This is a genomic window from Nocardioides agri, assembly GCF_013778305.1.
Classification (GTDB): Bacteria; Actinomycetota; Actinomycetes; order Propionibacteriales; family Nocardioidaceae; genus Nocardioides; species Nocardioides agri.
In genome coordinates, this window is sequence record NZ_JACEIC010000002.1 from 2,699,050 (window position 1) to 2,812,814 (window position 113,765).

The 113,765-nt window shown below is 72.5% G+C and carries 104 protein-coding genes (2 of these 104 only partly in view); 77 read left to right on the top strand and 27 right to left on the bottom strand.

What is annotated here, in order from left to right:
- Window positions 1-240, bottom strand: the beginning of a protein-coding gene (locus HZF07_RS17655; RefSeq protein ID WP_198346422.1) for an ABC transporter ATP-binding protein. It extends 759 nt beyond the left edge of the window; only the first 240 of its 999 coding nucleotides appear in the window; it begins with the start codon at window positions 238-240; its stop codon lies beyond the left edge, outside the window.
- 3 nt (window positions 241-243) lie between these two features.
- On the opposite strand from HZF07_RS17655, the gene HZF07_RS17660 reads away from it, so the two are divergent.
- From HZF07_RS17660 to HZF07_RS17685, 6 genes are all read left to right on the top strand, one after another.
- On the top strand, window positions 244-957 hold the full coding sequence (locus HZF07_RS17660; RefSeq protein ID WP_181645326.1) for an ABC transporter permease: 714 nt from the start codon (window positions 244-246) through the stop codon (window positions 955-957).
- On the top strand, window positions 927-1,733 hold the full coding sequence (locus tag HZF07_RS17665; protein WP_309504824.1) for an ABC transporter permease: 807 nt from the start codon (window positions 927-929) through the stop codon (window positions 1,731-1,733). Before HZF07_RS17660 ends, HZF07_RS17665 begins: the two co-directional genes overlap by 31 nt.
- A gap of 54 nt (window positions 1,734-1,787) precedes the next feature.
- The gene (locus HZF07_RS17670) at window positions 1,788-2,741 is read left to right on the top strand and encodes an ABC transporter substrate-binding protein (RefSeq protein WP_157343458.1); all 954 of its coding nucleotides are present in this window, start codon (window positions 1,788-1,790) and stop codon (window positions 2,739-2,741) included.
- A gap of 216 nt (window positions 2,742-2,957) precedes the next feature.
- On the top strand, window positions 2,958-5,042 hold the full coding sequence (locus HZF07_RS17675; RefSeq protein ID WP_157343460.1) for a glycosyltransferase: 2,085 nt from the start codon (window positions 2,958-2,960) through the stop codon (window positions 5,040-5,042).
- 101 nt (window positions 5,043-5,143) lie between these two features.
- Window positions 5,144-6,331 (top strand): glycoside hydrolase family 16 protein, encoded by a 1,188-nt coding sequence (locus tag HZF07_RS17680; protein WP_157343462.1) that lies wholly within the window; start codon window positions 5,144-5,146, stop codon window positions 6,329-6,331.
- A 138-nt stretch (window positions 6,332-6,469) separates the two neighbouring features.
- Window positions 6,470-7,516: a hypothetical protein gene (locus HZF07_RS17685; RefSeq protein ID WP_157343464.1), complete on the top strand. Its 1,047-nt coding sequence runs from the start codon at window positions 6,470-6,472 to the stop codon at window positions 7,514-7,516.
- Between the two features lie 21 nt (window positions 7,517-7,537).
- On the opposite strand, the gene HZF07_RS17690 is transcribed toward HZF07_RS17685, so the two are convergent.
- Window positions 7,538-8,797: a nucleotide sugar dehydrogenase gene (locus HZF07_RS17690; RefSeq protein ID WP_181645327.1), complete on the bottom strand. Its 1,260-nt coding sequence runs from the start codon at window positions 8,795-8,797 to the stop codon at window positions 7,538-7,540.
- Window positions 8,798-8,884: 87 nt separating this feature from the next.
- On the opposite strand from HZF07_RS17690, the gene wecB reads away from it, so the two are divergent.
- Window positions 8,885-9,961 carry a non-hydrolyzing UDP-N-acetylglucosamine 2-epimerase gene (wecB, locus tag HZF07_RS17695; protein WP_181645328.1) on the top strand — a complete coding sequence of 359 codons (1,077 nt, stop codon included), beginning with the start codon at window positions 8,885-8,887 and terminating at the stop codon, window positions 9,959-9,961.
- Window positions 9,962-9,970: 9 nt separating this feature from the next.
- On the opposite strand, the gene HZF07_RS17700 is transcribed toward wecB, so the two are convergent.
- Complete coding sequence (locus tag HZF07_RS17700) at window positions 9,971-13,426, bottom strand: bifunctional glycosyltransferase/CDP-glycerol:glycerophosphate glycerophosphotransferase (protein ID WP_157343466.1); 3,456 nt, start codon at window positions 13,424-13,426, stop codon at window positions 9,971-9,973.
- A gap of 46 nt (window positions 13,427-13,472) precedes the next feature.
- Here HZF07_RS17700 and HZF07_RS17705 point away from each other — a divergent pair, with 46 nt between their 5' ends.
- Together HZF07_RS17705 and HZF07_RS17710 are read left to right on the top strand one after the other, a co-directional pair.
- The gene (locus HZF07_RS17705; RefSeq protein WP_157343468.1) at window positions 13,473-15,164 is read left to right on the top strand and encodes a glycosyltransferase family 61 protein; all 1,692 of its coding nucleotides are present in this window, start codon (window positions 13,473-13,475) and stop codon (window positions 15,162-15,164) included.
- 62 nt (window positions 15,165-15,226) lie between these two features.
- Window positions 15,227-18,799 carry a CDP-glycerol glycerophosphotransferase family protein gene (locus HZF07_RS17710; protein ID WP_157343470.1) on the top strand — a complete coding sequence of 1,191 codons (3,573 nt, stop codon included), beginning with the start codon at window positions 15,227-15,229 and terminating at the stop codon, window positions 18,797-18,799.
- Here HZF07_RS17710 and HZF07_RS17715 read toward each other — a convergent pair.
- Window positions 18,792-19,532 (bottom strand): GNAT family N-acetyltransferase, encoded by a 741-nt coding sequence (locus tag HZF07_RS17715; RefSeq protein WP_181645329.1) that lies wholly within the window; start codon window positions 19,530-19,532, stop codon window positions 18,792-18,794. The two genes, HZF07_RS17710 and HZF07_RS17715, sit on opposite strands and share 8 nt — an antisense overlap.
- Window positions 19,533-19,590: 58 nt before the next feature.
- Window positions 19,591-21,006, bottom strand: coding sequence for a bifunctional cytidylyltransferase/SDR family oxidoreductase (locus HZF07_RS17720; protein ID WP_157343472.1), 1,416 nt, complete (start codon window positions 21,004-21,006; stop codon window positions 19,591-19,593).
- 121 nt (window positions 21,007-21,127) lie between these two features.
- Between HZF07_RS17720 and HZF07_RS17725 the strand changes: the two genes are divergently transcribed.
- The 14 genes from HZF07_RS17725 (at window position 21,128) to HZF07_RS17790 (ending at window position 37,025) form a co-directional block, all read left to right on the top strand.
- Window positions 21,128-21,460 (top strand): hypothetical protein, encoded by a 333-nt coding sequence (locus tag HZF07_RS17725; protein WP_157343474.1) that lies wholly within the window; start codon window positions 21,128-21,130, stop codon window positions 21,458-21,460.
- Complete coding sequence (locus HZF07_RS17730; RefSeq protein ID WP_157343476.1) at window positions 21,453-22,721, top strand: hypothetical protein; 1,269 nt, start codon at window positions 21,453-21,455, stop codon at window positions 22,719-22,721. The genes HZF07_RS17725 and HZF07_RS17730 overlap by 8 nt, the downstream gene beginning before the upstream one ends.
- A gap of 345 nt (window positions 22,722-23,066) precedes the next feature.
- The gene (locus HZF07_RS17735; RefSeq protein WP_157343478.1) at window positions 23,067-23,990 is read left to right on the top strand and encodes a Rossmann-like and DUF2520 domain-containing protein; all 924 of its coding nucleotides are present in this window, start codon (window positions 23,067-23,069) and stop codon (window positions 23,988-23,990) included.
- Window positions 23,987-24,886: a pantoate--beta-alanine ligase gene (panC, locus tag HZF07_RS17740; protein WP_157343480.1), complete on the top strand. Its 900-nt coding sequence runs from the start codon at window positions 23,987-23,989 to the stop codon at window positions 24,884-24,886. Before HZF07_RS17735 ends, panC begins: the two co-directional genes overlap by 4 nt.
- A complete protein-coding gene (panD, locus tag HZF07_RS17745) occupies window positions 24,886-25,314 on the top strand; it encodes an aspartate 1-decarboxylase (RefSeq protein WP_157343482.1) in 429 nt (142 codons plus the stop codon). The genes panC and panD overlap by 1 nt, the downstream gene beginning before the upstream one ends.
- Window positions 25,315-25,323: 9 nt before the next feature.
- Window positions 25,324-27,003, top strand: coding sequence for an L-aspartate oxidase (locus HZF07_RS17750; protein ID WP_309504826.1), 1,680 nt, complete (start codon window positions 25,324-25,326; stop codon window positions 27,001-27,003).
- Window positions 27,000-28,055 (top strand): sulfotransferase family protein, encoded by a 1,056-nt coding sequence (locus HZF07_RS17755; RefSeq protein WP_157343484.1) that lies wholly within the window; start codon window positions 27,000-27,002, stop codon window positions 28,053-28,055. Before HZF07_RS17750 ends, HZF07_RS17755 begins: the two co-directional genes overlap by 4 nt.
- Window positions 28,056-28,064: 9 nt before the next feature.
- Complete coding sequence (gene nadC / locus HZF07_RS17760; protein WP_181645330.1) at window positions 28,065-28,937, top strand: carboxylating nicotinate-nucleotide diphosphorylase; 873 nt, start codon at window positions 28,065-28,067, stop codon at window positions 28,935-28,937.
- Window positions 28,937-29,710 (top strand): type III pantothenate kinase, encoded by a 774-nt coding sequence (locus HZF07_RS17765; protein WP_157343486.1) that lies wholly within the window; start codon window positions 28,937-28,939, stop codon window positions 29,708-29,710. Before nadC ends, HZF07_RS17765 begins: the two co-directional genes overlap by 1 nt.
- Window positions 29,711-29,791: 81 nt before the next feature.
- Window positions 29,792-30,763: a class I SAM-dependent methyltransferase gene (locus HZF07_RS17770; protein WP_157343488.1), complete on the top strand. Its 972-nt coding sequence runs from the start codon at window positions 29,792-29,794 to the stop codon at window positions 30,761-30,763.
- Window positions 30,763-32,424, top strand: a complete 1,662-nt coding sequence (locus tag HZF07_RS17775; protein WP_157343490.1) for a glycosyltransferase family 2 protein — start codon at window positions 30,763-30,765, stop codon at window positions 32,422-32,424. The genes HZF07_RS17770 and HZF07_RS17775 overlap by 1 nt, the downstream gene beginning before the upstream one ends.
- Window positions 32,421-33,836, top strand: a complete 1,416-nt coding sequence (locus tag HZF07_RS17780; protein ID WP_157343493.1) for a hypothetical protein — start codon at window positions 32,421-32,423, stop codon at window positions 33,834-33,836. Before HZF07_RS17775 ends, HZF07_RS17780 begins: the two co-directional genes overlap by 4 nt.
- A 138-nt stretch (window positions 33,837-33,974) precedes the next feature.
- A complete protein-coding gene (locus tag HZF07_RS17785) occupies window positions 33,975-34,307 on the top strand; it encodes a histone-like nucleoid-structuring protein Lsr2 (RefSeq protein WP_157343495.1) in 333 nt (110 codons plus the stop codon).
- Between the two features lie 153 nt (window positions 34,308-34,460).
- On the top strand, window positions 34,461-37,025 hold the full coding sequence (locus HZF07_RS17790; RefSeq protein WP_157343497.1) for an ATP-dependent Clp protease ATP-binding subunit: 2,565 nt from the start codon (window positions 34,461-34,463) through the stop codon (window positions 37,023-37,025).
- Between the two features lie 102 nt (window positions 37,026-37,127).
- Here HZF07_RS17790 and HZF07_RS17795 read toward each other — a convergent pair whose 3' ends face one another.
- Entirely contained in the window at window positions 37,128-37,994 is an 867-nt protein-coding gene (locus HZF07_RS17795) for an HhH-GPD family protein (RefSeq protein WP_157343500.1), read from the bottom strand.
- A gap of 65 nt (window positions 37,995-38,059) precedes the next feature.
- Between HZF07_RS17795 and HZF07_RS17800 the strand changes: the two genes are divergently transcribed.
- The gene (locus HZF07_RS17800; RefSeq protein ID WP_157343502.1) at window positions 38,060-38,875 is read left to right on the top strand and encodes a hypothetical protein; all 816 of its coding nucleotides are present in this window, start codon (window positions 38,060-38,062) and stop codon (window positions 38,873-38,875) included.
- A gap of 81 nt (window positions 38,876-38,956) precedes the next feature.
- Here HZF07_RS17800 and disA read toward each other — a convergent pair whose 3' ends face one another.
- Complete coding sequence (gene disA, locus HZF07_RS17805) at window positions 38,957-40,039, bottom strand: DNA integrity scanning diadenylate cyclase DisA (protein ID WP_181645331.1); 1,083 nt, start codon at window positions 40,037-40,039, stop codon at window positions 38,957-38,959.
- A 121-nt stretch (window positions 40,040-40,160) separates the two neighbouring features.
- Window positions 40,161-41,597 (bottom strand): DNA repair protein RadA, encoded by a 1,437-nt coding sequence (gene radA / locus HZF07_RS17810; protein ID WP_157343504.1) that lies wholly within the window; start codon window positions 41,595-41,597, stop codon window positions 40,161-40,163.
- Between the two features lie 148 nt (window positions 41,598-41,745).
- Between radA and HZF07_RS17815 the strand changes: the two genes are divergently transcribed.
- A complete protein-coding gene (locus HZF07_RS17815; protein WP_309504827.1) occupies window positions 41,746-42,825 on the top strand; it encodes a LacI family DNA-binding transcriptional regulator in 1,080 nt (359 codons plus the stop codon).
- Here HZF07_RS17815 and HZF07_RS17820 read toward each other — a convergent pair.
- From HZF07_RS17820 to HZF07_RS17830, 3 genes are all read right to left on the bottom strand, one after another.
- Window positions 42,822-43,409, bottom strand: a complete 588-nt coding sequence (locus tag HZF07_RS17820; protein ID WP_232523071.1) for a class I SAM-dependent methyltransferase — start codon at window positions 43,407-43,409, stop codon at window positions 42,822-42,824. The two genes, HZF07_RS17815 and HZF07_RS17820, sit on opposite strands and share 4 nt — an antisense overlap.
- Before the next feature lie 104 nt (window positions 43,410-43,513).
- The gene (locus HZF07_RS17825) at window positions 43,514-44,152 is read right to left on the bottom strand and encodes a VOC family protein (protein ID WP_157343506.1); all 639 of its coding nucleotides are present in this window, start codon (window positions 44,150-44,152) and stop codon (window positions 43,514-43,516) included.
- Window positions 44,153-44,233: 81 nt separating this feature from the next.
- On the bottom strand, window positions 44,234-44,998 hold the full coding sequence (locus HZF07_RS17830; protein WP_181645332.1) for a hypothetical protein: 765 nt from the start codon (window positions 44,996-44,998) through the stop codon (window positions 44,234-44,236).
- Between the two features lie 35 nt (window positions 44,999-45,033).
- Here HZF07_RS17830 and HZF07_RS17835 point away from each other — a divergent pair, with 35 nt between their 5' ends.
- The 10 genes from HZF07_RS17835 to HZF07_RS17880 are packed head-to-tail and all read left to right on the top strand — an operon-like array spanning window position 45,034 to window position 52,211.
- A complete protein-coding gene (locus HZF07_RS17835; RefSeq protein WP_157343508.1) occupies window positions 45,034-45,516 on the top strand; it encodes a hypothetical protein in 483 nt (160 codons plus the stop codon).
- Window positions 45,517-45,529: 13 nt separating this feature from the next.
- The gene (locus HZF07_RS17840; protein ID WP_157343510.1) at window positions 45,530-46,465 is read left to right on the top strand and encodes a Ppx/GppA phosphatase family protein; all 936 of its coding nucleotides are present in this window, start codon (window positions 45,530-45,532) and stop codon (window positions 46,463-46,465) included.
- Window positions 46,466-46,481: 16 nt separating this feature from the next.
- Complete coding sequence (locus HZF07_RS17845; protein ID WP_157343512.1) at window positions 46,482-47,267, top strand: sugar phosphate isomerase/epimerase family protein; 786 nt, start codon at window positions 46,482-46,484, stop codon at window positions 47,265-47,267.
- A complete protein-coding gene (locus HZF07_RS24585) occupies window positions 47,264-47,863 on the top strand; it encodes a TetR/AcrR family transcriptional regulator (RefSeq protein WP_181645333.1) in 600 nt (199 codons plus the stop codon). Before HZF07_RS17845 ends, HZF07_RS24585 begins: the two co-directional genes overlap by 4 nt.
- A 59-nt stretch (window positions 47,864-47,922) precedes the next feature.
- Window positions 47,923-48,636 (top strand): ABC transporter ATP-binding protein, encoded by a 714-nt coding sequence (locus HZF07_RS17855; RefSeq protein ID WP_157343514.1) that lies wholly within the window; start codon window positions 47,923-47,925, stop codon window positions 48,634-48,636.
- On the top strand, window positions 48,633-49,364 hold the full coding sequence (locus tag HZF07_RS17860) for an ABC transporter permease (protein WP_157343516.1): 732 nt from the start codon (window positions 48,633-48,635) through the stop codon (window positions 49,362-49,364). Before HZF07_RS17855 ends, HZF07_RS17860 begins: the two co-directional genes overlap by 4 nt.
- A 38-nt stretch (window positions 49,365-49,402) precedes the next feature.
- The gene (locus HZF07_RS17865) at window positions 49,403-50,338 is read left to right on the top strand and encodes a proline dehydrogenase family protein (RefSeq protein ID WP_220131846.1); all 936 of its coding nucleotides are present in this window, start codon (window positions 49,403-49,405) and stop codon (window positions 50,336-50,338) included.
- A gap of 12 nt (window positions 50,339-50,350) precedes the next feature.
- Window positions 50,351-51,154, top strand: coding sequence for a pyrroline-5-carboxylate reductase (proC, locus tag HZF07_RS17870; protein ID WP_157343518.1), 804 nt, complete (start codon window positions 50,351-50,353; stop codon window positions 51,152-51,154).
- Window positions 51,154-51,669 (top strand): hypothetical protein, encoded by a 516-nt coding sequence (locus HZF07_RS17875; RefSeq protein WP_198346423.1) that lies wholly within the window; start codon window positions 51,154-51,156, stop codon window positions 51,667-51,669. Before proC ends, HZF07_RS17875 begins: the two co-directional genes overlap by 1 nt.
- Window positions 51,666-52,211, top strand: coding sequence for a TerD family protein (locus tag HZF07_RS17880; protein ID WP_157343520.1), 546 nt, complete (start codon window positions 51,666-51,668; stop codon window positions 52,209-52,211). The genes HZF07_RS17875 and HZF07_RS17880 overlap by 4 nt, the downstream gene beginning before the upstream one ends.
- Before the next feature lie 2 nt (window positions 52,212-52,213).
- Here HZF07_RS17880 and trpS read toward each other — a convergent pair whose 3' ends face one another.
- The gene (gene trpS, locus HZF07_RS17885; RefSeq protein ID WP_157343522.1) at window positions 52,214-53,182 is read right to left on the bottom strand and encodes a tryptophan--tRNA ligase; all 969 of its coding nucleotides are present in this window, start codon (window positions 53,180-53,182) and stop codon (window positions 52,214-52,216) included.
- A 161-nt stretch (window positions 53,183-53,343) separates the two neighbouring features.
- On the opposite strand from trpS, the gene HZF07_RS17890 reads away from it, so the two are divergent.
- From HZF07_RS17890 to HZF07_RS17910, 5 genes are all read left to right on the top strand, one after another.
- On the top strand, window positions 53,344-54,543 hold the full coding sequence (locus HZF07_RS17890) for an acetoin utilization protein AcuC (RefSeq protein WP_157343525.1): 1,200 nt from the start codon (window positions 53,344-53,346) through the stop codon (window positions 54,541-54,543).
- Between the two features lie 190 nt (window positions 54,544-54,733).
- A complete protein-coding gene (locus HZF07_RS17895) occupies window positions 54,734-54,937 on the top strand; it encodes a helix-turn-helix domain-containing protein (protein WP_157343527.1) in 204 nt (67 codons plus the stop codon).
- A gap of 118 nt (window positions 54,938-55,055) precedes the next feature.
- Window positions 55,056-55,157, top strand: a complete 102-nt coding sequence (locus HZF07_RS17900; protein WP_008356322.1) for a 30S ribosomal protein bS22 — start codon at window positions 55,056-55,058, stop codon at window positions 55,155-55,157.
- Window positions 55,158-55,178: 21 nt separating this feature from the next.
- The gene (locus tag HZF07_RS17905; protein ID WP_157343530.1) at window positions 55,179-56,219 is read left to right on the top strand and encodes an NAD-dependent epimerase/dehydratase family protein; all 1,041 of its coding nucleotides are present in this window, start codon (window positions 55,179-55,181) and stop codon (window positions 56,217-56,219) included.
- The gene (locus HZF07_RS17910) at window positions 56,212-57,378 is read left to right on the top strand and encodes a lysophospholipid acyltransferase family protein (RefSeq protein ID WP_157343532.1); all 1,167 of its coding nucleotides are present in this window, start codon (window positions 56,212-56,214) and stop codon (window positions 57,376-57,378) included. Before HZF07_RS17905 ends, HZF07_RS17910 begins: the two co-directional genes overlap by 8 nt.
- Before the next feature lie 108 nt (window positions 57,379-57,486).
- On the opposite strand, the gene HZF07_RS17915 is transcribed toward HZF07_RS17910, so the two are convergent.
- From HZF07_RS17915 to HZF07_RS17925, 3 genes are all read right to left on the bottom strand, one after another.
- The gene (locus HZF07_RS17915) at window positions 57,487-58,710 is read right to left on the bottom strand and encodes a DUF5667 domain-containing protein (protein ID WP_157343534.1); all 1,224 of its coding nucleotides are present in this window, start codon (window positions 58,708-58,710) and stop codon (window positions 57,487-57,489) included.
- Between the two features lie 79 nt (window positions 58,711-58,789).
- Window positions 58,790-59,557: a sigma-70 family RNA polymerase sigma factor gene (locus HZF07_RS17920; RefSeq protein WP_157343536.1), complete on the bottom strand. Its 768-nt coding sequence runs from the start codon at window positions 59,555-59,557 to the stop codon at window positions 58,790-58,792.
- A 90-nt stretch (window positions 59,558-59,647) separates the two neighbouring features.
- On the bottom strand, window positions 59,648-60,538 hold the full coding sequence (locus HZF07_RS17925; RefSeq protein ID WP_309504828.1) for an HAD family hydrolase: 891 nt from the start codon (window positions 60,536-60,538) through the stop codon (window positions 59,648-59,650).
- Between the two features lie 54 nt (window positions 60,539-60,592).
- Between HZF07_RS17925 and HZF07_RS17930 the strand changes: the two genes are divergently transcribed.
- The 7 genes from HZF07_RS17930 (at window position 60,593) to hemB (ending at window position 68,130) form a co-directional block, all read left to right on the top strand.
- Complete coding sequence (locus HZF07_RS17930) at window positions 60,593-62,122, top strand: AMP-binding protein (protein WP_181645334.1); 1,530 nt, start codon at window positions 60,593-60,595, stop codon at window positions 62,120-62,122.
- Window positions 62,119-62,364, top strand: coding sequence for a glutaredoxin family protein (locus HZF07_RS17935; protein ID WP_181645335.1), 246 nt, complete (start codon window positions 62,119-62,121; stop codon window positions 62,362-62,364). Before HZF07_RS17930 ends, HZF07_RS17935 begins: the two co-directional genes overlap by 4 nt.
- Window positions 62,365-62,527: 163 nt before the next feature.
- The gene (locus tag HZF07_RS17940; protein ID WP_157343540.1) at window positions 62,528-63,211 is read left to right on the top strand and encodes a redox-sensing transcriptional repressor Rex; all 684 of its coding nucleotides are present in this window, start codon (window positions 62,528-62,530) and stop codon (window positions 63,209-63,211) included.
- A complete protein-coding gene (locus tag HZF07_RS17945) occupies window positions 63,208-64,500 on the top strand; it encodes a glutamyl-tRNA reductase (RefSeq protein ID WP_181645336.1) in 1,293 nt (430 codons plus the stop codon). Before HZF07_RS17940 ends, HZF07_RS17945 begins: the two co-directional genes overlap by 4 nt.
- A complete protein-coding gene (gene hemC, locus HZF07_RS17950) occupies window positions 64,497-65,480 on the top strand; it encodes a hydroxymethylbilane synthase (RefSeq protein ID WP_157343543.1) in 984 nt (327 codons plus the stop codon). Before HZF07_RS17945 ends, hemC begins: the two co-directional genes overlap by 4 nt.
- Complete coding sequence (locus tag HZF07_RS17955; protein WP_157343545.1) at window positions 65,477-67,132, top strand: bifunctional uroporphyrinogen-III C-methyltransferase/uroporphyrinogen-III synthase; 1,656 nt, start codon at window positions 65,477-65,479, stop codon at window positions 67,130-67,132. The genes hemC and HZF07_RS17955 overlap by 4 nt, the downstream gene beginning before the upstream one ends.
- Window positions 67,129-68,130, top strand: a complete 1,002-nt coding sequence (gene hemB / locus HZF07_RS17960) for a porphobilinogen synthase (RefSeq protein WP_309504829.1) — start codon at window positions 67,129-67,131, stop codon at window positions 68,128-68,130. Before HZF07_RS17955 ends, hemB begins: the two co-directional genes overlap by 4 nt.
- Before the next feature lie 95 nt (window positions 68,131-68,225).
- Here hemB and HZF07_RS17965 read toward each other — a convergent pair whose 3' ends face one another.
- Entirely contained in the window at window positions 68,226-69,506 is a 1,281-nt protein-coding gene (locus HZF07_RS17965; RefSeq protein ID WP_309504830.1) for a lytic transglycosylase domain-containing protein, read from the bottom strand.
- A 273-nt stretch (window positions 69,507-69,779) separates the two neighbouring features.
- On the opposite strand from HZF07_RS17965, the gene hemL reads away from it, so the two are divergent.
- Genes hemL through ccsB form a run of 6 tightly spaced genes read left to right on the top strand, consistent with a single transcriptional unit; the run spans window position 69,780 to window position 75,689 of the window.
- A complete protein-coding gene (hemL, locus tag HZF07_RS17970; protein ID WP_181645337.1) occupies window positions 69,780-71,114 on the top strand; it encodes a glutamate-1-semialdehyde 2,1-aminomutase in 1,335 nt (444 codons plus the stop codon).
- Window positions 71,111-71,791: a histidine phosphatase family protein gene (locus HZF07_RS17975; protein ID WP_181645338.1), complete on the top strand. Its 681-nt coding sequence runs from the start codon at window positions 71,111-71,113 to the stop codon at window positions 71,789-71,791. The genes hemL and HZF07_RS17975 overlap by 4 nt, the downstream gene beginning before the upstream one ends.
- Before the next feature lie 2 nt (window positions 71,792-71,793).
- Window positions 71,794-72,360 (top strand): TlpA family protein disulfide reductase, encoded by a 567-nt coding sequence (locus HZF07_RS17980; protein ID WP_157343547.1) that lies wholly within the window; start codon window positions 71,794-71,796, stop codon window positions 72,358-72,360.
- Window positions 72,353-73,114, top strand: a complete 762-nt coding sequence (locus HZF07_RS17985) for a cytochrome c biogenesis CcdA family protein (protein WP_157343549.1) — start codon at window positions 72,353-72,355, stop codon at window positions 73,112-73,114. Before HZF07_RS17980 ends, HZF07_RS17985 begins: the two co-directional genes overlap by 8 nt.
- Entirely contained in the window at window positions 73,111-74,706 is a 1,596-nt protein-coding gene (gene resB / locus HZF07_RS17990; RefSeq protein WP_157343551.1) for a cytochrome c biogenesis protein ResB, read from the top strand. The genes HZF07_RS17985 and resB overlap by 4 nt, the downstream gene beginning before the upstream one ends.
- Window positions 74,703-75,689, top strand: coding sequence for a c-type cytochrome biogenesis protein CcsB (gene ccsB, locus HZF07_RS17995; RefSeq protein ID WP_181645339.1), 987 nt, complete (start codon window positions 74,703-74,705; stop codon window positions 75,687-75,689). Before resB ends, ccsB begins: the two co-directional genes overlap by 4 nt.
- Window positions 75,690-75,704: 15 nt before the next feature.
- Here the strand turns inward: ccsB and HZF07_RS18000 are convergent, their stop codons facing one another.
- Window positions 75,705-75,914, bottom strand: a complete 210-nt coding sequence (locus HZF07_RS18000; protein ID WP_181645340.1) for a hypothetical protein — start codon at window positions 75,912-75,914, stop codon at window positions 75,705-75,707.
- Between the two features lie 44 nt (window positions 75,915-75,958).
- On the opposite strand from HZF07_RS18000, the gene HZF07_RS18005 reads away from it, so the two are divergent.
- Window positions 75,959-76,219 carry a DUF4229 domain-containing protein gene (locus HZF07_RS18005; protein WP_181645341.1) on the top strand — a complete coding sequence of 87 codons (261 nt, stop codon included), beginning with the start codon at window positions 75,959-75,961 and terminating at the stop codon, window positions 76,217-76,219.
- On the opposite strand, the gene HZF07_RS18010 is transcribed toward HZF07_RS18005, so the two are convergent.
- On the bottom strand, window positions 76,216-77,091 hold the full coding sequence (locus tag HZF07_RS18010) for a 1,4-dihydroxy-2-naphthoate polyprenyltransferase (protein ID WP_181645342.1): 876 nt from the start codon (window positions 77,089-77,091) through the stop codon (window positions 76,216-76,218). The two genes, HZF07_RS18005 and HZF07_RS18010, sit on opposite strands and share 4 nt — an antisense overlap.
- A 10-nt stretch (window positions 77,092-77,101) precedes the next feature.
- Window positions 77,102-78,361 (bottom strand): MFS transporter, encoded by a 1,260-nt coding sequence (locus HZF07_RS18015; protein WP_181645343.1) that lies wholly within the window; start codon window positions 78,359-78,361, stop codon window positions 77,102-77,104.
- Window positions 78,362-78,397: 36 nt separating this feature from the next.
- Between HZF07_RS18015 and HZF07_RS18020 the strand changes: the two genes are divergently transcribed.
- From HZF07_RS18020 to HZF07_RS18035, 4 genes are read left to right on the top strand one after another with little or no spacing between them, the layout of a single operon-like run.
- Window positions 78,398-79,378: an AMP-binding protein gene (locus HZF07_RS18020; protein WP_181645344.1), complete on the top strand. Its 981-nt coding sequence runs from the start codon at window positions 78,398-78,400 to the stop codon at window positions 79,376-79,378.
- A gap of 17 nt (window positions 79,379-79,395) precedes the next feature.
- Window positions 79,396-80,316, top strand: coding sequence for an o-succinylbenzoate synthase (locus HZF07_RS18025; RefSeq protein WP_157345649.1), 921 nt, complete (start codon window positions 79,396-79,398; stop codon window positions 80,314-80,316).
- Window positions 80,313-81,887 carry a 2-succinyl-5-enolpyruvyl-6-hydroxy-3-cyclohexene-1-carboxylic-acid synthase gene (menD, locus tag HZF07_RS18030; RefSeq protein ID WP_309504832.1) on the top strand — a complete coding sequence of 525 codons (1,575 nt, stop codon included), beginning with the start codon at window positions 80,313-80,315 and terminating at the stop codon, window positions 81,885-81,887. Before HZF07_RS18025 ends, menD begins: the two co-directional genes overlap by 4 nt.
- 4 nt (window positions 81,888-81,891) lie before the next feature.
- On the top strand, window positions 81,892-83,766 hold the full coding sequence (locus tag HZF07_RS18035; protein WP_181645346.1) for a Na+/H+ antiporter: 1,875 nt from the start codon (window positions 81,892-81,894) through the stop codon (window positions 83,764-83,766).
- On the opposite strand, the gene HZF07_RS18040 is transcribed toward HZF07_RS18035, so the two are convergent.
- Genes HZF07_RS18040 through HZF07_RS18050 form a run of 3 tightly spaced genes read right to left on the bottom strand, consistent with a single transcriptional unit; the run spans window position 83,756 to window position 86,222 of the window.
- A complete protein-coding gene (locus HZF07_RS18040; protein ID WP_157343553.1) occupies window positions 83,756-84,568 on the bottom strand; it encodes an NAD(P)H-binding protein in 813 nt (270 codons plus the stop codon). The two genes, HZF07_RS18035 and HZF07_RS18040, sit on opposite strands and share 11 nt — an antisense overlap.
- Entirely contained in the window at window positions 84,565-85,743 is a 1,179-nt protein-coding gene (locus tag HZF07_RS18045; protein WP_157343555.1) for a cytochrome P450, read from the bottom strand. The genes HZF07_RS18040 and HZF07_RS18045 overlap by 4 nt, the downstream gene beginning before the upstream one ends.
- On the bottom strand, window positions 85,740-86,222 hold the full coding sequence (locus HZF07_RS18050; protein ID WP_157343557.1) for a GNAT family N-acetyltransferase: 483 nt from the start codon (window positions 86,220-86,222) through the stop codon (window positions 85,740-85,742). The genes HZF07_RS18045 and HZF07_RS18050 overlap by 4 nt, the downstream gene beginning before the upstream one ends.
- A 37-nt stretch (window positions 86,223-86,259) precedes the next feature.
- Between HZF07_RS18050 and HZF07_RS18055 the strand changes: the two genes are divergently transcribed.
- Complete coding sequence (locus HZF07_RS18055; RefSeq protein ID WP_157343559.1) at window positions 86,260-86,895, top strand: MBL fold metallo-hydrolase; 636 nt, start codon at window positions 86,260-86,262, stop codon at window positions 86,893-86,895.
- A 138-nt stretch (window positions 86,896-87,033) separates the two neighbouring features.
- Here the strand turns inward: HZF07_RS18055 and HZF07_RS18060 are convergent, their stop codons facing one another.
- The gene (locus HZF07_RS18060) at window positions 87,034-88,257 is read right to left on the bottom strand and encodes an isochorismate synthase (RefSeq protein WP_309504833.1); all 1,224 of its coding nucleotides are present in this window, start codon (window positions 88,255-88,257) and stop codon (window positions 87,034-87,036) included.
- A gap of 65 nt (window positions 88,258-88,322) precedes the next feature.
- Between HZF07_RS18060 and HZF07_RS18065 the strand changes: the two genes are divergently transcribed.
- The 17 genes from HZF07_RS18065 to HZF07_RS18145 all read left to right on the top strand — a co-directional run bounded on the left by HZF07_RS18065 (window position 88,323) and on the right by HZF07_RS18145 (window position 106,371).
- Window positions 88,323-88,946, top strand: a complete 624-nt coding sequence (locus HZF07_RS18065; protein ID WP_157343561.1) for a hypothetical protein — start codon at window positions 88,323-88,325, stop codon at window positions 88,944-88,946.
- Window positions 88,947-88,988: 42 nt separating this feature from the next.
- Window positions 88,989-89,678 carry a demethylmenaquinone methyltransferase gene (locus HZF07_RS18070; protein ID WP_181645348.1) on the top strand — a complete coding sequence of 230 codons (690 nt, stop codon included), beginning with the start codon at window positions 88,989-88,991 and terminating at the stop codon, window positions 89,676-89,678.
- A gap of 212 nt (window positions 89,679-89,890) precedes the next feature.
- The gene (locus tag HZF07_RS18075; RefSeq protein WP_157343563.1) at window positions 89,891-90,250 is read left to right on the top strand and encodes an NADH-quinone oxidoreductase subunit A; all 360 of its coding nucleotides are present in this window, start codon (window positions 89,891-89,893) and stop codon (window positions 90,248-90,250) included.
- 13 nt (window positions 90,251-90,263) lie between these two features.
- On the top strand, window positions 90,264-90,821 hold the full coding sequence (locus HZF07_RS18080; protein ID WP_181645349.1) for a NuoB/complex I 20 kDa subunit family protein: 558 nt from the start codon (window positions 90,264-90,266) through the stop codon (window positions 90,819-90,821).
- Window positions 90,779-91,534 carry an NADH-quinone oxidoreductase subunit C gene (locus HZF07_RS18085; RefSeq protein WP_396954817.1) on the top strand — a complete coding sequence of 252 codons (756 nt, stop codon included), beginning with the start codon at window positions 90,779-90,781 and terminating at the stop codon, window positions 91,532-91,534. The genes HZF07_RS18080 and HZF07_RS18085 overlap by 43 nt, the downstream gene beginning before the upstream one ends.
- A gap of 1 nt (window position 91,535) precedes the next feature.
- A complete protein-coding gene (locus tag HZF07_RS18090; protein WP_157343565.1) occupies window positions 91,536-92,870 on the top strand; it encodes an NADH-quinone oxidoreductase subunit D in 1,335 nt (444 codons plus the stop codon).
- Window positions 92,867-93,541 carry an NADH-quinone oxidoreductase subunit NuoE gene (gene nuoE, locus HZF07_RS18095; RefSeq protein WP_157343567.1) on the top strand — a complete coding sequence of 225 codons (675 nt, stop codon included), beginning with the start codon at window positions 92,867-92,869 and terminating at the stop codon, window positions 93,539-93,541. Before HZF07_RS18090 ends, nuoE begins: the two co-directional genes overlap by 4 nt.
- Window positions 93,538-94,845, top strand: coding sequence for an NADH-quinone oxidoreductase subunit NuoF (nuoF, locus tag HZF07_RS18100; RefSeq protein WP_181645351.1), 1,308 nt, complete (start codon window positions 93,538-93,540; stop codon window positions 94,843-94,845). The genes nuoE and nuoF overlap by 4 nt, the downstream gene beginning before the upstream one ends.
- The gene (locus tag HZF07_RS18105) at window positions 94,845-97,241 is read left to right on the top strand and encodes an NADH-quinone oxidoreductase subunit G (RefSeq protein ID WP_157343569.1); all 2,397 of its coding nucleotides are present in this window, start codon (window positions 94,845-94,847) and stop codon (window positions 97,239-97,241) included. The genes nuoF and HZF07_RS18105 overlap by 1 nt, the downstream gene beginning before the upstream one ends.
- On the top strand, window positions 97,238-98,581 hold the full coding sequence (nuoH, locus tag HZF07_RS18110; RefSeq protein ID WP_157343571.1) for an NADH-quinone oxidoreductase subunit NuoH: 1,344 nt from the start codon (window positions 97,238-97,240) through the stop codon (window positions 98,579-98,581). The genes HZF07_RS18105 and nuoH overlap by 4 nt, the downstream gene beginning before the upstream one ends.
- Window positions 98,581-99,177 (top strand): NADH-quinone oxidoreductase subunit NuoI, encoded by a 597-nt coding sequence (gene nuoI / locus HZF07_RS18115; RefSeq protein ID WP_157343573.1) that lies wholly within the window; start codon window positions 98,581-98,583, stop codon window positions 99,175-99,177. Before nuoH ends, nuoI begins: the two co-directional genes overlap by 1 nt.
- A complete protein-coding gene (locus HZF07_RS18120; RefSeq protein WP_157343575.1) occupies window positions 99,177-100,004 on the top strand; it encodes an NADH-quinone oxidoreductase subunit J in 828 nt (275 codons plus the stop codon). Before nuoI ends, HZF07_RS18120 begins: the two co-directional genes overlap by 1 nt.
- Before the next feature lie 8 nt (window positions 100,005-100,012).
- Complete coding sequence (nuoK, locus tag HZF07_RS18125) at window positions 100,013-100,303, top strand: NADH-quinone oxidoreductase subunit NuoK (RefSeq protein ID WP_157345664.1); 291 nt, start codon at window positions 100,013-100,015, stop codon at window positions 100,301-100,303.
- 11 nt (window positions 100,304-100,314) lie between these two features.
- Window positions 100,315-102,246, top strand: a complete 1,932-nt coding sequence (gene nuoL / locus HZF07_RS18130) for an NADH-quinone oxidoreductase subunit L (protein ID WP_157343577.1) — start codon at window positions 100,315-100,317, stop codon at window positions 102,244-102,246.
- Window positions 102,243-103,772 carry an NADH-quinone oxidoreductase subunit M gene (locus HZF07_RS18135; RefSeq protein ID WP_157343579.1) on the top strand — a complete coding sequence of 510 codons (1,530 nt, stop codon included), beginning with the start codon at window positions 102,243-102,245 and terminating at the stop codon, window positions 103,770-103,772. Before nuoL ends, HZF07_RS18135 begins: the two co-directional genes overlap by 4 nt.
- On the top strand, window positions 103,772-105,370 hold the full coding sequence (gene nuoN, locus HZF07_RS18140; protein WP_157343581.1) for an NADH-quinone oxidoreductase subunit NuoN: 1,599 nt from the start codon (window positions 103,772-103,774) through the stop codon (window positions 105,368-105,370). Before HZF07_RS18135 ends, nuoN begins: the two co-directional genes overlap by 1 nt.
- On the top strand, window positions 105,367-106,371 hold the full coding sequence (locus HZF07_RS18145; RefSeq protein WP_181645352.1) for a polyprenyl synthetase family protein: 1,005 nt from the start codon (window positions 105,367-105,369) through the stop codon (window positions 106,369-106,371). The genes nuoN and HZF07_RS18145 overlap by 4 nt, the downstream gene beginning before the upstream one ends.
- Before the next feature lie 285 nt (window positions 106,372-106,656).
- Here the strand turns inward: HZF07_RS18145 and HZF07_RS18150 are convergent, their stop codons facing one another.
- The 4 genes from HZF07_RS18150 to HZF07_RS18165 form a co-directional block, all read right to left on the bottom strand.
- A complete protein-coding gene (locus HZF07_RS18150) occupies window positions 106,657-108,795 on the bottom strand; it encodes a M6 family metallopeptidase (protein WP_157343583.1) in 2,139 nt (712 codons plus the stop codon).
- A gap of 135 nt (window positions 108,796-108,930) precedes the next feature.
- The gene (gene rarD, locus HZF07_RS18155; protein ID WP_309504835.1) at window positions 108,931-109,839 is read right to left on the bottom strand and encodes an EamA family transporter RarD; all 909 of its coding nucleotides are present in this window, start codon (window positions 109,837-109,839) and stop codon (window positions 108,931-108,933) included.
- A gap of 148 nt (window positions 109,840-109,987) precedes the next feature.
- Window positions 109,988-111,088: a 2-oxoacid:ferredoxin oxidoreductase subunit beta gene (locus tag HZF07_RS18160; RefSeq protein ID WP_181645353.1), complete on the bottom strand. Its 1,101-nt coding sequence runs from the start codon at window positions 111,086-111,088 to the stop codon at window positions 109,988-109,990.
- Complete coding sequence (locus HZF07_RS18165) at window positions 111,085-113,028, bottom strand: 2-oxoacid:acceptor oxidoreductase subunit alpha (RefSeq protein ID WP_181645354.1); 1,944 nt, start codon at window positions 113,026-113,028, stop codon at window positions 111,085-111,087. The genes HZF07_RS18160 and HZF07_RS18165 overlap by 4 nt, the downstream gene beginning before the upstream one ends.
- 314 nt (window positions 113,029-113,342) lie before the next feature.
- Between HZF07_RS18165 and HZF07_RS18170 the strand changes: the two genes are divergently transcribed.
- On the top strand, window positions 113,343-113,765 hold the 5' portion of the coding sequence (locus HZF07_RS18170) for a sulfate ABC transporter substrate-binding protein (protein ID WP_157343585.1). It continues 618 nt past the right edge of the window; the window shows 423 of its 1,041 coding nt (coding positions 1-423); the start codon lies at window positions 113,343-113,345; the stop codon falls past the right edge of the window.

The following is a 113,765-nucleotide window of genomic DNA, read 5'->3' on the forward strand; positions in this document are numbered from 1 at the left end:
GCGGAGCTGGACGGGGTCCTGCCGGGTGACGTCCTCGCCGTCGATCTCGATGGTCCCGCTGGTCGGCTCGATCAGCCGGTTGACCATCTTGAGCGTCGTGGACTTCCCGCAGCCGGAGGGGCCGACGAGGCAGACCAGCTCGCCGCGCGCCACGTCGAGGTCGAGGTCCTGCACGGCGACCGTGCCGTCGTCGTAGGTCTTGCCGACGCCACGCAGCCGGATCATCGGGGTAGCGTCCATGCGGTGACCCTACTCGTGGCGGCCGCCGCGGCCGAGGAGCCGAGCTGCTACAGCCGCCTGACCAACGAGTGGTTCTGCTGGCAGTACGTCGTGGACCGCCAGGACCAGCTCGAGTCCGCCACCGTGGAGCACCTCCAGATCACGCTGGCGGCCGTGCTGGTCGGCGTGCTGCTCGCCTTCCCGCTGGCCCTGCTCGCCCGCGGCGTGCCGCGGCTGGAGACCGCGATCCTCGGCACGTCGACGATGCTCTACACGATCCCCTCGCTCGCCCTCTTCCCCCTGCTGGTGCCGTTCACGGGGCTCTCCGCCACGACGGTCGTGATCGGCCTCGCCCTCTATGCGCTCACGATCCTGGTGCGCAGCATGCTGGAGGGCCTGCGCGGCGTGCCGGCCGAGGTCCGCGAGTCGGCCGCCGGCCTCGGCTACGGCCCGGCCCGCCGGCTGCTCCGTGTCGAGCTCCCGCTGGCGCTGCCGGTGCTGATGGCCGGCCTGCGGGTCGCGACCGTCTCGACGGTCGCCCTCACGACCGTCGGCACGATCGTGTCGTACGGCGGGCTCGGCGACCTGATCAGCGACGGGGTGCTGACGAACTTCCGCGCCGAGCTGATGACCGCCTCGGTGCTCTGCGTGGTGCTCGCGGTGGTGCTCGACCTCGCCATCGTCGGCACCCAGTGGCTGCTCACGCCGTGGGCCCGAGGGAGGGCGACCGCGCGATGAACGTGCTCACCGACGTCTGGGACTACCTCACGACCGCCGCGAACTGGACGGGCGAGGGCGGCATGCTCCAGCTGCTCGTCGAGCAGCTCCTGCTGACGTTCACCGCGCTCGGGCTGGCGATCCTCGTCGGGCTGCCGATCGCGCTGTGGCTGGGCCACCTCGGCCGGGGCAGCCTGCTCGCGATCAACATCTCCAACGTCGGCCGAGCGGTGCCGACGTTCGCGCTGCTCGCCCTGCTCGTGGTGGCGGACTGGCCGGGGACCCGGGACTTCGGGCCGTACGGCCGCGCGGGGCTGGCGACGATCATCGCGCTGACGCTGTTCGCGCTGCCGCCGATCATCACCAACGCCAACGTCGCGGTCCGCGAGGTCTCGCCGGCCGCGCGGAGCGCGGCGGACGGCATGGGGATGACGGGCTGGCAGAAGTTCCGACGCGTCGAGCTGCCGCTGTCCGCGGCGCTGGTGCTGCTCGGCGTCCGCCTCGCCCTCGTGCAGGTGTGGGCCACGGCGACCATCGCGGCGCTGGTGGCCGGGCCGGGCCTCGGACGGGTCATCACCGACGGCTTCTACCGCACCAACTACGGGAAGGGCATCGCCGGCGCGGTCGTCGTCGCGGCGGTCGCCCTCGTGCTGGAGGGCGGCGCGGCGCTCACGCAGCGCGCGCTCGACCCGGTGCCGCGGCAGGACCCCGACCGGTCCCGGTCCGCGAAAGGGTCCAGGGGAATGTCGGCGGACACGCCTACGGTTGTCGAGGAGACCGACGCCGTCGGCCGCTAGCTAGGACCGGACACGCGCGAGCACCTGCCTCGCGGGACACAGAAGGTGACGTAGATGAACGTTCGACGATCCCTGGCCGCGGCACTCGCCGTCGGCTCCCTCTTCCTCGGCGCCGCGTGCGCCGGCGACGACCTCGACGACGAGGCTGCCGACGACGAGACCACGTCGGCGGCCCCGACCGACAAGGGCGCCGTCAGCATCTCGGGGCAGTCCTTCCCCGAGGCGGCCCTGGTCGCCGCCATGTACGACGAGCTCCTCACCAACGCCGGCTACGACACCGACGTCAAGCTCGTCGACACCCGGGACGCCTACATGGCGACCTTCCCCGGCAGCATCGACGTGGTGCCGGAGTACGTCGGCGGCATCGTCAACTTCCTCAACTCCAAGGCCAACGGCGACAACGCCGAGCCGTTCGTGGCCGGTGACGGCGCGGAGCTCGCCGACCAGGGCCAGGCGCTGCTGGACGACGCGGGCATCACCCTCCTCGACCAGTCGGCCGCGACCGACACCAACGCGTTCTTCGTGACGAAGGAGTACTCCGAGTCCGAGGGCGTCACCAAGCTCTCCGACCTGTCCGGGAAGTCGGTCGTGCTGGCCGCGGCCCCGGACTGCGAGGGGCGTCTCGACTGCGCCGGCGGCCTCACCGACACCTACGGCATCAAGATCACCAAGGTCCTGCCGCTCGGCTTCGCCAGCGACCAGACCTACCAGTCGGTCCTCGACGGTGAGTCCCAGCTGGGCCTGACCAGCACCACCGACGGCACCCTCGACTCCCAGGGGCTGGTCGTCCTCGAGGACGACAAGCAGATCCAGCCCGCGCAGAACCTGGTGCCGGCGGTCAGCAGCGACTTCCTCGAGGAGCACTCCGACGTCGCCGACGTGCTCAACGGCCTGATGGCCGCGCTCACCACCGAGAAGCTCACCGAGCTCAACGGCCGGATCGCGGTCGACCGCGAGACCCCGGAGGACGTCGCGCACGCGTTCCTGCAGGAGGCCGGACTCCTCTGACGCCGGGCCCGCGCCGGGGCCGAGGCGCACCGACGGCACCCCAAAGCGGCCACGAGCTGGCCGCTTTGGGGAGCCGGGAGGCGCCCTCGTGAACCGCCGTGGGGGGCGCGCCGTCCGGACGTGTGATTCGTCGCGGGTGCGCTCGCACCGATAGCATGACGGCCCGGCTGGGCGACAACCGATCGCCGCTCTCAGGGGGAACGGATGAGTTACGGGATGTCAGACCCGCTGCTCTCCGTCGTCGTCCCCACGTGCCGGGGCGCCGAGCGCATCGTCGAGACGCTCCGCTCCCTGGCCCAGCAGACGCTGTCGGCCGACCTCTTCGAGGTCGTCGTCGTCCTCAACGGACCGCGTGACGACACCCCGGCGCGGCTCGCCGACGTGCGCCGGGCGTACCCCGCCCTCCGGCTGCGCAGCATCCGGGTCCCGGAGGTCGGCGCCAGCCACGCCCGCAACGCGGGCATCGCCGCGGCCGCCGGCGCGCACCTGACCTTCGTCGACGACGACGACTGGGTCTCCCCGACGTTCCTCCAGGCGCTGGTCGACGGGATCGAGGAGGGCGTCGTCCCGCTCGCGATGGTCGCCGACGTCGTCACCGACACCGCCGAGCCGGTCGCCGAGTACGACAACTACATCAACCGCCGGATCTCGGTGCACGCGGGCAAGCAGGTCCCCGGCGAGGTGCTCAACACGGCGCTGGGGTTCGTCGCGGCCAAGCTGGTCCCGACGGCGCTGGCCCGGTCCGCCCGCTTCGACGCGGACCTGCGCAGCGGCGAGGACGTCGTCTACTGGTTCGACCTCTTCAACCGCGCGCCCTTCCTCTTCCGCGTGGTGGAGACCAGCACCGACGCCGCCTACCACCGCTCGATCCGCGTCGGCTCGCTGTCGCGGCAGATGGCCAGCTACGACTTCAGCGTGAGCCAGCGGCTCGAGGTGATCGAGCGGCTCGCGGCCCGGGAGGTGTCCCACCCGGCGGCGGAGAAGGTCCGACTCAAGATGGTCACCGCCCAGACCGACCTCATCAACGGCTACCTGCGTGAGACCCGCGACGAGCACCGGCGGGCCATCGAGGAGATCCGGGACCGCGGCCTCGAGCGCGTGATCCCCTACGACGTGCTCAACGCGGGCCTCGCCCGCGACCTGGCGATCTGCTACGCCTTCCCGCCGTACGCCGACACCAGCGCCCTGGTCGCGGCTCGCCGGATCCGGCGGCGCGGCGAGATCGTCGACGTGGTCTCGCACTCGATGCGCGCGATCCGCGGCAAGGACGCGTCCGGTCAGATGATCGCCCAGGAGTTCATCGGCGAGCAGCTGCAGATCCCGGGCAAGCCGGGGGCGTTCAACTGGCGGCGCATCGAGCGGTTCGTCGAGGCCGGCCTGGAGCAGATCCGCACCTGGGAGCAGACCAAGGGCCACTACCGCTCGGTCTACAGCCGCACGATGTGGCCCGCGTCCCACGTGCTCGCGGCTCTCTACAAGGCGCGCCGCCCGGCGACCACCTGGATCGCGGAGTTCTCCGACCCGCAGCTGTGGGACAGCCTCGGCCAGCGGCGCTCCTCGGTGGCGGTGCCCGGGCCGCTGCTCGACGAGCTGACCGCGGCGCTGGAGGCGGTCGGCGTCGAGATCGACGCCGAGGTGAGCATCGCCGAGCTGGTCGAGCTGGTCGCCTACGCGCTCGCCGACGAGATCGTCTTCACCAACGAGAACCAGCGCGAGGTGATGCTCGGCTACCTCGGCGACGCCGAGCTGGCGACCCGCGTCCGGGGCCTGTCGACGGTGAGCGAGCACCCGACGCTGGAGCCCAACTTCTACCACCTCGAGACCGTCGACTACGCGCTGGACCCGCGTGTGATGAACCTCGCGTACTTCGGGGTCTTCTACCAGACCCGTGGCCTCGACGAGGTGCTCGAGGCGCTCGGCCAGCTCACCCCGGAGCAGCGCGGAGTGGTGCGCCTGCACGTGTTCACCGTGCAGCCGGAGGAGCTCACGGCGGCGGCCCACGCGGCCGGGCTCGGTGACGTCATCATCGCGAACCCCTACGTCTCGTACCTCGCCGCGCTCAACCTCGCCACGCGCATGGATGTGCTTCTCATCAACGACGCAAGTACCGTGGGTCTGCACGCCCGGAACCCGTACCTGCCCTCCAAGTGGGCGGACTACGCCGGGAGCGGCACGGATGTGTGGGCGATCGTCGAGCCCGGCAGCGTGCTGTCGACCAAGAAGAGTCGCTACCAGTCGCGCATCGGGGACGTCGACGCCGCGCGCGCCCAGCTGGTCGCGATGATCGAGGACCACCTGTAACGGAGCGCGGCGGACGACCGCTGTAGAACCCGTAGCAGGACTGTCACGCGAGAGAGAGGAACTCTGTGTTCGGAACAGCCAGGATCGTCAAGCTCCGCCCGATGGCCATCGCCATCGTGGCGCCCCTGATGATCGGACTGACCGTGCAGGCGCTCGGCGGCAGCCCCGCTGACGCTGCGAACAAGCAGGTCGAGAAGGCCGAGGCCGCCGCGCGGGAGACCGTGGCGAAGCGCTCGGGCTCGGCCACCCTCACCTTCGCGGGAGCCCCGATCGGGCAGTCCGCGTCCGGCAAGACCGGTCTGACCCCGGGTGTGGCGACGTTCGAGCCGGCGCGGCCCGGCCGCACCGTCCTCATCGAGGCGCAGTACGACGACGGCTGGCGGACCGTGGTCCGCACGGTGCAGGACAACGCCGGCCAGGCGTCGTTCAACGTCGTCGCGACCGACAAGGGTGAGCCGCTGACGTTCCGCGCCGTCACCACCCACAACGGCTTCGAGCGGGGCGTCGCCAGCGCCACCGCCAAGGCGACCACCTTCCCGGTCCTGTGGAAGGACGAGTTCACCGGCTCCGGCAAGCTCGGTCCCCGGTGGATCCACCGCCAGGTCGGCGAGCGCGTCAAGCCGCGCCGCCTGTGCTCCGAGGTCCGCACGCCGAACGCCCGCCGCAAGGGCGGCTCGGCCGTGCTCGAGGTCCGCAAGCTCGGCGGCAAGCCCAAGAAGGCCTGCCGGAAGCACGGCGAGTACACCAACGCGATGGTCGCCGCCAGCAACCCGGCCGACCACGTCAAGTACGGCATCGTCGCGGCCCGGATCAAGTTCCAGTCCAACCGGGGTCAGCACAGCGCGTTCTGGCTGCAGGTCCCCGACGGCCAGGTCTCGAACAACCCGCCGTCGACCGGCGCCGAGATCGACATCGCCGAGTACTTCGGTGACGGCCGCGGCAAGGGCGGGCTCGCCAGCTACGTCCACTGGCTCGACAAGCGCAAGAGGGACGTCTCCATCGGTGGCGAGGCGGACATCTACAAGAAGACCAAGAAGCTCCTGAAGCGCAACAAGGAGTGGTCCGACGCCTGGCACGTCTACTCCGTGGAGTGGACCCCGACCCGCTACATCTTCCGGGTGGACGGGCACGTCACGCTCACCACGAAGCGGGGCATCTCCAACAGCCCCGAGATGGTCGTGCTGAGCGCGCTGAGCTCTGACTGGGAGACGCCGGCGATGAACGCGCGCCGGTTCCCGACCACCACCAAGTACGACTGGGTGCGAGTCTGGGCCAACCCGGCGTACTGATCGTCGAGCCGTGCGTCTGACGCCCGGTGGGACCGTGCCCGCGTGGCCGGTTCCGCCGGGCGTCCGCTGTTTACTACGCTCAGGGCTGAGGCGCCCGCCCGCGCGGTCGTCTCGCGTCGGATCACGGAAGGATCTCCGGTGTCGAGCAGCTCACCGTCCAACATGTCAGTCACCGCGGTCTCCGGCCGGGCACTGCTGGTGGCCGCCGACCCGTCCGCGAGCCTGGCCGCGCTCGGCCCCGTCTTCGACGACCTGGTCGTCGCCGAGGTCGACCACCTCGCCGAGGAGCTCGCGGAGCTCGGGTCGTCGGGCGTCGTGGTGGTCGACGGACCGCTCGGCGAGTCAGTCACCGACGCCATCGTCCAGCACGTCGCCACCTGCCCCGGCAGCCGCCTCGCGCTCGGTGTCTCCCGCCAGCTGACCTCGCTCGACGGGACCGAGCTCGCCGGCCTGCGCATCGTGGGCGGTGGCCGGCTCGGTGACCTGCCGGTCACCTGGTGGGCCGCCGCCGACGCACCGCCCGCCGCGGCGGCGCCGCCGGCCGAGGCGTCCGCCCCGGCGCGCCTGCGCGGTCCGGCGGAGTCCGACGACGCGTTCGCCGCCCACGCCCACCTCCTGCGCGCCAACCTGGAGCTCGCGACGCCGGCGGACGACCGCACCGGCGACGCGCAGCCGGGTGGACCGGCACCCGCAGGCACCGTCACGCCGTTCTTCAACGCCGAGGGCGCGGCCGGAGCCGCCGTCGCCTCCCCGCCCGGCGAGTCGCCCAGCCGGCGGACGATGCTGGGCTACCGGCTCCCGCTGCTGCTGGTGTTCCTGGCGATCGGGGTCGCGCTCGGCGTCTCGCTCAGCCAGCTCTGGGAGGGCGACGTCCAGGCCGCCGCGACGCTGCTGCTGCTCGTCGCCGTCGCGCTGCTGCTGGCCTGGGGCGTGCGCGCGATCCGGGGCCTGACCGTGCAGCTGCAGGGCCACGCCGACCACTCCGCGCGTCTCGGCGACGAGCTGGACCGGGGCATGCGCCAGCTCACCAAGCGAGCCCAGGCCAACGACGTCCGCACCGTGCGGATGCGCGACTCCCTCCGCGAGATCGAGGCCCGCCTCGCGGTCGTCAGCAGCGCCAGCGCGAGCGCGAACGCCGCCCGAGCCCGGCTCGCCGCCGCGGACGCCGCCACCGACGACGAGTGAGCGCCTGACGGCGCGGCCGGCTCAGAGGCGCTCGACGTTCTCCCCGGCGGTGACGCCGCGCAGGTCGAAGAGGCACCGGGCCTTGTCGGCGATCGCGTCGACGTCGAAGTCGCGGTGCTGCTGGAGCAGGACGGTGATGTCGGCCTCCGCCGCGGCGAGGGCCGGGTCGTCGGCGCGGTTCGTGCCCTCGACCAGCCACTGCGCGACGTGCGGGTCGGCGTAGGAGACCTCGGCGCCCATCGAGAGCAGCAGGCGGGCCAGCGGGATCGCCGGAGACTCGCGCTGGTCGGCGATGTCGGGCTTGTAGGTCACGCCGAGCAGCAGGATCTTCGCGCCCTTGACCGGCAGGCTGCGCTCGTTGAGCAGCGACTGGATGCGCTGGGCGACGTAGCGCGGCATGCCGGAGTTGATCTCCTGGGCGAGCTCCACGAAGCGGAACGGGTAGCCGAGCTGCTCCTGGACGCGGTGGGAGAGGTAGTTGGGGTCGATCGGGATGCAGTGCCCGCCGACGCCGGGGCCGGGGTAGAACGCCTGGAAGCCGAACGGCTTGGTGCGGGCCAGCCGGATCACGTCCCAGAAGTCGATCGAGAGCTCGTGGGAGAAGCGGGCCATCTCGTTGACCAGCGCGATGTTGACCTGGCGGTAGGTGTTCTCCAGCAGCTTGGACATCTCCGCCTCGCGGGTGCCCTTGGCCACGACGACGGTCTCCGCGAGCCGGCCGTAGAACTCCGCCGCCCTGCGCGAGCACTCCTCGGTGGCGCCGCCGACCACCTTCGGGGTGTTGTGGATGCCGAAGGTGGGGTTGCCGGGGTCGACACGCTCGGGCGAGAACGCGAGCGCGAGCCCGTCGGGGACGCCGACCCTCAGCCCCGAGCCCTCCTCGAGGATCGGGCCGAGCACCTCCTCGGTCGTGCCGGGGTAGGTGGTGGACTCCAGCACCACCAGGGTGCCGGCCGTCAGGTGCGGCGCGATCGAGCGGGCGGCGGACTTCACCATCGACAGGTCGGGCCCGCCGGCGGGGTCCAGCGGCGTCGGTACGCAGATCACGACGGTCTCGACGCCGGCGACGACGGCCGGGTCGGTGGTCGCGGTGAACCCGCCCGTCACCATCGCGGCGACGTCGGCGTCGCTGAGGTCGTCGATGTGCGACCGGCCCGCGTTGAGGCCGGCCACGGTGCGCTCGGAGGTGTCCAGGCCGGTCACCTGCAGACCGCGGGCGACCGCCAGCTGGGCAAGCGGCACGCCGACATAACCGAGACCGACGACGACTACACTGCTCACTGCTTCGCGCACTCCTTCTTGAGCTCGACCAGTGGAAAGAGTCTCATGCCAGCCCCGGAGCCGGAGCCACGCCCCGAGAGGAACTGCATGCCGTCGCTGGTCCTGCACGTCACCGGTGCCCGCCCGAACTTCCCCAAGGCGGCCCCGGTGCTCGCCGCGCTGGAGAAGCGCGGCGTGCGGCAGCTGCTCGTCCACACCGGCCAGCACTACGACGCCAACATGTCCGAGGTCTTCTTCCGCGACCTCGGCCTGCCCGCCCCCGACCTCAACCTCGGCGTCGGCTCCGGGTCGCACGCGGTGCAGACCGCCGCGATGATGACCGCGCTCGAGGAGACGTTCCTGGCCGAGCGGCCCGACCTGGTCCTCGTGTACGGCGACGTGAACTCCACCGTCGCCGCCGCGCTGGTCGCCGCCAAGCTCGGGATCCGCTGCGCGCACGTCGAGGCCGGCCTGCGCAGCTTCGACTGGTCGATGCCCGAGGAGGTCAACCGGGTGGTCACCGACCGCCTCAGCGACCTGCTCTTCGCCACCAGCGCCGACGCGCTCGTTCACCTCGCCCGCGAGGGCGTCGACCCCGACCGGATGCACTTCGTCGGCAACCCGATGATCGACACGCTGCTGCGGCTGCGCGACCGCTTCGACGGCTCGCGCGTTGTCGCGGAGGTCGGGCTGCCCGACGAGTACGCCGTCGCGACGCTGCACCGGCCGGGCAACGTCGACGACCCCGCCGCGCTCGACCGGCTCGTCGCGGCGCTGCGCGCGACGGCCGACCGGATCGACGTGGTGCTGCCGGTGCACCCGCGCGGCCGGGAGCGGCTCGCGGCCTCGGGCCTCTTCGACCACCCGCGGATGCACGCCACGGAGCCGCTGGGCTACCTCGAGTTCCTCGGCCTGGTCGAGAAGTCACGCCTGGTCGTCACCGACTCCGGCGGCATCCAGGAGGAGACCACGGTGCTGGGCGTCCCCTGCCTGACGCTGCGCCCCAACACCGAGCGCCCGGTGACGATCACCCACGGCACCAACCGGCTGGTCACCCCCGACACGCTCGCCGACCACGTCGACGGGGTGCTCGACGGCACCCTCGCGATCGGCGACCAGGTCCCCCCGCTGTGGGACGGCGCCGCCGGCGAGCGGATCGCCGGGATCGTCGTCGACCAGCTCTGACCCCGAGGCTCACACCAGGCCGAGCACCCGCCCGGCGGCGCGACCGTCGTGGTGGGCGTGCCACTTGGCGTTGAACGCGGCGACCTCGGCGTCGTACCGCTCCCGTAGGGCCGCCCGGTCGCGCAGCGCGTCGACCAGGTCGTCGACGTCGGCGACCTGAGGGCCGACCGCCGTGCTGTCGAAGTCGAGCGGTGGCCGCACGACCTCGAGGTAGTCGTCGTGGTCGGGCACGTGGAAGACGGCCGGCCGACCGGTCAGCGCCCAGTCGAAGCGCAGGTCGGAGTAGTCGAGCACCGCGGCGTCCGCGGCCAGCAGGAGGTCGCTGACGTCGGCGTACGTCGTGACGTCGACGACCCGGCTGCCCCCGGCGTACGGGACGCCCAGCGCCAGCACCACGTGGTCCCGGCCGAGGCCCTCGGCGAGGCGCTGCAGGTCGAGCTCGTCGACGTCCTTGACCCGGGCACGGGTCGCCCGGTCGCGGAAGGCCGGGGCGTAGAGCGACAGGACGGCGTCGTCGGACAGGCCGAGCCGGGCCCGCACCCGGGCACCCGCTGCGGCGCGGTCGGCGTCGACGAGGAGGTCGTAGCGCGGGTGGCCGGTGACCAGCACCTCCGGCAGGTCGAGCTCGGTGCGGTAGATCGCGGCGACGTCCTCGTGGGGGGCGACGGCCGTGTGCCACTGCTGCCGCCGGCGGGCGAGCTCGAGCGCGACGGCCCGCTCGCTGAGCCCGCGCGACCGCCAGAAGGAGCGGCCCACGGCGGCCGCCGGGAAGCCGGCGAACGCCTGCACGACGCGCTGGCCGGGGCTGGGGACGAAGAAGTCCGGCAGGTCGCCGCAGGCGAGCACGGCGCCGGCCGTCGACAGGACGTCGTGCCAGTGCCGGCTGCCGGCCAGCACGGGCGTCGCGCCCTCGGGGACCGCGACGCCGAGGTCGCGCACCGCCCAGTAGCGGGTCACCTCCGGACGGGTGCGCGCGAGCTCACGGTCGAGGGCGAGCAGGCCGGGCGTGCGACCGCCGTCGGAGGTCAGCAGGACCGCACCGGCGCCGACCTCGACGGCGCGGGCCCGGTGGGCGCGCCTGAGTGCCTCCTGACCCGCAGGGGAGCGCTCCTCGTCCGTCAGCGGCCCGGCGATGTCGGCCGCGACCGTCCGGTCGGCCCGCATCCGCAGCGAGAGCCGCAGCTCGTCGGTGCGCTGCGACCCGGGCAGCTGCTCGCCGAGAGCATCGTCGGGCACGGCCTCGATCTCGACGCCGTCGGCGGTGCGCACGATGAGCAGGTAGGGCCCGCTCGGCGCCGCGCCGACCGGTGTGGTCAGGGTGGTGCCGCCGACGGCGTCGAGATCAAGGTCGGTCGCGCGCAGCTCGAGGTGCCGGCCGCGCCACACCGCGCCCCGCAGCTCGGCCTCGGTGATGCCCGGGGCGACGACCTCGGTCACGATCGCCCCCGGTCGCAGCTCCACGTGGCGGATCCGCACCTGCCGGCCGTCGGCGACCGCGCGCACCATGCCGACGTGGTTGACCCGCCAGACCAGCCGACCCGGTCCGGTCGCGCCGTACGGCGCCTCCGGGTCCGGGCCCGGGACCGGCCACAGCAGCGGCTGGGGCGCCAGGCCGGTGCCGGAGACCCGCAGCGCCCAGTCCCCGCGCACGGGCAGGTCGAGCACCACGGTACCGTCCGGTCCCGGTCGGGCCTCCACGGCCTCCTCCGGCGAGACCCGGGCCACGACCTTGGCCGCGGGCGGGAGCTCGCCGTCCAGGCGCAGCGTCATCGGGCCGCCGGTCGGCTCGTCGAGCGCGCCCACCACCAGGGTCGCCGGGAGGAACGCGACCTCGAAGCCACCGGCGGGGTGGAAGCGCGGCTCCAGGCGCCATCGGCGCCCGCCCAGCTCGACGACCTCGTGCCGGGGCTTCGCGGCGAGCGAGGCCTCGACGGCGTCGTGGACCGCCGACTCGCGCACCACGCCCTCCTGCTCGACCCGCACCCGCAGCCGCCACGCGACCGGGTCCGGGCCGGCCGGGGCGAGCGCGGCGAGGTCGAGGATGACGGCGAAGCCGGAGTGCGGGTAGCTCGTGGCCTCGTCGTCGACCCAGGTGTCGATCTCCGGCTCGTGCACCGGCTCCACGGCCAGTGGGCGAGTGGCGCCGGACGCGGGGTCCACCAACCACGCGGCGATGTCGGGAGCCCCTGCCTCCGTCGCCAGGCCCGGCACCAGCGCGTAGCCGGTCACCCGGATCGTCTCGCCGGTGCGGCGCACCGAGCGCAGCGCGGCCCGCAGCGTCGTCTCGGCCGGCGAGAGGATCCACGCCGAGTCCGGCACCAGGGCCACGACATCGGCCGGGAGCTCCGGCACGGCCATCAGGTGCCCGCCGGCGACCCGCACCTGCGGGTCGCGGCCCCGGCCGAACCACTCGTCGGCGGTGGCCAGTGCGTCCCAGTGCTCGCCCGCGCACAGCCACGCCTCGACCAGGCGGTCGTGGCGCACGTGCTCGAGCGCGCGCTCGGTGGCCCGCTCGAGGAACGTGCGGTACGTCGCCGCCAGCGCCGCGCGGTAGTCGTGGTCGCCGCCCAGGGCATGGGTGAGGAACGGCGGGAAGTCGACGTCGAGGCAGCGGCCCACCCACGCGTCGTACGCGATCTCGGAGGCCTCGGCGCGCAGCAGCGCGTGGGCCTCCTCCTTCACCTCGATCCGGTCACGCAGGTTGCGCAGCGTCGCCTTCTGCTGCCCGGTGCTCGTGTGGTCCTCGCGCAGCCGCCAGTTGTAGGTCACCCGGGCGAGCACGTCGAAGCGCTCCGCGCGCACGTACGCCGTCAGCATCGGCACGTGGTCCTCGTAGGCGATCCCGCCCCGGAACCCGCCCACCCGCGTGCGCCAGAACTCGGTCCGGAACATCCGGTTGCACGCGATGATGTCCTGCATCGCGGCGGGGAACTCGTCGATGGTCGTCGCGAGCCGGTCGAACTCGTGGACGGTCTCGCCCCACGCCACGTGGCGGTGCTTGTCGTGCTTCACGCGGCGCGCGGCGCCGACCACGAAGTCCGAGCCCGTGCGCCGCAGCGTCCGCACCATGTGCTCGTAGGCGCGCCGGGGCACGGTGTCGTCGGAGTCGCAGAACGTCACGTACTCGCCGCGAGCCACCTCGAGCGCCCGGTTGCGGGCCGGGCCCTGGCCGGCGTTCTCCTGCCGCAGCACCCGCAGCCGCGGGTCCCGGGCGGCGTACGCCGCCAGCACGGCCGGGCAGCCGTCGGTCGAGCCGTCGTCGACCGCGATCACCTCGAGGTCGGTGAAGGACTGACCCAGGACGCTGTCGAGGCACTCGGGCAGGTACTGCGCGACGTTGTAGACCGGGATGACGACCGTGAGGGTCGGGCGGTCCTCGGCGGCGGCCGGGTCCGCCGCGGACCGGAGCCGGCCGCGGACGCCACGGACGACGGTGCCGAGGCGGCGGGGAGCGGCGGGAGGCATGTCCGCACCGTATCGGCGGGGCGCGTTGTGGCAGACTCGGGCCGCGATGAGAAGCCCCCTCGACGTCCTGCGCCGCCGCCGGCGCGCCGCCGGTGGCGACGAGGCGGATGCTCCCGGGATCGCCGCCGTGAGCGACCAGCGTGCCGCCCGGCTGCTCGCCCTCGCTGTCCGGCCTCTCGAGCGCGGCCACGCGCGGGTGGTGGTGCTCGCTGCCGACCAACCGACCTGGCTGGTCGACGCGGTCCGTGCCGCGAGCCGGAGCCCTCGGGTCACGGTGCTCGATCCGGCCGTCGGACCCGCCGGCCTGCACGTCGAGCTCGCGGCGCGCGGTCCGCTGGACCTCCTCGTCGACCTGACCGAGGACCCGGCCGAGGTGCGGGCCGAACGCGCGCGCGCCACGCTCCTCCACCTGCGTCCCCACGGCGTCCTCGTGGTCGCGGACGCCGCGCGGGGCGGCGGCGCCGAGCTGGTCGCCCAGCTCGACGAGGCGCTGCGGGCGGCGCTCGCTCCCGACCAGGCCGGCCTCGACCACCACCAGCGGTTCTGGGGACGCGCGGTCGACACCGTGACCGTCCGCGACGGCCACGTCGCGATCACCAACCGGCTCCGCGCCTTCGCCCAGCTCCGCGAGGAGCAGGCCGCCGACTACCTGCGGCTGCGCGGCGCGGACGCCGGCGCCGTGCTGGCCGAGCGGCCGGGCACTGTCGTCGACAACCCGGCGCCGATCCTGGCGAGCGAGCACGACGACGCGACGACGTACGCCACCCACTTCGAGGCGCCGCCGATGCAGCTGCGCGAGTACCGCGACGTCGTCTGCTGGCCCGGTCAGGTGGTCACCCAGGGCCACGTGCTGCTGCCCGAGACCTACCGGCACGGCGCCCGGGCCAAGCTCGGCAACCGTTTCCTCGACGATCTGGCCTTCGACTTCGGCCGGCCGTCGACCGACGCGCGACCCGAGGCGCTCGAGGGGACCTACTTCCACCTCGACTCCGAGTTCCGCGGCCACTTCGGGCACGCCCTGACCGAGCAGATCGCCCGGCTGTGGGCCTGGCCGGAGGCCAAGCGCCGCCACCCGGACCTCAAGGCGCTGATGCTGACCAACCGCAAGCGCACCACGGTCGCCGGCTGGGAGCACCGGCTCTACCAGGCCGCCGGCGTCGCGCCCGAGGACCTGGTGCTGGCCGAGCGGCCGGTGCGGGTGGAGCGGCTGCTCGCCGGGACGCCGATGTTCACGCAGCCGGAGTACGTCCACGCCGACATCACCGAGGTCTACCGCCGGATCGGGGACGACCTGGCGGCCGAGGCGCCCGACAAGGCCTACCCCGAGCGGATCTTCTGCTCGCGACGCAACGACAAGCGCTCCTGCCACAACACCCCGGACGTCGAGGCGTTCTTCGCCGAGCGCGGCTTCGAGGTCGTCTACCCCGAGGACCACCCGCTGGCGGAGCAGGTCCAGATGTTCCGCAGCGCGACCGAGCTCGCCGGCTTCGGCGGCAGCGCGATGTTCACGATGGCGTTCGTCCCCGAGCCGAAGCGCGTCTTCCTGGTCTCCTCGGAGAACTACCGGGCCCAGAACGAGGCGCTCATGGCGGCCGTCCTCGGTCACCAGCTCAACGTGGCCTGGTGCCGACCGGACAAGACGCGGGCCGCGGGCTACAAGGGCCGCGAGGCGATGCACTCGCAGTTCACCTTCGACCCCGACCGCGAGGGCCGCTTCCTCGCGGGGCTGCTCGACTGACGTCCGCAGGCCACCGGATACGATCGGCCGGGTCCACCGGCTGAAAAGAGGAGCACGCCCACGTGCGTTCACGGCAACGCGTCGAGCGAGTCCTGGTTCGGGTCGGCAAGGCCACCCCGGTCGCCGTCCGCGGGCCGCTCGGCCGGGCGACGCGCGCGCTGCGCGGACGCTGGTCCGGACCCCGGGTCACGGTCGTGGTCGCGATCAGCGACACCGAGACCCGCCGCGTCGCGCCCTGCCTGATGTCGCTGCGGGCGCAGACGCACCGCAACCTCGACATCGTCGTCGTCCCGTACGCCGCCGCAGCGGGCGCGGTCGCCGCCGCGCGCGAGCAGGCGGCCCAGGACTGGCGGATCCGCATCGAGCCGCCGGTCGCCGACCGGGCCGCTGCCTGGACGGCGGGCGCCGCCCGGGCCAGGTCCGGCTACCTGGTCTTCGCCCAGGGCGGCGACGACTTCCCCTACGGCGCCCTGGAGCGGCTCGCCACGTCGCTGGAGGAGAGCGGCTCCGACATGGCGGTCGGCCGGATCGAGCCGCCGCTGACGCTCCACGCCTCGGTCGACTCGCCGTTCGAGGCCGCGCACCAGACCGAGATCCGCAGCACCACGCTCGCCGAGTCTCCCGTCGCCATCACCGACCTGGCCGTCGGCAACCGGATGCTGAGGCAGGAGTTCTGGGCGTCGTCCGGGCTGGGCTTCGACGCAGCCGACCGGCTCGGCACCGAGTTCGCGCTCGCGACGTACCTGCGCGCCCGCTCCTTCGACCTGCTCAAGGACCCCGCCTACATCCCGACCAACCGGCGCGAGGGCGTCAGCGTCGGCGCGATGCGCGACGTGCTCTCCGAGCTCGACCAGTGGGTCACCGAGCACGCCGCGACCCAGCGCTCGGTCGCCGCGCTCGGCCTGCCCGACGTCCTCGACTGGTGGCTCTGGGGCACCCTCGACGCCGCGATCCAGCCGTTCATCGGCGACGTCGAGCGGGCCACCCCGGAGCAGTGGGATCATCTCCGCGAGCTGGTCACCGAGCTCCTCGACGCCGGCGGCGAGAGCGCGTGGCGCACCCTGCGGGCCGACTCGCGGGTCAAGCTCTGGCTGGTCAGCCACGACCAGCGCGACCGGCTGGAGGAGTACGTCGCCGCCCGGCTCTTCGAGCGGTCCCACCGAGCGACGGAGGTGCGCGACGGCGTCGTCGTCGGCCACCTGCCGTTCTACCGCGACCCGCAGGTCGGGATCCCGGACGACGCGTACGAGATGACGGACAACGAGACCCCCATGTGGGCCGTCGTCCACCGGATCACGTGGCGCGACCCCGAGCGCCTCGAGCTGCACGGGTACGCCCGGATCGAGCACGTCGACCTGTCCGAGGGGTGCGAGGTGCGGGCCTGGCTCGTCGAGCGGGGCACCGGCACCGAGATCGCCCTGCCGGTCGAGCAGCGCGTCGACATCCGCGCCAACCAGTTCGAGGGCTCGCGCCACCAGGACTACGCCGCAGGTGCGTTCACGCTCACCCTGGACACGGCGGCGCTGGCCGCCCGGGCTCTCGAGCGCGGCCGCCAGGCGCGCTGGACCGTCGACGTGGCGGTCACCGCCCGGGGGCTCACCCGCCGCGGTCAGCTCTCCGAGATCGACGACCGCGCCTCCGCCGGCATGATCGAGACCGGGCACCTCGGCGATCGCCTCGTGGCCGGTGCCCGGGTCGGCGTCCGCGGCCGGGTCGCGAGCCGGTTCGCCCTCGTCGCCCGTCCCGACACGCCCCCGGTGCTCGAGGAGGCCACCGTCGCCGGCGGCACCGTCTCCGTCCGGGTGCGTCCCGGCGCGGCGCCGGTCACCGAGCTGCGCGCCGTCGACCAGGTCGGCACCGTGGCGCGGGCCCGGGTCGCCGCCGCGTCGGACTCCGTCGACGCCACGCTGGAGCTGCCCCGCCCGCGGCCGGGCGACCCGGTCCGCCGCTTCCGCCTGGTCGCGGTCGTCGGCGGCTCCGACGTACCCGTCGCGTGGCCCGCGGAGGCGTCGCAGTGGCTGGGCGCCGGCACCGGCGACGTCGTGCTGAGCCGCTCCGAGACCGGCGACGTGGACATCATGGACGCGCTCGGCACCCTCGTGGTCGAGGATGTCGAGCTGACCAGCGACACCCTCGACCTGCGCGCCCGCTGGCTGGGCTCCCCGCCGGCCGGCGCCCGGTTCCGGCTCGTCCGCAAGCAGGTCGAGCTCGACGTCGAGGTCGCGGGCGACGGCCCCGACGGCCTGTTGCTACGCGCCCCGACCCGCTGGGACCCGTGGGGCCTCGGACCGACCCGCCTGCCGGTCGGCAACTACAAGGTGATGGTCGACTTCGGCCCCGGTGGCCGGGCCCACGAGGGGCGGGCGCTGGTCGGCGAGGCGCTGCTCGACCGGCTGCTCGACTTCACCATCGACCACGGCTTCCGGATGCGCGCCGCGCGCACCGGCCGCGAGGCGTGCGTGGTGCTGCTGCCGCCGCTGACCGAGGAGGACCGCGGCCAGCTCGCCCAGGCGAGGCTCCAGGAGTGGTACCGCACCTGCGACCTGCCGATCGACGGCACGGCCGTCTACCTGCAGTCCTACGCCGGCGCCACCGCGACCGACAGCCAGCTGGCCATCCACCACGAGCTGCGGCGCACCCGGCCGGACCTGACGCTCTACTGGGGCATCGCCGACGCGGCGTCGACCGTGCCCGAGGGCGGCGTACCGGTCCTCATGCACTCGGCCGAGTGGTACCGCCTGCTCGCCACGGCCCGCTACCTCTGCTTCAACATCGACCCGGACCGGTGGTTCTCCCGCCGTGAGGGCCAGCAGGTCCTGCAGACCTTCCACGGCTACCCGGCGAAGTCGATGGGCATCCGGATGTGGCAGGCGAAGGGCTACACGCCGAAGCGGATCGACCTCGAGCTGGTGCGCACCTCCCACGACTGGTCGACGATCCTCACCCCGGCGCCGGAGATGGACGAGCACTACCGGCGCGAGTACCGCTACGACGGTCCGATCCTCAACGAGGGCTACCCCCGCGACGACCTGCTGGTCTCCCCGGAGGCCGAGCAGGTCCGCGCCGACACCCGCAGGCGGCTCGGGATCGCCGCGCATCAGAAGGTCGTGCTCTACGCCCCGACCTGGCGCGACGACCTGGCCACCAACTGGCGCCGCGCCGAGGTCGTGCACCACCTCGACGTGGTCGCCGCGAGCCGCAGGCTCGGCCCGGAGTACGTCCTCCTCATGCGAGGGCACCGCTTCCACGGACCGAGCGAGGAGCTCGAGGGCGGCGCGCAGCTCATCGACGTCACCGACTACCCCGAGATCAACCATCTGATCCTGGCCTCGGACGCGGCGGTGCTCGACTACTCCTCGCTGCGCTTCGACTTCGCCCTGACGGGGCGGCCGATGCTCTTCCTGGTGCCCGACCTGGCGACCTACACCGGCGGCGTGCGCGGCTTCCTCTACCCCTTCGAGGAGTCCGCCCCCGGCCCGCTGCTCGACACCGCGGACGAGGTGATCGCCCGGCTGCGCGACCTCGACGGGCTGTCGGAGGAGTACGCCGGCGCGCAGGCCGCCTTCCACCAGCGGTTCAACTACCTCCAGGACGGCCGGTCCGCCGAGAAGGTCGTCGCGGCGTTCTTCAGCTGACCGACGTCCGGTGCACCACCCACACGTTGGGCTCGACGTACGTCGCGACGCCGTGCTCGAGGTCGCAGTGGACCGGTGCCAGCGCCTTCGGCACGACGACCGAGCCGGTGCGGTCGAACGGCAGGCCGGTCCACTCGCGCCACTCGTCCAGGGTGCCCGGAATGGTCATCGAGCGCGGGGCGACCTTCTCGATCCGACCACCCGCGCGCACGTGCACGCGCAGCCACGGGTCGACGGGCAGCCCGTCGTCCCGCACCCGGAAGGCATAGGACGACATCGGCTCGTGCGGGTCCGTCTTCCCGTTCGGGCGGACCGGCGCGACCAGTCGGGCGAAACCCCGCCGGCCGGCGTTCTCGCGCATCGCCGCGAGCATCTGCCCGGAGAGGCCGGTGCCCTGCAGGTCGGGCCGGACCGCGATCTCGACCGCGGAGACGGCGTCGGGCTCCTCGCCGCGGAGGCTGGCCAGCAGCCCGCTGCGGATCACGAAGTCCCACCCGTTGACCGGCAGCGGATCGTCGCCGAGCACGAACGGGATGGAGTAGGCGCACGCGACGACCTCGCCGCCGTCGTCCTGGGCGATCAGCACGTAGTCGGCGAACCGCGCCTCGACGTTGTTGTAGAACAGCCCGCCGATCGGGTCGTGGCGCATGAACTCCGGCCACGAGTTGGGCATGGCCCACATCGACCCCACGAGGTCGGGGCGGTCGGCGAGGACGGAGATCGCGAGCGGCACCCGAGCATCGTGCCGGGTGCCGACCGTCCGGGTCGCTCTATTTTCGCTGCCGCCGGTGTCAGGAGAGGCTGTCGGCGTCGCCGAGCTGGAGGGCCTCCATGGGGTCGAGGCGGCGCAGGTCGACGACGTGGCCGGTGCCGCTGGAGACCAGGGTCTCGAGGGAGGCCTTCGCGACCGCCGCCGACTCGAGCAGCGAGTCGGCCGGCTCGTCGCCGAACGCCTTGGTGCGCATCGGGGTGCCGGTGCGCTCGGGGTTGATGCAGTTGACCCGGATGCCGTCGGCGGCCCACTCGTCCGCGAGCGCCTGGGTCAGGTTGACGGTCGCCGCCTTCGCCGAGGAGTAGAGGCTGTAGCCGCTGCGGCCACGGGTGTAGGAGCTCGACGTGAAGAGCAGCATGCTGCCACCGCTGGCGCGCAGCAGCGGGTGGAAGATCTGGGCGATGAGCACCGGCGCGATGTAGTTGATCTCGGTCGCGCTCCAGATCGTCTCGTCGGAGGTGTCGACGAGGCTGCCGATCGGGAGGACCCCGGCGGTGTTGACGACGAAGTCGACCGAGCCGAAGCGCTCGACCGCGTCGCGGGCCGCGGTGGTCACGTCCTCACGGCGCTGGACGTGCGTCTGGGTCGTCGACCGGCTGTACGACGCGACGTTGGCGCCGTACGACGCGGCGAGCTCGGCGATGTCGGCGCCGATGCCGTAGCTGCCCCCGAAGACCACGACCGTCTTGCCCGACAGCGCGGCGCGCATCGCGTCGTCGCTGCGCACAGCGGGCGCGTCGTTGCCGGTGAGCTGGAAGAGCTTGTCGGCGAGGTAGATGTCGATCGGCTCGGTGACCTTCATGTTCCGCTCGTCGCCCGGCACGACCCAGATCGGGACGTCGGGCTGGTAGCGCAGCACCACGGTGCAGTCGTCCGTCGCCTCGAACGCCGGGTCCTGGCGCGCGATCCGGTAGGCGTCGCGGATCGTGCTGAGCCGGAAGGCCTGCGGGGTCTGGCCGCGGCGCAGGTTGGCGCGGGGCGGGATGTCGCGGATCGTGTTGTCCGGGCCGACCTCGATGATCGTGTCGGCGGAAGGGATGGCGACGTCGACCGCGGCGTACTCGTCGAGCGCGGCGAAGCAGTCGGTGATGATCCGCGCGCTGACCAACGGGCGGACCGCGTCGTGCAGCAGCACCTTGCAGTCCTCGTCGCCCAGAGCGTCGAGCGCGCGCTGCGTGGTGTCGTTGCGGGTCCCGGCGCCCTCGAGGATCTGGGTGACCTTCGCGTAGCCCCCGTCGCGCACCATCTTGTGCACCGCGTCGAGGTGGCCGGGCGCCATCATCACGACGATCTCGTCGACGTCCGCGTGCCGGTCGAGGATCGCGAGCGTGTGCTCCATGATCGAGTGCCCGGCGATCTTGATGAGCTGCTTGGGGACACCGAGCCCGACTCGGACGCCGACACCTCCGGCGAGCAGCACGGCCACGTTCTTCATCGGGTCCTCATCACATCTCGGGTCGCGGACAACCGAGGTAGTTTCCCACAGCGCGGGTCCTGCACCCGCCTCGGCTAGGCTGGCGCGCGCCGGGCACTGAGAGCGAAGGACCGAAGTTTCGATGGGGAGCGTCAACGCGGACGGTGCACGTCTGCTGGGGCTGGTCCACGACGAGATCGCCCAGCTCGGTCTCACCGACACCGCGCTCGTGGCCGCGCTCGAGGAGCAGGTCGCGAGGACCGTCGCCGAGGTGTTCCCGCACGACCGGTCGACGACCGACGGCGACCTCGTGCTCACCGACGAGGAGGCCGGCCGCGTCGCGCTCGCCGTGATGACCGCCGCCGCGTCCCTGGGCACGGCCCCGGCCGCCGGCACGCCGACCGGCCCGCTCGCCGCCGACCTGACCACCGGCGAGCTCCTGCGCGCCGCTCTCGGGGCGAGGCCGCGTGGCTGAGACGACCGCGCCCTTCGCCGACGGCACCCGGGTGCTGCACATCGGCCCGCACAAGACCGGCACGACCGGCCTCCAGCGCGCCTTCTGGGCCAGCCGCGACCTGCTCGCCGAGCACGGGGTGCTGTGGGCGGGCGGCACCGCCCACCCGATGGCGGCCGCGATCGCCGGCGCGACCGGAGGCCAGATCGCGACCGCGCGGCCGGGCTCCGGCGAGCACCGCTGGCTCGACCTGCTGGCGGAGCTCGACGCCAGCACGGCGCGGGTCTCGGTGCTGAGCAGCGAGTTCTTCTCCGACGCCCCCGCCGAGCGGATCCCGCAGATCATCGGGCAGCTCGGCGCCGACCGCACCCAGGTCGTCGTGACGCTGCGCCCGCTGACCCGGATCCTGGCCTCCCAGTGGCAGCAGTACATGCAGAACCAGCCCCAGGTCCGCTACGGCGACAACCCGAGCTACGAGGGCTGGCTCGACATCGTGCTCAACGACCCCGAGCAGACCGCGATCACCCCGACCTTCTGGCGGCGGCACCGCCACGACCGGCTGATCCAGCGCTGGGTCGAGCAGGTCGGCGCCGACCGGCTGTCGGTCGTGGTCGTCGACGACGCGCACCCGCGCGGGGTGCTCGCGTCGTTCGAGCGCCTGCTCGGGCTGCCCGACGGGCTGGTCCGCGAGCCCGAGGCCACCGCCAACCGCTCGCTCACCCTCCCTGAGGTGGCGATGGTGCGCGGCTTCAACGCCGGGTGGATCGAGCGCGGCTGGTCCGACGCCGACTACACGCGGTTCGTCCGCTTCTCCTCCGTGCGGCACCTGATGGAGCGCACGCCGCTGCCGGACGAGCCGAAGATCAAGACCCCGCAGTGGGCCGTCGACCGGGCCAACGAGATCGGCGCCGAGATGGTGGCCGCGATCAGCGACCTCGGGGTCCGCGTCGACGGCGACCTGGCGCTGCTGCACACCGCCGTACCGCGCGGGGTCGGGGACAACCCGGTCGAGGTCGCGGTGCCCGCCGACGCCGTCGCCCGCTTCACGGCCGGACTCGTCAAGGTCGTCGCGACCACCCCGGCGCGCGGCGCGGTCGACACGCGCCGGCTGGGGCCGATCGAGACCGCCGTTCGCGAGGACAAGATCCGCCGCGGCGTGCGCGACGAGCCCGCCCACGGCCCGGTGCCGCCGGCGGAGCGGCCGGTCGCGGAGCTGAGCCGGGGCGCGCTGCTGCGGCTCGCGCTGGGGCGGGTACGCCGCCGGCTGCGCCGCGGCCGCTGATCGCCGGCGCGTCGTCACCCGGGCGCTTCATCAAGGGATGAAGGCGGAGTCGCGCCTCCCTCGCCGAGCTCGGCCGGGGGAGCGGGGTTTCATCAAGGGATGAGGGCGAAGCAACCCGGCATCCGCGTCGCTTCACCTTCATCCCTTGATGAAACGTCGCCGGCGTCCCGACACCCGCGCCGACGCACGCGCAGATGTGACTCACGGCACGCCGCCGTCCCGTGTGTACGCACCTCCGCGCGGCGTACCCTCACAGCGTCAGCAACACAACGTCCGGTACCCACACCGGCTCGCCCCGCCGCGGCAGGGGGAGTGGTCGGAGGGACTGGAACGAAAGGTTCTTTCATGACGCGTGACTCCCGGCAGCCACGGCTGCGCGTGGGTGTGGTCGGCGCTGGACGCGTCGGTGCCGTCCTCGCGGCCGCTCTGCGCGCCGCCGGCCACGACGTGGTCGCCGCCGCGGGCGAGTCCGACGCCTCCCGGCGCCGGATCGCCGACCTGCTCCCCGGCGTGCCCACCCTCAAGCCGACCGCGGTCGCCCGCGGGTGCGACCTGCTGCTGCTGACCGTCCCCGACGACATGCTGGCCAACGTCGTCACCACGCTCAGCGATGCGGGCGCGCTGCGCCCCGGGCAGTACGTCGTGCACACCTCGGGCCGGCACGGCCTCCAGGTGCTCGCCCCTGCCACGGCCGTCGGCGCGCGGGTCGCGGCGATGCACCCGGCGATGACGTTCACCGGCACCGCGATCGACCTCGACCGCCTGGCGGGCTGTGTCTTCGGCCTGACCGCCGGCGAGGGTGAGCGCGACCTCGTTGCCGGCCTCGTCGCCGACCTCGGCGGCCGCCCGATGTGGGTGCCCGAGGAGATGCGCACGCTCTACCACGCCGGCCTCGCCCACGGTGCCAACCACCTCGTCACGCTCGTGACCCAGGCGATGGAGCTGCTCGCCGCGGCCGGCGCCGACGACCCCGCCGGCACCCTGCGCCCCCTGCTGACCGCCGCCCTCGACAACGCGCTCGAGCACGGCGACGCCGCCCTCACCGGCCCGATCGTGCGCGGGGATCTCAACACCGTCCGCGCGCACCTCGACGAGGTCGTGCGCACCGCACCGCACACGCTGCCGTCGTACGTCGCCCTCGCGCGCAGCACCCTGGCCCGCGCCGTGACCGACGGCCGGGTGCTGCCGATCCGCGCCGCCGCCATCGAGCGGGCGCTCGCGGCCGCCGAGCGCGTGGTCGCCTCGCCCACCGAGGTGCGCCGCCGATGAGCGCCGTCCCCGACGTCGCCGGCACCCGCTCCGAGCTGGCGACGCGGCTCGACGACGCCCGCGCCGCCGGCCGTCGGATCGCGCTGGTGCCGACGATGGGCGCCCTCCACGAGGGCCACGCGAGCCTGCTCCGCACCGCCCGGGAGCGGGTGGGTGACGGGCTGGTCGTCGTGTCGGTCTTCGTCAACCCGCTCCAGTTCGGGGCCGGGGAGGACCTCGACCGCTACCCCCGCACCCTCGCCGAGGACCTCGAGGTCTGCGGCCGCGAGGGCGTCGACCTCGTGTTCGCGCCGACCGTGGAGGAGATGTACCCGGACGGGGAGCCCCAGGTGAGCGTGAAGCCGGGGCCGCTCGGCAAGGTGCTCGAGGGCAAGACGCGCCCGGGCCACTTCCGCGGCGTCCTGACGGTCGTCGCGAAGCTCCTCGGGCTGGTCCGGCCCGACGTCGCGGTCTTCGGCCAGAAGGACTACCAGCAGCTCACGCTGATCCGCCGGATGGTGGCCGACCTCGACCTCGGCGTCGAGATCGTCGGCGCCGAGACGGTCCGCGAGCCCGACGGGCTCGCGCTCTCCAGCCGCAACCGCTACCTCGACCCCGACGAGCGCAACGCCGCCGTGGCCCTGAGCCGGGCCCTCCGAGCGGCGCAGGACAACGCCGCGTACGGGCTCGACGTCGCGCTCCGTGAAGCGCGCACCGAGCTGCGCGAGCACCTCGTCGACCTCGACTACCTGGTGGTGACCGACCCCGGCCTCGGCGAGCTGCCGGCCTGCCCCCCGCCCGGGACCCCGGCCCGCATCCTCGTGGCCGCCCGGGTCGGCACGACCCGGCTCATCGACAACCTGCCGCTCGTCCTCGGGCGGCCCACCGGCACCCACGCGACAGAAGGGGAGTCCTGATGCTCCGCACGATGATGAAGAGCAAGATCCACCGGGCGACGGTCACCCAGGCCGACCTCCACTACGTCGGCTCGGTGACGGTCGACGAGGACCTCCTCGATGCCGCCGACCTCCTGCCCGGCGAGCTCGTGCACATCGTCGACGTCACCAACGGCGCCCGGCTGGAGACCTACACGATCGCCGGCGAGCGCGGCTCCGGGTTGATCGGGATCAACGGCGCCGCGGCCCGGCTCGTGCACCCCGGCGACATCGTGATCCTGATCGGCTACGGGCAGATGGAGACCGTCGAGGCGCGCGCGCACCAGCCGCACGTGGTGTTCGTCGACGCGGGCAACAAGATCGTCGCGACCGGCGTCGACCCCGCCGAGGTGCCGGCGGCGGGAGCGGACACCGGGCTGGTGCGCGGCGACCACTTGGTCGGGCGCTAGCCTTCGTCAGTGGCCGCATCCGCCCGGGACCTCGATGCGCCGGTACGCCGGCTGCCTGGTCGCCTGCTCGCGCCCGAGCCGGGGTGGACGACGACGGCCGACGTGGTCGTCGTCGGGTCCGGGATCGCCGGGCTGACGGCCGCGCTGCGGCTGCGTGGCCACGTCGACAAGGTCCTCGTCGTCACCAAGGACGTGCTCGCGGCCGGCTCCACCCAGTGGGCGCAGGGCGGCATCGCCGCCGCGCTCGGGCCGGAGGACACCCCCGAGGAGCACGAGCAGGACACGCTGGTCGCCGGCGCGGGCGCCTGCGACCGCGAGGCCGTCCGGGTGCTGGTCACCGAGGGCCCCGACGCCGTGCGCGAGCTCATCGCGCTCGGCACCGTCTTCGACCACGACCCCGACGGCGAGCTGTCGCTGACCCGCGAGGGCGGCCACCACCGCGACCGGATCGCGCACGCCGGCGGCGACGCGACCGGGGCGGAGATCCAGCGGGCGCTGATCGCCGCGATCGAGCGGGCGCCCGAGATCGAGGTCGTCCAGCACGCGCTCGCCGTCGACCTGCTGCTCGCCGAGGACGGCGGCGTGGCCGGGCTCACCCTGCACGTGATGGGGGAGGGTCAGCGTGACGGCGTCGGCGCGGTGCTGTGCCGGGCCGTGGTGCTCGCCAGCGGCGGGCTGGGCCAGGTGTTCTCGCAGACCACCAACCCCGCCGTCTCGACCGGTGACGGGATGGCGGTCGCGCTCCGCGCCGGCGCGGTGCTGCGCGACCTGGAGTTCGTGCAGTTCCACCCGACGGTGATGTACCTCGGCGCCGACTCACACGGCCAGCAGCCGCTGATCTCCGAGGCGGTGCGCGGTGAGGGTGCCTTCCTCGTGGACTTCGAGGGCCACCGCTTCATGCAGGGGGTGCACGAGCTCGCCGACCTCGCCCCGCGCGACGTGGTCGCGAAGGCGATCATGCGCCGGATGCTGGAGACCGGCCACCCGCACATGTGGCTCGACGCCCGGCACCTGGGCCGGGAGTTCTGGGAGCGGCGCTTCCCCACGATCCTGGCGACGGCCCGCAGCCACGGCGTCGACCCGGTGAGCGAGCTGATCCCGGTCGCTCCGGCCTGCCACTACGCCTCCGGCGGCGTGCTCACCGACCTGTGGGGTCGCAGCAACGTGCCGGGCCTCTACGCCACCGGCGAGGTCGCCTGCTCGGGCGTGCACGGCGCCAACCGGCTCGCGTCCAACTCGCTCCTCGAAGGACTGGTCTTCTCGCGCCGGATCGCGGAGGTGCTCCCCGGTGAGCTGCGCGACCTCCAGCCGCCGGCACCCGACCGGCGCACCGCCGGACTCGTCGCGGGCGGCGTACGCCGGGACCTGCAGGAGGTCATGACCTCGCGGGTCGGCGTGCTCCGCAACGCCACGGGACTCGACGACGCGGCCAGGCTGCTCGACAAGCTGGCCGGCGAGGTCACCGAGTCGGTCGACCAGGAGTCGTGGGAGACCACCAACCTGCTCACGATCAGCTCCGCGCTCACCAGTGCGGCCGCGGTGCGTGAGGAGACGCGCGGCTCCCACTGGCGCGAGGACTTCCCCGAGCGCGACGACGCGCGGTTCGCCGCCCACCTCGACCTCGTCATGGACGCCGGCGACTGCACGCTCGAGCTGGTGCCCGCGGCGCCGACGGACGGAGCGCGATGAGCGTCCTGGTGCTGGTGACCGGGGCCGCGCGCAGCGGCACGAGCACGATGGCCGGTGCCCTGCACCACCTCGGTCTCGACGTGCCCGGCCCCTACCTGCGCGCCAACGCGTCCAACCCCAAGGGGTTCTACGAGTCCCGCTGGGCGGTCCGCTTCCACAACCGGCTGATCGTGCGGGCCGGGATCAACGTGGTCGACGGCCGCCCCGACGCCTTCGACCGCGTGCAGGCCGTCATCGACGGCAAGGCGCGCCGCCAGCTCGCCGGCTACCTGGCCCGGCACGACCGCGCACCGCAGCTGGTCGTCAAGGACCCGCGCACCGTGTGGGCCCAGCAGCTGTGGCGTGACGTCGGGCGCGACGAGGGCCGCGAGGTCCGCTACCTGTCGATGCTGCGCCACCCGGCCGAGGTGGTCAGCAGCCGCACGACGTACTACGCGCGCGGCACCAGCGCCAACGAGATCCGCCAGCAGTCCACGCTGAACCTGATGCGCTGGATCAACACCTCGCTGGTCAGCGAGCGCGAGACCAGGGGCGCCGTGCGCAGCTTCGCCGGGTACGCCGAGCTGCTGCAGGACTGGCGGGGCACGATGGCCCGCGTCGGTGCCGAGCTCGGGCTGCGCTTCGACCCCCCGGTCGACCAGAAGCCGCACCCCGTCGACGACTTCATCGACCCCGGGCTGCGCCGGCACACGCCGTCGTGGGACGGCATGCGGGTGCCCGACGTGCTCCGGTCGATGGCCCAGGAGGTGTGGGACGCCCAGGTCGCGCTGGCCGGCTCCGGCGGCTCCGACGCCGAGGCGTGGGCGACGCTCGACCAGGTCGGCGCGGCCTACCACCGGCTGGTCGACGACGGGCTGCTGCTCTCCCAGGAGACCATCCAGGAGGCCGTGCGGGCCGCCCGCGCGGCCGGCATCCGGCAGGGCCGCCGCGACGCTCGCGCCACGGCCGTCCCACCCCCCGCCGGGCCCGAGGCCCGCCCCGTCGGCGACGTGCGCAGCCGGGAGCTGCTCGGCGTCGTGACGCACCGGCTCATCAACCGCTCGCGTCGATAGGCTCCCCGGGTGAAGACGCTGCTCGACGAGCTGACCGCGGCCGGCCTCGACCCGGACGCCCTGGTGCGCCAGATCGCCGACGCCCTGCTCGAGGACGCACCCGACGGCGACGTCACCAGCGAGGCCACGATCCCGCCCGGCGCACGCGGCACGGCGCTCTTCGCGACCCGTGTGGACGGCGTGGTCGCCGGCCTCGGGGTCGCCGCGCTGGTCTTCCACCACGTGCTCGGCGACGACGTCGAGATCGCCGACCGGCTGCCCGACGGCAGCCGGGTCTCGGCCGGCGACGTCGTGATGCGGGTCAGTGGTCCGACCCGCGGCCTGCTCACGGCCGAGCGCACGGCCCTCAACTACGCCAGCCACCTCTCGGGCATCGCGACCGCCACCGCGGCCTGGGTCGACGCGCTGAGCGGCACCCGCGCCCGGGTGCTCGACACTCGCAAGACGCTGCCGAACTACCGCGCCCTGCAGAAGTACGCCGTGCGCTGCGGCGGCGGCGTCAACCACCGCTTCAGCCTCTCCGACCGCGCGATGGTCAAGGACAACCACGTGGTGGCCGCCGGCGGCGTGGTGCCCGCCTACGAGGCCGTGCGCGCGGCGTACCCCGGCCTGCGCGTCGAGGTGGAGGTGACCGACCTCGACCAGCTGCGCGAGCTGCTGGAGGCGGGGTGCAGCGAGATCCTCCTCGACAACATGGACACCGCGACGATGGCCGAGGCGGTCCGGATCACCGACGGCCGCGCGACGCTGGAGGCCTCCGGCGGGCTCACGATCGAGCGCGCGCGCGAGGTCGCGGAGACCGGCGTCGACTTCATCTCGGTCGGCGCACTCACCCACTCGGTGAAGGTCTTCGACCTCGGCCTGGACCTCCTGGACGACTGATGGCCCTGCTCGCCGCCGACATCGGCAACGCCCACACCGTGCTCGGGCTGATCCGCGACGGCGACGTCACGGCCGACTGGCGGGTCGCCACGGTCGATCGGCACACGGCCGACGAGTGGGCGGTGCTGCTGCGCGGCCTGCTCGGCCCGGCACTCGCCGAGGTCGACGGCATCGTCGTCTGCTCGACCGTCCCGGCCGTCCTGCACGAGTGGCGCGACATGCTGGCCCGGCACTTCGCCGAGCTGCGCAGCCTCGTGGTCGAGCCGGGCGTGCGCACCGGCGTGCCCGTCCTGATGGACAACCCGCGCGAGGTCGGCACCGACCGGATCGTCAACGCCCTGGCTGCGAGCCACGAGTACGGCGGACCCGCGATCGTCGTCGACTTCGGTGGCACCGCCACGACGTTCGACGTGGTGAGCGGCCAGGGTCAGTACGTCGGCGGCGCGATCGCGCCCGGCATCGAGATCTCCCTGGAGGCACTCGGCCGGCGCGGTGCCCAGCTGCGCAAGGTCGAGCTGGCCCGGCCCCGGACGGTGATCGCCAAGAACACCGTCGAGGCGCTGCAGTCGGGGATGGTCTTCGGCGTCGCCAGCCAGGTCGAGGGCATCGTGTCGCGGATGATCGAGGAGCTCGGCGCCGTCCCCGACGACGTCACCGTCGTCGCCACCGGCTACCTCGCGCCGCTCGTTGTCGAGGAGTGCCGGAGCTTCACGCACCACGACCCGTGGCTCACCCTGCGCGGGCTCGAGCTGGTCTACGCGCGCAACGTCTGAGCGGCCCGCTCCTGTAGAGTCGCGCGCGATCACGTCGGGGATCGCTTCGGTGTGCCCCGTCCAGCACCGAGCGGAGACAGTGTGAAGCAGGACAGCGCGGACAGCGAGCCCCTGGGCAGCCCGACCAGCCAGGACCTGGTGGTCGAGCTCGTCGGCTCTGGTCACGACGTCCTCCTCGTCGGCTGTGCCGACGGAGCCGTCGCCCGCGGGCTGGCCGCCGCCGGGTGCCGGGTCACAGGTCTCGACATCGACGAGTCCGTCGCCAGCGAGGCCGTGGAGTCCCTCGACCGGCTCGTCGTCCTCGACCTCGACGGCGGCGGGATCCACGACGCGCTGTCACCGGCGACGTTCGACGTGCTGGTCCTTGCTGGCACGCTCGGCCGCCTCGTCGACCCCGCCGGTGTGCTGCGCGACGCCGCCCGTCTGCTGCGCGAGCACGGCCGGGTCGTCGCCTCGGTCCCCAACGTCGCGCACGGCTCCGTGCGCCTGGCGCTGCTCCAGGGCCGGTGGGGCGCGGACGAGCAGCTGCATGGCTTCACCGACCGGAGCCTGCTCGACCTCCTCGAGAGTGTGGGCTTGGCCGCCGACGCACTGCGCTCGACCGTCGCGGACCCGCTCGAGGGCCCCGTGGCCGTCGACGACGCGATCGTGCTCCCGCGCGTGATCGAGTGGGTGCGCCACCAGCCGACCGCGCTCGACCGGGACTACGTCGTCGCAGCCCGGCGCGCCGGCGAGGCAGGCCCGCGGCCCGCGGTCGAGCCGGCGGCGTCGTACGCGTCGGTGCGCCGTCACGACCGGTACTCCGAGCAGATGGAGCAGGACCAGAAGGCCCGCTACGACCTGCTCACGATGCGCGACCACATCATCGGGCTCGAGGCGTCCGTCGCTGCCGCCCAGGCGCGCGAGGCCGACGCGAGGTCGCGGCTCCGCGCGGCCAACAAGCGGCTCCGGGAGCAGGCCGAGGAGAAGGTCGTGGCGGGCGACGCGGCCTCGGACAGCGAACGCGGCGGCGTCCGATCGGCGCTGCGCCGACGCGGCACCCGGAACGTCTGATGGACGAGTCCCGGCCCACGTTCTCGATCGTCACCCCGGTCTACAACCCGCCGCTGGACATCCTCCGGTCGACGATCGCCTCCGTGCGGGCCCAGGCGTTCAGGGACTGGGAGCTCATCCTCGTCGACGACCGATCGCCGGACGACGCCGTGCGCGAGGTGCTCCGGGCCGAGGCCGCGACCGACCCGCGCATCCGCGTCATCGAGCGGGAGACCAACGGGCACATCGTCGCCGCCTCCAACGACGGCATCGAGGCGGCCCGCGGCGAGTTCATCGCGCTGCTCGACCACGACGACCTGCTCGTCCCCCAGGCGCTGCGCGTGGTGCGCCGGGCGATCGAGCAGTACCCCGACGCGGACTACCTCTACTCCGACGAGGAGATCGTCGACGCCGACGGCGCGCGGCTCGGGCAGTTCCACAAGCCGGTCTGGTCGCCGGAGCGGCTCCGCGGCCAGATGTACACCGGGCACCTCTCCGTGCTGCGCACGTCCGTCGTCCGCGAGGTCGGCGGCTTCCGCGAGGGCTTCGACGGATCGCAGGACCACGACCTGGTGCTGCGGGTGACCGAGCGCGCCCGAGTGATCGTCCACGTGCCGCGCGTGCTCTACCACTGGCGGGGCGCGCCGGGCTCGGTCGTGCACGACCCGGAGGCGAAGCCGTACGCCTGGGAGGCCGGCCGCCGCGCGGTGCAGGAGCACCTCGACCGGGTCGGCATCGCTGCGACCGCGGAGCTCGGTCGGACTCGCCACTCGATGCGCCTCCAGCGTCGGCTCGACCCCGAGGTCACGATCAGCGTCGTGATCCCGACGCGGGGCAGCCAGGGTCTCGTCTGGGGCAAGCGCCGCACCTTCGTGGTCGACGCGATCCGCTCGATGCGCGAGCGAGGTGGCCACCAGCGGGTCGAGTTCGTGGTCGTCTACGACGAGGACACCGATCCCGACCGGCTCGACGAGGTGCGCGCGGTGGGCGGTCCGGACGTCAATCTCGTGCCCTACCGACCGCCGTTCAACTTCAGCGCGAAGTGCAACGTCGGCGTCGCCGCGTCGTACGGCGACGTGATCGTGTTGCTCAACGACGACGTCGAGATCGCCTCCGACGGCTTCCTGGTCGACCTCGTCGCGCCCCTCTACGAGGAGGGCGTCGGTGCGACCGGAGCGCGGCTGCTCTTCTCCGACAGCACCATCCAGCACGCGGGCGTCGTCGTGTTCGACGGAGGTCCCGGCCACGCGATGTACAAGATGCGCGGCACCACCCCCGGCCCGTTCAGCGCCCTGGTCCTCAACCGTGAGGTCTCCGCCGTCACGGGCGCCTGCATCGCGCTGAAGCGGTCGACGTACGAGCGGATCGGGGGCATGTCCGAGCAGTTCCCGCTCAGCTACAACGACGTCGACTTCTGCAACAAGATCACGGCGGCCGGCTTGCGGATCCTGTGGATCGCGTCGGCGACGGCCTACCACTTCGAGTCGAAGTCGCGCGACCCCGAGGTGCGGCCGTGGGAGAAGCAGCTCCTGGCCGAACGCTGGATCCCGCCCCTGCAGGACCTCTATCTGCCGACGTACCGACGGAACGGCCGCTCGGAGATCGGGGTGGCTCGGGGCAGCGCGCCGCGCGGGCACGACGCGGCCGGCCGTCCGGTGGCGCCGCGGGGTGACCAAGCGTGAGCACCACGGATCCCACCGGTCTCGCGTCCGGAGCGGCGCGGCCGGCTGCCGCGGCCGAGCCCCCGGAGACGCCGATGCCCTCGGGAGCATCCGCCAGCTGGGGACGCCGACTGCTCGTGCTCGCGGGTCTGGTGGCCATCGCCGCCACCCTGGTGCTGGCGCACGTCAAGGAGTACCCGCTCCTCTCGCCGATCGACGAGCTCCAGCACATCGACTACCTCGACCAGGCCAGCCGGTTCGACCTCGTCGAGGGCGGCGAGCGCGTGCACCGGACGGCGATGCGCGAGCAGTCGTGCCGGGGCATCGACTCCCCGGGCTTCGTGAGCCCCCCGTGTGCCCAGCGGCACCTCGACCCGGCTGCCTACCAGGAGTCCGGCTTCAACACCGCCGCCGCCGACCCGCCGGTCTACTACTACGCCACCGGTCTGACCTCGCGCGCGCTGGCGGCGATCCTGCCCGGCACCGACAGCATCGTCACCATCGGGCGGTCCCTCGGCACCCTGTGGCTCACCGCCGGGCTGCTCGTCACGTTCCTGCTGACGCGACGCCTCGGCGGCTCGACGGCCGCGGGCATGGCGGTCTGCCTGCTGGTCGCCAGCACGCCGGCGGTCCTGCACCCGAGCGCGACGATCACCAGCGACGCCCCGGCGCTGCTCGTCGGGGGCATGCTCGCCCTCGTCGCCTGGGCGGTGGTCCACGGACGCGCGCACCCCGCGTGGGCCGGTGCGGCCGCGCTCGTCGCGACCCTGGTGAAGGTCACGAGCATCGCGCCGATCGGGCTCACCCTGCTGTTCGTGCTGCTGATGATGCTGCCGATCGGGAACCGCGACGGCGCGGGAGCGGTGACGCCGCTCGCTCGCCGCCGTGGCCTGCTCACCATGGCGTCCGTCGTCGCCGGGACCCTCGTCGGGCTCGCGGGCTGGACCGCGGTCACCAGGATCATCACGCCGGCCGACGCCGAGCGCAGCCCGATGGCGCGGTTCGACGTCAGCTCCATCGGCTCCGACCAGCTGTTGACCAACGCCTTCGCGACCGTCACGCCCGTGGTCAACCCCTACGTGCCGGCCATTTTCGCGACGATGCTGCTGCTGGTGCTCGTCGCGGTGCTCAACCTGCTGCTGATCTCCGCGACGATCGGCGCTGCCTGGAGCCGCACGACCCACCGCTCCGTCCAGCTGCTGTCGCTCTCCACGCTCGTGACGATGCTGGTGGCGGGTGATGTGTTCGTGGGCGTCTACTTCTTCATCGCCCACGCCTATGTCCCCATCCCCGCGCGGTACGCGCTGGGGGTCCTGCCCATGGCCGCGGCCGTGCTCGCCAGCGTCGCGAGCCAGCGCCGGCACTGGGACTACGTACTCCTCGGACTCGGCCTGCTGAGCTTCGTGGTGACCCTCAAGAACGTGCTGACCTGACAATTCCCCGGCGGAATTCCTCCGGTCGGGCAATTCCCGCGTGAATCGCGAAATGGCGTTTTTTGCGAGCCGAATTATGCGCGCGGTTTTTGATATGTATTCTGGCTCCGTCTTTTTGTCTGGTGGTGGAGGGTGAATATGGCGCAGAAGATCCACATCGTGCTCGAGGACGACATCGACGGCAGCGAGGCCACCGAGACGGTGACGTTCGGCCTCGACGGCACGACGTATGAGATCGACCTCAACGACAAGAACGCCGCCAAGCTGCGCGACGCGCTCGCGCCGTACGTCGGCCACGGTCGCAAGGTCGGCGCGGCCCCGCGCCGGAGCGGCGGTCGCAAGGCCACGGCCACCGGCGCCGGCCCCACCGCGAAGGAGATCCGCGACTGGGCCCGCGAGAACGGCCACGACGTGCCCGACCGCGGTCGGGTCTCCGCGGACGTGCGCTCGGCGTACGACGCCGCCCACTGACGCTGACGGGCAGCCCCGCACCGGTCCGGACCGGTGCGGGGCTGTTCGCTGTGAGCGGACTCGGACTGATTCGGTGGCGATCGGGGAACGCGTAGGCTGTCCGTGGGGTTGGAGTACTCGTAGCCCCACCAGATGCTTTCAGGAGAGATGCGCATGTTCGAGCGGTTCACAGACCGAGCCCGCCGGGTGGTCGTGCTGGCCCAGGAAGAGGCCCGCATGCTCTCGCACAACTACATCGGCACCGAGCACATCCTGCTCGGCCTCATCCACGAGGGTGAGGGCGTCGCGGCCAAGGCGCTCGAGAGCCTCGACATCTCGCTCGAGGCCGTCCGCGCGCAGGTCGAGGAGATCATCGGCCAGGGGCAGCAGGCTCCCAGCGGCCACATCCCCTTCACACCCCGCGCCAAGAAGGTGCTCGAGCTGTCGCTGCGCGAGGCGCTGCAGCTCGGCCACTCCTACATCGGCACCGAGCACATCCTGCTCGGTCTGATCCGCGAGGGCGAGGGCGTCGCGGCGCAGGTGCTGCAGAAGCTCGGCGCCGACCTCAACCGGGTCCGGCAGCAGGTCATCCAGCTGCTCTCGGGCTTCCAGGGCAAGGAGGCGTCCGGCACCGGTGCCGGCGCCAGCGGTGCCACCAGCGACGCGCCGTCGTCGTCGCTCGTGCTCGACCAGTTCGGCCGCAACCTCACCCAGGACGCCCGCGAGGGCAAGCTCGACCCGGTCATCGGCCGGGAGCAGGAGATCGAGCGGGTCATGCAGATCCTGTCCCGCCGGACCAAGAACAACCCGGTCCTCATCGGCGAGCCCGGCGTCGGCAAGACGACGATCGTCGAGGGCCTGGCCCAGGACATCGTCAAGGGCAACGTGCCCGAGACGCTCAAGGACAAGCAGATCTACACGCTCGACCTCGGCGCCCTGGTCGCCGGCTCGCGCTACCGCGGTGACTTCGAGGAGCGCCTCAAGAAGGTGCTCAAGGAGATCCGCACGCGCGGCGACATCGTGCTGTTCATCGACGAGATCCACACCCTCGTCGGCGCCGGTGCCGCCGAGGGTGCGATCGACGCCGCCAGCATCCTCAAGCCGATGCTGGCCCGCGGCGAGCTGCAGACCATCGGCGCGACCACCCTCGACGAGTACCGCAAGTACCTCGAGAAGGACGCCGCGCTGGAGCGCCGCTTCCAGCCGATCCAGGTCGCCGAGCCGTCGATCGCGCACACGATCGAGATGCTCAAGGGCCTGCGCGACCGCTACGAGGCGCACCACCGCGTGACCATCACCGACGAGGCCCTGGTCTCGGCGGCGACGCTCGCCGACCGCTACATCTCCGACCGGTTCCTGCCCGACAAGGCGATCGACCTGATCGACGAGGCCGGCTCGCGGCTGCGGATCCGCCGGATGACGGCGCCCGCCGACCTGCGCGAGTACGACGACAAGATCAGCGACGTGCGGCAGCGCAAGGAGGCCGCGATCGACGGTCAGGACTTCGAGGCCGCCGCGCGCCTGCGCGACGAGGAGAAGCAGCTGATCGCCAAGAAGTCCGAGCGCGAGAAGCAGTGGCGCGCGGGCGACATGGACGAGGTCGCGGAGGTCGACGAGGAGCTGATCGCCGAGGTGCTCGCCGTGGCGACCGGCATCCCGATCGTGAAGCTCTCCGAGGAGGAGTCCACGCGGCTGCTCAAGATGGAGGACGAGCTGCACAAGCGGGTCATCGGGCAGGAGGAGGCCGTCAAGGCGCTCAGCCGCGCGATCCGGCGTACCCGTGCCGGCCTCAAGGACCCCAAGCGCCCCGGCGGGTCGTTCATCTTCGCCGGCCCCTCCGGTGTCGGCAAGACCTGGCTGTCCAAGACGCTCGCCGAGTTCCTCTTCGGCGACGAGGACGCGCTGATCCAGCTCGACATGTCGGAGTTCGGCGAGAAGCACACGGTCTCGCGGCTCTTCGGCTCGCCTCCGGGCTACGTCGGCTACGAGGAGGGTGGCCAGCTCACCGAGAAGGTGCGGCGCAAGCCGTTCTCGGTCGTGCTTTTCGACGAGGTCGAGAAGGCGCACCCGGACATCTTCAACAGCCTGCTGCAGATCCTCGAGGAGGGTCGCCTGACCGACTCGCAGGGTCGGGTGGTCGACTTCAAGAACACCGTCATCATCATGACCACCAACCTCGGCACCCGCGACATCGCCAAGGGCGTCAACCTGGGCTTCCAGGGCGGTGCGGGCGGTCCCGGCGACTACGACCGGATGAAGAACAAGGTGCAGGACGAGCTCAAGCAGCACTTCCGCCCGGAGTTCCTCAACCGCGTCGACGAGATCATCGTGTTCCCGCCGCTGTCGCAGGAGCAGATCGTCGCGATGGTCGACAACATGATCGCCTCGGTCGAGCTCCGCATGCGCGACCGCGACATGCGGATCGAGCTCACCCAGGCCGCGAAGCAGCTGCTCGCCGAGCGCGGCTTCGACCCGGTCCTGGGCGCCCGGCCGCTGCGACGGACCGTGCAGCGCGAGATCGAGGACGTGCTCGCCGAGAAGATGCTCTACGGCGAGGTCGGCCCCGGCCAGATCGTGCTCGTGGGCGTCGAGGGCGAGGGCCCGACCGCGACGTTCACGTTCGAGGGTCAGAAGGTCGGCGTGCTGCCGGACCTCCCGCCGTTCGAGACCGCCGAGGTCGCTCCTGTGGAGGGCCCCGACGACTCCGACAGTGGGACGGATCTGCCCCGCGCCGAGTGAGACCCGCGAGTCGGCGCGTCTTGCCCGGCTGAGAGGCGCGAGTCGGCGCGTCTTGCCCGCCCCTCTGGGGATAGAACGGGCAAGACGCGCCGACTCGGCATTTCAGGGCAGCGCGTAGGTCTCCGGGCCGACGCGGGCGACCAGGCCGTCGTCGACCAGGCTGGCCAGGCACCGCACCCGCTGGGCCTCGTCGGACCAGGCGGCGTCGAGCCGGCTGCGGTGCACCGGGCCGTCGCTGTCGCGGAGGACGCCGAGCAGGCGGCCCCGGCACTGGCGGTCGGTGCCGGCCCACGCCTGCACCTTGCGCGGCGGCCCGTCGTACGCCGGCCGCCCGGCGGCCCGCCAGGCGCACTGGTCGGCGATCGGGCAGGCGTCGCAGCGCGGGCCGGCGGCCGTGCACACCAGGGCGCCGAGCTCCATCACCGCGACCGACCAGGTGGCTGCGGTCGCCTCGTCCTCCGGGAGCAAGCCGCGGGCGACCTCCCGCTCGGCCTTGGTGACCGAGGGCGCCGGGAACTCCACGCCGGCGATGGCGCGGGCGAACACCCGGCGCACGTTGGTGTCGAGCACGACGTGGCGCCGCCCGTGGGCGAAGCTGGCGATCGCGGCAGCCGTGTAGTCGCCGACGCCCGGCAGCGCCAGCAGGTCGTCGTACGACGCCGGCACCTGCCCGCCGTGCTCCTCGACGATCGCAGTCGCGGCGGCGTGCAGGCGCAGGGCGCGGCGGGGGTAGCCGAGCCGGCCCCAGGCCCGGACCGCCTCGCCGCTCGACTCCGCCGCGAGGGCGGCCGGCGTGGGCCAGCGCTCCAGCCACTGCTCGTGGACGGGCAGCACGCGGGCGACCGGTGTCTGCTGGAGCATGAACTCCGAGACCATCACCGACCACGCCGACGCGTCCGGCCGGCGCCACGGCAGGTCGCGGGCGTGTTCGTCGTACCAGCGCAGGATCGGCTCGTGCAGGTCACTCATGGCGGTGCCCATCCTGCCCGGTGTGGCACCACCACCGGCGGCGGGGCGCTGACTAGCGTGACCCCATGCCTCCGATGACTCGTGGTCCGCTGCCCGCGCGGACCTACTGGGTCCGGCGGTTGATGGTGCTCGGCACCGCGGTGCTGCTGGTCTTCGCGATCGGCAGGATGCTCGGCAGCGGGAGCGACGGCTCGGACGGCGACGACGCCGCTCAGCTGAGCGCGGACACCCCGACGTCCTCGGCGCCGACGACCACCGGGACGTCCACCGCTCCCACCGCGACCGCCACGAGGACCGGGAAGCCGAGGAAGGGCCGCACCAGCGCGGCGCCCGTGCTCGCGACCCCGACCGGCCCCTGCCTGGGCTCCGACGTCGTCGTCGAGCCACAGGTCCGCAACGCCGTCGCCGGCCGCGACGTGCTGGTGGGCCTCCGGCTGCGCACCATCACCTCCGAGGCGTGCACCTGGCGGGTGTCCCCGGACACGCTGACTCTCAACATCACCTCCGGCGACGACCGGATCTGGTCGAGCCGCGACTGCCCGCGCGCGATCGTGCGGCGCGACGTCGTCGTCCGCAGGGCGGTCACCACCAAGGTCGGCGTGATCTGGTCGGACGCGAAGCGCTCGGACGAGGACGGCTGCACCGCGCGCACCGACTGGGCGGGCGCGGGCTGGTACCACGTGACCGCCGCGGCGCTGGGCGGGGAGCCGTCCGACCTGCAGTTCGAGCTGACCCTGCCGACCGCGGCGACGATCACCAGGACCGCGACGCCCAAGCAGACCCCCACCCAGAAGCCCTCCGGCAAGCCGAGCGGCAAGGCCACCGGGAAGCCGAAGGGGAAGCCGAGCGGCTCGCCCTCCGGCGCGGTCGAGCCGGACTGACGGTTCGATACCCACAGACGAAACGGTCGGTCCGATCGGTCGGGAACGACCACTACGTCTGTGGGTATCGCAGCGGGGCCGCTAGACGTAGCGCTCGAGGATCGTCGACTCGGCCAGTCGGGAGAGGCCCTCGCGCACGCTGCGGGCGCGGAGCTCGCCGACGCCCTCCACGGCCTGGAGGTCGTCGATGCCGGCGGAGAGCAGCTTCTGGAGAGTGCCGAAGTGCTCGACCAGCCGGTCGACCACGGCGCTGGGCAGGCGCGGCACCTTCGCGAGCAGGCGGTAGCCGCGCGGGGCGACCGCGCCGTCGAGGTGCTCGCCGGTGCCGAGGCCGAGCGCCTTCGCGGCGGCGGCCGGGTCGACGAGCTCGGTCGACGAGAGCGACTCGAGCCGCGCCAGCACCGACTCGGGGCTGCGGGAGCGGCGGCCGATGGGCAGGTAGTCGCGGATCACCAGCTCGCGCTCGGTGTCGACGCCGGTGATGAGCTCCTCGAGCTGGAGCGAGAGCAGTCGGCCGTCGGTGCCGAGCTCGAGCACGTAGTCCTCGATCTCGCGGGCGATCCGGGTGACCATCTCGAGCCGCTGTGCCACGACCGCCACGTCGCGGACGGTGACCAGGTCCTCGATCTCCAGCGCCGACAGGGTGCTGGACACCTCGTCGAGCCGGAGCTTGTAGCGCTCGAGCGTGGCGAGCGCCTGGTTGGCCCGGGAGAGGATCTGGCCAGAGTCCTCGAGGACGTGCCGGGTCTCGCCGACGTACGCCGCGATGATCTGCATCGACTGCGACACCGAGATCACCGGGAACCCGGTCTGGCGGGCCACCCGGTCGGCGGTGCGGTGCCGGGTGCCGGTCTCCTCGGAGGGGATCGTGTGGTCGGGCATCAGGTGCACGGCCGCCCGCGAGATGCGGGTGACGTCCTTGTCGACGATGATCGCGCCGTCCATCTTCGCCAGCTCACGCAGCCCGGTCGCCGTAAAGGGCACGTCGAGCATGAAGCCGCCCGTCGCGATCGACTCCACGACCTTGTCGTGGCCGAGCACGATGAGGGCGCCGGTGCGGCCGCGCAGGATGCGCTCGAGCCCGTCGCGGAGCGAGGTGCCCGGGGCGATCGAGGCGAGCGTGGCGCGCAGCCGCAACTGCTCGTCGGAGCGGTCGATGGCCACCTCGGGGTCCCCTCCCGGTGCTGGAGTGCCGCGACGTCCCTGGCCGCGCGCGCTCAGTCTAGGGTCTGCGGCCGCCCGCTGAGGTCACAGAACGCTCACGGCTGGACACCTCGGCCCGACGTCAGAACCCCGGCAGGTCGTTGTCGTCGACCGCCCGCAGGTCCTGCCGGCGCCGGTCGGGCAGGAGGTCGAGCATCCTGATCGCGCCACTGACGTCGGCGACGTCGACCACCCGCATGCCCTCGACGGTCCAGGACTCGGGGCTCCGCGGGCGCTTCGGCCCCGCCTCGGTGGGCACGACGGCGAGCTGGAAGCCGAGCCGGGCGGCCTCGGCGAGCCGCTGCGGCAGGTCGCGCACCCTCCGGAGCTCGCCGGCGAGACCGATCTCGCCCATCGCGACGACGCCCCGCGGGGTGGGCAGTCCGCGGCTGGCGGAGGCGAGGGCGACCGCGACGGCGAGGTCGCTGGCCGGCTCCACCACGCGGGCACCCCCGACGGTCGAGGCGAACACGTCCATCGTCTGCAGCCGGATCCCGCAGTGCTGGTGGAGCACCGCCATCACCATCGCGACCCGCGAGGAGTCGAGCCCGGACGTCGTACGCCGGGGGCGCTCGGACGCGCTGTGGGTCACCAGGGCCTGCACCTCGGCCAGCATCGGGCGACGCCCCTCCATCGTCACGGCCACGCAGGTGCCGGGGACCTGGTTGTGGTGGCTCTCGACGAAGAGGCCGGTCGGGTCGGTGACGGCGGTGATGCCGTCGGGTCCGAGGTCGAAGCAGCCGACCTCGTCGACGGGGCCGAAGCGGTTCTTCATCGCCCGCACCATCCGGAACCGCGAGTTGCGGTCGCCCTCGAAGTGGAGCACCACGTCGACGAGGTGCTCGAGCACTCGCGGGCCGGCGATCGAGCCGTCCTTGGTGACGTGGCCGACGAGCACCGTGGTGATGTTGCGGGTCTTGGCCATCCGGATCAGCGCGGCGGCGACCTCCTTGACCTGGGTGACGCCGCCGGGCACGCCCTCGACGCCGGAGGCGCCGATCGTCTGGACGGAGTCGACGACCAGCAGGGTCGGCCGGGCCTGCTCGATGTGGGTGAGCACCGCGCCGAGGTCGGTCTCGGCGGCGAGGTAGAGCTCGTCGTGGACGCCGCCGGTGCGGTCGGCGCGGAGCCGGACCTGCGCGGCGGACTCCTCGCCGGTGACGTAGAGGGTGCGTCGCTGGTAGCGAGCGGTCTGCGCGGCGACCTCGAGCAGCAGGGTGCTCTTGCCGACGCCGGGCTCGCCGGCGAGCAGGATCACCGCCCCGGGCACCAGCCCCCCGCCGAGCACCCGGTCGAGCTCGGGCACGCCGCTGGAGCGGAACTGCGACTCCTCGACCGACACCTGGCCGATCGGCACCGCCGGTGCGGTGACCGGGCTCGCCGCGGTGCGGCCGACGGGCGCGGCAGCAGCCTCGGCGACCGAGCCCCAGGCCTGGCACTCACCGCAGCGGCCGACCCACTTCGCGGTCTCCCATCCGCACTCGGAGCAGCGGTAGGCGGACCTGGGGGGCTTGGGCATGGGCGACACGCTAGGCGCAGGCGCCGACAACGCGACGACAACGATCCGACAACGGTCGCGCAAGAGGCAGCGAGCAACCGTTCGGGCCGGGCAATGTGGTCTCATTGGAACGATCTAGCGGTCGCCCTGCTGAGTCGAGGAGGTACGGGTGTCCCGACGTGACGACGCGAGCGCGGCTCGGTCCCACCACCTGCCGTCCGTTGCGCGCACCGGTCCGGTGTCGGTCAGCCCCCCGACCCTCGCCGACGTCGCCGAGCGCGCGGGCGTGTCGAGGCAGACCGTCTCGAACGCCGTCAACAACCCCGACCTGCTCCGCCCCGACACCCTGGCGCGGGTGCAGGAGTCGATCGAGGCGCTCGGCTACTCGCCCAACCGCGCCGCCCGCAACCTGCGCACCCGGGCCTCGCACCTCATCGGCATGCGCATCGGCCCGGCCCAGGAGGGCACGGCCAACGCCACCATGGACCGGTTCGTGCACTCGCTGGTGGAGACCTCCCGCGAGGCCGGCTACCACGTGCTCCTCTTCGCCGGCGACGGCCACGACCCCGAGGCCGGGTACGCCGACCTGCTGCGCTCGACCGCCGTGGACGCCTTCGTCGTCACCGACACCTACCTCGGCAACCCCCAGGCCTCCTGGCTCGAGGAGCGGCGGGCGCCGTTCGTCGCGTTCGGCCGCCCCTGGGAGGCCCTGAACTCGCGGCACCCCTGGGTCGACGTCGACGGTGCCGCCGGCACCGAGCTCGCCACCCGGCACCTCCTCGACAAGGGCCACGAGCGGATCGCCTGGATCGGCTGGCGCAAGGACTCGCGCATCGGCGAGGACCGCCGGTCGGGCTGGACCCGCGCCATGCACGAGCGCGGCCTGCCCACGACCGGCCTCGCCTCGCGGGTCGAGGACACGATCAGCTCCGGACGCGAGGCCAGCGCCCACCTGCTCGACAGCGCCCGGCCCTCGGCGTTCGTGTGCGCCTCCGACACCCTCGCGATGGGCGTGCTGCACACGCTCCGCGACCGGCACCTGCGGGCGGGCGACAACATCGCCGTCATCGGCTTCGACGACTCCCAGGTCGCCCAGGTCGTGCCTCCGGGCCTCACCTCGGTGCGGCAGCCGCTCGAGCAGGTCGCGGTCGAGGTCGTGAAGGCCCTGGAGGGCCTGCTGGCCCACCCGCCGCTCGTCGGCACGGGCGTGATGCTCACGCCGACGCTGGCCGTGCGCGGGTCGTCCTAGAAGCTCCGCCACCAGACGTTCACGGCGTAGTCGACCTCCGTGCCGGCGTGCTCGGAGAGCACGGCCGCGGCGACAGCGGGGTCGAGCTCGATGCGCACCACCGACTCCAGGTCGGCGCGAGAGCCGAAGGACCAGCGCATGTCGACCGGGATCCGCGTCCAGCCCTGGGTCGACCAGAAGCGCTCGACCGCGACCGGGTCCACGTCGGGGTAGCCGCGGCGGAACCAGGAGCCGAAGGTCGAGCGGCTCGCGTCGTTGTCGATCACGTACGCCGTGCCCCCGCGTCGTACGACGCGGTCGAGCTCGGCGAGACCCGGCTCGCAGCCGGGCCCGAAGAAGTACGCCCAGCGGGCGTGCACGACGTCCACGGAGGCGTCCGGCAGCGGCAGCGACTGGGCGGTGCCCTGGTGCACGGTGACGTGGGCCAGCCTCCGGGTGCGGCGCCGGGCGAGCGCCACCAGGTCGGCGTGCGGCTCGACGCCGATCACCGCGCCGGCGGTCGCGGCCAGCCACGGCAGGTGGAAGCCGCTCCCGCAGCCCACGTCGAGGACGGTCCGGCCGTCCCAGGACGCGACCGACCGCATCGCGGCCTCGATCGCGCCGTCAGGGTCGACCGCGCGGTTCTCGACCTCGTAGGTCGCCGTGTGGTGCCAGATGTTGGGGCTCGGCCGAGCCCCGGGAGAGACGGTCAGAGCCGGACGAGCCCGTTGGGCGTCTGGAACTGCGCGGCGAGGATGCCGGGCGTGCCGTTGGGCGCGACCCACTCGACCTTGACGTCCTCGAGCGGCGCCTCGACCGACTCGCCGAGCCACTCGCTGACGCGCTGCGGGTCGCCGGCGATCTCCAGGCAGGCCAGGGAGAAGTCGGCGTCGGCGCCGGCGCTCGGGTGCATCTCGCGCGGCACCTCCCACTGGATGAAGAACGGCAGCTGCGGGTCGGCGATCAGGCCGTTGACGCCGATCTGCCGCCACAGCAGCTCGGAGCCGTCCGGCCGGCGCCGGTTGCCCTTGGCCGCCTCGCGACCGAGGCGCTGCTCGACCGTGCTGATGTCGGACACCGCGACGACCCACCCGAGCCAGCCGCCACCGAGGGCGGAGCGGGCGCGCACGGCCTGCCCGAAGGGGGCCTTGTCGGAGGCCGGGTGGTCGAGCACCTCGACGATCTCGAGGTAGGTGTCACCGGCGAGCGGCAGGATCATGTTGCGGGTGCCGAAGCGAGGGTGGACGCCGCCGTCCACGAAGTCCTTGCCGAGCAGTCCCCCCAGACGTTGGGCAGTGCTGGCGAGGCCATCCGGTCCTGCGGCGAAGGAGAGGTGGTCCAGGCGCATGCTCAGATTGTGTGCGTGTGCGGACCGTCACTGGACACCGGGGTCCCGGTTTCTTGACGTCGAGACGAATCCCCGCGCGGGTCAGTGCGGGTCAGCCGGGTGGAGCGCCAGGGCCGACCGCGACCGCACGTGCGCGTCGCAGTGCCGCACCAGCTCGTCGTACGCCGCCCTGCCCATGAGGGCGACGAGCTCGGCCTCGTGGGTGACGTAAACCGGCTCCACGGCGACGTGGGCCTCGGTGTTGCCCGAGCAGTACCAGTCGAGGTCGTGCCCGCCGGGGCCCCAGCCGCGGCGGTCGTACTCGCCGATCGAGACCTCCGTGTACGTCGTGCCGTCCTGGCGCTCGACCGTGCGGAACGTGCGCCGGATCGGCAGCTGCCAGCACACGTCGGGCTTGGTCTCGACGGGGTTCTTGCCGATCACGTACGCCAGCGCGTGCAGCGCGCAGCCGGCGCCGAGGTGGAAGTCGTTGCGGTTGTGGAACACGCACGCCTGCTGGCCGTCGACGATCGTGGTGAGCGTCTTGCGCTCGCCGTCCTCGTCGACCTCGACCCAGTCGTTGGTGCGGACCTTGCGGCCCTTGGGCTTCTGCTGCCACAGCTCGTCGTCGAGCATCCCGACGTACGCCGCGACGCGCTTCTCGTCGTCCTTGTCGGCGAAGTGCGCGCCGAGCGTGCAGCAGCCGACGTCGGGTGCGTCGGCGTAGATGCCCTGGCAGCCCTGGCCGAAGATGCACATGAAGCTCGACGTGAGCCAGGTCAGGTCGCAGCGCAGGACCTCGGACTCGTCGGCCGGGTTCACGAACTCGACGTACGCGCGGGGGAACACCAGGTCGACTTCGGGCACACCCCAACCCTACGGGCTGGGGCTACGCTGCCCGCGTGCCAGGACGCATGCTGGCGACGACCGCCGCGGCCGCGGTGCTGCTCGCCGGCGCCTGCTCCTCGGACACCGACGATCCGCAGCCGGCCCGGAAGGCCGCCGCGACGAAGTCGTGCGAGGTGACCCTCGACCTCGAGGAGCTCGATCGCTCGGCGCTCCATCCCATCGACGGCGGGAGCACCGTGCTCGACCGGGACCTGCGCGCCACCCGGTCGCCGGAGGGCTACCTCTGCCTGGACATCGTGACCGACCACGCCGACTACGGCTCGGAGGCGGTGTCCTACCGCATCGTGGCGCGTCAGGGCGACCACGAGTGGCGCAAGGAGGGCGAGGAGCCGTCCGGGAAGCCACCCATGCGCGTCGAGGCCTCCGGTTGCGTCACCGCGACCGCGGCGCTCACGGCCCTCGGCGCCGGCGACCGGACCTATCGGTACCGGGCGCGGCTGCGGGTCGACTGCGACGGCGCGACGTCGCCGCCCTAGTAGCGTGGGCTCCATGCGGCTGGGCGTCCTCGACATCGGGTCCAACACCGGGCACCTCCTCGTCGTCGACGCCCACCGTGGCGCGGCCCCGCTGCCGGCCTTCTCGCACAAGGAGCCGCTGCGCCTCGCCGAGCACCTCGACGCCGACGGCGCGGTCACGCAGGCGGGGATCGACGCGCTCGCCGACTTCACCTCGCAGGCCCAGCGGGTCGCGGAGGAGAAGGGCTGCGAGGACATGCTGGCGTTCGCGACCTCGGCGGTCCGCGACGCGGGCAACTCCGAGGCGGTGCTGGCCGAGGTCGAGGAGCGGACGGGGTGCTCGATCGCCGTGCTGTCCGGCGGCGACGAGGCCCGCCTGACGTTCCTCGCCGTACGCCGCTGGCTGGGCTGGTCCGCGGGCCGGCTGTGGGTCTTCGACATCGGCGGCGGTTCGCTCGAGATGGCCGGTGGCGCGGACGAGGAGCCCGACGTCGCCTGGTCTCTGCCGCTCGGCGCGGCCCGGCTCGCACGCCAGCACTTCGCCTCTGGGGAGCTCGACGAGGAGGTGCTCCACGCGCTGCGCAAGACGGTCCGGGCCGAGATCGCCCGCGACGCCGGCCGGCTGCTGCGCCTGGGGGCACCCGACCACGCATCCGCGACGTCCAAGACGTTCCGGTCCCTCGCTCGCATCTGCGGGGCGGCGCCCTCGGCCGAGGGGCCGCTGGTCGCCCGGTCGCTGCCGCTCGCCGAGCTCAGCGAGTGGATCCCCAAGCTGACGGCGATGTCGCGCGACGAGCTGGCGGCGCTGCCCGGGGTGTCGGCCAACCGCGCCCACCAGATCGTGCCCGGAGCGCTCGTCGCCGAGGCGGTGATGGACCTGTTCGGCCTGTCTGCGTTGGAGATCTGCCCCTGGGCACTGCGCGAGGGCGTGATCCTCGAGCGGCTCGACCAGCTCGACGGGCTGGTGTGAGGCGACGGTGACGACGATGCCCAGGGTCGGCCTGTCGACGGTCTCGGTCTATCCCGAGTCCTCGGCGCACGCCTTCACCTACGCCGCCGAGCTCGGCTACGACGCGATCGAGGTGATGGTCGGGATCGACGCGATCAGCCAGCAGACGTCGGCGATCAGGCAGCTCTCCGAGCACCACGAGATGCCGATCGCGGCCGTGCACGCACCGTGCCTGCTCTTCACCCAGCGGGTCTGGGGCACCGAGCCGTGGGGCAAGCTCGAGCGGTCCGCCGAGATGGCGCAGGCGGTCGGCGCCGAGGTGGTCGTCGTGCACCCGCCGTTCCGCTGGCAGAAGACCTACGCCCGGGACTTCGTCGACGGCATCGCGGCGCTGGAGGCGTCGACGGGGCTGATGTTCGCGGTCGAGAACATGTACCCCTGGCGGGCCTCCGGCCGGAAGATGGAGATGTACCTCCCGGGCTGGGACCCCTCCGACCACCCCTACGCCAACACCACGATCGACCTCTCGCACGCGTCGATCGCCCATGACGACGTCGTGGCGATGGCCGAGCGGCTCGGCGACCGGCTGCGGCACATCCACCTGACCGACGGCAACGGGTCGGCCAAGGACGAGCACCTCGTGCCGGGTCGCGGGTCCATGGGCGCCGACCGCTTCCTGAGGCACCTGGCGCAGACCGGCTTCAGCGGCGAGGTGGTGCTCGAGATCAACACCCGCAAGTGTGCCGACCGGGCAGAGCGGGAGCGCGACCTGCGCGAGTCGCTGGAGTTCACCCGCCAGCACCTGGCGGTCGGTACGCCGTGACCGGGCCCCCGCGGCGGGGCCGCCGGCCCGGTGCGCCCGACACCCGCGCCGCGATCCTCGCGGCGGCGCGCGCCCGCTTCGCCGAGCACGGGTTCGCGAGCACGTCGGTCCGCTCGATCGCCGCCGACGCCGGTGTCGACCCGGCGCTCGTGCACCACTACTTCGGCACCAAGGACGACCTCTTCGTCGCCGCCCTCGAGCTGCCGGTCGACCCCCGCGAGCGGCTGGCGGGGGTGATCGCCGAGGGACCGGACGGCGCGGGGGAGCGGATGCTCCGGGTCTTCCTCTCGGTCTGGGACGACCCCGACCTGCGGCTCCCGCTGCTGGGGCTGGCCCGCAGCGTCCTCGACCCGTCCGGGCAGCGGCTGCTGCGCGACGGCTTCGTGCCGGCGGTGCTGCACCCGGTCGGCGTGGCCCTCGGCATCGACCGGCCCGAGGTCCGGATGCCGCTGGTCGCCAGCCAGGTGATCGGCCTGATCCTGACCCGCTACCTGCTCGAGGTCGAGCCGATCGCCTCGATGCCGGCCGACGACGTGGTCGCCGTCTACGGACCCACGATCCAGCGCTACCTCACCGGCCCGCTGCCCTCCGCCTAGCGGAACCGGCCGGCCGTACCCCCTTGCCCAAGCGCCGCCGCAGGACCACAATTCATCGCATGGTGAAAAACGCGGTCGAGATCCACGACCTCCACGTCGTCCGCGGGGGACGCACCGTGCTCGAGCACCTCGGCGTGAGCATCGGCGGCGGCGTGACGGGACTGCTCGGTCCGAGCGGCTGCGGCAAGTCGACGTTGATGCGCTGCCTGGTCGGCGTCCAGCAGGTCGAGGCCGGCAGCGTCACCGTCTTCGGTGAGGACGCCGGCAGTCCGGGGCTGCGCGCGCGGGTCGGCTACGTCACCCAGGCCGCGAGCGTGTACGACGACCTCTCGGTCGACGAGAACCTGCGGTTCTTCGCCCGCGTGCTCGGCGTCGGCCGTGAGCACGTCGACCGGGTCGTCGACGCGGTCGACCTCGGCGACCACCGCGGCCAGGTCGTCGGCCGGCTCAGCGGCGGGCAGCGCAGCCGGGCCAGCCTGGCGGTCGCGCTGCTCGGCGAGCCGGACCTGCTGGTGCTCGACGAGCCGACGGTCGGCCTCGACCCGGTGCTGCGCGAGGACCTGTGGGCGCTCTTCCACCGCCTGGCCGAGCGCGGCGCCGCGGTCTTCGTCTCCAGCCACGTCATGGACGAGGCGGAGCGGTGCGACCGGCTGCTGCTGATGCGGGAGGGCCGGATCATCGCCGACGGGACCCCCGGCGAGATCAAGGAGAAGGCCGGCGCCGAGACCGTCGAGGGCGCGTTCCTCGCCATCGTGAGGCGGGATGCGGCATGACGCCCACGACGACCCTCGCCGTCAGCGGCCGGGTGCTGACCCAGATCCGCCGCGACCGGCGCACGCTGGCGATGCTGCTCGTGCTCCCGTGCCTGCTGATCACCCTGCTGTGGTGGATGTTCGAGGACACCCCGGTCTTCGACGAGGTCGGCCCGGCGCTGCTCGCGATGTTCCCCTTCATCGTGATGTTCCTGGTCACCAGCGTCACCACGCTCCGCGAGCGCAGCGGCGGCACGCTCGAGCGCCTGCTGGCGATGCCGATGGGCAAGCTCGACTTCCTCCTCGGGTACGGCGTGGCGTTCGGCGTCATCGCCGCCGTCCAGTCGGTCCTCGCCGTGGCGCTCAGCGTCGGCCTGCTCGGCCTCGACGTGCAGGGCCCGGTCTGGCTGCTCACCGTCGTCGCGATCGTCGACGCCGTGCTCGGCACCGCGCTCGGCCTGTTCGTCAGCGCGTTCGCGCAGACCGAGTTCCAGGCGGTCCAGTTCATGCCCGCGATCGTGATCCCGCAGATCCTGCTCTGCGGGCTCTTCGTGCCGCGCGACCAGCTGCCGACCGTCCTGGAGTGGGTCAGCAACGTCCTGCCGCTCAGCTACGCCGTCGACGCCATGCAGACGCTGACCCGGACCGCCGAGACCGGCGACGTCTGGCGCGACCTGGCGGTGGTCGCGGGGTACGCCGTGGCCGGCCTGGTCCTCGGGGCAGCGACCCTGCGCCGGCGTACCCCGTGAATTCCGTGAGCGGGGCAGGCCCGTCGTAGCCTGAACGCATGTCCTTGCTCCGTCAGCCGCTCCTCCTCCTGTCCCGCAGCGCCGCGGTGCAGAAGCTGGTCAGCACCATGCCGGTCTCGGCCGGCATCGTCCGCAGCTACGTCCCCGGCGAGTCCACCGACGCGGTCGTCGACGCCACCGCCCGCCTCGCCGACGACGGCCTGCTGGCCACGCTCGACTTCCTCGGCGAGGACACCCTCGACGCCGACCAGGCCGAGGCGACGACCCAGGCCTACCTCGAGCTGCTGCAGCGGCTCGCCGAGCGCGGTCTGACCCGCAGCGCCGAGGTCTCGGTCAAGCTCAGCGCGATCGGCCAGTTCCTCCCTGACAACGGCCACAAGGTCGCGCTCGAGAACGCCCGCACGATCTGCCGCGCCGCGCGCAACGCGGGCACCACGGTCACCCTGGACATGGAGGACCACACCACCACCGATTCGACGCTGACGATCCTGCGCGAGCTGCGCAAGGACTTCCCGGAGACCGGTGCCGTCCTCCAGGCGATGCTCCACCGCACCGAGGCCGACTGCCGCGCGCTGGCCCACGAGGGCTCCCGCGTCCGCCTCTGCAAGGGCGCCTACCTCGAGCCCGAGGACGTCGCGTTCCAGGACCGCATCGACGTCGACAAGTCCTACGTGCGCTGCCTCAAGGTGCTGCTCGCCGGCGAGGGCTACCCGATGATCGCGACCCACGACCCCCGGATGGTCGAGATCGCCTCGTCGCTGGCCAGCCGCAACGGTCGCGAGCCGGGCAGCTACGAGTTCCAGATGCTCTACGGCATCCGACCCGAGGAGCAGCGCCGGCTGGCCGCCAAGGGCGAGAAGGTGCGCGTCTACGTGCCCTACGGCACCGAGTGGTACGGCTACCTGATGAGAAGGCTCGCCGAGCGTCCGCAGAACCTGACATTCTTCGTGCGGTCCCTGATCTCCAAGAAGTAGGAGCCGCTGCCCATGTCTCAGACCGCCATCATCGGCGCCGGGGTCATGGGCGAGACCCTGCTCTCCGGCCTGGTCCGCGCCGGCCGCCGCGTCGACCACCTGCTCGTCGGCGAGAAGCGCCCCGAGCGCGCGCAGGAGCTCGAGGAGCGCTACGGCGTCGCCGTGGTCGGCAACGTCGAGGCCGCGACCAAGGCCGACACGGTCGCCCTGGTCGTCAAGCCGCAGGACATGGGCGAGGTGCTCGAGGAGATCGCCGGCGCGCTGCGTCCCGGCCAGCTCGTGGTGTCCCTCGCCGCCGGCATCACGACGGCGTTCATCGAGTCCCGGGTGCCCGACGGCGTCGCCGTCGTCCGCGTCATGCCCAACACACCGGCCCTCGTCGACGAGGGTATGGCCGCCATCTCGCCCGGCTCGCACTGCTCCGAGGAGCAGCTCGGCGAGGCCGAGGCGCTGATGGGCTCGGTCGGCAAGGTCGTGCGGATCCCCGAGCGCCAGCAGGACGCGGTCACCGCGATCTCCGGGTCCGGCCCGGCCTACATCTTCTTCGTCGTCGAGTCGATGATCGAGGCCGGCGTCCACCTCGGGCTGCCGCGGACCACCGCCACCGAGCTCGTGATCCAGACCCTGGTCGGCTCCGGGAAGATGCTGCGCGAGACCGGCACCCACCCGACCGTGCTGCGCGAGCAGGTCACGTCGCCCGGCGGCACCACCGCGGCCGCCCTGCGCGAGCTCGAGGTGCACAAGGTGCGCGCGGCGTTCCTGGCCGCGATGGAGGCCGCCCGCGACCGGTCGCGGGCCCTGGCCGAGGGCAGCTGATGCTCCCGCTCGTCTGGGGCGCGGACCCGGACGAGCACGCGCGTGCCTACCCCGCCGACACGATGGTCGACGGGCCGGTGCTGCGGATGACCCGGGCGGTCCACGTCGACGCGCCACCGGCGCACGTCTGGCGCTGGCTGTGCCAGATGGAGGTCGCGCCGTACTCCTACGACTGGATCGACAACCGCGGCCGCCGCAGCCCCCGCGAGCTCACGCCGGGCGTCACCGACCCGCTCGTCGGGCAGCGGGTGCAGGTCTTCCGGGTCACCGACGTCCAGCCCGGCCGGCAGTGGAGCGGCTTCACGATCCCGCCGGTCTTCGGCCGCACAGCGGTGACGTACGCCGTCGAGCCCGATGTCCGGGGCAGCCGGCTGGTCTGCCGGATCCTGACCAGCCAGCGCGGTCCCGCGGCATGGGTCGGGTCGCGGCTGCTCGCCTGGGGCGACCTGGTGATGATGCGCAAGCAGCTGCTCACCCTCAAGAGGCTGGCCGAAGCGGCTAGGGTCGAACCGTGATCGAGCTGGGCATCGGCCAGGAGCTGCCACTCACCGGCAGGCTGCGGATGGGCGTGGGCTGGGACAAGACCCCCAACGCGGGGCCGCTGAGCACCGGGGTGCGCAACGTCGACCTCGACGCGTCGGCGGTGCAGTTCGGCGGCGGGCGGCTCTTCGACATCGCGTTCTACAACAACGCCAGCACGCGCGACGGCTCCGTCGTGCACCTGGGCGACAACCAGACCGGGGCCGGTGAGGGCGACGACGAGGCGATCACGATCGACCTCGACCAGGTCCACCGGCAGATCGACACCATCTTCCTGCTGGTCACCAGCTACCAGGGCCAGACGCTCGAGTGGGTCGACAACGCCTACTGCCGCGTCGTCGACGCCGAGGACGTGGAGATCGCCCGGGTCACGCTCACCCTCGGCATCCCGGAGACCGGTGTCGTGCTGGCGCGGATCAGCCGGGACGGCGAGGGCTGGGTGCTGCGGGCGCTGGGCGAGCCGGTGCCGGTGAAGATCCCGACCGAGTCCGAGCGCGCGCTCGCCGCGCTCCTCTGAGCTCACAACCCGATCGCCGCCTCGGCCGCGGCCAGCACGGGCGCGGTGACCTGGCGGCACCGCTCGGCCCCGGCGCGGAACACCGCGTCCACGTGCGCCGGGTCGGCCGCGAGCTCGACGTACCTCTTCTGCAGCGGCTCGAGCTCGGCGACCACGGCGTCGGTGACCGCGCGCTTGAGAGCGCCGTACGTCGTGAGCCCGTCGGCGCTGGCGCCGCACGCGGCGAGGATCTCCAGCAGGTTCGTCACGCCCGGCTTGTCGGGGGAGCGGCGGACGGCGTCGGCACCGGCGTCGGAGTCGGTGACCGCGCGCGCGACCTTGCGGCGCACGACGTCCGGGCTGTCCAGGAGGGCGATGACGCCGGCCGCCGAGGCGTCGGACTTGCCCATCTTGCGGGTCGGCTCGTCGAGCCGCATCACCCGCGCGCCGACCGGCGGCACGGTCACCTCGGGGACGGTGAAGACCGGACCGTAGGCGCTGTTGAAGCGGATCGCGAGGTCGCGGGTCAGCTCGACGTGCTGGCGCTGGTCCGCGCCGACCGGCACCTGCTGCGGGCGGTAGAGCAGGATGTCGGCCGCCATCAGCGCGGGATAGGTGTAGAGCGAGACCCGGGTCGAGTCGACGCCGCGGCCCTTCTCCTTGAACTGGATCATCCGGTTCAGCTCGCCGGTGTGTGCCGTGCACTCGAGCAGGTAGGCGAGCTGGGCGTGTGTCGGCACCCGGCTCTGCACGAAGAGCGTCGACTCGTCGAGGCCGGCGGCCAGCAGCAGGGTCGCTGTCTCGCGGACGGTGTCGCGCAGCCGGGCAGGGTCGTGCGGCGTGGTCAGCGCGTGCAGGTCGGCGATGCCGTAGAAGCAGTCGGCCTCGTGCTGCCCGGCCGCCATCGGCCGCAGCGCGCCGAGCAGGTTGCCGAGGGTGAGGTGGCCGCTCGGGGTGAGCAGCGAGAGGGTGCGTCGGTCGGGGTGGTTCATGGGATCTCCTGGGATGAGAGCCCACGGGCAGAAATGACGAACGGCCGCCCGTGGGCGGCCGTCGAGGTGGGTGTGCTGAGAGGCGGGCCGCCGTCAGGCGGGCCACCACTGGGTGGTACGGGTCGTCAGCACGCACCCAGGGTAGCGGTAGCGTCCGTCACATGTCGCAGTCGTCGGTCGAGTGTCCGGGGCCGGCGTCCGTCGTCTTCGACGCGAGCCTGACCGAGTACGACTTCGGCCCCGCGCACCCGATGTCGCCGCTGCGCGTCGACCTCACCATGCGCCTGGCGACCGAGCTCGGCATCGTCGGTGACCGCCTCCGCGTCGTGCCCGCGCCGGTGGCCAGCGACGACCTCATCGCCACCGTCCACGACCCCGCGCTGATCGAGGCGGTCATGCGCGCCGGCCGCGACCCGAGGGCCGTCGACGGCGCCCACGGCCTCGGCACCGACGACAACCCGGTCTTCCGCGACATGCACCACGCGACCGCGCACATCGTCGGGGCGAGCGTCGAGGCGTTCCGCCAGGTGTGGAGCGGGGAGTCGCTGCACGCCGCCAACATCACCGGTGGCCTGCACCACGCGATGCCCGACCGGGCCAGCGGCTTCTGCATCTACAACGACGTCGCTGTCGGGATCCGGAGCCTGCTCGACCAGGGCGCCACCCGGGTCGCGTACGTCGACGTCGACGTCCACCACGGCGACGGTGTCGAGCGGGTGTTCTGGGACGACCCGCGCGTGCTCACGATCTCGCTGCACGAGACCGGCCAGATGCTCTTCCCCGGCACCGGCTTCCCCCGTGACGTGGGCGGCCCGGAGGCCGAGGGGTACGCCGTCAACGTGGCGCTCCCCCCGGGCACGGCGGACGCCGGGTGGCTGCGCGCCTTCCACGCCGTCGTCCCGCCGCTCCTGCGCGAGTTCAAGCCGCAGATCCTGGTCACCCAGCACGGCTGCGACTCCCACGCGGACGACCCGCTCGCGCACCTGATGCTCAGCGTCGACGGCCAGCGGGCGGCGTACCTCGCCCTGCACGAGCTCGCCCACGAGCTCTGCGAGGGGCGCTGGGTGGCGACCGGTGGCGGCGGCTACGCGCTCGTCGAGGTGGTGCCCCGGGCCTGGAGCCACCTGCTCTCGATCGTGTCGGGTGCGCCGCTGGACCCGCTGACGGAGACGCCGGGCGCGTGGCGCGAGCACGTGCGCGAGAGCCTCGGCCGGGTGGCCCCGATGCGGCTCACCGACGGCCGGAGCCCGGCGTACCGCGACTGGCGCGACGGCTACGACCCGGAGACCTGGCTGGACCGCACGATCCACGCCACCCGGATGGAGACCTTCCCCCTGCACGGCCTCGACCCGCTGCCCTGACCTGACCCCGCAGGAACGACACCGTGGGGATTCGCCACGGCGATGCAAGCGGACACGCCGCGTCGCATTGGCTTCTTTGGTGAACCCCTTCCCCACGAGTCACAACAGGCCCTATTCTCACGGATGCGTGACGCGTGCGATCACCGGTGGGGAAGCCGGTGGCGCGTCAGACAGAAAGAATCGGTGCACGATGGCTACCAGCTCTGGGGACATCTCCGAGTCGAAGTTCCTCACCGTTGCCGAGGTGGCGGCGATGATGCGGGTCTCGAAGATGACCGTCTACCGGCTCGTCCACGGCGGCGAGCTCCCTGCCGTCCGGGTCGGCCGTTCGTTCCGCGTCCTCGAGTCCGACGTGGACGAGTACCTCCGCAAGAGCTTCTACAACGCCGGCTGACGGCGCTCCCGGTCCGGAACGACCGGCCGATTCTGCCCGCTCGCGCTGCGGCGGATAGGCTGGGCCGGTCCTCCGGCCGATCCGGGGGGCAGCTGTACGGCTGTTGAAAGGTTTCCCCGTGGGTTCTGTCATCAAGAAGCGACGCAAGCGCATGGCCAAGAAGAAGCACCGCAAGCTGCTGAAGAAGACGCGCGTCCAGCGTCGCAAGCTCGGCAAGTAGTAGGCCACCCGCTCGTCGCTGATGGGCAGCGCCGGCAAGGTCGTCCTCGTCACCGGGGTCTCGCGTGACCTCGGTCGGCGTTTCGCGCGCGCGCTCGCGGACGACCCGCGGATCGCGCGGGTCATCGGCGTGGACGCCGTGCCGCCGCGCGGCGACATCGGCGAGGTCTCCTTCATCCGGGCCGACATCCGCAACCCGGTCATCGCGAAGATCATCGTCAAGGAGGACGTCGACACCGTCGTCCACATGGCGGTGATCTCCACCCCCGGCAGCGCCGGCGGGCGGAACACGATGAAGGAGCTCAACGTCATCGGGACGATGCAGCTCCTGGCCGCCTGCCAGAAGGCGCCGGGGCTGCAGGCGCTGGTCGTGAAGTCGACGACCACCGTGTACGGCGCGTCGAGCCGCGACCCCGCGATGTTCACCGAGGACATGGGCCCGCGGCGCTCGCCCCGGTCGGGCTACGCCAAGGACGTCGCCGAGATCGAGGGCTACGTCCGCGGCTTCGCCCGCCGGCGCCCCGACGTACGCGTCACGACCCTGCGGATGGCCAACGCCATCGGCCCCGAGGTCAGCAGCCCGCTCACGACGTACTTCCGGCTCCCGGTCATCCCGACCGTGCTGGGCCACGACGCGCGGCTGCAGTTCCTGCACGACCGCGACCTGATGGCCGTGCTGCGGCACGCCACGCTCACCGAGACCGCCGGCACCTACAACGTCGCCGGTGACGGCATCCTGATGCTGAGCCAGGCGGTCCGCCGGCTGCAGCGGCCCGCGCTGCCGCTGCCGACCTTCATGATGGGCAACATGGGCTCCGCGCTGCGCAGCGCCCGGCTCGCGGACTTCTCGCCCGAGCAGACCGCGTTCCTCACGTTCGGGCGCGGCGTCGACACCACCCGGATGCGCACGTCGCTCGGCTTCGAGCCCGAGCACACCACCGCGAGCGCCTTCGCCGACTTCGCCGCCTCGCTCACGCCGACCGGCGGGCACCTCGAGCGGGCGCTCGCCCGAGCCAGCGCCCGGCTGCCCGAGCCCGCCGCGGGAGGTGGCCCGCATGGGTGACGCCGAGATCATCCCGATCGGCACGCGGGGCCGCCCGGGCCGCGGCACCGGCGCGTCGTCCCCGTCCTCGGCCGCGCGCGGGCTGGCGCCCGCCAAGAAGCCAGCGCCCGCGACGAAGCCGGCGCCCGCCAAGAAGGCCGCGCCCCCCACGGCCGCGGTCAGGCCCAGGCCGAAGTCCAAGCCCAAGCCCGCGGCGGAGACCGTGGAGGCGCCGGTGGCGGCGCCGCGCGCGCCGGTGACCACCGAGGTCCCGACCGCCGCCGACGGGATCCCCGCAGCCGAGTGGCTGGCGGCCGTGCAGGGCGCGGCGCTGGAGGTGTTCGGCGACGACTGGGAGCCGCAGCTCGCCCGGTTCCTCGCGTTCCTGCGGCGTCGGGTGTCCGGCCAGTACGTCGTGGACGAGTACGGCTTCGACCGCGAGGTGACCGAGCGGTTCTTCATGTCCGCGCTCCGGCCGATCGCCCAGAAGTGGTTCCGCATCGAGGTCCGCGGCATCGAGAACATCCCGACCGAGGGTGGGGCGCTGGTCGTCTCCAACCACTCCGGGACGGTCCCGGTCGACGGCCTGATGACGATGGTCTCGATCCACGACGAGATCGGCCGGTTCCTGCGCCCGTTGGGCGCCGACCTGGTCTTCCGGCTCCCGTTCGTGGGCTCGATGGCCCGCAAGGGCGGCGCGACCCTGGCCTGCAACGAGGACGCCGAGCGGATGCTGCGCGGCGGCGAGCTGGTCGGCGTCTGGCCCGAGGGCTTCAAGGGCATCGGCAAGCCCTACGCCGACCGCTACAAGCTCCAGCGGTTCGGCCGCGGCGGCTTCGTCTCCGCGGCGCTGCGCACCGGTGTGCCCATCGTCCCGCTCTCGGTCGTCGGCGCCGAGGAGATCTACCCCCTGGTCGGCAACCTGCCCTCGCTGGCCCGGCTGCTCGGGGTGCCCTACATCCCGATCACGCCGTTCTTCCCGCTCCTCGGCCCGCTCGGCCTGGTCCCACTGCCGTCGAAGTGGCTGCTGGAGTTCGGCGAGCCGATCCGCACCGACGAGTTCGACCCCGGTGCCGCGGACGACCCCATGCTGGTGTTCAACGTGACCGACCAGGTCCGCGAGACCATCCAGCAGACGCTGTACTCGCTGCTCATGCAGCGGCAGTCCGTCTTCCGCTGACGGCCGTTCCTCGTCGAGAGACGCGAAATGGCCCCTGGGCGGGGGCGGGAAGGGCGCGTCTGCGTCACTCGACGACTCTCGGCGCCAGCCGAGTCAGTCGTCCGGGGGTCAGGGCAGCTGCGGGACCTGGGGGACCTGGGGAGTGGGGAGCGCCGGCGGGGTGATCGGCTGGAGGACGCCCTCGAGGATCTCGGTGACGCCTGTGACCAGGCCGGTGACCGGGCCGGTGGTGGAGCCGGTCTGGCCGCCGGCGGGCGCCTGCGTCTGGCCGCCGCCCTGGCCGGTGAGGGCGCTGGTGAGGCCCTCGGTCAGGGCGCGCACCGGGTCGGTGGCCTGCGAGGGGCCGGCGGTCGGCGTCGGCAGCGACCCGGGGTCGGCGACGCTGCCGGGCGGCACGGCGCTGCCATCGACGTCGGGAAGCGCAGGTCCGTCGGCTCCGGTGCTACCCCGGCCGCGGCCGGGCTTGCCGCTCGGGTCGGGGGTCGCCGCGGGCTCGGGGGCCCTGACGACGGGGACGGCGGGCACGGTGATGTTCTCGGCCGCCAGCAGCGCGGGGGGCACGGCCGTGATCGCCGCGCCGCCGCACTCGGGGCACTGCTGGACGGCCTCGGCGTCGATCTGCGCGACCGTTCGGGCCGCGTCGACGAGCTCGTCGCGCGCCTCGAACGGGATCGCCGGCTCCAGCTCCTCGAGCTCGTCGAGGCTGGTGGAGGCGAAGTCGCGCAGGTCCGCGATCGACTCCTCGTCGCCGCGGTGGGCGTAGTCGGAGAGCAGCAGGTCGGCGCCGTTGGTGGCCTGCGTCGTGAACGCCGACAGCGTCCGGGCGACCTGGGCGTCGGTGCCGACGCCGGGGTCCGAGGTGAGGGCGGCCACCTCGTCGAGGCGGTTGCCGGCGGCGTCGAGCTGGCGGGCGCCGCGGCTGGCCTCGCCGAACGCGAGACCGCTCTGCGCACCCTCGAGCGCCCGCTTGATCGGGTAGAGCGACTCACCGGGCAGTGCCGACTGCGAGGCGACGGCGACCGACGCGGACGCCCCGACGACCACCAGGCCGCCGACGAGGGCCGCGATCCGGCGCTCGCGCTTGGTGTGCCGGGCCGGCAGCCGCAGCCGCGCGACGTCGTCGGGGACCAGGGCGGTGGCGGCCTCGGCCATCAGCCGGCTGCGCAGGTCGGCGGTGAACTCCGCCCGCGGCTGCGCCTCGGGTACGGCGCGCAGCGCGCCGACGAGCTCGAAGAGCTCGGCGTCTCGTGGGTCGGGCGCGCCGACCGGCTGGCGCTCGACCAGCGTGTTGAACTCCTCGGCGCGCCGCTGCGCCGACTTCCCCCATGTCATGTCGACCTCAACGAGGTGCGCGACGGCAGGGTTACGGCGTGAGGCCGCCCTGGGCAAACGTTTTCGTTCGGAGTCCGCATCAATCCCGGATCCCTTCCGGCATCAGCTTCGCGAGGTTGCGTACGCCGCGCAGCTGGAGCTGCTTGACCGCACCGTCGCTGCGCCCCAGGACGGCGGCCGTCTCGGCGATGCTCATGCCCTGGAGGAAGCGCATCACCAGGCAGTCGCGCTGCTCGGCGGGCAGCTCGGTGAGCGCCTGCATGAGGATCTCGTTGGTGAGGCCGGTCAGCACGGTCCGCTCGGGCCCGTCGTCGGCCGCGTCGTCGTGGAGGCTCATGTCCTCCGTGGTGAGCTCGAGGCGCGAGCGGCCGGACTTGAAGTGGTCGGTCGCGAGGTTGCGCGCGATCGTCATCAGCCAGGCGCCGAAGTCCTTGCCCTGCCAGCGGAAGTTGTTCATGCTCCGCAACGCGCGGAAGAACGTCTCCGAGGTGAGGTCCTCGGCCAGCGTCGAGGAGCGGGTCCGGTAGAAGAGGAACCGGTAGACCGAGCCCTGGTAGTGGTCGTAGAGGAGGCCGAACGCGTCGGCGTCGCCCTGGCGGGCCAGCTCGACGAGGCCGATCAGCCGCGTCCGTTCGGCCTCGTCCTCCTCGGAGGAGGCCGCGAGGTCGGCGTCGTCGTACCCGCCGCCGGGCCCGCGGGCCCCGGTCGCCGCCTCGGTGAGCAGCATCCCGGCGGGCGCCGGGCCGCCGGGCAGCGCGAGGTGGGGGCGCTCGATGAGGAGCGCCTCCGCGACGAGGCGGCGCAGGACCTCGAGTCCGCGCGCGACGTCGTGACCCACCTGCGGCATGAACCGATTCCTCCCGCTGCTCCCCACGTAGCCATTCCCTAGTAAACGCGAGTTACTCCTCCTGGGCCAGACCGAGCCGGGGTATGGACCTCAGGAGGGGTCGCGGCGGCCGCGCAGCGCGGCCGCCCCGGCGACCGTGCCCGTGATCGCCCCGGCGACCGCGCCGGCGGCGAGCCCGACCCGCATCGCCTTGCGTCCGGTCCGGTAGTCGCGGATCCGCCAGCCCTGCTCGCGGGCGTAGGCCCGCAGCTTCGCGTCCGGGTTGATCGCGCACGGGTCGCCGACGAGCGAGAGCATCGGCAGGTCGTTGTAGGAGTCGGAGTACGCCGAGCAGCGGCGCAGGTCGAGCCCCTCCCGGGCGGCCAGCGCCTTGATCGCCTCGGCCTTCGCCGGGCCGTGCAGCATGTCGCCGACCAGGTGGCCGGTGTAGACGCCGTCGGCGTGCTCGGCGACCGTGCCGAGGGCTCCGGTGAGGCCGAGCCGGCGGGCGATGATGCGGGCGATCTCGATCGGAGCCGCGGTGACCAGCCACACCCGCTGGCCCTCGTCGAGGTGCAGCTGGGCGAGCGCGCGGGTGCCCGGCCAGATCCGGTGCGCCATGGCCTCGTCGAAGATCTCCTCGCCCAGCTCCTCCAGCTCGGCGACCGTGTGGCCGGCGATGAAGCTCAGCGCCGACGTCCGCGCCTCCGCCACGTGATCGGGGTCCTCGACGCCGGCGAACCGGAAGTACGCCTGCTTGTAGGCCGCCCCGAGGATCTCGCGCTTGGAGAAGAATTTGCGCTTGTAGAGCCCCCTCGCCAGGTGGAAGATGCTGGCGCCCTGCATGACGGTGTTGTCGACGTCGAAGAACGCGGCGGCATCGGGATCCGAGGGCAGCAGCAGTGCCGACTCCACCTCGGTCGCGGCCGCCGCGGCCTCGCCCGCCAGCTTCGACCGCGTCTGGAGGTTCAGGGGTCGGGGCCTCCGGTCGGGGGACGTCACATCGGCAGGGTAGACCCACAACCAGGGGCCGCGCCGTGTGGAAGGATCGCCTCCATGTCCGCGATCCGTGACGTGGCCGAGCTGGTCGCCAACGCTGCTGCGGATAGCCCGGACCGGCTCGCACTCGTCGAGGCCGGTGGCCGCAGCCTGACGTGGGCCGAGCTCGAGGACGAGGTCGCGCGGCTGGCCACCGGCCTGACGACCGCCGGCGTGCTCGGCGGGCACCGGGTGATGATCGCCCAGGGCAACCGGCTCGAGTTCGTCACGACCTACCTCGGTGTGCTCCGCGCCCAGGCGGTCGCCGTCCCGGTCAACCCCGGCTCGGCGGTCGGCGAGCTGGCCCGGATGATCGACGACTCCGGCTCCCGCCTCGTCGTCGCCGACCCGACGACGGCCGCCGCGGTGCGGCGGGCGGTCGCCGACCTGGCCACGCCGCCGCGGGTCGCGGTCGTCGGCGAGTCGTCGTACGACGACCTGCGGGCAGCGCCCGCGCGCCCGGTGCCGCCGCTCCAGGACCCCGAGAAGCTCGCCGCGCTGCTCTACACGAGCGGCACGTCGGGCCTGCCGCGCGCGGCGATGCTCACCCACCGTGCGCTGCTGGCCAACGTCGAGCAGTGCGCGCGGGTCGAGCCGCCGATGATCCACGGCGACGACGTCGTGCTCGGCGTGCTGCCGCTCTTCCACGTCTATGGCCTCAACGCCGTGCTCGGCAGCGTGCTGCGCCGGCGCGCGAAGCTCGTGCTCGTCGAGCGCTTCGACCCGCAGGAGACGCTCGCGATCATCGACGACGAGGCGTGCAGCGTGGTGCCCGTGGCGCCTCCTGTCTTCGCCTACTGGCGCGGCGAGCCGGACCTGCGGGAGCGGATGGGACCGGTCCGGCTGATCCTGTCCGGCTCCGCTCCGCTCGCCCCCGAGGTGGTCGAGGAGTTCACCGAGCACGCCGGGGTCCCGGTCCACCAGGGCTACGGCCTCACCGAGGCGTCGCCGGTCGTCACCAGCACGCTGTGCAGCGACACGTTGCAGGTCGGCTCGGTGGGCGCGGCCCTGCCCGGCATCGAGATCCGGCTCGTCGACGACCACGGCCGGGCGCCCGACGAGGGCGACGCCGGCGAGATCTCGATCCGGGGCGCGAACCTCTTCAGCGGCTACTGGCCCGACGGCGCCGGCGGCCCCGACGCCGACGGCTGGTTCGCCACCGGCGACGTCGGCTTCCTCGACGACAGCGGCGACCTCTTCCTCGTCGACCGGCTCAAGGAGCTGGTCATCGTCTCCGGCTTCAACGTCTACCCCGTCGAGGTCGAGGACGTCGTCGAGGAGGTGGCCGGGGTCGAGGAGGCCGCAGTGATCGGCGTCGCCGACGACCTGACCGGTGAGGCGGTGGTCGTCTACGTCCGCGCCCCGGGCCAGGATCCCGCCGCGATCGCGGAGGCCGTCCGGGAGCACTGCGCGACCCGCCTGGCACGGTTCAAGCAGCCGGCCCGGATCGAGGTCGTCGACGAGCTGCCCCGCACCGTGACCGGCAAGGTCCAGAAGGGCCGGCTCCGCGGCCTGGAGCGGCGCCGCAACCTGGGGCTGCTGGAGTGAGCGTCCCGGCGCGGGTCACGCTCTACTCCCGGCCCGGCTGCCACCTGTGCGACGACGCCCGGGTGGTCATCGAGCGCGTGTGCGCCGACCTCGGCACGTCGTACGTCGAGGTCTCGATCGACGACGACCCGGTGCTGCGGGAGCGGTACGGCGAAGAGATCCCGGTGACCCTCGTCGACGGGCGGCAGCACGACTTCTGGCGGGTGGACGAGCAACGCCTGCGCGCCGCGCTGTCCTCCTGACCACCCTGATGACGTGGTCCACGTCACATGTGCTAGGCGCCGCCACCGACAGCCCCCTCGTCGGTTTTGTTCTCGCGTTCACAAGCGCCTAATGTGAGCGAGCCGCCGGACGCTTGGACGGGCTTCCTCCACGCGTTCGACGACGGCCCAGCAGCCCCTGGCTATGGAGAAGACAAGAGCAGTGACCGCACGTCCTTCACCCGAGGCCGCTCGGGATATTCCCGAAGCGACCGTCGCCCGGCTGCCCGTCTACCTCCGGGCGCTCACGACGCTGTCCGAGCAGGGCACCAGCACCTGCTCCAGCGAGGAGCTCGCCGGCGCCGCCGGCGTCAACAGCGCCAAGCTGCGCAAGGACCTCTCCTACCTCGGCAGCTACGGCACCCGCGGGGTCGGGTACGACGTGGAGTACCTGCGCTACCAGATCGCCCGCGAGATCGGCGTGACCCAGGACTGGCCGGTCGTCATCGTCGGCATCGGCAACCTCGGCCAGGCGCTCGCCAACTACTCCGGCTTCCGCAGCCGCGGCTTCCGGGTCGTCGCGCTCCTCGACGCCGACGAGGCCCGGCACGACGAGGTCGTCGCCGGGCTCGAGGTGCGCCCCTTCTCCGACCTCGAGCAGATCGTCAGCGACCACGCCGTCGCGATCGGCGTCATCGCCACCCCGGCCGTCGCGGCCCAGGACGTCGCGGACCGGATGGTCGCCTGCGGGATCACCAGCATCCTCAACTTCGCCCCGTCGGTGCTCTCGGTGCCCGAGCAGGTCGACGTCCGCAAGGTCGACCTCTCGATCGAGCTCCAGATCCTGGCCTACCACGAGCAGCGCAAGACCCAGGGGGCCGCCTCGTGAGCGTCCTCGTCGTGGGCATCTCCCACAAGACCGCGCCGGTCTCCATCCTCGAGCGGGTGGCGCTCGACCCCGACGGCGTCCGCAAGCTCGTCACCGACCTCGCCGCCTGCGAGCACGTGACCGAGGCGACCGTGATCGCCACCTGCAACCGGGTGGAGATCTACGCCGACGTCGACCGCTTCCACGGCAGCGTGGAGGAGGTCTCCCGGCTGCTCGTCGAGCGCGCCGGCGAGACCGCCGAGGCGATGGTCCCGCACCTCTACGTCCACTACGACGACGGCGCGGTCTCGCACCTCTTCCAGGTCGTCGCCGGTCTCGACTCGATGGCGCTCGGCGAGGGCCAGATCCTCGGCCAGACCCGCGACGCGCTGAGCGCGGGCCAGGAGGCCGGCACCGTCGGTCCGGCCCTCAACGTGCTCTTCCAGCAGGCGCTGCGGGTCGGCAAGCGGGCCCGCGCCGAGACCGACATCGACCGGGCGGCGCCGTCGCTGGTCAGCGCCGCGCTCGACCGGAGCCACGCCGCGCTCGGCGACCTCTCCGGCCAGCGGGTGCTGGTGCTCGGTGCCGGCGCGATGGCCGGCCTCGCGACCGCGACCGTCGCGCGCCGGGGCGCCGAGAGCATCACCGTCGCCAACCGCACGTCCGGCAACGCCGAGCGGCTCGCGGAGGAGTACGGCGCCCGCTCGGCCGCCCTCCACGACCTCACCGCCGAGCTGGCCCTCGCCGACGTGGTCGTCTCCTGCACCGGCGCGACCGGGGTCGTGGTGCCCCGCGAGGCCGTCGCGGCCGCGACCGCCGGAGGCCGGGAGCTGGCCATCATCGACCTCGCCCTGCCGCACGACGTCGACCCCACGGTCGCCGACCTGCCGGGCGTCACCCTGATCAACCTGGCCGAGCTCGCCGACGAGCTCCGCGACTCCGACGCGGGCCGCGAGGTGCACGAGGTGCGCCGGATCGTCACGCAGGAGGTCGCGGCGTTCCTCTCCGCCCGCCGGCAGGCGAGCGTCACGCCGACCGTGGTCGCGCTGCGCTCGATGGCGACCTCGGTCGTCGACAGCGAGATGGAGCGGCTCGCCGGCCGCCTTCCGGACCTCGACGAGGCCACCCGCGCCGAGGTGCTGCAGACCGTGCGCCGGGTGGCCGACAAGCTGCTGCACCGCCCGACCGTCCGGGTCAAGGAGCTGGCCAACGAGGACGGCGCGGTCTCCTACGCCGACGCGCTCGCCCGCCTCTTCGCCCTCGACCCCGACGCCGTCGACGCCGTGACCCGGCCGGAGCACCTGCCATGAGCGCCGCGCAGACCCCGATCCGGATCGGCACCCGCGCCTCCGTGCTCGCCACCACCCAGTCCGGGCTGGTCGGCGAGATGATCGCCGCGCGCCTGGGCCGTGCGGTCGAGCTCGTCGAGATCAGCACCGAGGGCGACCGCACGCAGGCGGCCGGCACGCCGCTGGCCGCGGCCGCCTCGACCGGGGTGTTCGTCAACGCGCTGCGCGACGCCCTGCTCGACGGCCGCGTCGACGTCGCCGTCCACTCGCTCAAGGACCTGCCGACCTATCCGGCCGAGGGCATCGCCCTGGTCGCCGTACCCGGCCGTGAGGACCCGCGCGACGCCGTCGTCGCCCGCGACGGGCTCACGCTCGGCGAGCTGCCGGTGGGCAGCCGGGTCGGCACCGGCTCGCCGCGCCGTGCCGCGCAGCTGCTCGCGCTCGGCCTAGGCATCGAGGTGGTCGGCGTGCGCGGCAACGTCGACACCCGGATCGCCAAGGTGCGGGCCGGGGAGTACGACGCCGTGGTGCTCGCCCGCGCCGGCCTGGCCCGCATCGGGCGGCTGGACGAGGTGACCGAGGTGCTCGACCCGCTCCAGGTGCTGCCCGCCCCCGGGCAGGGCGCGCTGGCGGTCGAGTGCCGTGCCGACGACGAGCTCGCCGCCGTCCTGCGCGAGGCGCTCGACGACCCGCGGGCCCGCGCGGCCGTGGATGCTGAGCGGGCGGTCCTCGCCACGCTCGAAGGAGGTTGCTCGGCGCCGATCGGCGCCCTGGCCGAGGTGGTCGAGGGTGACGACGGCGACGAGCTCTGGGTGCGGGCGGTAGCGCTCTCACCCGACGGGGCGCTCTCGGTGCGGATGTCCGCCACCGGAGACCCCGCCGACGCCGCCGGCGTCGGCGACCGGCTCGCGAAGGAGATGCTCGCCGACGGCGCAGCGGACCTGACGCGACCCAGCAACGACACGCTAGACCCCGAGCTAGACAAGAGGCACAACGCATGACCCGAGCCAACAACAGCCCGAGCCAGAGCCAGCCCCGCGGATGGGTGTCGTTCGTGGGCAGCGGACCCGGCGACCCGGGGCTGCTCACGGTCCGCGCCGCGGAGCTGCTGCGCCGTGCCGACGTCGTCGTCACCGAGGTGCCCGAGCACGCCGCCCTGGTGCGCGCGGTGCTCGGCCTGACCGCCCCGGCCGAGGGCGACGCCGCCGAGACGACCGGCCCCGAGATCGTCGACGGCGGCTTCGGCGAGGACGGCCAGCCGCTGACCCACGCCGCCCGCGGCAAGGTCGTCGTCAAGCAGGCCAAGCGCGGCCTGCGCGTCGTCCGGCTGCTCTCCGGCGACCCCTTCCTCTACGCCTCCGGCCCCGAGGAGGCGCAGGCGTGTGCCAAGGCCGGGCTCGCCTTCGAGATCGTGCCGGGCGTGTCGTCGGTCGCCGCGGTCCCGGCGTACGCCGGCATCCCGCTGACCACCAAGGACCACCGCGAGGTCGCCGTCGTGACCTGCGGCGACAAGGTCGACTGGAGCCAGTACGCCGACAAGCGCACGCTCGTGCTGCTCTCGGCCGTCGGTCAGATCGGTGACATCGCCAAGGCGCTGGTCGCCGCCGGCCGGTCCCCGCAGACGCCGGTCGCCATGACCCGGGTCGGCACCACGACCGAGCAGGACACCGTCACCTCGACGCTCGAGCGGATCGCCGCCGACGCGCGTGCCGCCCGGATGGCCCCGCCGGCCGTTACCGTGGTCGGGGAGGTGGTCGACCTGCGCGAGACGCTGTCCTGGTTCGAGACCAAGCCGCTCTTCGGCTGGCGCGTCCTGGTGCCCCGCACCAAGGAGCAGGCCGGCTCGCTCTCCGAGCGGCTGCGCGGCTACGGCGCCGTGCCCGACGAGGTCCCCACGATCTCCGTGGAGCCCCCGCGCAACCCGCAGCAGATGGACAAGGCCGTCCGCGGCCTCGTCGAGGGCCGCTACGAGTGGATCGCCTTCACCTCCGTCAACGCGGTGAAGGCGGTGCGCGAGAAGTTCGAGGAGTACGGCCTCGACGCCCGCGCCTTCTCCGGCCTCAAGATCGCCGCGGTCGGCGACAAGACCGCCCAGGCGATCGCCGACTGGGGCCTGCGCGCCGACCTCGTCCCGTCGGGCGAGCAGTCCGCCGCCGGGCTGCTCGCGGACTGGCCCGAGTACGACGAGGCGCTGGACCCGATCAACCGGGTCTTCCTGCCGCGTGCCGACATCGCGACGGAGAACCTCGTCGCCGGCCTGATCGACCTCGGCTGGGAGTGCGACGACGTGACGGCCTACCGCACCGTCCGGGCGGCCCCGCCGCCGCCGGAGACCCGCGACGCGATCAAGACGGGCAAGTTCGACGCGGTCGTCTTCACGTCGTCCTCGACGGTCCGCAACCTGGTCGGCATCGCGGGCAAGCCGCACGCGTCGACGATCATCGCGGTGATCGGTCCCGCCACGGCCAAGACCGCCGAGGAGCACGGCCTGCGCGTCGACGTCCTGGCGAGCAAGCCCGACGTCGAGGAGCTCGTCGACGCGCTCGCCGACTTCGGCGCGACCCGCCGGCTCGCGCTGGTCGAGTCCGGCCAGCCGGTGACCAAGCCGTCGGACCGCAAGGCGTCCGCGCGCCGGAAGGCCAAGGCCGAGTGACCGAGGGGCTCACCCCTCCCGTGGTCGGACCGGTGGTCCGGCCGCGGCGCCTGCGCACGACGCCGGCGCTGCGCCGGATGGTCCGGGAGACGTCCGTCGAGCCGCGGCAGCTGGTGCTGCCGGTGTTCGTGCGCGAGGGGATCAGCGAGCCCCAGCCGATCGCGTCGATGCCGGGCGTCGTCCAGCACACCCGCAGCACGCTGCTGAAGGCGGTCGCCGAGGCCGCCGACCTCGGCCTCGGCGGCGTGATGCTCTTCGGCATCCCCGAGCACAAGGACGCCGAGGGCTCCGGCGCGGTCGACCCGGCCGGCATCCTCAACCTCGCGATCACCGACGTCGTCGCCGAGGTCGGTGACGCGCTCACCGTGATGAGCGACCTGTGCCTCGACGAGTTCACCGACCACGGCCACTGCGGGGTGCTCACCCCCGACGGCAAGGTCGACAACGACCGCACGCTGGCGGCGTACGCCGAGATGGCGCGGGCCCAGGCGCACGCCGGCGTCGACATGGTCGGCCCGAGCGGGATGATGGACGGCCAGGTCGCGGTGGTCCGCGCGGCGCTCGACGCCGCCGAGCACACCGACGTCTCGATCCTCGCCTACTCCGCGAAGTACGCCTCGGCGTTCTTCGGTCCCTTCCGCGAGGCCGTCAACTCCTCGCTCGAGGGCGACCGCCGGACCTACCAGCAGGACCCCGGCAACGCGGTCGAGGGCGTCCGCGAGGCGCTGCTCGACGTCGCGGAGGGCGCCGACATCGTCATGGTGAAGCCGGCGCTCGCCTACCTCGACGTGCTGCGCCAGGTCCGCGACGCGGTCGACGTCCCGGTGGCGGCCTACAACATCTCCGGCGAGTACGCCATGGTCGAGGCGGCCGCCGCCCACGGCTGGATCGACCGCGAGGCCGCGATCCTCGAGACGCTCACGTCGATCCGCCGCGCCGGCGCCGACGTGGTGCTGACCTACTGGGCCACCGAGGCCGCCCGCCTGCTGCAGCGTTGAGTTGGGCGTGGTTGACGCTTGAGTCGGGCCTCATGCGCGCCTTCGGCGCGAACGCCGCCCAGCTCGGCGGTGATTTCGGCCCAACTCGACGGTGATCAGTGGGTGTAGGCGTACACGCACTGGTCGAACGGGTCGTCGTTGCGCAGCACGTTGTCGACGTAGCCGTCGAGCAGGCACTGGGCCCGCGCCTGGGCGTCGGTCAGCAGCTGGTCGACCGGGGTGATCGAGGTCGACGGGAGCGGCGGCAGCGTGAGCGTCGGGACGTCGGTGGGCAGCTGCGGGGCCTTGGTCGGGACCGGGCCACCGCCGCCTCCACCGCCGGTGCCGGTGCCGCCCCCGGTGCCGCCGCCCTGGCTGGGCTGCGCGGCCGGCGTCGCGCCCGAGGACGCCGTGGCCGTCGGGGTGGTGGCCGGGGTCCCGGGGCCGTCGTCGCTGCCCTGGTTGCCGCTGCCGCCGTGGTCGTTGCCCTTGCCGCCGCCGGTGCCGGTGCCGTGGTGGCCGCCGCCGCCCGAGGACTGCGGGATGACGTAGCCGGCCGAGGTGACGCCGTTGGGGACCGAGGTGAACTCGCCCTCGAGGTAGGCGTTCATGATCGACAGCACGAGGTCGACGTAGGACTCGCTGTGGTTGTAGCGGAACACGGCGGCGCGCTGGCCGGCAGTGGTCGCGAGGTCGTCGTCGCCCGAGCAGAGGTAGACCGCGCTGGCGAGCGCGGCGTCGTCGATGTCCTGGGGGTCGCGGCGCCCGTCGCTGTCGGCGTCGACGCCCACGACCGACCAGGTCGAGGGGATGAACTGCATCGGGCCGACCGCGCGGTCCCAGGCGGTGTCGGAGTCGAACTGCCCGGCGTCGCTGTCGACGATGCGCGTCGTGCCGCGCTTGCCGTTGAGCGCGGGGCCGAAGATCCCCGGCCGGGCGACGCCCTGGGCGTCGAGGGTGTTGCCGCCGGTGCGGCCGTGGTCGGACTCGACCCGGCCGATCGCGGCGACCAGCTGCCAGCTGAGGTGGCACGCGGTGTCGGCGGAGTTGATGACGGTCTCGGCGCGCTGGTAGGCGGCGAGCGCGGCGGCCGGGATGCCGGACGTCGTGCTGGTGGAGACGACGCGGTTGACGTCGGCGCCGCCGACACCGGGGGCGACGCCGCCCGGGGTCGAGACGCTGGCCGGGACGTCGATGGCCCCGGCGGGCAGGTTGGTGCCGTCGGGGAGCACGATCGGCTCGCTGCCGGCGTCGGCCAGCACGGTGCCCGCGGCGCCGGAGGTGGCGACGCTGGCCGTCCACGCGGCCGAGAGCACGGCGAGCGGGACCAGAGCCATGGCCTTGTGGCCGCGACCGAAGCGGCTGGGTCTGCCGTTGCTCGACATCTCGATCGTCACTCCTGCTCCCTCGGCCCCCGTGGCGCTCCCGACGCCGGGGTGACGGCCATTCAAACGACCCTGGCTCTCTGTGGTTACGGTACGTCGACCAGCAGAGGTCCGCAGCCCTACGACGGTGTGACGACCATTCCCGCAGGTCATGACGGTGAAACCCGTTCTCGTGCGGCCGCTGTCCGTCGCAGCGAGACGCCCCGGAGTGGCCCGGACCACCTCCCCGCGGCCCGCAGCGGCCCTCGACTGGGGCCGATTGGCCCGCTCGGGGACAATGGCCGGGTGACTCGACCGACGACCCGCCCGACGGCTGCCAGCGCCGCCCTGTTCGAGCGGGCCCGCGCGGTCACGCCCGGCGGCGTGAACTCCCCGGTGCGGGCCTTCAACGCGGTCGGTGGCACCCCCCGCTTCATCCGGTCCGCCGCGGGAGCGTGGCTGACCGACGTCGACGGCAACGAGTACGTCGACCTCATCTGCTCCTGGGGGCCGATGCTGCTCGGGCACGCGCACCCCGAGGTGCAGGCCCGGGTCGCCGAGGCGGTCGCACGCGGCACGTCGTACGGCGCGCCCACGGAGCCCGAGGTCGAGCTCGCCGAGGAGATCGCGGCGCGGGCGCCGGTCGAGCGGGTCCGCTTCGTCTCCTCGGGCACCGAGGCCACGATGTCGGCGATCCGCCTCGCCCGCGGCTTCACCGGCCGCGACGTCGTGGTGAAGTTCGCCGGCTGCTACCACGGCCACGTCGACTCGCTGCTCGCCTCGGCCGGCTCCGGCCTGGCGACCTTCGCGGTCCCTGGGACCCCCGGCGTCCCGACCTCGTCGACCGAGCTGACGGTCGTGCTGCCCTACAACGACCGCGCCGCGGTCGAGAAGGTCTTCGCCGAGCACCCCGGCCGGATCGCGTGCCTGATCACCGAGGCGGCGCCCGGCAACATGGGCGTCGTCCCGCCGGAGCCCGGCTTCAACGAGTTCCTCGCCGCGACCTGCCGGGCCAACGGCGCCCTCTTCGTCAGCGACGAGGTGATGACCGGCTTCCGGGCCAGCCGGTTCGGTCAGTGGGGCCTCGACGGAGCCCTCGAGGGCTGGCGCCCCGACCTGGTCACCTTCGGCAAGGTGATGGGCGGCGGCTTCCCGGCCGCCGCGTTCGGTGGCCGCGCCGACGTGATGTCGCGGCTCGCGCCGGAGGGGCCGGTCTACCAGGCCGGCACGCTTTCGGGGAACCCGATCGCCACCACCGCCGGCCTGACCACGCTGCGGCTGGCGACCGACGAGGTCTACGCCCACATCGGGGCCGCGGCCGAGACGATCAGGACCGCCGCCGCCGACGCCCTGACGGCGGCCGGTGTCGCGCACGTCGTCCAGTCGACCGGCACGATGTTCTCGGTGTTCCTCACCGACGTGGCCGCGGTGCGTGACTTCGACGACGCGTCGACGACCAGCGCGCCGGCGTACGCCGCGTTCTTCCACGAGATGCTCGAGCGCGGCGTCTACCTGCCGCCCTCGGCGTACGAGGCCTGGTTCCTCTCCGCCGCGCACGACGACCGCGCCGTCTCGACGGTGCTCGACGCCCTGCCCCACGCCGCGCGCGCCGCGGCCTCTGCATTGGAGTCCTCGCAGTGACGCAGACCGAGACGATCGTCCACCTGCTCCGCCACGGCGAGGTCCACAACCCCCAGGGCGTGCTCTACGGGCGCCGCGACGGGTTCCACCTCTCCGACCTCGGCAACCGGATGGCGGAGCGGGTCGCCGAGTCGATCGGGGACCGCGACATCACCCACCTGCGGGTCTCGCCGCTCGAGCGCGCGCAGGAGACGGCCCGCCCTCTCGCCGCCGCACGCGGCCTGGAGATCGTCACCGACGAGCGGGTGATCGAGTCGGCGAACAAGCTCGAGGGCCTCAGCTTCGACCAGGGGCTGTGGTCGATCGTCAAGCGGCCGCGCATCTGGCGGCACTTCTACAACCCGCTCCGGCCGTCGTGGGGCGAGGCGCACGACGAGATCGTGGCCCGGATGATGGCGGCGGTCGAGGACGCCCGCGCGGCGGCGGAGGGGCACGAGGCGGTGATCGTCTCGCACCAGCTGCCGATCTGGACCACGCGGCTGCACGTCGAGAAGCGCCGGCAGAACATCGACCCGCGCAAGCGCGAGTGCACGCTCTGCTCGCTCACCTCGCTGCACTTCACCGGCGACCGCATCACCCGGGTGGCCTACTCCGAGCCCGCCGGCGACCTGATCCCCGTCAAGGACCGCAACGCGCCGTTCTCCGCCGGCAACGCGCCCGAGGAGAAGCGTCCCTGACCATGCGTAGACACCTGGGTGCATTGGCCTGCGCTGCCCTGCTCCTCTCCGGGCCCCTGTCCGGCTGCTCGTCCCTCGAGGGCACGGGCGACAAGGGCTTCGTGAGCGGCGACGGCACCGTGCGCACGGTCAAGGCCGCCGATCGCGGCGAGCCCGTCGCGCTGGCCGGCGAGGACCTCGACGGCGAGCCGCTCGACCTCGCCGACTTCCGAGGCAAGCCGACGGTCGTCGCGGTCTGGGGCGCGTGGTGCGGCCCGTGCCGGGCCGAGGCGCCCGAGGTCGTGGCCGCGGCCGAGGAGCTCGACGGCAGGGCCAGCTTCGTGGGCCTCAACACCCGCGACCCCTCCACCGCCAAGCCGCTCGCGTTCCAGCGACGCTTCGAGGTGCCGTACCCGTCCTTCTTCTCGCCGGGCGGCGAGGAGATGCTGGCGTTCCGGGGGACCATCGGCCCGCGGTCGATCCCGTCCTTCGTGGTGCTCGACGGCGAGGGTCGGATCGCCGGCAGCATCCTCGGACCGCTCCCGTCGAAGCAGACGCTCGTCGACCTCGTCGAGGACGTCGATGGCTGAGTGGTTCGAGCAGACGGCCGCCTCCGGGTCGCTGGTGCTCGCGGTGCCGGTCGCGCTGCTCGCCGGCCTCGTGTCGTTCTTCTCCCCGTGCGTGATCCCGCTGCTGCCGGGCTACCTGTCCTACGCCACCGGCCTCTCGGGCGCCGACCTGGCCAACGGCGTCGCCGGCACCCGCCGCGGCCGGATGTTCGTCGGCTCGGTGCTGTTCGTGGCCGGCTTCGCCACGGTCTTCGTGATCCTCGGGACCGTCACCGGCGCCCTCGGCGTGTGGCTGGTCGAGTGGAGCAGCGAGCTCGCCGTCGTGCTCGGCGTCGCGATGATCCTGCTGGGGCTGGCGTTCGCGGGCTGGCTGCCGGGGCTCAACCGGGAGTGGCGGGTCCACAAGGTGCCCGCGGTGGGCCTCGCGGCCGCGCCGCTGCTCGGCTTCCTCTTCGGTCTCGGCTGGACGCCGTGCATGGGGCCCACGCTGGCGGCGATCCAGCTGCTGGCCCTCACCGAGGGCAGCGTCGGCCGGGGCGCGTTCCTCTCCGTCGTCTACGCGCTCGGGCTCGGCATCCCGTTCATCGTCGCCGGCCTGGCCTACGAGAAGGCGCTCGCGACCGTCGGCTGGGTACGCCGCCACCAGGTCTGGGTGATGCGCGCCGGCGGGCTGATGCTCGTCGCGGTCGGCGTCCTGCTGGTCACCGGCTGGTGGGCCGAGGCCGTCAGCTGGGTCCAGGTCCGGCTCGTCAACGGGACGGAGACCGCGATATGAGCACCGCCCCCCGCACCGCACTGAGCACCCGTCCGCCCGAGGACGACCGCCGCCCCGGCGAGCTGACGTTCAAGGAGCTGCTGCGCTGGACCTGGCGGCAGCTCACCTCGATGCGCACCGCGCTGATCCTCCTGCTCCTGCTCGCGCTCGCCGCGATCCCCGGGTCGGTGATCCCGCAGGAGGGCGTCGACTCGCTCAAGACCTCCAACTGGCAGACCGACCACCCCCAGCTCACCCCGGTCTACGAGCGGCTCGGGCTCTTCTCGGTCTACGACTCCGCGTGGTTCTCCGCGATCTACATCCTGCTGATGCTGTCGCTGGTCGGCTGCATCCTGCCCCGCACGCTGCACTACTGGCGCGGCCTGCGGGCACAGCCGCCGGCGGCGCCGCGCAACCTGGAGCGGCTGCCGGACCACACGTCGTACGAGACCGCCGAGGACCCCGAGGACGTGCTCGAGCGGGCGCGCGCCGTGCTGAAGCGCCGCCGCTACCGCCTCCGCCCGGGCGACGACGGTGACCTGGCGATCTCCGCCGAGCGCGGCTACCTTCGCGAGGCCGGCAACCTGGTCTTCCACCTGTCCGTGCTGATCGTCCTGGTCGGCTTCGCGATGGGCAGCATGCTGGGCTACAAGGGCGGCGCGATCCTGCTCGTGGGCGACGACTACGGCTTCGCCAACGACCTCACGCAGTACGACGACTTCGACCCCGGCAGCCTCTTCTCGGCCGACGACCTCGACCCCTTCTCGTTCACGATCGACGACTTCGACGTCGACTGGCTGACGGAAGGCCCGCGGGCCGGCATGGCGCGCGGCTTCGAGTCCCACCTCAGCTACCGCGAGTCGCCCGACGCCGACGAGAAGACCTACGACCTCAAGGTCAACCACCCGCTCACGATCGGCGACACCGACGTGTTCCTCATCGGTCACGGGTACGCGCCGGTGATCACGGTCAAGGACGGCAACGGCGACGTCGTCTGGAGCGAGCCGACGGTCTTCCTGCCGCTCGACCAGTCGTTCCGGTCCGTCGGCGTGGTCAAGGCGCCCGACGCCGAGCCGACCCAGATCGGGCTGGAGGGGGAGTTCTACCCCACGGTCGCGTTCTCGGAGGAGACCGGCAGCTACTACTCGCTGTTCGGCAAGGACGTCGACCCGATGATCTCGATGCTCGTCTACACCGGCGACCTCGGCATGGACGACGGCGCCGCGCAGTCGGTCTACTCGCTGGACAAGTCGAAGACCAACATGCTGGAGAACGAGGACGGCACGCCGTACCGCATCGACCTCCGGCCGGGCGAGACGGCGGAGCTGCCCGAGGGGCTCGGCACGGTGAGCTTCGACGGGCTGCAGCGCTGGAACAAGATCCAGATCAGCCAGACGCCCGGCAAGTGGATCGCGCTGATCGGCGTGGTGCTGGCGCTGATCGGGCTGCTCGGGTCGCTCTTCATCCGCCCCCGCCGGGTCTGGGTTCGCGCCCGTCGCGAGGGTGACGGCACACTGGTCGAGGTGGCCGCGCTCGACAGGTCCGGTGGTGGCGACACCTCCGTCGTCGTCGACGAGCTCGTGGCCGCACTCCGAGGAGAGGACAAGTCGTGACTGACGCCGCGTGGGAGAGCCTGAGCAACCAGGCCGTGGCCGCCGCCGGGCTCGTGTACTTCCTGGCCCTGCTGGCGCACCTCGTCGAGTGGGCGTCGCTGCGCAAGGTGCCGGTGACCGCCGTCGCGGCCGCCTCCGCGGACGCGGCCGGTGGCGTCGCGGTCGACACCGCACCGCCCGGGGACGAGTCGGCGCCGCGCCGCGCCGAGATGTTCGGTCGGCTCGGCTACCTGCTCACCTGCCTGGCGGTCGCGATCCAGTTCGTCGGCCTGGTCGGACGCGGCATGGCCGCGGACCCCAACCGGGTGCCGTGGGGCAACATGTACGAGTTCACGCTGGCCGGCACCTGGGTGGTCGCGCTCCTCTACGTCGTGCTCTGCCGGCGGCTGAAGCTCGCGTGGATGGCGCCGATCGTGCTGGCGTTCGTGCTGACCGTCCTCATGGTGGCCGTCATCTGGCTCTACGCGCCGGTCGCGCCGCTGACCGAGGCGCTCTCGTCGTACTGGCTGGTCATCCACGTCGTGTCCGCGATCATCGCCACCGGCGCGTTCACGCTCGGCGGCATCACCTCCGCGCTCTACCTCGTCAAGGCGCGGAGGCCGGGGACGGAGACCGGCTACGTCGGCCGCCTGCCGCAGCCCGAGGTGCTCGACCGGGTCTCGTATCGGCTGCACGCGTTCGGCTTCCCCGTGTGGACGTTCGCGGTGCTGATCACCGGACCCATCTGGGCGCACCAGGCCTGGTCGTCGTACTGGAACTGGGACCCCAAGGAGGTGTGGGCCTTCATCACCTGGGTCGTCTACGCGGCGTACCTCCACGCCCGCACCACGGCCGGCTGGAAGGGCCGCAACGCCGCGATCCTCGCCCTGGTCGGCATGGCGACGCTGTGGTTCAACTTCATCGGGATCAACTACTTCTCGACGACCTCGCAGCACTCCTACGCCGACAGCGCGCCCGCTCCGGCGCTGAGTCGAGACCTCTGACGACCGACTCGACCGTCAGGTGGCCTCGGGGTCCTCGGGGTGCTTGCGCTTGCGGTCGAGGTCGCGGAGGAAGTCCGGGTCGTCGTCGGGGCCGATGATCCGCGGCGGCTCCGAGCGGCGCTGCGGACGCTTCGGCAGGGCGGGGCCGCCGGCTCGCTGCACGGCGCGGGTCACGAGATAGACCGTGAGCGCGACGAGGATCACCACGAGCAGGAATCTGAGCACCCCTCCAGGGTAGAGCGCCCGTGGTGAGCACCTACCCTGAACCCGTGAAGGAGTTCTGGGTCTACACGCTGCTGCGCCTCGTCCTCTTCCTCGCGTCCCTCGGGATCGTCGTGGGCGCGTGGGTCCTGATCGCGGGCGAGTTCAACCTGCTGGTGGCGATCGTGGCCGCGTTCCTGATGAGCGGGCTCGGCTCCTACTACCTGCTCGACCGGCAGCGCGAGGCCTTCGCCCGGCGCGTGGAGGGGCGGGCCGAGAGGGCCTCGGCCAAGATCGAGGAGCTGCGGTCCAAGGAGGACGCGGACTAGCGTCCGAGCACCAGCCCGGCCGCGACCAGCGCCGCCCACGCGAGCTCGGCGAGCCCGGTCTGCTGCAGCACCGGGATCAGGCCCGGTCCGGTGGCGCCGCCGCGCACCGTCCGGACCGCCGGGAGCGCGAGCACCAGGAAGCCGACGGCGGCGACGGCGTACGGCGTGGTGACGAGGGCGACCGCGAAGATCGCGACCGTGGCGAGGACCACCAGGGCGACGTAGAGGCGGCGGGTGCCGCGGTCGCCGAGCGCGACGGCCAGGGTGCGCTTCCCGGCGAGCGTGTCGGTCGGGATGTCGCGCAGGTTGTTGGCGACCAGGATCGCGCAGGCGAGCGCGCCGACGCCGACGGCGGCCCAGAGCGCCGCCCACTCCCAGGTCTCGGTCTGCACGTACGTCGTGCCGACGACGGCCACCAGCCCGAAGAAGACGAACACCATGACCTCGCCGAGGCCGAGGTAGCCGTAGGGCTTCGAGCCGCCGGTGTAGAACCACGCCGCGAGCATCGACACCAGGCCGACGGCGACCAGCCACCAGGCGGTCGTCACGGCGAGCACCAGCCCGGCCACGCCCGCCACCCCGAACGCGAGGAACGCCGCGCGCTTCACCGCCGCCGGAGCAGCGGCCCCCGACCCGACGAGGCGCATCGGGCCGACGCGGTCGGCGTCGGTGCCGCGGATGCCGTCGGAGTAGTCGTTGGCGTAGTTGACCGCCACCTGGAGCGCCAGCGCGACCACGAGCGCGAGCAGCGCCTTCCACGCCACGAAGCCGTGGACGTACGCCGCGACGCCGGAGCCGGCGAGCACGGGCGACACGGCTGCGGGCAGGGTGCGCGGCCGGGCGCCGGCGAGCCACTGTGCGGGAGTTGCCACGAGGTGAGATTCAAGCAGTCGCGGGCTGTCGCGCGCGCACCAGGTAGCGCTCGGCGGCGCGAGCGAACGCCGGCATCGCCAGCACGGCGACCGCGATGATGCCGCCGATCAGCAGCCAGCCCGTGGTGCCCCACTCCATCGCGAGGAACGTGAAGAGCGCCGGCGCCCACACGCTGCCCAGCGCGCCACCGAGCTGCGAGGCGCCCTGGTACTCGCCGCGCCGGTCGGGGTCGGACAGCTCGGAGAGGAAGCCCCAGTGGCCCGCGGACTGGAAGAGCTCCGCCCCGGTGACGGTCACGTGGCCCAGCCAGACCAGCGCGATCGTGACCCAGCCGATCGTGTCGTGGGTGACGAGCACGATGAGGCACGAGCCGACGAAGAACGCGGCACTGATGCGGGACGCGCGCAGCGAGGTGGCGACCGACTCGACCCCGCGCGCGGCCGGGACCTGGAGCAGCACCGCGAGCACGGTGTTGGTGCCGAAGAGCCAGGCGAGCAGCACGTGCGGGGCGTCGGTCTCCTGAACGAGCCACAGCGGGATCACGACGTTGAGCAGCACCTGGTTGGTGCCGAGCACGCCGTCGCAGGTCATCAGTCCGACGAAGCCGCGGTTGCGCAGCGCGCTGCCGCGCTTGTCCTTCGTGGCGACCGCCTTCTCGACGGGGGCGGCCACGGACTTGTCGTGCTGGGCGTCGGGCAGGCGGACGATGAGGACCGCGTTGGCGACCAGCACCGCGGCGGTGAGCCACGGCACCGCGCGGAGCATCGCCTCGCTGTCGAAGGCGAGCGCCAGCCCGCCGATCCCGGCGCCGAGGGTGAACCCGATGTTGAGCGCCGCCCGCATGAACGCCATCGACCGCACCCGCTCGTCGTGCGGGAACGCATCGATGGTGTAGGCGCCGCGGCCGGACCAGCCGGCGCTCTGCACCAGCTCGAGCAGCACCATCAGCACCACGAACGTCGCGAAGCCGCCGATGAACGGCCACAGCAGGTAGAGGCCCGCCGTGCCGAACGCGCTCAGCGCCCAGGTGCGCTTGGGTCCGACCCGGTCGGAGAGCTTGCCGAGCGGGATCGCGAAGCAGAAGGACACGGCGCCCGCCGCGGTGAGGCCGATGCCGACCTGCGCGGCGCTGAGCCCGACGATCTGGGTGAAGAAGACCGCGCTGCCGGTCAGGAACGCGCCCTCGCCCGTCGCGAACAGCACCGACTGCACCGACAGGCGCCGGGCGAGCTGCGTCGGTGGGAGGAAGCGGTCGAGACGGGACGGCACGCGGGCATCCCATCACGCGCCACTAGTGTCGGTCGCGTGAATTCCACGCTCCGCGACGTCGCCGCCTGGCTGGCGGCCGACGACCCGGATCCGTGGGTGGTCGAGACCTCGGGCTCGACGGGCACGCCGAAGCGGGTGCTGCTCTCGAGGGCCGCCGTGCTCGCCTCCGTGACGGCGAGCGCACGCCGGGTCGGCGGGTCGGGCCGGTGGCTGCTCGCGCTGCCGCCGTCGTACGTCGCCGGCCTGCAGGTCGTGTGCCGGTCGCTGGTGGCCGGGCACGAGCCCGTGGTGCTCGAGGACGACTTCGCGGCCGCGACCGAGGCCCTCGGCGACGTGGACCGCTTCGTGTCGCTGGTCCCGACCCAGCTGCACCGGCTGCTCGACACCGACGCCGACGCGCTGCGGACCTTCCACACCGTGCTGCTCGGCGGTGGGCCGGTCGACGCCGCGCTCCGTGCCCGAGCCGCCGAGACAGGGGTGCGCGTGGTCGCGACCTACGGCTCCGCCGAGACCGCCGGCGGCTGCGTCTACGACGGCCTCCCGCTCGACGGCGTGGCCGTCGCGATCGGGGACGACGGCCGGGTGCGGATCGGCGGCCCGACGCTCTTCGACGGGTACGCCGGCGACCCGGCGCGCACCGCCGAGGTGCTGGTCGACGGCTGGTTCCTGACCTCCGACGCCGGGCGGCTCGACGAGGACGGCCGGCTGCAGGTGCTCGGCCGGATCGACGACATGGTCGTCAGCGGCGGCGTCAACGTGCCGGCCGCCGCGGTCGCCGCCCGCCTGCGCGAGCACCCGGCGGTGGCGACCGCGGAGGTGCTCGGCGTGCCCGACGAGGAGTGGGGCAACCGGGTCGTCGCGTTCGTGGTCGGGGACCTCGACCTCGACGCGGCGCGCGACTGGGTGGCGGCCCGGCACCCGCGCGCCTGGGCACCGCGCCAGGTGGTGCGCCTCGACGCGCTCCCGCTGCTGGGCAACGGCAAGGCGGACCGGCTGGCCCTCAAGGGGCTGGCGTGAGGGTCTTCAGCCTGCCGATGCGCACCCGCTTCCGTGGCATCACGGTCCGCGAGGGGATGCTGCTCCACGGGGACGCCGGCTGGGGCGAGTGGAGCCCCTTCCTGGAGTACGACGCGCGGGTCGCCGAGCCCTGGCTCCGCTGCGCCGAGGAGGCGGCCACCGGGGACTGGCCGGCGCCGCTGCGGGACGCCGTACCCGTCAACGTGACCGTGCCCGCCGTCGACGCCGAGCGCGCACACGCCATCGTCAGCGCGGGCGGCTGCCGCACGGCGAAGGTCAAGGTCGCGGAGCCCGGCCAGACGCTCGGCGACGACCAGGCCCGGCTCGAGGCGGTCCGCGACGCGCTCGGGCCGGACGGCCGGGTGCGGATCGACGTCAACGGCCTCTGGGACCTCGACACCGCGCTCGCCTCGATCGGCGTGCTCGACCGGGCCGCCGGCGGCCTGGAGTACGTCGAGCAGCCGTGTGCCTCGGTCGAGGACCTCGCCGCCGTACGCCGTGCGGTCGACGTCCCGGTCGCGGCCGACGAGTCCATCCGCCGTGCGGCCGACCCCTACCGGGTCCGCGACCTCGAGGCCGCCGACGTGGCCGTGCTCAAGGTGCAGCCGCTCGGCGGCGTGCGGGCCTGCCTGCGGATCGCCGAGGACATCGGCCTGCCGGTGGTCGTCTCCTCGGCGCTGGAGACCAGCGTCGGCCTCGCGGCCGGCGTCGCGCTCGCCGCCGCGCTGCCGGAGCTGCCGTACGCCTGCGGGCTCGCGACCGGGCAGCTGCTCGCGGGCGACGTCGTCACCGACCCGCTGCTGCCGGTGGCCGGCCTGCTGCCGGTGCGGGTGCCGACCGTCGACGAGGCGCTGGTCGCCGCCGACCCCGACCGGGTCGCGCACTGGTCGGCCCGGCTCGCCGAGGTCCGGGCCGTGCGGCAGGATCCTTCGTCGTGAGCTCCACCTCCCTGGCCCGCGACGTCCTGAGCCGCCTGATCGGGGCCGGCGTCACCGAGGTCGTGGTGACGCCCGGCTCGCGCAACGCGCCCCTGTCGTTCGCGGCCTACGACGCCGCTGCCGCCGGGCTGGTGCGGCTGCACACCCGGATCGACGAGCGGACCGCCGGCTTCCTCGGCCTCGGACTGTCCCGCAACGGCCGGCGTGCCGCCGTCATCTGCACGTCCGGCACCGGCGTCGCCAACCTGCACCCCGCGGTCCTCGAGGCCGCGCACTCCGACGTGGACCTGGTCGTGGTCACCGCCGACCGCCCGGCCCGGCTGCGCGGCACCAGCGCCAACCAGACCACCGACCAGGTCGGCATCTTCGGGCCGCTGGTGCCGACCCAGGACGCGAGCGCCTCCTACGACCTGCTGGCGACCGGCCCCCTGCACCTCAACGTGCCGCTCGACGAGCCACTGGTGCCCGACGACCGGTGGCTGCCCGACGTGACGCCCGGCCCTGGTGTCGGCCGGGCCCGCCCGGCCCTGCACCTGACGATCCCGACGGGCCCCCGCACGGTCGTGGTGGCCGGCGACGACGCCGGCCCGCCGGCGCGGGTGCTGGCCGAGGCGGCCGGGTGGCCGCTGCTCGCGGAGCCGTCGAGCGGGTCGCGCACCGGTGCCAACGCCATCCGCACCTACCGCCTGCTGCTGGCGTCCGGGCTCGGCGAGCGGATCGAGCGGGTCGTCGTGTGCGGCCACCCCACCCTCTCCCGGCCGGTCGGCCGGCTGCTCGCCCGCGCCGACGTGCAGGTGCTCGACACCCCGGCCGCCGGCGTCTGGGCAGAGCGGCCGTTCCGGGTCGACGAGCGGCTGCCGGTCGTGCCCACGGTCGACGCGCCCGACGACCCGGCCTGGCTCGAGGAGTGGCTGGCGGCCGACCGCTCGGTCGCGCAGCAGCTGGACGCGCTGCTCGCCGCCGAGGCCGAGCTCACGCCGTACGAGGTCGCGGGCGCCGTCGCCCACGCCCTGCCCGAGGGCGGGCTGCTCGTGGTCGGCGCGTCGAGCCCGATCCGCGACCTCGACCTGATGGTGCCGCGCTACCGCGTGGGCGCGCGCCGTAAGGTGCTCGCCAACCGTGGCCTGTCCGGCATCGACGGCACGGTCTCGACCGCGATCGGCGCCGCGCTGGCGCGACCCGGCAGCCCCCGGGCGCTGGCGCTGATGGGCGACGTGACGTTCCTGCACGACGCCGGCGGGCTGGTCCTGGGTCCCGGGGAGCCCACGCCGGACCTGACGATCGTCGTCGCCAACGACGACGGCGGCTCGATCTTCACGATGCTGGAGCAGGGGGCCGGGGAGTACGCCGAGCAGTACGAGCGGCTCTTCGGCACCCCCCACGGCGTCGACCTGGCCAGCCTGTGCGCCGCGACCCGCACCCCGCACCTGCGGGTGTCGAGCCGCCCCGAGCTCGAGCAGGCGCTGGCCAGCCCCAACGGCGGGATCGAGGTCGTCGAGGCCGTCGTGCGTCGCGACAACCGCCGCGTGCTGGACGAGCGGATCCGGGCCTTGCGGCCCCAGGAACAATGAGCCCGTGGACGTCGCCCTCTTCCTGATCTCGCTCGTCGTCGGCGTGCTCGTCGGCGTCGTCGTCTCGCGCTGGATCGGGATCCCCTCGCCGCTGCTGCTGGTGGTCGCCGGCGTGCTGGCGTCGTTCCTGCCGTTCGTGCCCCAGGTCCACCTCGAGCCCGAGCTCGTCCTGGTCGGCCTGCTGCCGCCCCTGCTGTACGCCGCTGCGATCTCCTCCTCGCTCGTCGACTTCAACGCCTACCGGCGCCCGATCCTGCTGCTCTCGGTCGGCGCGGTCCTCTTCACGACCCTCGGTGTCGGCTGGCTGGTGCACGAGCTGATCCCGGGCATCCCCTGGGCGGTGGCGCTCGCACTCGGTGCGGTCGTCGCGCCCCCGGACGCGGTCGCCGCGACGGCGATCGGGCGGCACATCGGCCTGCCGCGCAAGATCGTCACGATCCTCGAGGGCGAGTCGCTCTTCAACGACGCCACCGCCCTCGTGCTGCTGCGCACCGCGCTCGGCGTCGCCGCCGGCACGGTCGCGGTCTCGGCGTGGGGGATCGGCCTCGACTTCGTGCGTGCCGCCGTGGGTGGTGTGGCCCTCGGCCTCGCGGCGTACTGGCTGGTCGCGCGGATGCGCCGCCGGATCACCGACCCGGCGATCGACGTGGCGCTCTCGCTGGTCGTGCCGTTCTTCTGCTACATCGTCGCGGAGGAGGTGCACTCCTCCGGCGTCATCGCGGTCGTCGTGGCCGGCCTGCTGCTCGGTCACCGGGCGCCGGTGCTGCAGACCGCCCAGTCGCGGATCGCGGAGCGGATCAACTGGCGCACGATCTCCTTCCTCCTGGAGAACACCGTCTTCGCGCTGATCGGCCTGCAGGCCCAGTGGCTCTTCCAGGACCTCGCCGACAGCGACCTCGGGGCGGCCCGGATCGTGACGGTCTGCCTGGCGACCCTCGTGGCGGTGATCGTGCTCCGGCTGCTCTGGGTGCTCGGCTCGCGCTGGGTGCTCTTCCGCCGGCCACGCGACCGCGACGCCAGCCACGGGGCCCCGCCGTGGTCGTTCATGTTCCTGCTCGGCTGGGCGGGCATGCGCGGCGTCGTCACACTCGCCGCGGCGTTCGCCATCCCGGAGCGCACCGAGCACCGTGAGGTGCTCTTCATGATCGCGTTCACCGTCGTCGCGGGCACGCTGCTGATCCAGGGCCTGTCGCTCCCGTGGTTCGCGCGGCGCCTGCGGGTGCCGGCACCGGACCCGCTCGACGACGCGCTCGCGCGGGCGACCCTGCTCCAGCAGGCCTCCAAGGCGGCGTTCGAGGAGCTGGACCGGATGCAGGTCGACGACCCCGCCGGCGTCGTCGACCTGATCCGGCAGCGGCTCGACCAGCGCAACTTCGCGGCGTGGGAGCGCCTCGGCACCCAGGCCGACCAGGCGTCGCCCGCCGCGCTCTACTACCGGATCCGCAGCCAGCTGATCGACGTCGAGCGCCAGCGCATCCTGGAGATCCGCAACGCCGGACAGGTGCCGTCGGAGGTGGTCGCCGACGTGCTCGCGACCCTCGACGTCGAGGAGTCGATGCTCGACAGCGCCGAGCAGGACCGCGACGAGACGGCGGCGTACGCCGCGCGGCGCTGGCAGATCGGCGACCTCTGCGACGACCTCGTGCGGCATCCCACGGTCGCGGAGGAGCCGGCGACGTACTGCCAGGCGTGCGTGGCGGCCGGCACCCAGTGGGTGTCGCTGCGGCGCTGCCTGGAGTGCGGCAACGTCGGCTGCTGCGACTCCTCGCAGCTGCAGCACGCCACCGAGCACTTCCACGACACGCAGCACCCGGTCATGCAGTCCGCCGAGCCGGGCGAGGACTGGCGCTGGTGCTACGTGCACCACCTCACGGCGTGAGCGCGTCCTCCAGCGACCGTGGCGGGTGGCCGGTGAGCCGCTCGACGTGGTCGGTGACCTCGGCGACCGACCCGTCCCGGATCGCCGTGTAGGTGCTCACCCAGGCGTCGAGCTGCCACTGCGCGGCGCCGTACCGCTCGCGCCGCCAGGCGTACGCCGCCTCCTCGGTCTCGTCCTCGAACTCCAGGCCCAGCCGCTCGGCGGCCTCGCTCATGGTGAGCGCCTCCGGCCCGGTGAGCGTGTAGGTCGCGCCAGCGTGCGCGGCCGGGGCCCGCAGCACCGCGACGGCGGCCTCGGCGACGTCCGCGCGGGCGACCGCGGCGACCCGGCCGTCGCCGGCAGGCCCGCGGATCACGCCGCGCTCGTCGGCGAACGAGGGCAGCACGTCGAGGTAGAAGTTGTCGCGCAGGAACGTGAACGCCATCCCGCTCTCGCGGATCGCTGCCTCCGCGTCGGCGTGGTCGCGGCCGAGCGTGAACGTCGCGTCGGGCGAGGCGCCCGCGAACGAGGTGTAGACGACGTGCCGCACGCCCGCGTCCGCGGCCGCGCGCACGAACGTCCGGTGCTGCGCTCGACGGTCGGCGGACTCCGCGGCCGACACCATGAACAGCGTGTCGACGCCGGCCAGGGCGGTGGTCGAGGCGTCGAGGTCGGCGTACGTGCAGACGCGCACGTCGGTGTCGTAGTCGGGCGCCCTGGCGGGGTCGCGGACCACCAGCCTGAGGTCGGTGCGGAGGTCGTCGGCGAGCGCGCGGGCGACGAGGCCGCCGAGGGCGCCGGTCGATCCGGTGACGGCGATCATGACGACGGGGTGAAGCGGATCGGGAAGCTCACGGCCCCAGTGTTGCCGGAGACCGGTAGCCACTCGCCGGGACCGTCCGGCGCGGCGTCCGGCATCCGCCGGGCGAGCAGGGGGAGGGCGACGGCCATGTCGGTGCGGGCGACGAAGTGCCCGAGGCAGTGGTGGACGCCGGCGCCGAAGCCGTGGTGCGGCGGACGCTGCTGGGTGATGTCGAAGGACGGGTCGGGCATCGCGCTCGGGTCGGTGCCGGCGCTGTGCGAGAGCGTCTGCACGATGCCGCCCTGCGGGATGAGCAGGCCGTTGAGGCCGACGTCCTCCAGGGCCTCGCGGGTCACCCAGGTGACCGTCGGGTTGACGCGCATGACCTCCTCGACGGCGTTCGCGCCGAGGTCGGGGCGCTCGCCGAGCAGCCGCCACTGGTCAGGGTGCTTCAGCAGCGTCTGCACCGCCAGCCCGATCTGGTTGCGGGTGGTCTCCATGCCCGCGAACGCGAGGAACACCAGCGCCACGCCGAGCTCGTGCCCGGTGAGCCGGTCGCCGTCGTCGCTGGCCTGCACGAGCGTCGTCACCAGGTCGTCCCGCGGATGTGCCCGCCGGTCGGCGACCACCTGCTCGACGTACTCGAAGAGCCCGGTCAGCGCGGCCTCGATTCGGGGCACCTGGTTGCCGACGTCGATCGAGAACGACGCGCCGAGGTCGTCGGCCCAGCGCCCCACCTGGTGCCAGTCGTCCTCCGGCAGGCCGAGCAGGACGCAGATGATGCGGGCGGCGTACGGCTCCGCGAACTCGCTGATCAGCTCCACCTCGCCGCGCGCGGCGAACCCGTCGACCAGCTCGTTCGCCAGCGCCTGGAAGCGTGGCCGCATCGCGGCGATCGTCTTGTTGCGGAAGGCCGGCATCAGCAGCCGCCGGACGCGCGCGTGGTCGTCGCCCTCGAGACTGAGCAGCGTCTCCTGCCACCAGTCGGAGAAGAGGCCGGAGTGGATGCCGTTCTGCGCGGGCCAGCGCGCGTTGCCCTGGCGGAAGCGGCGGTCCCGCAGCACGGCGCTGACCTCCGCGTGCCGCAGGATCGCCCAGCCCCAGTTGGTCTCGACGTACCAGCTCTCGTCGCGAGCGGCGTGCACCTCCGGTGAGGTGACGTCGAAGTCCGGGTCGGAGAGGTCGAAGTAGGTCATGGCCTGACCATCCTGACCGCCCACGTCCCGAGGTCCTCGTAGAAGTCGCGGGCGCCGTCGGCGACGAACCCCTGGCGACGGTAGAACCCCTGCGCGCGCTCGTTGGCCTCCAGCACCCACAGCGAGCAGCTCTCGGACGGGGCGACGGCGTCCCACAGCGCCTGCCCGACCCCCGTGCCCCACCAGGCCGCGCGGACGTAGATCGCGAAGAGCTCGGTCGCCGCCGGCCCGTCCGGGTCGCGGTTGGGGCCGACGACCGCGAAGCCGACCGGCTCGCCGTCGACGTCGGCCAGGACGCGCGGCGGGCCGTCGGCGAGCTGCTTCCTCCACGCCGCCACGAAGCGGTCGGTCGACGCGAGTCGCTGGGCGAGCAGCGCGGGGTCGGCGTAGGGCGCATACGCCTCGCGCCAGCACGCCATGTGCAGGGCGGCGCCGGCCTCGGCGTCGGCCGGCACGGCGGGGCGCAGGGTCGGTCTCACGCGAGCATCGTAGGGAGCACGCGATTACCGTGAGCCCATGCGCATCACGAAGTTCGGCCACGCCTGCGTCCGGATCGAGCACGACGGCACGGTCCTGGTGCTCGACCCCGGCGTCTTCACCGACGCCGAGGCCGTCGACGGAGCGGACGCGGTGCTGATCACCCACGAGCACCCCGACCACTACCTGCCCGACCACCTGCGTCGCACCGACGCCCCGGTCTTCACGATCGACGCCGTCGCGGCGAGGATCCGCGAGGACGCCCCCGACGTCGCCGAGCGGGTCACGGTCGTGGCGCCCGGCGCGTCCTTCGACCCCGGCATCCCGGTGCGCGCGGTCGGCGAGCTGCACGCGGTGATCCACCCGGAGTTCCCACGCATCCACAACAGCGGCTACGTCATCGACGCCGGCGGCACCCGGATCTACCACCCGGGTGACGCCCTCACCGAGCCCGGTGAGGCGGTCGACGTGCTCCTGGTGCCGTCGTCGGCGCCCTGGCTCAAGGCGTCCGAGGCGGTGGAGTTCGCCCGCGCGGTCAAGGCGCCGCGCAACCTCGCGATCCACGACCGCATCTACACCGACGCCGCCCACGGCATCCTCGAGCAGCACATGAACGCGTTCCTTCCGAAGGAGGGGCTGGCGTACGTGCGCCTGGCCGACGGCGCCGACCTCTGACGTCGAGTTGGGCCGGGTTTCCCGTTGAGTTGGGCTGGAGTCACGGCGCGCTGACGCCTGCCCAACTCGAGGGTGACTCAGGCCCCACTCGACGGTGATGGCGGCCCAACTCGAGCGTGACGCGGGCCCGACTCGACGTCAGCGGGTGGTGAGGGCGTCGCGCACCGGGACGAACTTCGCCTGCGCCTCGGCCAGCTCGGCCTCGGGGTCGGAGTCGGCGACGATGCCGCAGCCGGCGAAGAGCCGGACGGTCGAGCCGGCGATCACGGCGGAGCGCAGGGCGATGCCCCACTCGCCGTCGCCGCTGGCGTCCATCCAGCCCACGGGGCCGGCGTAGCGACCCCGGTCCATGCCCTCGATCTCGGCGATCAGCGCGGAGGCGACGGGCGTCGGGGTGCCGCCGACGGCAGCCGAGGGGTGCAGCGCCTCGGCGAGCTGGAGCGACGACACCGTGGCGGCGTCGTGGACGACGCCGTTGACGTCGGTGGCGAGGTGCATGACGTTCGGCAGGTGCAGCACGAACGGCGCCTCGGGGACGTTCATCGACGAGCAGTGCGGCTCGAGGGCGTCGGCGACCGAGCGGACGGCGTACTCGTGCTCCTCGAGGTCCTTCGACGAGCGGGCCAGGGTGGCGGCGAGCGCGAGGTCGCGCTCGTCGTGGCCGGTACGCCGGATCGTGCCGGCCAGCACCCGGGAGGTCACCAGCCCGCGCTCGCGCCGCACCAGCATCTCCGGCGTCGCGCCGAACATGCCGTCGACGTGGAACGTCCAGCACATGGGGTAGTCCTCGGCGAGCCGCTGCAGCGGCCAGCGCACGTCGACCGGCTCGGTGCAGGTGACGACCAGGTCGCGCGCCAGCACGACCTTCTCGAGGTCACCGCGGCCGATGCGCGCGACGGCGTCGGCGACCACGGACATCCACTGCTCGCCGTTGAGGGCGCCGTCGGCGAAGCTCACGCCCGCCGGCGCGGCCGGGAGGTCGGCGGCGACCAGCTCGGGCGCGGGCACGTCGACGGTGGTCAGCCAGGCGATGTCGCCGCGGCGACCGACCACGACCTGCGGGACCACCAGCACGGAGTCACCCGGCTCGTCGGCGAACGCGAACGTGCCGAAGGCGACCGGGCCGGTGCCGGGCTCGTTGACCTCGTCGTGCACGGTCGAGCGCGCCGTCGTCTCGCGCCACCACTTGTCGGCGTCCGCGAACCGGGTCGCCCCGCGGGTGCGCACCTCGGCGGCCACGCCCCAGCCCACGAGACCGTCGCCTCTGCGCAGCCAGGACACCGGGCGGTCGGCCGGGACCAGATCGAGGAGCCGCGTGGCCTCCTCGAGGTCGAGGCGGACGGTGCGGACGGTCAACGTCACAGGGCCGAGACTACTCACGGACCCGGCGCAGACCCGCGTCGGGCGCCGGGGTAGCGTCGATGGACGTGAGCGCCCCCACGTCCTCCCGTACGTCGGCCGTCGTCGGCATCGTCCTCGGCCTCCTCGTCCTCGGGCTGATGGCCGCCTTCGCGATCGGCCTGCCCAAGGCCCACGGCGAGGAGGAGGTCGAGGTGCGCGAGCTGGTGCTGCCCGACACGCTGCCGGGCGGGTACGTCGCCTCCGACGACCCGGCCGCGTTCGCCGACGGTCAGCTCGCCGAGCAGGCCGACTCGATCGCCGCCGGCGAGCGGGCCAGCCGCGACCACGGCAACGAGGTGCTGCCGGAGGTGCTCGGGACGCCCGCAGCGACCCGCACCTACGTGGCCGAGGAGACCCAGGCGGTGTTCGTCCAGGTCTTCCAGTCCGAGGGTGGCGCCTTCGCGCCCAACAGCCTCCCGGAGCCCGCCGAGGACGGCAGCGTGTCCACCGACATGTCCAAGGTCGGCGACGGCGTCTGCATCCTCACCTACGGCCAGCCGGCTGGCGACGGGTCGGCGCCCGCGCCGGCGTTCAGCCAGTGCCAGGTCACCCGTGGGGGACTGACCGTGCAGATCGGCTCGGCCGCGATCGACGCCGAGGAGCTCGTGGACGTCGCCGGCGAGCTGCTCGACGACCTCAACGAGGCCTGAGCCCCCACGCGCCGCCCGAGCCGGCTTGCGTAGTCTCTGCCCGTGGTCCGTGCCGAGCTCGACAAGCAGCCCTCCGACGTACGTCGCATGTTCGACGCAGTCGCGCGTCGCTACGACGTGACCAACGACGTGCTCTCCGTCGGGCAGGACCGTCGGTGGCGCAAGGCCGTCATCGCGGCCGTCGACCCCCAGCCGGGTGAGCGGGTCCTCGACCTCGCCGCCGGCACGGGTACGTCGAGCCAGCCCTTCGCCGACGCCGGCGCGACCGTCGTCCCGTGCGACTTCTCGCTCGGCATGCTCCGGGTCGGCAAGAGCAACCGCCCGCACCTGCCGTTCACGGCTGGCGACGGCACCCAGCTGCCGTTCGGGGACGCGATCTTCGACGCGGTGACGATCTCCTTCGGGCTGCGCAACATCGTCGATCCCGAGGCCGGGCTGCGCGAGCTGCGCCGGGTGACCAAGCCGGGCGGCCGGCTCGTGGTGTGCGAGTTCAGCCACCCCACGTGGGCGCCGTGGCGCACGGTCTACCTGGAGTACCTGATGAAGGCGCTCCCGCCGATCGCCCGGGCCGTGTCGTCCTCGCCGGACGCCTACGTCTACCTGGCCGAGTCGATCCGGGCCTGGCCCGACCAGCGCGGGCTGGCCGACCTCGTCGCCGCCGCCGGGTGGCAGGCGCCGCAGTGGCGCGACCTCTCGGGCGGCATCGTCGCCCTGCACCGCGCCACCCGCTGACCTCCGGGCCGCCCGCGGATCGACCGATTTAGGGCATGTCGTCATGCCCGAATTGCCCTTCCCAGGCGTGGATCCACGGCCGTCGTACGGCCGGACCGACCCCCGGATGACGACCTGTTTCGGGAGTGGTTAGATGTGTCCCAGACCACTTAGTGATTGGATTCACAAAGTCACAAGTGGGCTCTGTAAACGGCTCGGAAGAGAGGCGAGGCATGGAGCTCTACACGCCGGTCCTGGCGCTGGCCCTCCTCGCGGCGGCGTTCGCGGTCTTCTCCGTGATCATGAGCGCCCTCGTGGGGCCCAAGCGGTACAACCGCGCCAGGCTCGACTCCTACGAGTGCGGCATCGAGCCGACGCCCCAGCCGCTCGGCGGCGGGCGCTTCCCGGTGAAGTACTTCATCACCGCGATGCTCTTCATCGTCTTCGACATCGAGATCATCTTCCTCTACCCGTGGGCGGTGCACTTCGACGCCCTGAAGTTCTTCGGGCTGGTCGAGATGGTCGTCTTCATCGCCACGGTCTTCGTCGCCTACGCCTACGTGTGGCGCCGCGGCGGACTTGATTGGGACTGAGAGGTAGCGAGCCGTGACTGGCATCGAGGAGAAGCTCCCCAGCGGCGTCCTGCTGACGACCGTCGAGGGCGTCGCGGGCTACATGCGCAAGGCGTCGTTCTGGCCCGCGACCTTCGGCCTGGCCTGCTGCGCCATCGAGATGATGACGACCGGCGGTCCGAAGTACGACCTCGCGCGCTTCGGCATGGAGGTCTTCCGAGCCAGCCCGCGCCAGGCCGACCTGATGATCGTGGCCGGCCGCGTCAGCCAGAAGATGGCCCCCGTCCTGCGCCAGATCTACGACCAGATGCCGAACCCCAAGTGGGTGCTGGCGATGGGCGTCTGCGCGAGCAGCGGCGGCATGTTCAACAACTACGCCATCGTCCAGGGCGTCGACCACGTCGTGCCGGTCGACATGTACCTCCCCGGCTGCCCGCCGCGCCCGGAGATGCTCATCGACGCGATCCTGAAGCTCCACGACCAGGTGCAGCACACCAAGCTCGGCGCCAACCGCGTCCGCGAGGTGGAGGAGCTCGAGACCCAGGCGCTGTGCGCCCTGCCGACGTCCGAGATGAAGGGCATGCTGCGGTGACCGAGTCCGACCACACCGACGAGACCCCCGAGAACAAGCTCCCCGCCCAGACCGGCGAGGTCCACGAGGTCGGCGTCCGCCAGGGCATGTTCGGCGTCCGCGGCTCGGGTGACACCAGCGGGTACGGCGGCCTCGTCCAGCCGACCGTCTTCCCCGGTGAGGCGCAGCGGCCCTACGGCGGCTGGTACGACGAGGTGGCCGACGCGCTGGTCGCGGCGGCCCACGACGCGGGCGTCGAGTCGATGGCTCCGCGCGTCGTCATCCACCGCGGCGAGATCACCTTCCATGTCCGTCGCGAGGACCTGCCGGTGGTCGCGAAGGTGCTCCGCGACGACGAGCGGCTGCGCTTCGAGCTGTGCTCCGGCGTCAGCGGCGTGCACTACCCCGACGACACGGGCGCCGAGCTGCACGCGGTCTACCACCTGCTCTCGATGACCCACAACCGCCGGATCCGGCTCGAGGTCACCGCGCCCGACGCCGACCCGCACATCCCCTCGACGGTGAGCGTCTACCCCACCAACGACTGGCACGAGCGCGAGACCTTCGACATGTTCGGGATCGTCTTCGACGGCCACCCCGCGCTCACCCGCATCCTCATGCCGGACGACTGGCCCGGCCACCCCCAGCGCAAGGACTACCCGCTGGGCGGCATACCCGTGGAGTACAAGGGCGGCACCATCCCGCCGCCCGACCAGCGCAGGAGCTACAACTGACATGAGCCAGGACGTATACGCCGGCAGCAGCGACACCAGCGAGGGCAAGGTCTTCACGGTCAGCGGTCAGGACTGGGACTCGATCGCCGAGGGCCTCGGCGAGGACGACACCGAGCGGGTCGTCGTCAACATGGGTCCGCAGCACCCGTCGACCCACGGCGTGCTGCGGCTGATCCTCGAGCTCGAGGGCGAGACGGTGACCGAGGCGCGCTGCGGCATCGGCTACCTGCACACGGGCATCGAGAAGAACATGGAGTACCGCTCCTGGACCCAGGGGACGACGTTCTGCACCCGGATGGACTACCTCAGCCCGTTCTACAACGAGGCGACCTACGTGCTCGGCGTCGAGCGTCTCCTCGACATCGAGGACGACATCCCCGAGAAGGCCACGGTCATGCGGGTCCTGCTCATGGAGCTCAACCGCATCTCCTCCCACCTGGTCTGCATCGCCACCGGCGGCATGGAGATCGGCGCGCTGACCGTGATGACGATCGGCTTCCGTGAGCGCGAGCTCGTGCTCGACCTCTTCGAGCTGATCACCGGCCTGCGCATGAACCACGCGTTCATCCGCCCCGGAGGGGTCGCCCAGGATCTCCCGCCGGGTGCCCTCGACGAGATCCGCAGCTTCGTCGCGCTGATGAAGAAGCGGCTCCCCGAGTACGCCGACCTCTGCAACGCCAACCCGATCTTCAAGGCGCGCCTCGAGGGCGTCGGCCACCTCGACCTCGCCGGCTGCCTGGCGCTGGGCCTCACCGGCCCGGTGATGCGCAGCACGGGGTACCCCTGGGACCTGCGCAAGACCCAGCCCTACTGCGGCTACGAGACCTACGACTTCGATGTGCAGACCTGGGACACCGCCGACTCCTACGGCCGCTTCCGGATCCGCCTCAACGAGATGTGGGAGTCGCTGAAGATCATCGAGCAGGCGGCCGAGCGGCTGGCCAAGCTCGACGGCGCTCCCGTTATGGTGGCCGACAAGAAGATCGCCTGGCCCAGCCAGCTCGCGATCGGCAGCGACGGCATGGGCAACAGCCTCGACCACATCCGCCACATCATGGGCGAGTCGATGGAGGCGCTGATCCACCACTTCAAGCTGGTGACCGAGGGCTTCCGGGTCCCGGCCGGCCAGGCCTACGTGCCGATCGAGTCGCCCCGCGGCGAGCTCGGCGCGCACGTCGTCTCCGACGGCGGCACCCGCCCCTTCCGGGCGCACTTCCGCGACCCGTCGTTCACGAACCTCCAGGCGACGAGCGTCATGGCGGAGGGCGGCATGGTCGCCGACGTCATCGTCGCGATCGCATCCATCGACCCGGTCATGGGAGGCGTCGACAGATGATCGACCAGAAGACCCAGGACGAGCTGCGCGAGATCGCGGCCCGCTACCCCGAGGCCCGCTCCGGCCTGCTGCCGATGCTGCACCTCGTGCAGTCGGTGGAGGGCCGGATCACCCCCGAGGGCATCGAGCTGTGCGCCGACATCCTCGGCATCTCCGCGGCCGACGTCAGCGGCGTCGCGACGTTCTACACGATGTACAAGCGCCGCCCGGTCGGCGACTACCACGTCGGCGTCTGCACCAACACGCTGTGCGCGGTGATGGGCGGCGACGCGATCTTCGAGCGGCTCAAGGATCACCTCGCCGTCGGCAACGACGAGACCACCGAGGACGGCAGGATCAGCCTCGAGCACGTCGAGTGCAACGCGGCCTGTGACTACGCGCCGGTGGTGATGGTCAACTGGGAGTTCATGGACAACCAGACCCCCGAGTCCGCCGTCCAGGTCGTCGACGACCTGCGCGCCGGCAAGGAGGTCCACTCCACCCGTGGCCCGAGGATCTGCACCTGGCGCGAGGCCGAGCGGGTGCTCGCCGGCTTCCCCGACGGTCGTGCCGACGACGGCCCGGCGGCCGGCCCGGCGTCGCTCGTGGGTCTGGGCATCGCCCGGGAGCGCGGGTGGACCGCGCCCGACGCGCACCTCGCCGTGACGAGCGGCCAGGAGGAGGGCCAGTGACCACCCTGACGCCAGTCCTCACCGACAACTGGGGCGACGAGCGCGCCTGGACCCTCGCGGCGTACGAGGCACGCGGTGGCTACCAGGCGCTCGACAAGGCCTTCGCGATGGCGCCGGACGCCGTCATCGAGTCCGTCAAGGAGTCCGGCCTCCGCGGCCGCGGCGGCGCGGGCTTCCCGACCGGCATGAAGTGGGGCTTCATCCCGCAGGACAACCCGAAGCCGAAGTACCTCGTCGTCAACGCCGACGAGTCCGAGCCGGGCACCTGCAAGGACATCCCGCTGATGATGGCCAGCCCGCACACGCTGGTCGAGGGCGTCATCATCAGCAGCTACGCGATCCGGGCCAACAAGGCCTTCATCTACATCCGCGGCGAGGTCCTGCACGTGATCCGTCGCGTGCAGCGCGCGGTGGAGGAGGCGTACGCCGCCGGCCACCTGGGCACCGACATCCACGGCTCCGGCTTCGACCTCGACGTGGTCGTGCACGCCGGCGCCGGGGCCTACATCTGCGGCGAGGAGACCGCGCTGCTCGAGGGTCTCGAGGGCCGTCGCGGCCAGCCCCGGCTGCGCCCGCCGTTCCCCGCGGTCGCCGGCCTCTACGCCAGCCCGACGGTCATCAACAACGTCGAGTCGATCGCGTCGGTGCCCAGCATCATCGCCAACGGCCACCACTGGTTCTCGTCGATGGGCACCGAGAAGTCCAAGGGCTTCGGCATCTTCTCCCTGTCCGGCCACGTGCAGACCCCGGGCCAGTACGAGGCTCCGCTCGGCATCACCCTGCGCGAGCTGATCGAGCTCGCGGGCGGCATCCGCGAGGGCCACGAGCTGAAGTTCTGGACGCCCGGCGGCTCCAGCACGCCGCTGCTGACGGCCGAGCACCTCGACGTGCCCCTCGACTTCGAGGGTGTCGGCGCCGCCGGCTCGATGCTCGGCACCCGCGCGCTGCAGATCTTCGACGACACCACCTGCGTGGTGCGCGCGACGCTGCGCTGGACGGAGTTCTACAAGCACGAGTCCTGCGGCAAGTGCACCCCGTGCCGCGAGGGCACGTGGTGGCTCGTGCAGGTGCTCTCCGCCCTCGAGAAGGGCCAGGGCAGCGAGGCCGACCTCGACCTGCTGCTCGACCAGTGCGACAACATCCTCGGCCGCTCGTTCTGCGCGCTCGCCGACGGTGCGGTCAGCCCGATCACGAGCTCCATCAAGTACTTCCGCGACGAGTACATCGCGCACCTCACCGGTGGCGGGTGCCCGTTCGACCCGTCCCGCACGACCGCCTGGGCAGGACAGGAGGTGACCGCCTGATGACCACGACACCGGAGAAGGCGACCGATCTGGTCTCCCTCACGATCGACGGCATCCAGGTCAGCGTCCCCAAGGACACGCTGGTGATCCGCGCCGCCGAGCAGGTCGGCGTCCAGATCCCGCGGTTCTGCGACCACCCGCTGCTCGCGCCGGTCGGCGCCTGCCGCCAGTGCCTGGTCGACGTCCCCGACGCCGGCAACGGCCGCGGCTTCCCGAAGCCGCAGGCATCGTGCACGCTGCCGGTCGCCGAGGGCATGGTCGTCAACACCCAGGCCACCAGCCCGGTCGCCGACAAGGCGCAGCAGGGGATCATGGAGTTCCTGCTGATCAACCACCCGCTGGACTGCCCGGTCTGCGACAAGGGCGGCGAGTGCCCGCTGCAGAACCAGGCCATGACCAACGGCCGCGGCGACTCCCGCTTCTCGGCCGGCGGTGGCGTCAAGCGCACGTTCCCGAAGCCGATCAGCATCTCGCCGCAGGTGCTGCTCGACCGCGAGCGCTGCATCGTCTGCCAGCGCTGCACCCGGTTCGCGGCGGAGATCCCCGGCGACCCGTTCATCGCCCTGGTCGAGCGCGGCGCCCAGCAGCAGATCGGCATCGCCGAGGACGCGCCGTTCCTCTCCTACTTCTCGGGCAACGTCATCCAGATCTGCCCGGTCGGTGCGCTGACCAGCGCGGAGTACCGCTTCCGCTCGCGCCCCTTCGACCTGGTCTCGACGCCGGGCGTCGGCGAGCACGACTCCTGCGGTGCGGCGATCCGGATCGACCACCGGCGCGGCAAGGTCATGCGCCGGCTGTCGGGGGAGGACCCCGAGGTCAACGAGGAGTGGATCACCGACAAGGACCGGTTCGCGTTCCACTACGCGACCCAGGCCGATCGGCTGACCTACCCGCAGGTCCGCGACCGGGTCGAGGACGGCGGAGACGGCTCGCTGCGGCCCGCGTCGTGGCCCGAGGCGTTCGCCGTCGCCGCTCGTGGCCTGGCCGCGGCCGGCGGCGTCGGCGTGCTCACCGGTGGTCGGCTGACCGCCGAGGACGCCTACGCCTACAGCAAGTTCGCCCGCGTCTCGCTCGGCACCAACGACATCGACTTCCGCTCGCGCCCGCTCTCGGCCGAGGAGGCGTCGTTCCTCGCGGCCGAGGTCGCGCTCCGCAGCCCGGGCAACGGGGGCGTGTCCTACGCCGACCTCGAGACGGCGTCGTCCGTGGTGCTCGCCGGGCTGGAGCCCGAGGACGAGGCCGGCACGATCTTCCTGCGGCTCCGCAAGGCGGTGCGCGCCCGCGGCACCCGCGTCGTCGCGGTCGCGCCCTACGCGACCCGCGGGCTGAGCAAGCTCAGCGCGCAGGTCGTGCGCACCGCTCCCGGCGCCGAGGCTGCTGCCATCGCGGGCCTGGACGGCGTCGACGCCGGCTCCGTGATCCTGGTCGGCGAACGGCTCGCCACGGTGCCCGGGGCGCTCAGCGCCGCGGCCGCGCTGGCCCGCCGCACCGGCGCCCGGCTCGCGTGGGTGCCGCGTCGGGCCGGTGACCGCGGCGCGGTCGAGGCCGGCTGCCTGCCCAACCTGCTGCCCGGGGGACGCCCCGTCGCCGACGCGCAGGCGCGCGTCGACGCGGGCACCACCTGGGGCGTCGACCACCTGCCCGACGCGGCCGGCCGCGACGCCGACGAGATCGTCGCGGCGCTCGTCTCCGGCGAGCTCGGCGGGCTCGTGATCGGTGGCGTCGACCCCGACGACACCGCCGACCCGGCGGCCACCCGGGCCGCCATCGAGGCCGCGTCGTTCGTGGTCGCCCTCGAGCTCCGCGAGACCGACGTGACCCGCGCGGCCGACGTCGTCTTCCCGGTCGCGCCCGTGGTCGACAAGGCCGGCACGTTCGTGACATGGGAGGGCCGGCCGCGGCCGTTCGAGGCGGTCTTCGCCAGCCCGGGCTCGCTGCCCGACGTCCGGGTGCTCGCCGGCATCGCCGAGGAGCTGGACCGGCCGCTCGGCTTCCGGACGATCCTCGAGGCGCGCGCCGAGATGCAGGAGATGGGGCCGTGGGACGGCGAGCGCGCCGGCCACACCGCCGTCGACGCCGTGCCCGCGGGCGGTGACGGGTTCGCGCTGGCGACCTGGAAGCTGCTCGTCGACAACGGCTCCATGCAGCACGGCGACAAGGCCTACCTGGCGACCGGCCGGGTCGCGGTCGCGCGGCTCTCGCCGGCGGCGTACGACGCCCACGGGCCGATCGTCACCCTGACCGGTGACCGCGGCTCGGTGACCCTGCCGGCGGAGCCCGCCGACCTCGACGACGACGTCGTCTGGGTGCCGGCCAACTCCTTCGGCAACGGGGTGCTGGCCGGCCTGGCCTCGCCCGGAAGTCGCGTGACGATCGCGAAGGGAGACCCGGCATGACCGCGCTGCTGAGCCCGATCGGTGCCGGCATCGGCATGGCGGACGAGGAGTCGCTGGCGCAGTTCGGCCACGACGTGTGGTGGGTCGTCCTCGTCAAGGCCCTGCTGATCTTCGTGGTCCTGGTGCTGCTCACCCTCTTCAACATCTGGTGGGAGCGCCGGGTCGTGGCGCGGATGCAGCACCGCATCGGCCCCAACGTGCACGGCCCGTTCGGCCTGCTGCAGTCGCTGGCCGACGGCGTGAAGCTCGCGCTCAAGGAGGACATCACGCCGAAGGCGGCCGACAAGCTCGTCTTCATCCTGGCGCCGGTGATCGCGACCGTGCCCGCGTTCGTCACGTTCGCGGTGATCCCGTTCGGGCCGACGGTGAACTTCTTCGGCGAGGAGACGCCGCTCCAGCTGACCGACATGCCCGTCGCCGTGCTGTTCGTGATGGCGATCGCCTCGATCGGCATCTACGGCATCGTGCTCGGCGGCTGGTCCAGCGGCTCGACGTACTCCCTGCTGGGCGGCCTGCGCTCGAGCGCCCAGATGATCTCCTACGAGGTCGCGATGGGCCTCGCGCTCGTCGCGGTCTTCCTGTACGCCGGCTCGATGTCGACCTCGGAGATCGTCGAGGCGCAGACCGACCTGTGGTTCGGCCTGATCCTGGCGCCGTCGTTCGTCATCTACTGCATCGCGATGGTCGGTGAGACCAACCGGGCGCCGTTCGACCTCCCGGAGGCGGAGGGCGAGCTGGTCGGCGGCTTCCACACCGAGTACAGCTCGCTGAAGTTCGCCCTGTTCTTCCTCGCCGAGTACATCAACATGGCCACGGTGTCCGCGCTCGCCACGACGCTGTTCCTCGGCGGCTGGCACGCGCCGTTCTGGATCGACGAGGTCTGGGCGGGCGCCAACGAGGGCTACTGGCCGCTGCTGTGGTTCTTCGGCAAGGTGCTGTTCTTCATCTTCATCTTCATCTGGCTGCGCGGCTCGCTGCCGCGGCTGCGCTACGACCAGTTCATGCACTTCGGCTGGAAGCGGCTCATCCCGATCGCGCTGGTGTGGATCGTGGCGGTGTCGACGATCCGCGCGATCTCGCTGGACGGCGGCATCGACCGCCAGTACCTGCTGATCGGCATCGGCGTCCTCGCCGCGATCTTCCTGGTGCTGTTCTTCGTCGGCGCGTCCGAGCAGGAGGCGGAGCCCGAGGCGGCCGCCGAGGTGCCCCGTGGCTTCCCGGTGCCGCCGATGCCCGCCGGTGGTGCCGTGCGTGGTGCGGCCAGGCCGCTGACCTTCGAGAGTCGGTCCCCCGTGACAGAACCCGCCGCTGCCACGCGCAGCGCAGGGGAGGAGATCTGATGGCCGAGTCGAAGTCCCTCAAGGAGCAGTTCTGGGACCCGGTCGCCGGGTTCGGCGTCACCTTCCGGACGATGTTCAAGAAGGTCGTCACCGAGCAGTACCCCTTCGAGAAGCAGCCGACGGCGCCGCGCTTCCACGGCCGGCACCAGCTCAACCGCTGGCCGGACGGCCTCGAGAAGTGCATCGGCTGCGAGCTCTGCGCGTGGGCCTGCCCGGCCGACGCGATCTACGTCGAGGGGGCGTCCAACACCGAGGACGAGCGGTTCAGCCCCGGTGAGCGCTACGGCCGCGTCTACCAGATCAACTACCTGCGCTGCATCCTGTGCGGGCTGTGCATCGAGGCGTGCCCGACCCGAGCGCTGACGATGACCAACGAGTACGAGCTGGCCGACAACAACCGCGCCGACCTCATCTACGAGAAGTCCGACCTGCTGGCTCCGCTGCTGCCCGGCATGGAGCAGCCGCCGCACCCGATGCGGCTCGGAGACGACGACGACGCCTACTACCGGGGCGAGTTCAAGGCGGCTCCCGAGGAGCCGGGGGACGAGGCGTCTCGACGGGCCGCTGCGGCGACCCAGCAGGGAGGGGAGGGCTGATGGTCGCCTTCTGGATCCTGGCGCCGATCATGGTGATCGCCGCCCTCGGCATCCTGTTCGTGCGCAAGGCCGTGCACGCGGCACTGCTGCTCGCGGTCGTGATGATCTCGCTCTCGGTGCTCTACCTGACGCTGGAGGCGCCGTTCCTCTTCGCGGTGCAGATCATCGTCTACACCGGCGCGATCCTGATGCTCTTCCTCTTCGTGCTGATGCTCGTCGGCGTCGACGCCTCCGACTCCGTCGTGGAGACGATCCCGGGCCAGCGCGCCACCGCCATCGTGGGCGGCGTCTTCCTCGGGGTGCTGCTGACGGTCGGCCTCGGGCAGATCTCCCTCGGCACCGCCGTCGGGCTCGACGACGCCAACAGCGGCGGCAACATCCAGGCGCTGGCGAACATCCTCTTCTCCAAGTACGTCTTCGCGTTCGAGACCACCAGCGCGCTGCTGATCACCGCAGCGGTCGGCGCGATGGTGCTCGCCCACCGCGAGCGCCTCACGCCGAAGGCCACCCAGCGGAGCCTGGCCGCCCAGCGGCTCGTCGACTACGAGGAGAGCGGCGCCCACCTGGGGCCGCTGCCCCCTCCGGGTGTCTACGCCCGCCACAACGCGGTCGACACCCCGGCCCTGCTGCCCGACGGCAGCCCGGCGCCCTCGTCGGTCTCACGGGTGCTCACCGCGCGCGGCACGGTGCGCTCGGCGCCCGCCGAGGCCGACGCCATCGAGCAGATCGAGGAGCAGCTCGGCTGGGCCCCGCACGCCGGCCGCGACGGCGCCGTACCGGCGTCCACGACCGAGGAAGCACCCGCGACGGGAGGTGACCACGAGTGAACGACGTGATGCCGTACATCGCCCTCTCCGGGATCCTGTTCTCCATCGGCTGCGTCGGGGTGCTGATCCGACGCAACGCGATCGTGGTGTTCATGTGCGTCGAGCTCATGCTCAACGCGTCCAACCTCGCGCTCGTCGCCTTCGCCAAGCAGCACGGCAACCTCGACGGCCAGATCGCCGCCTTCTTCGTGATGGTGGTGGCCGCGGCCGAGGTCGTCGTCGGGCTCGCGATCATCATGACCATCTTCCGGACCCGTCGCTCGGCCTCGGTCGACGACGCCAGCCTGCTGAAGTACTAGGAGTCGCGTAGATGTATGCGTTCCATGAAGGCGGCGGCATCCCGGTCGTCGACCCGACCTCAGCGGACGGGGTGTTCTCCCTGCTCTGGCTGGTGATCGCGCTGCCGCTCGCCGGCGCCGCGATCCTGCTGATCGGCGGGAAGTACACCGACAAGTGGGGCCACCTGCTGGCCACGCTGCTGCCGATCGGCTCCTTCGCGATCGCCGTGGCGATGATCGTCGCCCTGGTGGGTCGCGAGGAGGACGACCGCCAGGTCGCCCAGCACCTCTACACGTGGTTCGAGGCCGGTCAGCTCAACGTCGGGATGGACCTGCTCTACGACCCGCTGTCGGCGCTCTTCCTGCTGCTGATCACCGGTGTCGGATCGCTGATCCACGTCTACTCGATCGGCTACATGGCGCACGACCCGCGCCGGCGCCGGTTCTTCGCCTACCTGAACCTGTTCCTCGCGGCGATGCTGATGCTGGTGCTCTCCGAGAACTACCTCGGGCTGTTCCTCGGCTGGGAGGGCGTCGGCCTCGCGTCGTACCTGCTGATCAGCTTCTGGCAGCACAAGCCGAGCGCGGCCGCTGCCGGCAAGAAGGCCTTCGTGATCAACCGCGTCGGCGACATGGGCCTGTCGCTCGCGATCATGCTCTTCTTCGTCACCTTCGGCTCGACGAGCTTCACGGTGATCAGCGAGGGCGCCGGCGAGCTGTCGGAGAAGACCGCGACGATCCTCGGCCTACTGCTCCTGCTGGGCGCCTGCGGCAAGTCCGCCCAGTTCCCGCTCCAGGCCTGGCTGCTCGACGCCATGGAGGGCCCGACCCCGGTGTCGGCGCTCATCCACGCGGCGACGATGGTCACGGCGGGCGTCTACCTGATCGTGCGCTCGAACTTCATCTTCGACCTCGCCCCGGACGCCCAGACCGTGGTCGTCGTGGTCGCCGTCATCTCGATCTTCTGGGGTGCCTGGATCGGCTGCGCCAAGGACGACATCAAGAAGGCGCTGGCCGGCTCCACGATGAGCCAGATCGGCTACATGATGCTCGCCGCCGGCCTGGGCGTCGCAGGCTACGCGTTCGCGATCTTCCACCTGCTCACCCACGGCTTCTTCAAGGCCAACATGTTCCTCGGTGCCGGCTCGGTCATGCACGGCATGGACGACGACGTCGACATGCGCCACTACGGCGCGGTCCGCAGGGCGATGCCGGTGACGTTCCTGACCTTCGCGATGGGCTACCTCGCGATCATCGGCTTCCCGGGCTTCTCCGGCTTCTGGTCGAAGGACAAGATCATCGAGACCGCCCTGGCCGAGAACTGGGTCGTCGGCGTCTTCGCGATCATCGGCGCCGGCATCACCGGGTTCTACATGACCCGGCTGATGCTGCTGACGTTCTTCACCGAGAAGCGATGGGACAAGGGCGTGCACCCGCACGAGTCGCCGAAGGTGATGACGGTCCCGCTGATCGTGCTCGCCGCGCTCTCGGTCTTCGGTGGCGTCCTGATCATCAACGACTGGATCGTCACCTTCCTCGAGCCCGTCACGGGCGTGCCCGCGCACGAGGACCCGCCGCTGCCCGCGGCTGCCGTCAGCGTCCTCGTGGTGCTGGTCGTCGCGGTCGGCGTCGCGGCCGCGTGGTTCCTGGTCGGGAGGCGCGAGGTGCCCCGCGAGGCTCCGCAGGACGTCTCCTGGGTCACCAAGGCCGGGCGCAACGAGGTCTACGGCAACGAGATCAACGACACCCTCGTCGTCAACCCGAGCAAGCACCTGACGACGGCGCTGCTCGCCACCGACAAGTACGTCGTCGACGGCGTCCTCACCGGTGGCCCCGTCGCGGTCGGCGGCTTCGCCGGATTCGCGAGGCGCATCCAGAACGGCTACGTGCGCTCGTACGCCCTGTCCATCCTCGCCGGCGCGTTGATCGTCGCCCTGGCCCTCCTGGCGGTGAACGCGGCATGACCGACTTTCCCTGGCTGACCGTCCTGATCGTCGTGCCGCTCGTCGGCGCGCTGGTCACGGCGGTCCTCGGCCGCGGCCGCGGTGACGACGCGCTGCCCAAGCAGGTCGCGCTCGGCTTCGCGGTGCTGACCGCGGTGGTCGGCATCCTCATCGCGACGCAGTTCGACACCGGTGCGGGCATGCAGCTCGAGGAGACGCACACCTGGATCGAGGCGTTCGGCGTGCACTACGCGGTGGGCGTCGACGGCCTCGGCCTGCTGATGATCCTGCTGACCGTCGGGCTGGTGCCGGTCGTGTTCGTCGCCTCGTGGCACGAGGCCGACGGCCGCAGCCCGGCGGCGTTCTTCGCCTGGGCGCTGGCGCTCGAGGCGTTCGCGCTCTGCGTCTTCGCCGCCACCGACGTCTTCCTCTTCTACGTCGTGTTCGAGGCCACGCTGATCCCGGCGTACTTCATGATCGGCGGCTTCGGCCGCGAGGGCCGGGCGTACGCCGCGCTGAAGTTCCTCATGTTCCAGCTCGGCGGCGGCCTCGTGCTGCTCGCCGCGGTCATCGGCCTCTACGTCGTCTCCGCGGACGCCGGCACGCCGTCGTACCTGCTCTCCGACCTCTCGCAGATCGACATGAGCACGACGTGGGAGCGCTGGCTCTTCGTCGGCTTCATGGTCGCCTTCATCGTGAAGGCGCCGCTCTTCCCGCTGCACACCTGGCTGGCCGACACCACGGAGAAGGCGACGCCCGGCACGAGCGTCTTGCTCGTCTGCGTGCTCGACAAGATCGGCACCTTCGGCATGCTGCGCTTCTGCCTCGGGATCTTCCCGGGCGCCTCGGAGTGGGCGACGCCGGTCGTGGTCACGCTGGCGCTGATCTCGATCGTGTACGGCGCGTTCCTGGCGATCGGCCAGGACGACATCCTGCGCCTCATCGGCCTGACCTCGCTGAGCCACTTCGGCTTCATCACGCTCGGCATCTTCGCGCTGACCACCCAGGGCGGTTCGGGCTCGATCCTCTACATGGTCAACCACGGGGTCGGCACGGCCGCGCTGTTCCTGCTCGCCGGCTACCTCATCAGGCGCAAGGGCACCTCGCTCATCAGCGAGATCACGGGTGTCGAGAACCGCGCCCCGGTGCTCGCCGGGCTGTTCCTCGTCGCGGGCCTGGCCACGCTCGGCCTGCCGGGCCTGAGCCAGTTCGTCTCCGAGATCCTGGTGATGATCGCGGCGTTCGACTACCACTGGTGGGTCGGCGCCGTCTCGGTCACCGGCATCGTGCTGGCCGCCGTCTACGTGCTCTGGCTCTACCAGCGCACGATGACCGGTCCCCCGGTGCCGGCCGACGCGGGGATGAAGGACCTCAGCCGGCGGGAGCTGGTCGCGGTCGTCCCGCTGATCGCGGCGCTGGTGGTCTTCGGCTTCTGGCCGATGCCGTTGCTCGACGCGGCGAACCCGACCGTCGAGACCCTGCTGGAGCACGTCGGTGTGACCGACGACCAGCCGACCGTACCCGTGGCCGAGGAAGGTGCTCACTGATGGACTTCACCAAGCCCACCATCGAGTACGCCGACATCTGGCCGCTGCTCGTCGTCTTCGGTGTCGCCTGCCTCGGCGTCGTCGTGGAGGCGTTCGTCGCCCGGGAGCGGCGCTTCGTCGTCCAGGCCGCGCTGGCCGGGCTCGGCCTGGCGGTCGCCCTCGGCGGCACGATCTGGGTGGCCGGCAACCTCCACGAGCACGCGGGCGGCGCCGCCCGCGGCGCGGTCGACGTCGAGGGCACGGTCGTCGTCGACGGTCCGGCCGTCTTCCTGTGGGGGATCATCCTGGTCTTCGCGCTCGGTGGCGTGCTGCTCTTCGCCGAGCGCCGTCTCGAGGGCGGCGTCTCGGCGTTCGCCGGCCAGGCGGCCGCACTGCCCGGCACCGAGGCCGAGCGCCAGGCGTCGACCCGCGGCCTCGAGCACACCGAGGTCTTCCCGCTGCTGATGTTCGCGGTCGGCGGCATGATGCTCTTCCCGGCCGCCAACGACCTGCTGACGATGTTCGTCGCGCTCGAGGTGCTGTCGCTGCCGCTCTACCTGCTCTGCGGCCTGGCGCGTCGTCGCCGGCTGCTCAGCCAGGAGGCCGCGCTGAAGTACTTCCTGCTCGGCGCGTTCTCCTCCGGCTTCTTCCTCTACGGCGTCGCGCTGGTCTACGGCTTCGCCGGCTCGATGGAGTTCGCCGACATCCACGAGGCGGTCCGCAACGACCTGGAGAACCAGACCCTGCTGCTGATCGGCATCGGCATGCTGTCGGTCGGCCTGCTCTTCAAGGTGGGCGCGGCGCCGTTCCACTCCTGGACGCCCGACGTCTACCAGGGTGCGCCCACCCCGGTCACGGCGTTCATGGCGGCCGGCACCAAGATCGCGGCGTTCGGCGCGATCCTGCGCCTCTTCTACGTCGCCCTCGGCGCGGAGCGCTGGACCTGGCAGCCGATGCTGTGGGTCGTCGCGATCCTCACCATGATCGTCGGCGCCGTGCTGGCGGTCGTGCAGACCGACATGAAGCGGATGCTCGCCTACTCCTCCGTGGCCCACACCGGCTTCCTGCTCACCGGCGTGCTCGGCGTCCAGCAGGTCTCCGAGCTCGCCGACGGCGAGCTGACGTCGCTCCAGGCCGTGCTGTTCTACCTCACCACCTACGGCTTCGCGATGGTCGGTGCGTTCGCCGTGGTCACCCTGGTGCGCGACTCCGGCGGCGAGGCCTCGGCGTTCTCGCGCTGGGCCGGCCTCGGCCGTCGGTCGCCGCTCGTCGCAGCCCTGTTCGCGTTCTTCCTGCTGTCGATGGCCGGCATCCCACTGACCGCCGGGTTCGTCGGCAAGTGGGCGGTCTTCACGGTGGCGCTCTCGGCCGGCGCCTGGCCGGTCGTGGTGGCGGCCATCGCGTGCAGCATCATCGCGGTCTTCTTCTACGTGCGGGTCATCGTGCTGATGTTCTTCATCGACGGCAGCCCTGACGGCGGCGAGGTCGCCGTCGCCACCCGGCCGTCGGTGCTGACGTCGGCGACGATCGCAGTCGGCGTCGCGGCCACCCTCGTGCTCGGCATCGTGCCGGGGCCGGTGCTCACGCTCACCGAGCATGCTGGACAATTCCTCAGGTGACGACAGGATCTGCCGCACTCGCCCTCCCGGTCGGCGACGAAGCGCTGGCCGAGAGGCTCCGTGAGCGCCTGCTCCTCGTGGAGGACGCGCTCTCGGGCCACGTGCGCAGCCGTGCCGACTTCGTGACGGAGATGGCCGGGCACCTGATGGCCGCGGGCGGGAAGCGGTTCCGGCCGCTGCTCGTGCTGCTCGCCGCGGAGGCGGGTGACCGGCCCGACTCCCACGAGGTCATCACCGCCGCCTGCGTGGTCGAGCTGACGCACCTCGCCTCGCTCTACCACGACGACGTCATGGACGAGGCCGACCTGCGCCGCGGGGCGGTCACCGCCCACTCGCGGTGGGGCAACCACGTCGCGATCCTCACCGGCGACTTCCTGTTCTCCAAGTCCTCCGAGCTCACCGCCGAGCTCGGCCCGGACGCCGTCCGCATCCAGGCACAGACGTTCACGCGGCTGGTCGAGGGGCAGATCCTCGAGACGGTCGCCCCGCGTCCGGGCGAGGACCCGCTCGCGCACTATCTCGACGTCGTCGCCGGCAAGACCGGCTCGCTGATCGCCACCTCGGCGCGCTACGGCGCCCGCTTCGGCGGCGCGAGCCGCGAGGTCGAGGAGGCGCTCACGGCGTACGGCGAGATCGTCGGCTCGGCGTTCCAGCTCTCCGACGACATCCTCGACATCGCCTCGGAGTCCGACGAGTCCGGCAAGACCCCGGGCACCGACCTGCGCGAGGGCGTGCCGACGCTGCCGGTCATCATGGCCCTCGCGTCCGGCGACCCAGCCGACGCCCGCCTGCACGAGCTGCTCGGTGGCGACCTCACCGACGACGACCGGCACGCGGAGGTGCTCGACCTCCTTCGCAAGCACCCCGCGATGGACCAGGCCCGCGCCTACGTCGTCGCCCAGGCCACCGAGGCCAAGCAGCACCTCACCGCGCTGCCCGAGGGCCCCGTCCGCGCCGCCCTCGAGGCGTTCGCCGACGTCGTCGCCTCCCGCACGTCCTAGCCCCGCTGCATCGAGGCCTCTGACGACGTCAGACCGGGACGCAGGGCGGGACCGGACCGCGGGTCACGTCGGCGAGGCCTCGAGCGCGTCGGGGTCACGACCGATGGACGTGACCGTCTCGCGGTTGCTCATGACCCTCTGTCGCCGGGCGGATGCCCGACGTCACACACCAGTGTCGTCAGCCCGCGATGCTCGGGACGGTGCAAGGGGTGCCCGGACGTGCGACGGCGGCCCGGTCGCCCGGGCCGCCGCCTGTCGAGGAGGTGGTGATGCCTCCTCGTGACCTCAGCGCTTGCCCCCTCCCAGGTTCCGCACGCGGAGGTCGTAGTCGGCGTTGAGCACCGTGAGGTCGCCGGTGGGCAGGTTGGAGACGATGACGGCGAAGTCCCGGTTCGGCCCGTTCGCGCACTTCGTCTTCAGAGCGCCGGACGCGAAGGTGTCACCCTCGTACCGGTACACGTAGTTGCCCACGTTGTCGACGATCTCGCCGGTCGAGGTCGTGCCCGGCGTCAGGTCGCAGCTGGACACGATCTGCACGGTCCAGTTGTTGTCCTGGATGCCGGTCGTCTGGAACCACTCACCCGCGGCCGAGCTCAGCGTGGCCGGCGCGCCGTTGACCATCACGTCGTCGACGAACCAGCCGGTGTCGAGGTACGCCGCATCGGTGGAGTAGCGGAACCGGACGTCGGTGGCCCCGGCCGGGAGCTGCGCGGTCAGGTGCACGTAGACCGGGTCGTCCACGAAGTACGCACCGCCCGAGGTGCCGGTGATGCCGTTGCCCGTCGGGTTGTTGCCGTGCGGGTTGTCATCACTGGTGATGTCGGTGCCGGAGTCGTCGACCACCGGCACGGTGACCCACTGTCCGTTGACCAGCGCCTCGACGAACCCGTAGTCCCAGCCCTCCTCGATGAAGTGCCAGCTCCAGAAGTCGAGCGAGCTCACCGGGCCGGTCACGTCGACGTTCAGGACGTTGTCGGACTGGCTCTCGTACCCGGCGTACCAGTGCGTCGTCCCGGTGTGCGGAGCGACCTGGGTGATCGGGTCGCCGGTGAAGTCGACCGACACGTTCGGGCCGGGGTTGCGGAAGCGCTCGACCTGCATGCCGAACGGCACCGCCGTGGCGTCCTGGCCGTTCTTGCGGCGCTCCCACTTGGCGTCCGGCTGGGCGCCCTGGCTGCTGCCGCGGTTCTCCCAGAACAGCTCGTCGGCGATGTCGATGGTCCACGACGTGAACTGCGGGTCACCGAAGTCGACGGCGCGGATGTCGAACCGGTTGGAGCCCTCGTCGTCGAGGTAGACCGCGACCGCCCAGTCCTGGAACAGCTCCTTGGCCGAGCGCAGGTCGGGACCCGGCGACGCCGCGTTGTAGGTGTCGATGGCGTTCTGCACGCCCTCCATGCCGTCGGCCTGCTCCTCGAAGATGGTCTTGATCAGCAGGTCCCCGGCGACGCCGTCGTACTGCAGGTCGGGTGCGTACGTGCCGTCGCCGTTGCCGCCTGCCTGCTCCCACAGGTACTGGAAGAAGGTGTACGCCGCGCCGTAGTTCTGCAGGCCGCCTCCCCATCGGGTCAACGACGTGTCGGCGTAGAAGACCTGCTGGTAGGTCAGGTGCGACCCGCCGACGTCGTAGCCGTTGAGGAAGACGGCGAAGTCGGCCAGTCCCTCGTCGACCCAGGAGAGCTCGCCCGGGTCGCTGTAGTTGTGGAGCAGGTGCTCGAGCTCGTGGGCCACGACGCCCTCGTAGAGGGTCGCCTGGTCGTTGCTCGGGTCGTCGTCACGCCACTCGGAGTCGTCCGGGCCCACCCGGTTGGCCCAGTCGAACGCGTCGATGACGATGACGTTCATGCCCGAGGAGTCGATGTACTCCGGCGCGAAGTAGCCGGCGGTGTACGTCGTCTCGGCGCAGTCGTAGTAGTTGGCGTCCTGCACGTTGTAGACGACCATCACCAGGGAGTCGCTGGCCGGCTGCGAGGGGTCGGCGGCGTCCATCTCGCCGTAGTGCTCCTCGTCGACGGCCACGATCTGGTTGGAGAGCTGGTCGCCGAGGTAGTCGATCTGCGCCTGGGTGAGGGTGTAGTCCGCGACGTCGGAGTCGGCGCAGGGCACGAACTCGTCACCGGGGGTCGGGTCGTACGACGGGTCGAGGCTGGCGACGCCGGTCGGCGCGCTGCCGTCGAGCGGGGTGCCCGCCGGCACGTAGATGTAGACCGGCGTGCCGTCGGGGGTGGTGCCGGCGTAGGCACGGACGAAGTCCTGGTCGTAGGTGCCGCCGGCCTCGCTGTCGTTGATCGGCAGCGTCAGGGTCGGCTCCCCGGGCACGTTGAGGGGCGCGGCGGACGCTGGGGGTGTCAGCGAGAGGAGCGCCAGGCCGAGGCCGGCGCACAGGGCCGCGGCGAACCAGCGGCGAGGATGGGGTGACTGCACAGGGGTTACCTCCGGGACGCACGAGTGTTACGCGACAGCCGGACCCTGCGCTTGAGTTGTCATAGCAGGTGATCATGCCGGGGCAGCGTGGACAAGACCGGCAAAGGTCACGAGAAGGTAACGATCGGGCGACGATCAGACCGCGCTGGCCTCGACGGTCAGCCGCAGCTGGCGCCGCCGGTGGTTGATCGCCTCGAACGTGAAGAGGACGAGCGCGATCCAGACGAGCACGAAGCCGACCCAGCGACCGGCCGGCATGTCCTCGTGGAACCAGAAGACGCCGAGGGCGAACTGGAGGATCGGGGCGAGGTACTGCAGCAGGCCGAGCGTGACCATCGAGACCCGGGTCGCGGCCGCCCCGAAGCAGATGAGCGGCACGGCGGTCACGACGCCGGTGGTCAGGAACAGCAGCGCGTGGCCGGTGCCGTGGCTGGCGAAGTTCGACGACCCGGCCAGGCCGAGCCAGAGCACGTAGGACAGCGCGAACGGCGCGATCACGGCGGTCTCGAAGGTGAGGCTCTCGACCGCGCCGACGTTGGCGGTCTTCTTGCACAGCCCGTAGCTGCCGAACGTCAGCGCCAGCACGAGGGCGACGTACGGCAGCCGTCCGTAGTCGAGGGTGAGCACGACCACCGCGCCGGTGGCGATGCCCATCGCGACCCACTGCAACGGGCGCAGCCGCTCGCGCAGGATCAGCACCCCCATCAGCACGGTGACGAGCGGGTTGATGAAGTAGCCGAGCGAGGTCTCGACCACGCGCCCGTTGTTGACGCCCCAGATGTAGGTGGCCCAGTTGACGCTGATCACCGCCGCGGCGATCGTCAGCAGCACCCGCACCCGGCGGACCCGCCAGATCTCGCGCAGCTGCGGCGCGCGCCGGACGAGCGCCACCAGCAGCAGCATCGTCAGGGCCGACCAGATCACCCGGTGGGCGAGGATCTCGACCGCGCCGGCCGGCTCGAGCAGCGGCCAGTAGAGCGGGAAGAGGCCCCACAGGACGTATGCCCCGACGCCGAAGAGCAAGCCGCGGCGGGGGTCTGGCACCCGCCAAGGATAGGTGGGGTTGTTCAGTCCGACGGACGGGTATCCGTCGAGCGGGCGCGCAGTCCGCAATCACGAAGGTCCCCGCTCTCGGGCGGGGACCTTCGTGGCTCCGAGACGGGACCTCGTCCCCCCTCGACACCGGGGTTGCTCAGACGATCGTCCAGGTGTCGCCGCCGCCGATGAGCGCGGCGAGCCGGTCGGCCGGCTCGCCGGGCGCGGCGGCCCGGGCGGTGCTGATCTGGGCCCGCGCCTGGTCGTCGTACGACGGCCGCTCGACCTGGCGGAAGATGCCGATCGGCGACTGGTTGAGGTAGCCCGAGTCGGTGAGCCGCGAGATCGCGAACGCCGTGGACGGATCGGGGTTGTGCGCGTCGTGGACGAGGATCGCGCTCTCGCCCACGTCGGCGACCTCGACGATCTTCACGCCGCCGGTCTCGGAGTCGCGGATCAGGCCCTTGGCGCCGTTGCCCGAGCTGTCGGGGGCGCCGAAGCGGATCGGCTCGCCGTGCACGAGCGGGATGATCGCGTCGGCCTTGGTGTCGGCGTTCTTGATGGCGTCGAAGGCGCCGTCGTTGAAGATCGGGCAGTTCTGGTAGATCTCCACGAACGACGTGCCGCGGTGCGCCGCCGCCGCCGAGAGCACCGAGGTGAGGTGCTTGCGGTCGGAGTCGATGGTGCGGGCGACGAACGAGCCCTCGGCGCCGAAGGCCAGCGAGACCGGGTTGAACGGGTGGTCGACCGAGCCCATCGGGGTGGACTTGGTGACCTTGCCGGCCTCGGAGGTGGGGGAGTACTGGCCCTTGGTGAGGCCGTAGATCCGGTTGTTGAAGAGCAGGATCGTCATGTTCACGTTGCGGCGCAGCGCGTGGATCAGGTGGTTGCCGCCGATCGAGAGGGCGTCGCCGTCGCCGGTGACGACCCACACCGACAGGTCCTCGCGGGCCGTGGCGATGCCGGTCGCGATCGACGGCGCGCGGCCGTGGATCGAGTGCATGCCGTAGGTGTCGAGGTAGTACGGGAACCGCGACGAGCAGCCGATGCCGGAGACGAACACGATGTTCTCGCGGCGCAGGCCGAGGTCGGGCAGGAAGCCCTGCACGGCCTTGAGCACGGCGTAGTCACCGCACCCGGGGCACCAGCGCACCTCCTGGTCGGAGGTGTACTCCTTGCCGGTCTGCGGCTGGTCGCTGGTCGGGACGAGCTCGACGCCCGACCGGAGGCCGGGGAAGGGCAGCTGGGTGGTGCTCACTGGGCAGCCTCCGTGCTGATCGAAGCGGGGGTGAGGTCGACGGTGACGCCCTCGGCGTCGGCGACGAGACCGCCGATCGCCTCGGCGAGCGCCGCGGCCTTGATGGGCATGCCGTTGACCTGGTTGTAGCCGATGGCGTCGACGAGGTACCTGCCGCGCAGCAGCAGCGAGAGCTGGCCGAGGTTCATCTCGGGCACGAGCACCTTGTCGTAGCGCTCGAGGATCTCGCCGAGGTCCTTCGGGAAGGGGTTGAGGTGGCGCAGGTGCACCTGCGCCACGTTGAAGCCGGCCTTGCGCACGCGGCGTACGCCGGCGCCGATCGGGCCGTAGGTCGAGCCCCAGCCGATCACCAGCACCTTGGCCCGACCGGACGGGTCGTCGACCTCGAGCGGCGGGAGCGACTCGGCGATCCGGTCCACCTTGGCCTGGCGGGTCCGGACCATGAGGTCGTGGTTGGCCGGGTCGTAGGAGATGTTGCCGGTGCCGTCGGCCTTCTCGATGCCGCCGATGCGGTGCTCGAGACCGGCGGTGCCGGGGATCGCCCACGGGCGGGCGAGCGTCTCCTCGTCGCGCAGGTAGGGCCAGTACTCCTCGGACTCCGTGCCGTCCTTGGCGACCACCGTCTTGTTGCGCTCGGTCGCGAACCTCGGGTCGATCGCCGGCAGGTCGTCGACCTCCGGGATCCGCCACGGCTCGGAGCCGTTGGCGAGGTAGCCGTCGGAGAGCAGCATCACCGGCGTGCGGTAGGTGATCGCGATCCGGCAGGCCTCGAGGGCGGCGTCGAAGCAGTCGCCGGGCGACTGCGGCGCCACGATCGGCACCGGCGCCTCGCCGTTGCGGCCGAACATCGCCTGCAGGAGGTCGGCCTGCTCGGTCTTGGTCGGCAGGCCGGTGGACGGTCCGCCGCGCTGGACGTCGACGACGACGAGCGGCAGCTCGGTCATCACCGCGAGGCCGATCGCCTCGGACTTCAGCGCGATGCCCGGACCGGAGGTGGTGGTCACGCCGAGCGAGCCCGAGAACGACGCGCCGATGGCGGCGCCGATGCCGGCGATCTCGTCCTCGGCCTGCAGCGTCGTGACGCCGAAGGCCTTGTGCTTGCTCAGCTCGTGGAGGATGTCGGAGGCCGGCGTGATCGGGTAGGAGCCCAGGAACACGGGGAGCCCGGACTGCACGCCGCCGGCGATCAGGCCGTAGGAGAGCGCCAGGTTGCCGGTGATGTTGCGGTAGGTGCCCGGCGCCATCGGGGCCGGCTTGATCTCGTACTGGACGACGAACGTCTCGGTGGTCTCGCCGAAGTTCCAGCCGGCCTTGAACGCCGTGATGTTGGCGTCGCGGATGTCGGCGACCTTGGCGAAGCGCTTCTCGAGGAAGGTGATCGTCGGGTCGGTCGGGCGGCCGTACATCCAGGACAGCAGCCCGAGCGCGAACATGTTCTTCGCGCGGGCGGCGTCCTTGCGCGACAGGCCGAACTCCTTGACGGCCTCGACCGTCATGCCGGTGAGGTCGACCGGCTGCACCGAGAACTCGCCCAGCGGGTCGTTCGCGTCGCCGAGCTGGTCGAGCGGGTTGGCGTCGTAGCCGGCCTTGGTCAGGTTGCGCGGGGTGAAGTCGTGGGTGTCCACGATGATCGTGGCGCCCTTGGGGAGGTCGCCCAGGTTGGCCCTGAGCGCCGCCGGGTTCATCGCCACCAGCACGTCCGGCGCATCGCCCGCGGTGAGGATGTCGTGATCCGCGAAGTGGACCTGGAACGACGAGACACCCGGCAGCGTGCCCTGGGGCGCGCGGATCTCCGCGGGGAAGTTCGGCAACGTCACGAGGTCGTTGCCGAAGACTGCGGACTCCTGGGTGAACCGGTCGCCGGTGAGCTGCATGCCGTCACCGGAGTCGCCCGCGAACCGGATGATCACCCGGTCGAGCTGCTTGACCTGCTTGGACACGGTGCGCGTCCCTCCGTCTGTTGTGCGTCCCGCGTACGCCGTGCACAGGCGTCGCGGCCCCTCGATCGTACCCGCGGTACGTCAGAACTGGAACACGTTCCAGTTCTGCCCCATCGCACCGTGAGCCACCCGCCACGATAGACGGCCCACTCCGGCGGGCGGCGCTGTCTCTGCCATCGGTCGCCCTGGGGCCTGTGAGTCACGACACATGTCGAAAAGTGAGACGGGTGGCCGTACTAAACAACCTAAGTCGAGTAGAGTGCTCGTTATTCACCAGAAACCCCGGGTGCGGGGGTCACAGGAAGAGATCGATCATGAAGACTGCGATCAAGGTTGCGGCTGCGTTGAGCGCCGGGGTGCTGGCCTTGAGCGCCTGCTCGTCCGAGGCGAGCGGTGGCGATTCCAGCGAGACCATCCATCTCAGCGCGTTCTCCGTCATGGAGGCCGCCAACGAGCCCGTGTTCAAGGACTTCGAGGGCACCGACGCCGGCGAGGGCGTGAGCTTCGAGCCGTCGTACGGCGCCTCCGGCGACCAGAGCCGGGCCGTCGTGGCCGGCTCCCCGGCCGACGTCGTCCACTACTCGCTCGAGACCGACGTGACCCGCCTGGTCAAGGAGGGCCTGGTCGCCGAGGACTGGAAGGACAACGCCACCAACGGCATCGCGACCTCCTCGGTCGTCGTGTTCGTGGTCCGCAAGGGCAACCCCGAGAACATCCAGACGTGGGACGACCTGGTG

What these genes read in the sequence shown, in the direction of transcription:
- HZF07_RS17735 (WP_157343478.1), top strand. Translation starts at nt 23,067, where the DNA reads ATGACGCGTGACTCCCGGCAGCCACGGCTGCGCGTGGGTGTGGTCGGC.
- panD (WP_157343482.1), top strand. Translation starts at nt 24,886, where the DNA reads ATGCTCCGCACGATGATGAAGAGCAAGATCCACCGGGCGACGGTCACC.
- HZF07_RS17875 (WP_198346423.1), top strand. Translation starts at nt 51,154, where the DNA reads ATGCTCCCGCTCGTCTGGGGCGCGGACCCGGACGAGCACGCGCGTGCC.
- HZF07_RS18040 (WP_157343553.1), bottom strand. Translation starts at nt 84,568, where the DNA reads ATGATCGCCGTCACCGGATCGACCGGCGCCCTCGGCGGCCTCGTCGCC.
- HZF07_RS17765 (WP_157343486.1), top strand. Translation starts at nt 28,937, where the DNA reads ATGGCCCTGCTCGCCGCCGACATCGGCAACGCCCACACCGTGCTCGGG.
- HZF07_RS17755 (WP_157343484.1), top strand. Translation starts at nt 27,000, where the DNA reads ATGAGCGTCCTGGTGCTGGTGACCGGGGCCGCGCGCAGCGGCACGAGC.
- HZF07_RS17670 (WP_157343458.1), top strand. Translation starts at nt 1,788, where the DNA reads ATGAACGTTCGACGATCCCTGGCCGCGGCACTCGCCGTCGGCTCCCTC.
- HZF07_RS18105 (WP_157343569.1), top strand. Translation starts at nt 94,845, where the DNA reads ATGACCACGACACCGGAGAAGGCGACCGATCTGGTCTCCCTCACGATC.
- HZF07_RS17705 (WP_157343468.1), top strand. Translation starts at nt 13,473, where the DNA reads ATGAGAAGCCCCCTCGACGTCCTGCGCCGCCGCCGGCGCGCCGCCGGT.
- HZF07_RS17820 (WP_232523071.1), bottom strand. Translation starts at nt 43,409, where the DNA reads ATGCGGTCGGTCGCGTCCTGGGACGGCCGGACCGTCCTCGACGTGGGC.
- HZF07_RS17910 (WP_157343532.1), top strand. Translation starts at nt 56,212, where the DNA reads ATGGGTGACGCCGAGATCATCCCGATCGGCACGCGGGGCCGCCCGGGC.
- HZF07_RS17980 (WP_157343547.1), top strand. Translation starts at nt 71,794, where the DNA reads ATGCGTAGACACCTGGGTGCATTGGCCTGCGCTGCCCTGCTCCTCTCC.
- HZF07_RS17700 (WP_157343466.1), bottom strand. Translation starts at nt 13,426, where the DNA reads ATGCCTCCCGCCGCTCCCCGCCGCCTCGGCACCGTCGTCCGTGGCGTC.
- nuoE (WP_157343567.1), top strand. Translation starts at nt 92,867, where the DNA reads ATGATCGACCAGAAGACCCAGGACGAGCTGCGCGAGATCGCGGCCCGC.
- HZF07_RS18090 (WP_157343565.1), top strand. Translation starts at nt 91,536, where the DNA reads ATGAGCCAGGACGTATACGCCGGCAGCAGCGACACCAGCGAGGGCAAG.
- HZF07_RS17725 (WP_157343474.1), top strand. Translation starts at nt 21,128, where the DNA reads ATGGGGAGCGTCAACGCGGACGGTGCACGTCTGCTGGGGCTGGTCCAC.
- radA (WP_157343504.1), bottom strand. Translation starts at nt 41,597, where the DNA reads ATGCCCAAGCCCCCCAGGTCCGCCTACCGCTGCTCCGAGTGCGGATGG.
- hemC (WP_157343543.1), top strand. Translation starts at nt 64,497, where the DNA reads ATGAGCGCCGCGCAGACCCCGATCCGGATCGGCACCCGCGCCTCCGTG.
- HZF07_RS17800 (WP_157343502.1), top strand. Translation starts at nt 38,060, where the DNA reads ATGCCTCCGATGACTCGTGGTCCGCTGCCCGCGCGGACCTACTGGGTC.
- nuoN (WP_157343581.1), top strand. Translation starts at nt 103,772, where the DNA reads ATGGACTTCACCAAGCCCACCATCGAGTACGCCGACATCTGGCCGCTG.
- nuoL (WP_157343577.1), top strand. Translation starts at nt 100,315, where the DNA reads ATGTATGCGTTCCATGAAGGCGGCGGCATCCCGGTCGTCGACCCGACC.
- proC (WP_157343518.1), top strand. Translation starts at nt 50,351, where the DNA reads ATGTCTCAGACCGCCATCATCGGCGCCGGGGTCATGGGCGAGACCCTG.
- HZF07_RS17720 (WP_157343472.1), bottom strand. Translation starts at nt 21,006, where the DNA reads ATGAAGAACGTGGCCGTGCTGCTCGCCGGAGGTGTCGGCGTCCGAGTC.
- HZF07_RS17865 (WP_220131846.1), top strand. Translation starts at nt 49,403, where the DNA reads ATGTCCTTGCTCCGTCAGCCGCTCCTCCTCCTGTCCCGCAGCGCCGCG.
- HZF07_RS17680 (WP_157343462.1), top strand. Translation starts at nt 5,144, where the DNA reads ATGGCCATCGCCATCGTGGCGCCCCTGATGATCGGACTGACCGTGCAG.
- HZF07_RS17940 (WP_157343540.1), top strand. Translation starts at nt 62,528, where the DNA reads ATGGAGAAGACAAGAGCAGTGACCGCACGTCCTTCACCCGAGGCCGCT.
- HZF07_RS17930 (WP_181645334.1), top strand. Translation starts at nt 60,593, where the DNA reads ATGTCCGCGATCCGTGACGTGGCCGAGCTGGTCGCCAACGCTGCTGCG.
- nuoK (WP_157345664.1), top strand. Translation starts at nt 100,013, where the DNA reads ATGCCGTACATCGCCCTCTCCGGGATCCTGTTCTCCATCGGCTGCGTC.
- HZF07_RS17855 (WP_157343514.1), top strand. Translation starts at nt 47,923, where the DNA reads ATGGTGAAAAACGCGGTCGAGATCCACGACCTCCACGTCGTCCGCGGG.
- HZF07_RS18120 (WP_157343575.1), top strand. Translation starts at nt 99,177, where the DNA reads ATGGTCGCCTTCTGGATCCTGGCGCCGATCATGGTGATCGCCGCCCTC.
- wecB (WP_181645328.1), top strand. Translation starts at nt 8,885, where the DNA reads ATGCCGTCGCTGGTCCTGCACGTCACCGGTGCCCGCCCGAACTTCCCC.
- nuoI (WP_157343573.1), top strand. Translation starts at nt 98,581, where the DNA reads ATGGCCGAGTCGAAGTCCCTCAAGGAGCAGTTCTGGGACCCGGTCGCC.
- HZF07_RS17785 (WP_157343495.1), top strand. Translation starts at nt 33,975, where the DNA reads ATGGCGCAGAAGATCCACATCGTGCTCGAGGACGACATCGACGGCAGC.
- HZF07_RS18135 (WP_157343579.1), top strand. Translation starts at nt 102,243, where the DNA reads ATGACCGACTTTCCCTGGCTGACCGTCCTGATCGTCGTGCCGCTCGTC.
- HZF07_RS17845 (WP_157343512.1), top strand. Translation starts at nt 46,482, where the DNA reads ATGCCCAGGGTCGGCCTGTCGACGGTCTCGGTCTATCCCGAGTCCTCG.
- HZF07_RS18045 (WP_157343555.1), bottom strand. Translation starts at nt 85,743, where the DNA reads ATGACCTACTTCGACCTCTCCGACCCGGACTTCGACGTCACCTCACCG.
- HZF07_RS18075 (WP_157343563.1), top strand. Translation starts at nt 89,891, where the DNA reads ATGGAGCTCTACACGCCGGTCCTGGCGCTGGCCCTCCTCGCGGCGGCG.
- HZF07_RS17775 (WP_157343490.1), top strand. Translation starts at nt 30,763, where the DNA reads ATGGACGAGTCCCGGCCCACGTTCTCGATCGTCACCCCGGTCTACAAC.
- HZF07_RS17825 (WP_157343506.1), bottom strand. Translation starts at nt 44,152, where the DNA reads ATGCGCCTGGACCACCTCTCCTTCGCCGCAGGACCGGATGGCCTCGCC.
- nuoH (WP_157343571.1), top strand. Translation starts at nt 97,238, where the DNA reads ATGACCGCGCTGCTGAGCCCGATCGGTGCCGGCATCGGCATGGCGGAC.
- HZF07_RS17895 (WP_157343527.1), top strand. Translation starts at nt 54,734, where the DNA reads ATGGCTACCAGCTCTGGGGACATCTCCGAGTCGAAGTTCCTCACCGTT.
- HZF07_RS17840 (WP_157343510.1), top strand. Translation starts at nt 45,530, where the DNA reads ATGCGGCTGGGCGTCCTCGACATCGGGTCCAACACCGGGCACCTCCTC.
- HZF07_RS18055 (WP_157343559.1), top strand. Translation starts at nt 86,260, where the DNA reads ATGCGCATCACGAAGTTCGGCCACGCCTGCGTCCGGATCGAGCACGAC.
- HZF07_RS17905 (WP_157343530.1), top strand. Translation starts at nt 55,179, where the DNA reads ATGGGCAGCGCCGGCAAGGTCGTCCTCGTCACCGGGGTCTCGCGTGAC.
- HZF07_RS17860 (WP_157343516.1), top strand. Translation starts at nt 48,633, where the DNA reads ATGACGCCCACGACGACCCTCGCCGTCAGCGGCCGGGTGCTGACCCAG.
- trpS (WP_157343522.1), bottom strand. Translation starts at nt 53,182, where the DNA reads ATGAACCACCCCGACCGACGCACCCTCTCGCTGCTCACCCCGAGCGGC.
- HZF07_RS17890 (WP_157343525.1), top strand. Translation starts at nt 53,344, where the DNA reads ATGTCGCAGTCGTCGGTCGAGTGTCCGGGGCCGGCGTCCGTCGTCTTC.
- HZF07_RS17675 (WP_157343460.1), top strand. Translation starts at nt 2,958, where the DNA reads ATGTCAGACCCGCTGCTCTCCGTCGTCGTCCCCACGTGCCGGGGCGCC.
- resB (WP_157343551.1), top strand. Translation starts at nt 73,111, where the DNA reads ATGAGCACCGCCCCCCGCACCGCACTGAGCACCCGTCCGCCCGAGGAC.
- panC (WP_157343480.1), top strand. Translation starts at nt 23,987, where the DNA reads ATGAGCGCCGTCCCCGACGTCGCCGGCACCCGCTCCGAGCTGGCGACG.
- HZF07_RS17920 (WP_157343536.1), bottom strand. Translation starts at nt 59,557, where the DNA reads ATGCCGCAGGTGGGTCACGACGTCGCGCGCGGACTCGAGGTCCTGCGC.
- HZF07_RS17795 (WP_157343500.1), bottom strand. Translation starts at nt 37,994, where the DNA reads ATGAGTGACCTGCACGAGCCGATCCTGCGCTGGTACGACGAACACGCC.
- HZF07_RS17955 (WP_157343545.1), top strand. Translation starts at nt 65,477, where the DNA reads ATGACCCGAGCCAACAACAGCCCGAGCCAGAGCCAGCCCCGCGGATGG.
- HZF07_RS17790 (WP_157343497.1), top strand. Translation starts at nt 34,461, where the DNA reads ATGTTCGAGCGGTTCACAGACCGAGCCCGCCGGGTGGTCGTGCTGGCC.
- HZF07_RS17915 (WP_157343534.1), bottom strand. Translation starts at nt 58,710, where the DNA reads ATGACATGGGGGAAGTCGGCGCAGCGGCGCGCCGAGGAGTTCAACACG.
- HZF07_RS18025 (WP_157345649.1), top strand. Translation starts at nt 79,396, where the DNA reads ATGCGCACCCGCTTCCGTGGCATCACGGTCCGCGAGGGGATGCTGCTC.
- HZF07_RS17985 (WP_157343549.1), top strand. Translation starts at nt 72,353, where the DNA reads ATGGCTGAGTGGTTCGAGCAGACGGCCGCCTCCGGGTCGCTGGTGCTC.